This window comes from Novosphingobium sp. BL-S-32 (assembly GCF_056857055.1).
The window spans coordinates 1,707,497-1,822,839 of the sequence record NZ_CM166477.1 but is presented as its reverse complement, the minus strand read 5'-3'; the positions used below and the strand labels follow the sequence as shown (position 1 = coordinate 1,822,839).

At 62.0% G+C, this 115,343-nt stretch carries 93 protein-coding genes and 4 pseudogenes (2 of these 97 running past the window's edge); 48 read left to right on the top strand and 49 right to left on the bottom strand.

Annotated elements, in window-relative coordinates; all coding sequences use genetic code 11:
• Positions 1 to 799: the 3' portion of an IS5 family transposase gene (locus AC1VVK_RS24405; RefSeq protein ID WP_482906738.1), read on the top strand. It extends 284 nt beyond the left edge of the window; 799 of the gene's 1,083 nt are visible here — the last part of the coding sequence; the start codon falls outside the window, past its left edge; the stop codon is at positions 797 to 799.
• 150 nt (positions 800 to 949) lie between these two features.
• Here the strand turns inward: AC1VVK_RS24405 and AC1VVK_RS24400 are convergent, their stop codons facing one another.
• Positions 950 to 1,321, bottom strand: a complete 372-nt coding sequence (locus AC1VVK_RS24400; protein ID WP_482905743.1) for a VOC family protein — start codon at positions 1,319 to 1,321, stop codon at positions 950 to 952.
• 509 nt (positions 1,322 to 1,830) lie between these two features.
• On the opposite strand from AC1VVK_RS24400, the gene AC1VVK_RS24395 reads away from it, so the two are divergent.
• Positions 1,831 to 2,700 carry an MBL fold metallo-hydrolase gene (locus tag AC1VVK_RS24395; RefSeq protein ID WP_482905742.1) on the top strand — a complete coding sequence of 290 codons (870 nt, stop codon included), beginning with the start codon at positions 1,831 to 1,833 and terminating at the stop codon, positions 2,698 to 2,700.
• Positions 2,701 to 2,810: 110 nt separating this feature from the next.
• Here the strand turns inward: AC1VVK_RS24395 and AC1VVK_RS24390 are convergent, their stop codons facing one another.
• The gene (locus tag AC1VVK_RS24390) at positions 2,811 to 3,560 is read right to left on the bottom strand and encodes an SDR family NAD(P)-dependent oxidoreductase (RefSeq protein ID WP_482905741.1); all 750 of its coding nucleotides are present in this window, start codon (positions 3,558 to 3,560) and stop codon (positions 2,811 to 2,813) included.
• A 641-nt stretch (positions 3,561 to 4,201) separates the two neighbouring features.
• Between AC1VVK_RS24390 and AC1VVK_RS24385 the strand changes: the two genes are divergently transcribed.
• Entirely contained in the window at positions 4,202 to 6,547 is a 2,346-nt protein-coding gene (locus AC1VVK_RS24385; protein WP_482905740.1) for a TonB-dependent receptor, read from the top strand.
• 409 nt (positions 6,548 to 6,956) lie between these two features.
• Here AC1VVK_RS24385 and AC1VVK_RS24380 read toward each other — a convergent pair whose 3' ends face one another.
• The 7 genes from AC1VVK_RS24380 to AC1VVK_RS24350 all read right to left on the bottom strand — a co-directional run bounded on the left by AC1VVK_RS24380 (position 6,957) and on the right by AC1VVK_RS24350 (position 13,734).
• A complete protein-coding gene (locus tag AC1VVK_RS24380; protein WP_482905739.1) occupies positions 6,957 to 7,757 on the bottom strand; it encodes an NAD(P)-dependent oxidoreductase in 801 nt (266 codons plus the stop codon).
• A 13-nt stretch (positions 7,758 to 7,770) separates the two neighbouring features.
• On the bottom strand, positions 7,771 to 8,556 hold the full coding sequence (locus AC1VVK_RS24375) for a carboxymuconolactone decarboxylase family protein (RefSeq protein WP_482905738.1): 786 nt from the start codon (positions 8,554 to 8,556) through the stop codon (positions 7,771 to 7,773).
• Between the two features lie 14 nt (positions 8,557 to 8,570).
• Positions 8,571 to 9,428, bottom strand: coding sequence for an SDR family NAD(P)-dependent oxidoreductase (locus AC1VVK_RS24370; RefSeq protein ID WP_482905737.1), 858 nt, complete (start codon positions 9,426 to 9,428; stop codon positions 8,571 to 8,573).
• A 67-nt stretch (positions 9,429 to 9,495) separates the two neighbouring features.
• Positions 9,496 to 10,287 (bottom strand): sugar phosphate isomerase/epimerase family protein, encoded by a 792-nt coding sequence (locus AC1VVK_RS24365; protein WP_482905736.1) that lies wholly within the window; start codon positions 10,285 to 10,287, stop codon positions 9,496 to 9,498.
• Positions 10,287 to 11,537, bottom strand: a complete 1,251-nt coding sequence (locus AC1VVK_RS24360; RefSeq protein ID WP_482905735.1) for an MBL fold metallo-hydrolase — start codon at positions 11,535 to 11,537, stop codon at positions 10,287 to 10,289. Before AC1VVK_RS24360 ends, AC1VVK_RS24365 begins: the two co-directional genes overlap by 1 nt.
• Before the next feature lie 92 nt (positions 11,538 to 11,629).
• Entirely contained in the window at positions 11,630 to 12,919 is a 1,290-nt protein-coding gene (locus AC1VVK_RS24355) for a sulfotransferase family protein (protein ID WP_482905734.1), read from the bottom strand.
• Positions 12,916 to 13,734 carry an SDR family NAD(P)-dependent oxidoreductase gene (locus tag AC1VVK_RS24350; protein ID WP_482905733.1) on the bottom strand — a complete coding sequence of 273 codons (819 nt, stop codon included), beginning with the start codon at positions 13,732 to 13,734 and terminating at the stop codon, positions 12,916 to 12,918. The genes AC1VVK_RS24355 and AC1VVK_RS24350 overlap by 4 nt, the downstream gene beginning before the upstream one ends.
• A 176-nt stretch (positions 13,735 to 13,910) precedes the next feature.
• On the opposite strand from AC1VVK_RS24350, the gene AC1VVK_RS24345 reads away from it, so the two are divergent.
• On the top strand, positions 13,911 to 14,651 hold the full coding sequence (locus AC1VVK_RS24345; RefSeq protein WP_482905732.1) for a hypothetical protein: 741 nt from the start codon (positions 13,911 to 13,913) through the stop codon (positions 14,649 to 14,651).
• Here AC1VVK_RS24345 and AC1VVK_RS24340 read toward each other — a convergent pair whose 3' ends face one another.
• Together AC1VVK_RS24340 and AC1VVK_RS24335 are read right to left on the bottom strand one after the other, a co-directional pair.
• Positions 14,652 to 15,488, bottom strand: coding sequence for an SDR family oxidoreductase (locus tag AC1VVK_RS24340; protein ID WP_482905731.1), 837 nt, complete (start codon positions 15,486 to 15,488; stop codon positions 14,652 to 14,654). It lies immediately after the preceding gene.
• 10 nt (positions 15,489 to 15,498) lie between these two features.
• On the bottom strand, positions 15,499 to 16,758 hold the full coding sequence (locus tag AC1VVK_RS24335; RefSeq protein WP_482905730.1) for an MFS transporter: 1,260 nt from the start codon (positions 16,756 to 16,758) through the stop codon (positions 15,499 to 15,501).
• Between the two features lie 308 nt (positions 16,759 to 17,066).
• Between AC1VVK_RS24335 and AC1VVK_RS24330 the strand changes: the two genes are divergently transcribed.
• The 4 genes from AC1VVK_RS24330 (at position 17,067) to AC1VVK_RS24315 (ending at position 21,076) form a co-directional block, all read left to right on the top strand.
• Positions 17,067 to 19,802, top strand: coding sequence for a TonB-dependent receptor plug domain-containing protein (locus tag AC1VVK_RS24330; RefSeq protein WP_482905729.1), 2,736 nt, complete (start codon positions 17,067 to 17,069; stop codon positions 19,800 to 19,802).
• 435 nt (positions 19,803 to 20,237) lie between these two features.
• Positions 20,238 to 20,474 (top strand): hypothetical protein, encoded by a 237-nt coding sequence (locus AC1VVK_RS24325; RefSeq protein ID WP_482905728.1) that lies wholly within the window; start codon positions 20,238 to 20,240, stop codon positions 20,472 to 20,474.
• 246 nt (positions 20,475 to 20,720) lie between these two features.
• Positions 20,721 to 20,939: a hypothetical protein gene (locus AC1VVK_RS24320; protein WP_482905727.1), complete on the top strand. Its 219-nt coding sequence runs from the start codon at positions 20,721 to 20,723 to the stop codon at positions 20,937 to 20,939.
• Positions 20,936 to 21,076: a hypothetical protein gene (locus tag AC1VVK_RS24315; RefSeq protein ID WP_482905726.1), complete on the top strand. Its 141-nt coding sequence runs from the start codon at positions 20,936 to 20,938 to the stop codon at positions 21,074 to 21,076. The genes AC1VVK_RS24320 and AC1VVK_RS24315 overlap by 4 nt, the downstream gene beginning before the upstream one ends.
• A 326-nt stretch (positions 21,077 to 21,402) precedes the next feature.
• Here the strand turns inward: AC1VVK_RS24315 and AC1VVK_RS24310 are convergent, their stop codons facing one another.
• The gene (locus AC1VVK_RS24310; protein ID WP_482905725.1) at positions 21,403 to 22,593 is read right to left on the bottom strand and encodes an ATP-grasp domain-containing protein; all 1,191 of its coding nucleotides are present in this window, start codon (positions 22,591 to 22,593) and stop codon (positions 21,403 to 21,405) included.
• Between the two features lie 17 nt (positions 22,594 to 22,610).
• A complete protein-coding gene (locus AC1VVK_RS24305; RefSeq protein WP_482905724.1) occupies positions 22,611 to 23,969 on the bottom strand; it encodes a pyridoxal phosphate-dependent decarboxylase family protein in 1,359 nt (452 codons plus the stop codon).
• 466 nt (positions 23,970 to 24,435) lie between these two features.
• Here AC1VVK_RS24305 and AC1VVK_RS24300 point away from each other — a divergent pair, with 466 nt between their 5' ends.
• Together AC1VVK_RS24300 and AC1VVK_RS24295 are read left to right on the top strand one after the other, a co-directional pair.
• Positions 24,436 to 25,848 carry a hypothetical protein gene (locus AC1VVK_RS24300; RefSeq protein ID WP_482905723.1) on the top strand — a complete coding sequence of 471 codons (1,413 nt, stop codon included), beginning with the start codon at positions 24,436 to 24,438 and terminating at the stop codon, positions 25,846 to 25,848.
• Between the two features lie 529 nt (positions 25,849 to 26,377).
• Entirely contained in the window at positions 26,378 to 27,256 is an 879-nt protein-coding gene (locus AC1VVK_RS24295) for a DUF481 domain-containing protein (protein WP_482905722.1), read from the top strand.
• Positions 27,257 to 27,334: 78 nt separating this feature from the next.
• On the opposite strand, the gene AC1VVK_RS24290 is transcribed toward AC1VVK_RS24295, so the two are convergent.
• Complete coding sequence (locus AC1VVK_RS24290) at positions 27,335 to 28,426, bottom strand: BamA/TamA family outer membrane protein (RefSeq protein ID WP_482905721.1); 1,092 nt, start codon at positions 28,424 to 28,426, stop codon at positions 27,335 to 27,337.
• Between the two features lie 645 nt (positions 28,427 to 29,071).
• Here AC1VVK_RS24290 and AC1VVK_RS24285 point away from each other — a divergent pair.
• The 4 genes from AC1VVK_RS24285 (at position 29,072) to AC1VVK_RS24270 (ending at position 34,399) form a co-directional block, all read left to right on the top strand.
• Entirely contained in the window at positions 29,072 to 30,382 is a 1,311-nt protein-coding gene (locus tag AC1VVK_RS24285) for a DcaP family trimeric outer membrane transporter (RefSeq protein WP_482905720.1), read from the top strand.
• Positions 30,383 to 30,408: 26 nt separating this feature from the next.
• Positions 30,409 to 31,440 (top strand): glutaminase A, encoded by a 1,032-nt coding sequence (gene glsA, locus AC1VVK_RS24280; RefSeq protein WP_482905719.1) that lies wholly within the window; start codon positions 30,409 to 30,411, stop codon positions 31,438 to 31,440.
• Positions 31,441 to 31,558: 118 nt separating this feature from the next.
• Complete coding sequence (locus AC1VVK_RS24275; protein ID WP_482905718.1) at positions 31,559 to 33,097, top strand: hypothetical protein; 1,539 nt, start codon at positions 31,559 to 31,561, stop codon at positions 33,095 to 33,097.
• Between the two features lie 15 nt (positions 33,098 to 33,112).
• Positions 33,113 to 34,399 carry an amidohydrolase family protein gene (locus AC1VVK_RS24270; protein WP_482905717.1) on the top strand — a complete coding sequence of 429 codons (1,287 nt, stop codon included), beginning with the start codon at positions 33,113 to 33,115 and terminating at the stop codon, positions 34,397 to 34,399.
• 316 nt (positions 34,400 to 34,715) lie between these two features.
• On the opposite strand, the pseudogene AC1VVK_RS24265 reads toward AC1VVK_RS24270, so the two are convergent.
• A pseudogene (locus AC1VVK_RS24265) lies at positions 34,716 to 35,733 on the bottom strand (IS110 family RNA-guided transposase).
• A gap of 112 nt (positions 35,734 to 35,845) precedes the next feature.
• Here AC1VVK_RS24265 and AC1VVK_RS24260 point away from each other — a divergent pair.
• Positions 35,846 to 36,421 carry a transposase gene (locus AC1VVK_RS24260; RefSeq protein ID WP_482905716.1) on the top strand — a complete coding sequence of 192 codons (576 nt, stop codon included), beginning with the start codon at positions 35,846 to 35,848 and terminating at the stop codon, positions 36,419 to 36,421.
• A 265-nt stretch (positions 36,422 to 36,686) separates the two neighbouring features.
• On the opposite strand, the gene AC1VVK_RS24255 is transcribed toward AC1VVK_RS24260, so the two are convergent.
• Positions 36,687 to 37,997 carry a surface lipoprotein assembly modifier gene (locus AC1VVK_RS24255; protein WP_482905715.1) on the bottom strand — a complete coding sequence of 437 codons (1,311 nt, stop codon included), beginning with the start codon at positions 37,995 to 37,997 and terminating at the stop codon, positions 36,687 to 36,689.
• 210 nt (positions 37,998 to 38,207) lie between these two features.
• On the opposite strand from AC1VVK_RS24255, the gene AC1VVK_RS24250 reads away from it, so the two are divergent.
• On the top strand, positions 38,208 to 39,917 hold the full coding sequence (locus tag AC1VVK_RS24250; protein ID WP_482905714.1) for a transferrin-binding protein-like solute binding protein: 1,710 nt from the start codon (positions 38,208 to 38,210) through the stop codon (positions 39,915 to 39,917).
• A 74-nt stretch (positions 39,918 to 39,991) separates the two neighbouring features.
• Here the strand turns inward: AC1VVK_RS24250 and AC1VVK_RS24245 are convergent.
• Positions 39,992 to 41,002 (bottom strand): annotated as a pseudogene (locus AC1VVK_RS24245) (IS630 family transposase).
• A 568-nt stretch (positions 41,003 to 41,570) separates the two neighbouring features.
• On the opposite strand from AC1VVK_RS24245, the gene AC1VVK_RS24240 reads away from it, so the two are divergent.
• From AC1VVK_RS24240 to AC1VVK_RS24185, 12 genes and pseudogenes are all read left to right on the top strand, one after another.
• On the top strand, positions 41,571 to 42,299 hold the full coding sequence (locus tag AC1VVK_RS24240) for a hypothetical protein (protein ID WP_482905713.1): 729 nt from the start codon (positions 41,571 to 41,573) through the stop codon (positions 42,297 to 42,299).
• A gap of 420 nt (positions 42,300 to 42,719) precedes the next feature.
• Positions 42,720 to 43,606: pseudogene (locus tag AC1VVK_RS24235) on the top strand (integrase core domain-containing protein).
• A gap of 257 nt (positions 43,607 to 43,863) precedes the next feature.
• A complete protein-coding gene (locus tag AC1VVK_RS24230; RefSeq protein ID WP_482905712.1) occupies positions 43,864 to 44,199 on the top strand; it encodes an STAS domain-containing protein in 336 nt (111 codons plus the stop codon).
• The gene (locus tag AC1VVK_RS24225; protein WP_132390744.1) at positions 44,196 to 44,564 is read left to right on the top strand and encodes a response regulator; all 369 of its coding nucleotides are present in this window, start codon (positions 44,196 to 44,198) and stop codon (positions 44,562 to 44,564) included. Before AC1VVK_RS24230 ends, AC1VVK_RS24225 begins: the two co-directional genes overlap by 4 nt.
• Positions 44,561 to 46,585, top strand: a complete 2,025-nt coding sequence (locus tag AC1VVK_RS24220) for a chemotaxis protein CheA (protein WP_482905711.1) — start codon at positions 44,561 to 44,563, stop codon at positions 46,583 to 46,585. Before AC1VVK_RS24225 ends, AC1VVK_RS24220 begins: the two co-directional genes overlap by 4 nt.
• Before the next feature lie 4 nt (positions 46,586 to 46,589).
• Positions 46,590 to 47,117: a chemotaxis protein CheW gene (locus AC1VVK_RS24215; protein ID WP_132390740.1), complete on the top strand. Its 528-nt coding sequence runs from the start codon at positions 46,590 to 46,592 to the stop codon at positions 47,115 to 47,117.
• 12 nt (positions 47,118 to 47,129) lie between these two features.
• A complete protein-coding gene (locus AC1VVK_RS24210) occupies positions 47,130 to 48,815 on the top strand; it encodes a methyl-accepting chemotaxis protein (RefSeq protein ID WP_482905710.1) in 1,686 nt (561 codons plus the stop codon).
• A gap of 56 nt (positions 48,816 to 48,871) precedes the next feature.
• Positions 48,872 to 50,704: a methyl-accepting chemotaxis protein gene (locus tag AC1VVK_RS24205; RefSeq protein ID WP_482905709.1), complete on the top strand. Its 1,833-nt coding sequence runs from the start codon at positions 48,872 to 48,874 to the stop codon at positions 50,702 to 50,704.
• Complete coding sequence (locus AC1VVK_RS24200; RefSeq protein ID WP_482905708.1) at positions 50,701 to 51,198, top strand: chemotaxis protein CheW; 498 nt, start codon at positions 50,701 to 50,703, stop codon at positions 51,196 to 51,198. Before AC1VVK_RS24205 ends, AC1VVK_RS24200 begins: the two co-directional genes overlap by 4 nt.
• Positions 51,199 to 51,324: 126 nt before the next feature.
• Positions 51,325 to 52,137 (top strand): CheR family methyltransferase, encoded by an 813-nt coding sequence (locus tag AC1VVK_RS24195; protein ID WP_482906770.1) that lies wholly within the window; start codon positions 51,325 to 51,327, stop codon positions 52,135 to 52,137.
• A 10-nt stretch (positions 52,138 to 52,147) separates the two neighbouring features.
• Positions 52,148 to 53,230 carry a protein-glutamate methylesterase/protein-glutamine glutaminase gene (locus AC1VVK_RS24190; protein ID WP_482905707.1) on the top strand — a complete coding sequence of 361 codons (1,083 nt, stop codon included), beginning with the start codon at positions 52,148 to 52,150 and terminating at the stop codon, positions 53,228 to 53,230.
• Positions 53,227 to 55,023 carry a hypothetical protein gene (locus AC1VVK_RS24185; RefSeq protein ID WP_482905706.1) on the top strand — a complete coding sequence of 599 codons (1,797 nt, stop codon included), beginning with the start codon at positions 53,227 to 53,229 and terminating at the stop codon, positions 55,021 to 55,023. The genes AC1VVK_RS24190 and AC1VVK_RS24185 overlap by 4 nt, the downstream gene beginning before the upstream one ends.
• Positions 55,024 to 55,151: 128 nt before the next feature.
• Here the strand turns inward: AC1VVK_RS24185 and AC1VVK_RS24180 are convergent, their stop codons facing one another.
• Complete coding sequence (locus AC1VVK_RS24180) at positions 55,152 to 56,717, bottom strand: EAL domain-containing protein (RefSeq protein WP_482905705.1); 1,566 nt, start codon at positions 56,715 to 56,717, stop codon at positions 55,152 to 55,154.
• 363 nt (positions 56,718 to 57,080) lie between these two features.
• On the opposite strand from AC1VVK_RS24180, the gene AC1VVK_RS24175 reads away from it, so the two are divergent.
• A complete protein-coding gene (locus tag AC1VVK_RS24175; protein ID WP_482905704.1) occupies positions 57,081 to 57,602 on the top strand; it encodes a hypothetical protein in 522 nt (173 codons plus the stop codon).
• Between the two features lie 196 nt (positions 57,603 to 57,798).
• Here the strand turns inward: AC1VVK_RS24175 and AC1VVK_RS24170 are convergent, their stop codons facing one another.
• The 8 genes and pseudogenes from AC1VVK_RS24170 to dctA form a co-directional block, all read right to left on the bottom strand.
• On the bottom strand, positions 57,799 to 58,074 hold the full coding sequence (locus tag AC1VVK_RS24170) for an HU family DNA-binding protein (protein ID WP_132390726.1): 276 nt from the start codon (positions 58,072 to 58,074) through the stop codon (positions 57,799 to 57,801).
• A 225-nt stretch (positions 58,075 to 58,299) separates the two neighbouring features.
• A complete protein-coding gene (locus tag AC1VVK_RS24165) occupies positions 58,300 to 58,557 on the bottom strand; it encodes a hypothetical protein (protein ID WP_482905703.1) in 258 nt (85 codons plus the stop codon).
• Positions 58,558 to 58,784: 227 nt separating this feature from the next.
• Positions 58,785 to 59,099, bottom strand: a complete 315-nt coding sequence (locus AC1VVK_RS24160; protein WP_132390722.1) for a hypothetical protein — start codon at positions 59,097 to 59,099, stop codon at positions 58,785 to 58,787.
• A 271-nt stretch (positions 59,100 to 59,370) separates the two neighbouring features.
• Positions 59,371 to 60,878 (bottom strand): annotated as a pseudogene (locus AC1VVK_RS24155) (tryptophan halogenase family protein).
• Between the two features lie 76 nt (positions 60,879 to 60,954).
• Complete coding sequence (locus AC1VVK_RS24150; RefSeq protein ID WP_482905702.1) at positions 60,955 to 62,259, bottom strand: cation:proton antiporter; 1,305 nt, start codon at positions 62,257 to 62,259, stop codon at positions 60,955 to 60,957.
• A gap of 739 nt (positions 62,260 to 62,998) precedes the next feature.
• Entirely contained in the window at positions 62,999 to 63,409 is a 411-nt protein-coding gene (locus AC1VVK_RS24145) for an SPASM domain-containing protein (RefSeq protein WP_482905701.1), read from the bottom strand.
• Between the two features lie 257 nt (positions 63,410 to 63,666).
• Positions 63,667 to 65,097: a carbohydrate porin gene (locus AC1VVK_RS24140; protein ID WP_482905700.1), complete on the bottom strand. Its 1,431-nt coding sequence runs from the start codon at positions 65,095 to 65,097 to the stop codon at positions 63,667 to 63,669.
• Positions 65,098 to 65,165: 68 nt separating this feature from the next.
• Positions 65,166 to 66,479, bottom strand: a complete 1,314-nt coding sequence (gene dctA / locus AC1VVK_RS24135) for a C4-dicarboxylate transporter DctA (RefSeq protein WP_482905699.1) — start codon at positions 66,477 to 66,479, stop codon at positions 65,166 to 65,168.
• 310 nt (positions 66,480 to 66,789) lie between these two features.
• On the opposite strand from dctA, the gene AC1VVK_RS24130 reads away from it, so the two are divergent.
• The 4 genes from AC1VVK_RS24130 (at position 66,790) to AC1VVK_RS24115 (ending at position 69,720) form a co-directional block, all read left to right on the top strand.
• Positions 66,790 to 68,037: a LysR family transcriptional regulator gene (locus AC1VVK_RS24130; protein ID WP_482905698.1), complete on the top strand. Its 1,248-nt coding sequence runs from the start codon at positions 66,790 to 66,792 to the stop codon at positions 68,035 to 68,037.
• Positions 68,038 to 68,376: 339 nt separating this feature from the next.
• Entirely contained in the window at positions 68,377 to 68,691 is a 315-nt protein-coding gene (locus AC1VVK_RS24125; RefSeq protein WP_482905697.1) for an ArsR/SmtB family transcription factor, read from the top strand.
• Complete coding sequence (locus tag AC1VVK_RS24120; RefSeq protein WP_482905696.1) at positions 68,688 to 69,047, top strand: SRPBCC family protein; 360 nt, start codon at positions 68,688 to 68,690, stop codon at positions 69,045 to 69,047. The genes AC1VVK_RS24125 and AC1VVK_RS24120 overlap by 4 nt, the downstream gene beginning before the upstream one ends.
• Positions 69,048 to 69,093: 46 nt before the next feature.
• The gene (locus AC1VVK_RS24115) at positions 69,094 to 69,720 is read left to right on the top strand and encodes an ATP-dependent Clp protease proteolytic subunit (RefSeq protein ID WP_482905695.1); all 627 of its coding nucleotides are present in this window, start codon (positions 69,094 to 69,096) and stop codon (positions 69,718 to 69,720) included.
• A 114-nt stretch (positions 69,721 to 69,834) separates the two neighbouring features.
• On the opposite strand, the gene AC1VVK_RS24110 is transcribed toward AC1VVK_RS24115, so the two are convergent.
• Complete coding sequence (locus AC1VVK_RS24110; protein WP_482906769.1) at positions 69,835 to 70,032, bottom strand: beta-galactosidase small subunit-related protein; 198 nt, start codon at positions 70,030 to 70,032, stop codon at positions 69,835 to 69,837.
• 114 nt (positions 70,033 to 70,146) lie between these two features.
• On the opposite strand from AC1VVK_RS24110, the gene AC1VVK_RS24105 reads away from it, so the two are divergent.
• Entirely contained in the window at positions 70,147 to 71,040 is an 894-nt protein-coding gene (locus AC1VVK_RS24105; RefSeq protein ID WP_482905694.1) for an MBL fold metallo-hydrolase, read from the top strand.
• A gap of 97 nt (positions 71,041 to 71,137) precedes the next feature.
• Entirely contained in the window at positions 71,138 to 71,458 is a 321-nt protein-coding gene (locus AC1VVK_RS24100; RefSeq protein WP_482905693.1) for a cupin domain-containing protein, read from the top strand.
• 82 nt (positions 71,459 to 71,540) lie between these two features.
• Here AC1VVK_RS24100 and AC1VVK_RS24095 read toward each other — a convergent pair whose 3' ends face one another.
• From AC1VVK_RS24095 to AC1VVK_RS24080, 4 genes are all read right to left on the bottom strand, one after another.
• On the bottom strand, positions 71,541 to 72,959 hold the full coding sequence (locus tag AC1VVK_RS24095) for a hypothetical protein (RefSeq protein WP_482905692.1): 1,419 nt from the start codon (positions 72,957 to 72,959) through the stop codon (positions 71,541 to 71,543).
• The gene (locus AC1VVK_RS24090; RefSeq protein ID WP_482905691.1) at positions 72,956 to 73,522 is read right to left on the bottom strand and encodes a TetR/AcrR family transcriptional regulator; all 567 of its coding nucleotides are present in this window, start codon (positions 73,520 to 73,522) and stop codon (positions 72,956 to 72,958) included. Before AC1VVK_RS24090 ends, AC1VVK_RS24095 begins: the two co-directional genes overlap by 4 nt.
• Positions 73,523 to 73,648: 126 nt before the next feature.
• Positions 73,649 to 74,869 (bottom strand): acyltransferase family protein, encoded by a 1,221-nt coding sequence (locus tag AC1VVK_RS24085; protein ID WP_482905690.1) that lies wholly within the window; start codon positions 74,867 to 74,869, stop codon positions 73,649 to 73,651.
• A 66-nt stretch (positions 74,870 to 74,935) separates the two neighbouring features.
• Positions 74,936 to 75,934: a LacI family DNA-binding transcriptional regulator gene (locus tag AC1VVK_RS24080; protein ID WP_482905689.1), complete on the bottom strand. Its 999-nt coding sequence runs from the start codon at positions 75,932 to 75,934 to the stop codon at positions 74,936 to 74,938.
• A gap of 259 nt (positions 75,935 to 76,193) precedes the next feature.
• Here AC1VVK_RS24080 and AC1VVK_RS24075 point away from each other — a divergent pair, with 259 nt between their 5' ends.
• Together AC1VVK_RS24075 and AC1VVK_RS24070 are read left to right on the top strand one after the other, a co-directional pair.
• Positions 76,194 to 76,409 (top strand): hypothetical protein, encoded by a 216-nt coding sequence (locus AC1VVK_RS24075; protein ID WP_482905688.1) that lies wholly within the window; start codon positions 76,194 to 76,196, stop codon positions 76,407 to 76,409.
• Between the two features lie 82 nt (positions 76,410 to 76,491).
• Positions 76,492 to 77,106, top strand: a complete 615-nt coding sequence (locus AC1VVK_RS24070; protein ID WP_482905687.1) for a hemerythrin domain-containing protein — start codon at positions 76,492 to 76,494, stop codon at positions 77,104 to 77,106.
• Positions 77,107 to 78,031: 925 nt separating this feature from the next.
• On the opposite strand, the gene AC1VVK_RS24065 is transcribed toward AC1VVK_RS24070, so the two are convergent.
• The 8 genes from AC1VVK_RS24065 to AC1VVK_RS24030 form a co-directional block, all read right to left on the bottom strand.
• Positions 78,032 to 78,262 carry a hypothetical protein gene (locus tag AC1VVK_RS24065; protein ID WP_132390682.1) on the bottom strand — a complete coding sequence of 77 codons (231 nt, stop codon included), beginning with the start codon at positions 78,260 to 78,262 and terminating at the stop codon, positions 78,032 to 78,034.
• Positions 78,263 to 78,526: 264 nt separating this feature from the next.
• Positions 78,527 to 78,760: a hypothetical protein gene (locus AC1VVK_RS24060; protein ID WP_482905686.1), complete on the bottom strand. Its 234-nt coding sequence runs from the start codon at positions 78,758 to 78,760 to the stop codon at positions 78,527 to 78,529.
• Positions 78,761 to 79,130: 370 nt separating this feature from the next.
• Positions 79,131 to 81,689, bottom strand: coding sequence for a TonB-dependent receptor (locus AC1VVK_RS24055; protein WP_482905685.1), 2,559 nt, complete (start codon positions 81,687 to 81,689; stop codon positions 79,131 to 79,133).
• Positions 81,690 to 81,937: 248 nt separating this feature from the next.
• Positions 81,938 to 82,684: a glutathione S-transferase family protein gene (locus tag AC1VVK_RS24050; RefSeq protein WP_482905684.1), complete on the bottom strand. Its 747-nt coding sequence runs from the start codon at positions 82,682 to 82,684 to the stop codon at positions 81,938 to 81,940.
• Positions 82,685 to 82,688: 4 nt separating this feature from the next.
• Entirely contained in the window at positions 82,689 to 83,576 is an 888-nt protein-coding gene (locus tag AC1VVK_RS24045; protein WP_482905683.1) for an SDR family NAD(P)-dependent oxidoreductase, read from the bottom strand.
• Positions 83,539 to 85,338 (bottom strand): class I adenylate-forming enzyme family protein, encoded by a 1,800-nt coding sequence (locus AC1VVK_RS24040; protein WP_482905682.1) that lies wholly within the window; start codon positions 85,336 to 85,338, stop codon positions 83,539 to 83,541. The genes AC1VVK_RS24045 and AC1VVK_RS24040 overlap by 38 nt, the downstream gene beginning before the upstream one ends.
• A gap of 55 nt (positions 85,339 to 85,393) precedes the next feature.
• A complete protein-coding gene (locus AC1VVK_RS24035) occupies positions 85,394 to 86,548 on the bottom strand; it encodes an oxidoreductase (protein WP_482905681.1) in 1,155 nt (384 codons plus the stop codon).
• A gap of 179 nt (positions 86,549 to 86,727) precedes the next feature.
• Positions 86,728 to 87,312 (bottom strand): TetR/AcrR family transcriptional regulator, encoded by a 585-nt coding sequence (locus AC1VVK_RS24030; RefSeq protein WP_482906768.1) that lies wholly within the window; start codon positions 87,310 to 87,312, stop codon positions 86,728 to 86,730.
• A 294-nt stretch (positions 87,313 to 87,606) separates the two neighbouring features.
• Between AC1VVK_RS24030 and AC1VVK_RS24025 the strand changes: the two genes are divergently transcribed.
• Positions 87,607 to 89,544 (top strand): energy transducer TonB, encoded by a 1,938-nt coding sequence (locus AC1VVK_RS24025; RefSeq protein WP_482906767.1) that lies wholly within the window; start codon positions 87,607 to 87,609, stop codon positions 89,542 to 89,544.
• A gap of 33 nt (positions 89,545 to 89,577) precedes the next feature.
• Here AC1VVK_RS24025 and AC1VVK_RS24020 read toward each other — a convergent pair whose 3' ends face one another.
• On the bottom strand, positions 89,578 to 90,462 hold the full coding sequence (locus AC1VVK_RS24020; RefSeq protein WP_482905680.1) for a 3'-5' exonuclease: 885 nt from the start codon (positions 90,460 to 90,462) through the stop codon (positions 89,578 to 89,580).
• 119 nt (positions 90,463 to 90,581) lie between these two features.
• Between AC1VVK_RS24020 and AC1VVK_RS24015 the strand changes: the two genes are divergently transcribed.
• On the top strand, positions 90,582 to 91,439 hold the full coding sequence (locus tag AC1VVK_RS24015; protein ID WP_482905679.1) for an oxygenase MpaB family protein: 858 nt from the start codon (positions 90,582 to 90,584) through the stop codon (positions 91,437 to 91,439).
• Positions 91,440 to 91,478: 39 nt separating this feature from the next.
• Here the strand turns inward: AC1VVK_RS24015 and AC1VVK_RS24010 are convergent, their stop codons facing one another.
• On the bottom strand, positions 91,479 to 92,729 hold the full coding sequence (locus AC1VVK_RS24010; protein WP_482905678.1) for a cell wall hydrolase: 1,251 nt from the start codon (positions 92,727 to 92,729) through the stop codon (positions 91,479 to 91,481).
• 330 nt (positions 92,730 to 93,059) lie between these two features.
• Between AC1VVK_RS24010 and AC1VVK_RS24005 the strand changes: the two genes are divergently transcribed.
• The 4 genes from AC1VVK_RS24005 (at position 93,060) to AC1VVK_RS23990 (ending at position 96,647) form a co-directional block, all read left to right on the top strand.
• A complete protein-coding gene (locus AC1VVK_RS24005) occupies positions 93,060 to 94,376 on the top strand; it encodes a cytochrome P450 (RefSeq protein ID WP_482905677.1) in 1,317 nt (438 codons plus the stop codon).
• The gene (locus tag AC1VVK_RS24000; RefSeq protein ID WP_482905676.1) at positions 94,373 to 94,579 is read left to right on the top strand and encodes a ferredoxin; all 207 of its coding nucleotides are present in this window, start codon (positions 94,373 to 94,375) and stop codon (positions 94,577 to 94,579) included. The genes AC1VVK_RS24005 and AC1VVK_RS24000 overlap by 4 nt, the downstream gene beginning before the upstream one ends.
• A gap of 128 nt (positions 94,580 to 94,707) precedes the next feature.
• Positions 94,708 to 96,348, top strand: coding sequence for an FAD-dependent oxidoreductase (locus AC1VVK_RS23995; protein ID WP_482905675.1), 1,641 nt, complete (start codon positions 94,708 to 94,710; stop codon positions 96,346 to 96,348).
• Between the two features lie 17 nt (positions 96,349 to 96,365).
• Positions 96,366 to 96,647: a UBP-type zinc finger domain-containing protein gene (locus AC1VVK_RS23990; RefSeq protein ID WP_482905674.1), complete on the top strand. Its 282-nt coding sequence runs from the start codon at positions 96,366 to 96,368 to the stop codon at positions 96,645 to 96,647.
• Between the two features lie 39 nt (positions 96,648 to 96,686).
• Here AC1VVK_RS23990 and AC1VVK_RS23985 read toward each other — a convergent pair whose 3' ends face one another.
• The 6 genes from AC1VVK_RS23985 to AC1VVK_RS23960 form a co-directional block, all read right to left on the bottom strand.
• The gene (locus AC1VVK_RS23985; protein WP_482905673.1) at positions 96,687 to 99,149 is read right to left on the bottom strand and encodes an AMP-binding protein; all 2,463 of its coding nucleotides are present in this window, start codon (positions 99,147 to 99,149) and stop codon (positions 96,687 to 96,689) included.
• 333 nt (positions 99,150 to 99,482) lie between these two features.
• Positions 99,483 to 100,580 carry an NAD(P)/FAD-dependent oxidoreductase gene (locus AC1VVK_RS23980; RefSeq protein ID WP_482905672.1) on the bottom strand — a complete coding sequence of 366 codons (1,098 nt, stop codon included), beginning with the start codon at positions 100,578 to 100,580 and terminating at the stop codon, positions 99,483 to 99,485.
• Position 100,581: 1 nt separating this feature from the next.
• Entirely contained in the window at positions 100,582 to 101,670 is a 1,089-nt protein-coding gene (locus AC1VVK_RS23975) for a type III polyketide synthase (protein WP_482905671.1), read from the bottom strand.
• On the bottom strand, positions 101,667 to 102,884 hold the full coding sequence (locus AC1VVK_RS23970) for a beta-ketoacyl-[acyl-carrier-protein] synthase family protein (protein ID WP_482905670.1): 1,218 nt from the start codon (positions 102,882 to 102,884) through the stop codon (positions 101,667 to 101,669). The genes AC1VVK_RS23975 and AC1VVK_RS23970 overlap by 4 nt, the downstream gene beginning before the upstream one ends.
• Positions 102,881 to 103,111 carry an acyl carrier protein gene (locus AC1VVK_RS23965; RefSeq protein WP_482905669.1) on the bottom strand — a complete coding sequence of 77 codons (231 nt, stop codon included), beginning with the start codon at positions 103,109 to 103,111 and terminating at the stop codon, positions 102,881 to 102,883. Before AC1VVK_RS23965 ends, AC1VVK_RS23970 begins: the two co-directional genes overlap by 4 nt.
• Positions 103,108 to 103,524: a DUF2147 domain-containing protein gene (locus AC1VVK_RS23960; RefSeq protein WP_482905668.1), complete on the bottom strand. Its 417-nt coding sequence runs from the start codon at positions 103,522 to 103,524 to the stop codon at positions 103,108 to 103,110. Before AC1VVK_RS23960 ends, AC1VVK_RS23965 begins: the two co-directional genes overlap by 4 nt.
• A gap of 195 nt (positions 103,525 to 103,719) precedes the next feature.
• On the opposite strand from AC1VVK_RS23960, the gene AC1VVK_RS23955 reads away from it, so the two are divergent.
• From AC1VVK_RS23955 to AC1VVK_RS23940, 4 genes are all read left to right on the top strand, one after another.
• Positions 103,720 to 104,133 carry a cupredoxin domain-containing protein gene (locus AC1VVK_RS23955; protein ID WP_482905667.1) on the top strand — a complete coding sequence of 138 codons (414 nt, stop codon included), beginning with the start codon at positions 103,720 to 103,722 and terminating at the stop codon, positions 104,131 to 104,133.
• Positions 104,134 to 104,168: 35 nt separating this feature from the next.
• A complete protein-coding gene (locus AC1VVK_RS23950) occupies positions 104,169 to 104,840 on the top strand; it encodes a methyltransferase domain-containing protein (protein ID WP_482905666.1) in 672 nt (223 codons plus the stop codon).
• Positions 104,841 to 105,251: 411 nt separating this feature from the next.
• Positions 105,252 to 110,366, top strand: a complete 5,115-nt coding sequence (locus tag AC1VVK_RS23945; RefSeq protein WP_482905665.1) for an MBG domain-containing protein — start codon at positions 105,252 to 105,254, stop codon at positions 110,364 to 110,366.
• On the top strand, positions 110,363 to 112,087 hold the full coding sequence (locus tag AC1VVK_RS23940) for a ShlB/FhaC/HecB family hemolysin secretion/activation protein (RefSeq protein ID WP_482905664.1): 1,725 nt from the start codon (positions 110,363 to 110,365) through the stop codon (positions 112,085 to 112,087). The genes AC1VVK_RS23945 and AC1VVK_RS23940 overlap by 4 nt, the downstream gene beginning before the upstream one ends.
• Positions 112,088 to 112,136: 49 nt before the next feature.
• Here the strand turns inward: AC1VVK_RS23940 and AC1VVK_RS23935 are convergent, their stop codons facing one another.
• On the bottom strand, positions 112,137 to 113,669 hold the full coding sequence (locus tag AC1VVK_RS23935; protein WP_482905663.1) for a DHA2 family efflux MFS transporter permease subunit: 1,533 nt from the start codon (positions 113,667 to 113,669) through the stop codon (positions 112,137 to 112,139).
• Positions 113,666 to 114,862, bottom strand: a complete 1,197-nt coding sequence (locus AC1VVK_RS23930; protein WP_482905662.1) for an HlyD family secretion protein — start codon at positions 114,860 to 114,862, stop codon at positions 113,666 to 113,668. Before AC1VVK_RS23930 ends, AC1VVK_RS23935 begins: the two co-directional genes overlap by 4 nt.
• 122 nt (positions 114,863 to 114,984) lie before the next feature.
• On the opposite strand from AC1VVK_RS23930, the gene AC1VVK_RS23925 reads away from it, so the two are divergent.
• On the top strand, positions 114,985 to 115,343 hold the beginning of the coding sequence (locus AC1VVK_RS23925) for a LysR family transcriptional regulator (RefSeq protein ID WP_482905661.1). Its footprint extends 586 nt past the window's final position; 359 of the gene's 945 nt are visible here — the first part of the coding sequence; it begins with the start codon at positions 114,985 to 114,987; its stop codon lies off the right edge, out of view.

Genomic DNA, 115,343 nt, shown 5'->3' with positions numbered 1-115,343 from the left:
CGGGCTCGACGGCACGGTGCCGGACGCAACGACGGTGTGGCTGTTCCGCGAGAGGCTGGTCAAGGCCAAGGCGATCGACAGGCTGTTCGCTCGCTTCGATGCCGCGCTCACCGAGCGGGGCTATCTCGCCATGGGTGGGCAGATCATCGACGCCACGGTCGTGCCCGCACCCAAGCAGAGGAACACCGAGGCCGAGAAGATGGCGATCAAGGATGGCCGAGTGCCCGAAGACTGGAAGCCGGCCAAGATCAGGCAGAAGGATCGCGATGCGCGCTGGAGCGTCAAGTATACCAAGGCCAAGGTGAAGGAGGGCGCTGATCCCAAGGCAGCGAAGCCAGTCGACCTCGCTATCCCGATGTTCGGTTACAAGAATCACATCGGCATCGACCGCGCTCATGGTCTCATCCGCACCTGGGACGCGAGCGCCGCCAATGCCCACGACGGCGCGCGGCTGCCTGAGGTGGTCAGCAAGGACAACACCGGCTCGGGCGTTTGGGCCGACACCGCCTACCGGTCCAAGAAGAACGAGGCCTTCCTCGCCAAGGGCATGTTCACCAGCCACATCCATCAGAAGAAGCCGCCACGCCGGCCGATGCCCGAGCGCATCGCCAGGGCCAATGCGAAGCGCTCCGCCGTGCGCTCAGCAGTCGAGCACGTGTTTGCCGGCCAGAAACACCGCATGGGGCTTGTCGTTCGCACCATTGGCATCGCCCGCGCCCGCATCAAAATCGGAATGGCGAACCTCGCCTATAATTTCCAACGCCTCGCCTGGCTTGAGGGGCGAACTGCGCCCGCGTGACGCCGGAAACCAGCCTTCCGGCCGCCCATCACCCGAAAATCAGAAGATCAGGAGCAGGAAACAGAGGTCCACCGTCCCCCTCCCGCGCGGTCACGTCAAAATCATGCCGATTTCAGACAGTTCTTCGAGGTATCCAGTTTGGCTCGCTGATCAGGCTTCCTTGAAGCTCAATTCCAGCGCCACGCCGTGCGGATCGTGCAGGAAAATTTGCGCGAGCCCGGGCGTGATATTGTCCGCTTCTGCGTATTTGATACCGGCCTCGTCCAGACGCGCCTTCATCGCCGACCTGTCCCGGCAGCGCAAAGCCACATGATCTATGGCGCTGGTATTTGACGCCTCCGGCTCCTTCATCCTGAGATGGATGATGGGATTGCCCTCGCCGTCGAAAAGCCAGTGGCTTTGATTGCCCATAACAACAGGGCCGCGTCTGTACGTGAGCCCGAGCGCCTGCTCGTAAAAGCGGGCAGTACGTTCAGGGTCCATCGTTCTGATATTCACGTGATCGATACCGGCAATCGTCATCGCCCGCGTCCTTCCCAATGTCAGTTTTTGAGAGCCTGGGTCGGCGTCTTTCGAGAACGCGACTCGCTCCACGTTCGAGGTTAGCGGTTACCTCCTATGGCGCTACAGGAGCTGGATCGGTCCGGCGTTTCCGCGAGTAACTTCCTGCCGAAACGGGGTTCAACCTTCGTTATCGCCCCTGCGCAATTAGACTGTCGTGTTACGTCTAGTCGTGGGTACGAATCTTCGTAAATGGGATGCTTAGGCGATCACTGGCTCGCGGTATGGTGGGTGCGGATAAGGGGAAATATGGGCTGCGCCCGATAATGGCATCCGGGTGTACATCGATAATAGGCGTCGCCGATGACGAGCAGGATGCAAGGGTGACGTTGCGCCGCCTGGAGGCCGCCCACTACGACCGATATTCGCCGGGATGATGATCGGATTTGTGAGATCGAGGCATCTAAGCTGCGGATCCTTTCCAGCGAACGAACCAGCCTGATATTGGCCAAAAATGAGAGATGACGAACATGAGGATAGGTGAAGCCGCCATTGGTTCCGTTCTGGAAATGGAGCTTACCGGCCGCCCGATAGCGTCGCTCGGCGCCTCCGACGAACTCGTCGAGCGTCATCGGTCTTGGCTGGAGCCGCATTTTCTCCAGGCAGGGAACACCTGGAGCCTGAATTTTCGAAGCTGGGTCGTGCGCGTCGACGATCTCGTCATCGTTATCGATCCCTGCAACGGGAACGGGCGGCCCAACCCGATGCCGATGTTCGACATGCTCGACATCCCGTTCCTGGAGCGTTTCGAGGCGACGGGCATCCGCTCCGAGGATGTCGACTACGTGTTCTGCACGCATTTCCACCATGACCACTGCGGATGGAATACGCAGCTTCGCGGCGGCAAATGGGTGCCGACCTTTCCCAATGCGCGCTACATCTTCGTGAAGCGGGAATACGATCGCTGGCATCCGGCCAATGCCGCCCATTTTCCCGCCCTTCCCTATAACGAGGGCGTGTTCGAGCGTTCGATCGCGCCGGTCGTGGAAGCGGGCCTTGCCGACCTTGTCGTCGAGCCGCACCGGATCTCGCCCAGTCTCTCGGTGGAACCGGGCCATGGTCATACGGCCGGGCATTGCATGATGCGGCTGTGTTCCGGCGGTGCGGAGGCGGTCTTTGCAGGCGACGCCATCCATCACCCGCTCCAGCTCATCGATCCATCGGTCAAGTTCGGCGACCATGATGACTGGCAATCCGTTATCGAGACCCGGCACAGGCTGGTGGCCGACAGTCTTGAGCGCTCGACCCTGATCATCCCCGCCCACCTGCCGTTCCCGCATGCCGGTTACGTGCGGAAGGGCGAGGAGGGGCTGTGGTTCGAGGCCTTCGACCAGACCTAGAGCGGTTTCCGTTCATCAGGTGATTCCACCTGATTAGAAATCGCTCTGGGAAGATGTCTCCCTATCGTCTTTCAAGCCTTGCGCGAGACGATAGGGAGCCCTGCTCTGAGTCAGGAGGGGATGCGGCCGCCGTTCACGCCGATCGTCTGGCCCGTGACATAGCCAGTGGCTTCAAGGCACAGCCAGGAACAGGCATTGGCGATGTCGTCCGGCTCGCCGGTGCGGCGCACCGGGATCATGTTGCGGACGGTCTCCAGCGGGATGGGGAACTTTTCCTTGTTCGCCTCGGACATGACCGTGTTCATCACCACGCCCGGCGGGATGTTGTTGACGGTGATGCCAAGCGGGCCCAGCTCGGCGGCCAGTGTGCGCGTGAGTGTGATAATTGCGCCCTTCGACGAGGAATAGGGCGCCATTCCCGTCGATCCGGTCTGCGCACTGGAGGACGACATGTTGACGATGCGTCCCCATCCGGCTTCGATCATGTCCGGCAGAACGACCTGCGTCATGATGAAAGTGCCCTTGACGTTGACCTCGTAGACCCGCTCCCAGAGTTCGTCGGTGACCTCAAGGAACGGCGTGGTATCCGTGATGCCGGCATTGTTGACGAGGACCGTGATCGGCCCGAGTTCCGCGCGGATCCTGGCGACTGCCGCCGTCACTTGCGCGCGATCGGCGATGCTGGCTTGCACCGCAATCGCCCGGCCGCCCTCGGCATTGATCTCGTCGGCTGTCTTCTGCGCGTCGTCCAGAAGGATATCCAGCACGCCTACCACCATACCGTCGCGGGCAAGCCGCTTTGCGCAGGCCTTGCCGATCCCGGATGCTGCGCCGGTTACCAGTGCCGTCTTGCTGCTCATGTCTTTCTCACCTTTCCCATGGGCCCTCCCGAGAAAAGACCCGGCCGGCGAGGACCGCCGACCGGGCAAGGAGGGAGCCTAAACTTCGGTGCCTGGAATTCTTTCTGGATGCCGATCTGGAAGACGCGGGGGTGAAGGCAATGCTCGGGTCGAATCCAGTCGGACGGGGCCTAATCGAAGATTCTTTGCGCCCACTTCTGTTTCGGTAATTAGGGCACTGTATATAGCACTTCGAACTGTTGCAACGCTACTTCCCTTGGTGGCGAACTTCGGGTTTGCAGGATCGGGGCCGAGAAGATTTTTCCCAATAAATACGTAAATTTCGAATTTCCATCGAATTTTGCTACGGTATTTGCGGCACGAAAATCTTGATCAACCCGCGTTGCTTAGATTCTCCGCCTTCAAACATGATACTAAATGATGGATTTTTCGTCTGGTCAGGCTGACGGAATTGGCGATTCTGGCAAGTTTAAACTGCCTGTTATCGCGGCGGCGAAGTTCTGTGCGCGACACCGAAATGTCGCGATCCGTCAAGTTTAGGGCCGCTTTTGCGGGCCATCTGGCCGGAAACGCCGGAGGCGCTTCGGCGACCAAACCAAGAGACTGCGCGCGAAATACGCGACGCAGCCAGGGAGATTTTCATGGCAGGCTTGTATACCGCGCGATCCGCGTCCGTTCTCATGATGGCCTGCGTGACGGCCAGTTGGCCGGCCATCGCACTCGCCCAGCAATCGACAGGCGACAAGGCTGCGCCCGCGCCGACCTCGACGGAAATCGTGGTCACCGCCCAGCGCCGCGCGGAAGCATCGCGCGATGTGCCTATCAGCGTCACCTCGCTGGGACCCGAGCAGCTTGCTACCGCCAACGTCGAAAAGCTGTCCGACACCGCAAGGATCACGCCGGGCCTGCGTTTCGATACACAGGGCCCTGCCGTCCAGCCGACCATTCGCGGCGTCGGCACCGCCATCACGACCTCCGGCGGCGGCCCCAACGTCGGTATCTATGTCGACGGCTTCTTCCAGGCCAACACCTACATGTCGGACTTCGATCTGCTCAACGTGCGCAGTATCCAGGTCCTGAAGGGGCCGCAGGGAACGCTGTTCGGCCGCAACACCACGGGCGGCGCGATCATCATCACCACGGACGATCCCAGCACCGAAACGAGCGGTGAGGCCAAGATCAGCTACAGCCGCTTCAATGCGGTGAACGCGCAGGCTTATGCCACGTTCGGGATCAGCGACCGGGTCGCGATGGACGTCGAGGGGCTCTACCGGCGCAGCGACGGCTATTTCACCGATGTTTCGAGCGGCAACGACAATATCGGCAAGTCCGAGGACTGGTCGATCCGGGTCGGCATGAAGGCCGATCTGACCGATGACGTTTCGCTGCTGCTGCGCTGGATCCATGCCGAGACCGACGATCCCACCACCCAGTTGGTCAATGCCTATGTAGACCAGTCCGGCGGTGCCGGTTTCTTCGACAAGGTGTCGGCGGCCGGGCAAGCCATTTACGGAATGTCCAGTTCCAAGGGGCTGCCGCTCGTCTATCTCTATGCGCCGACCTCGACTTTCGCGACCAAGCCGGGCGACGTCCTGCTGAACACTCCGGTGAGCTTCCGGTCGAATTCCGATGCCCTTCAGGCCACGCTCAAGGCGGACATGGGCTTTGCGGACTTCACGTCCTACACGCAATATCGCAAGGACCTGTCGCCCTATTACGGCGATCTCGATGCCACGGCGATCCCGATGTTCAACATCTACGTCGGCGTGAACGATGAGACTTGGAGCCAGGAATTCCTGCTGAATTCCAAGCCGGGCTCGCCGCTGCAATGGACCGCCGGGCTCAACTACTTCCAGATCCGCGACACCTGGGACATCGGAGCCAGCTTCGGCGGATTGCCCTATGCGCCGTTCGGCGGATCGAGCACCACGACGAAGTCCTATGCGGCCTTCCTCGATGCGACATATCAGGTGAGCGACAAGCTGTTCCTGACGTTGGGCGGACGCTATAGCCACGATATCGTCGGCGATGCCTACTTCATCACCAATTTCACGACCACGAGCTTCACCGGACCCAACGGCGAAGCCATTCCCTGGACGGGCGGTGCGGGTGTGCACATTCCGGTTTCCACCCTGAAGAACGACAGCTTCACGCCTCGCGCGGTGATCCGCTTGAAGCCGAGCGAGGAATCGAGCGTCTATGCTTCCTACACCAAGGGCTACAAGGCCGGCATCCTCAACGTCGGCGGCTATTCGCAGCAGCCGGTGAAGCCGGAGAAGATCAACGCCTTCGAAGTGGGCTATAAGTACGACGACCGGGTGTTCTCGGCCGATCTTGCCGGCTTCTACTATGACTACAAAAACTTGCAGGTTTCCAGCTATCAGAACGGCACGGCCCAGATCCGCAATGCCGCGTCCTCGGAAATCTACGGTCTAGAGGCGCAGCTGCGCTACAAGGTCAGCAGCGCGTTCTCGGTGCAGGCTGGCGCGTCATGGACCCATGCTCGCTACAAGTCGTTCACTGACGCGCCTTATTACAGCTACTGCGATCCGGCGATCACCGATCTTGCCAATTCGATGGCCTGCATTCCGACGATGCTCGGCGGCACCGGCCCCGGCGCGCTGACGCAGACGTCGACTGATGCCTCGGGCTTCAAGATGCAGCGGGCGCCTGAGTTCACCGGTAACATCGGGGCTAGCTATGGCCTTGATCTCGGCGGCGGCAGGCTGGCGCTGTCCGGCAACCTCTACTATACCTCCAGCTTCTACTTCGATCCTTCCGAGCAGTTCAAGCAGAAGGGCTACGAAGTTCTGGCCCTGCGCGCGGAATGGACCGATCCTTCCGATCGCTATACGGTTGCGGTGTTCGGGGACAATGTCACCAATCGGCGGTATAGCACGCAGGTGCTCTTTAACACCCTGGGGACGGGTGCCGTCTGGAACTCGCCCGTTACGTACGGCATCGAATTGGGAGCGAAATTCCGATGAAGGAAGTCCGCTCGCAATGGACCCGCCATCGGTTCGCGATCGGGCGGCACTTTCATCAACGCGGAGCCGGCCGTCGAATACGGCCTGACGGACCGTGGCGGATGCACTATTCCGTCGCTCAGAGAAGCGCGCGGCGCCGCTCTTTGGGCGGCTGGCGGTACAACTTTGAAAGCGACACGAGCGGTCGTTGTTTCGATTGGGCGGGCGTGTCGCGCGTGCCTCGGTTATCGAGACGGCGGGCTCTACCGGCCGGACTGGACCATCGTGCTGTTGGCGACAACTTCGATGCGATCCGGGATAAACTACCGCTTGTGGACCTTCCATCCTGCAGAGGACGGCTTTCCGCTGCGCATGGGGCAAAGCTTCGAAATGGTGCGCGCCGATTAACGGCGCGCATCCAGCATTTTCATCAGGGCGCGACGGCCTCTTCCAGGAAATGGTCCGCGGCTTCACCCAGTGTCCGCGTGTCTGATCCGTCGGGGAGAATGGCGCGCAGAAGGTCTACATCCTTTCGCAGCAATGCCGCTCCGTGGGAAAACGCCTTGGGTTCGGGCAATCGCGCATAGACTTCGAAGCCGAAGCTGCGCCCGCTGCTGGCCTTGATGAGGTCCTTCAACGCGTCGGGCGCCATGCCCAGAGCCCGGCCCGCCTCTATGGCGGCATGGGCATTGCCCATGTTTGCCGCCATCAGGGTATTGTTCACGATCTTGGCACGCTGACCGGCACCGGCACCGCCGAGATGGACGAGCGTACCTGCAAAGGCTTTAAAGATGGGGCGGGCCTGCTCGAAGGCGGCGGCGCTTCCTCCACACATGACCGTCAGCGTTCGGGCTGCGGCGGCACCGCCGCCTCCGCTCACCGGCGCGTCGACAAACGCGATTCCTCGCGCCTCACAGATGGCGGCAAGCGCTTCGCAGCTCTCCGGCAGGACCGTCGAATGCACCGCCAGCAGGCTTCCCGGACGCATCGACGGTACGAGCGCGTTGCAGATCTCGGCAACACCGGCATCGTCGACTACGCAAAGGCCCACATGATCGGCCGCCGCTCCAAGAGCCGCAACACTCTCGGCCAGCACGGCTCCCTTTTCGGCGAAGGGCTGAAGCGCTTCGCGGCGCCTGCCCCAGACCGTAAGCGGAAAGCCGGCGGCGAGCATGCACTCTGCCATAGGGCCGCCCTGGCTTCCGAGGCCGATGAATGCCGTATTCAACATTGCGAAATCTCTCTCATGCGTCCCAGCTAAGGCCGGCCTTGTAGTTCTTGATCATAGCCAGGACCGCGCCCTGAATGACCGAGGCTTTCGGCCATCCGGCATGGACGGCATACTGGAGGACAAATTCCTGCAATTCTTCTGGCGCGCAGTTGCCGCTCGCCATGGCTGCAAAGAAATGCGTCTTGATCGGCGTTGTCGCGCAGCTTTCCGATACGCCAACCAGAGTGATCCAGCGGCGCGATCGCTGGTCCAGTCCGGCCCGTTTCCACATCTCGCCGAACACGAAGCTGTCGATACCGGCCTCGAAATAGGGCGTGACCGGCGGAGGTCCCGGAAAGCCCATGACGGCATCGAACTCATCGATCCCCTCCTGGGTGCGGACTTGCGGATCCCATGGTTCGCTGCGGATCGGCGCGAAGGGGCAGGGCGTCATGCCCAGTTCGGCGGCGACGCGGGTGATGGCGCGATCCAGTTCGAACCCGCGCGACCAGCCGGTATAGACGGCCAGATGCAGCGCCGCTTCGCGCAGTTCGATCTGGCTCAGTTCGCCGCCGGAGAGCGCGCCGCGGATGTAGTCGTCGAGCAGATCGGCCGGGCCGTTGCTGCACGCCGCGCTGGCAATCGCGATGAGGTAGCGTGTGCGGCGGTCAAGGCCGGGGCGGTTCCAGATTTCCGCGAAGACGAAATCCCGCCAGCTTGCTTCGACAGGACTGACCGGTGCGGGGATGTCCCGCGCGGTCACGGCCTGTCCAACGGTCTGGCCGCGCTCCGTGCGCTCTTGGGGATCGAGCAATGTCATCCGATGTCTCCCGTTCAGGCCTTGATGGAATCGATCACGTCCTGCGTGATGCCTGGCCGCCCCGGATCGCCCGCGAGGAACTCGCGATGCTTTTTCTCGAGGAAGGCGTCCGGATCGGCGGCGACTTCGACCAGTGTCTCCCACGCCTCTTCGTGCGTCGGGATGAGGATGCGGCCGGCCTCCATGCCGTTGGACAGGACCTTCGCCGTCTCCTGCTGGGTCTTGACCGCAAGGTGGCTGCCAGGCGCGCGCATCACGTAATTCTCGCTGAAATGCTTCATGGCATCGGGCGAACTCGTCATGACAGGGCCCGGGCAGAGGCAACTGACGCTGACGCCGAACTGCTTCAGATAGAGCGCGAGGTTCTGCGACATAGAAATCACGGCCGCCTTGGAGGCGGCGTAGTGAACCCGGCTCGCGGCGAAGGGATAGAGACCGGCAAAGCTGCCGGTGTTGACGATATGGCCCGATCCACGCGCGATCATGCGCGGCACGATCACGTTGTTGGCGCGGACCATGCCGAAGAGGTTCACGTCGAACATCCGCTGCCATTCCGTCATTGGAATATCCTCGGGATTGCCGCCCGAGAGGATGCCGGCATTGTTCATGTGAATGTCGAGCGGGCCGAGTGCCTTTTCTGCCGCATCGATGGTTGCGGCGACCGAAGCGTCGTCAAGCACGTTGCAGTGGAACCCCACCGCCTCCGTGCCGGCGTCTCTCAGGATCTGCGCAGTTTCTTCGGCGCCTTCGCGGCTGATGTCGGCCACGGCGACGCGGGCGCCGCGGGCGGCCCATTCCTGAGCGATGCGGCGGCCGATATTCTGGCCTGCACCGATGATGAGCGCGGTCTTGCCGGCAAAAGTCTCGGACATTTCAAGCTCTCCTTACCCGTTTGCGGGGCCCGTTTTTCCGGGTCGTTTCGTTCAGATGCGTGGGTTTTCAGATCTTCATGGCATGAAGCAAGTCCGAAGCGGCGCTGATCCCAGCGCGCAGTTCGTCCTCGTTCGTTTCGGCAGTGTAATCGGCAGGCACGACCTCTAGATCGAAGATGCCCTCATAGCCTGCGTCCAGCACGTCGCTCATCATGCGCTGAAGTGGCAGGTCGCCCCGACCGATATGGGAACGACCACCTTTCCCGGAGATTGCGATATCGCCGATCTGGACAAGCGCGATATGCGGCATGGCCCGATTGAGGGTCTCGGGAAGTCCTCGCTCCATCCAGTTGTTGCTGAAATCGGAAACGATGCCGAGGCCGGTCATCTCGGCGATCTCAATGGCATCTGCCAGCGTCGTGCAGAAAGAGGCACTCGTCCTCAGGCTCGGCTCGAACGCCGCGATTACGCCGCATTCGCGGGCATGCGCTACGGTCGGTGCAACCGCTTCGGCGAACAAGGCCAGATCTTCGTCCCAATCACAATTTACCGTGCGTCCGGTCGTGAAATAGATCGAATGGCCCTTATGCGCCGCGACCAGATCAATCATCGCCTTCTGTACTGCGCGAGTTGCGTTCCATGAGGATCGATCGCCAAGCTGGAAGCCGGCGGTGATCAGCGTGCTGATGTGAATGCCGGCATCGTCGAGCGCGCCGAGATGGCGATCGGGATCGTCCGCAACCTTGTTCATCAGCAGTCCGGCATGGCGCACGCCCATGTCCTTCCACAGCGCCAGTTCGCGCTCGAAAGGCCACTGGAACGAACACATCGCATCGACGGAGAGGCGAGGGTGCATCATCAATCGTCTCCCGCCAGCGCCGCTTCGAGTCGCCGGATTTCGCTTTCGAGCCAGCGGACTTCGCTGAAGTTTTCACGTCCGGCAGCTTCGAGAATGGCGGTCTGGGCGGCAAACTGGAGTTCCAGCGCCCGGCGATGGGCCGGCGATCCGTCCTTGATAGCCTCTGCCACATGCAGCGCCTTGAGCGGCTGGTTCTCGGCAAGGTAGCGCGCGGCAAGGTCGAGCGCGGCCGAGCCGCCTCCGGCAAGCTCGATAAGATCGCCAAGGACGGCTTGCGGCGGGACTGCGTAGAGTTCGGTCGAGGATTCGTACCGGAACCAGCCCAGATGCTCTTCCCAGATGGAACGGACGATCCAGGGAACCTTGCCGTGGCCTTGCGGGATGGCGAGTTCGGGCGGCAACTTGATCGTTTCCATCAGCTCCCAGAGCGGCTTGCCGGCGTTCATGCCCTCGAACGTCGCATCGCGCAGATATTGCGCTGCATCGCGCATCCTGGTGAGGCTGGCGCGAATGTTTTCCGCGCCGCGCACCGGTTCGCCGTGTCCGGTGATCAGCAATTCGGGCTTCAGGTCGATCACCCGCTGGACGCTGTCGATGTACCACTGAACATAGCGGTAGCGGTCGCCGCGAAGGGTGTAGAGGTTGGGCACGTGTCCGAAGATCGGGCCGGTCATGTTCCCGGTGAAGACAGTTCTGTCGTCGGGCAGCCAGACCACCAGAGAATCGACCGTTTCGCCGCCGGGAACCGAATACAGCTCGAAGCGGCGGCCGCCGAGTTCAAAGGCGTGACTGTCGTGGAACGTGGTCGTCAGCACCGGTTCGGGCCGTTCGGTGAGTTCCTGCTTCTGGTCGCGGCTCCACAGACGGCGCGACCGCGCGCCCATGGCCTGGCCGAGGTCGCGGAACTGTGTGCGGACGAAGGGCAGGTTGGCTTGCCCGATCGTCTCGATGTCAGGCGTATTGAACGTCGGCCAGCCGCCGATGTGGTCCTCGTGGCTCTGAGTGAATACGATCTTGCGGATCGGCTTGTCGCTCAACGCATCGAAGCGCCGCTTGTTCTCGGCGGCGCTGTAGATGATGCCGGTGTTTATGAGCACGCTGCCGGCCGGGGTCGTCACCAGATAGAGGTTCGAGACGTCCTTCGACATGAAGATGCCGCTGCCCAGATCGACGGCATCCTGCTTGCCGGCACCGTCATTGATGATTTGGGCGTTGAGGGGTTGGTTAGCGTCGCGAATGGTGGATTGCATGTCGTTTGCTCCCGGCCGCGTAGGCATGGTCAACAGCGCGATGAAGGCTTGCTCGCGCCGCGAGTTCGCCCTCCATCGGCCTAAGGTTGGCTTCACTTGACTTCCTGCTTCACCTGAAAGCGATCGGTGTAGAATGCGAAGCGCTGGCGCAGCGCAGGGATGTCCAGGTTGAAGTCGCCCGCCAGATCGTAGACCACCCGTCCGTCTTTCCCGCGCGGGTGACTTTCCATATAGTCGCGCATATCCGCCACGCTTTCGGCGCAGGCTTCAAGTCCGGCGAATTCGAGAACGCGCTGGGCAGTGCCGACATCGTCCGCGATCACGTCGCCGAACAGGATGTCGAGCCGCTGCCCGGCAGAGACTGCATCCATGTCGCGCAAGTAGGCGCGCAGCATGCGCTCGATGCGGTCCACCCAGTACGCGACGTGGGCCTGGATATCCGGCTGCTTCTGGTGTGCCAGTACGGAAAGGCCGCGCATCGTCAGCACCGATTGCAGCAATGCCAGCGGGTCGCGGTGGATCTGGACGATATAGGCATCCGGATAGTTCGCGATCAGCGCGGGGATCTGCTCGCTATGCTGATTGCCCTTCAGGATCCAGCGTCGATCGGAAGGGAACTGATAGGCGATCGCCTTCAGCATGCGCTTGCCATAGGCATAGTGCGGCGTCTGGTCATGGCCGAGCAGGTAATCGCGCCAGACTGGGACTTCGGCCATCCATTCCCACTGGTAGGTGGTGAAGTCTGGCATTTGCAGCTCGTTTTCGCCGCAGGCATGGTCGGGCGAATGCTCGTGCATGGCCGCCATGATCGCGATCTGCTTCATGCGGTCCCAATGCGCGGTCGAGCGAACCCAGCGCGGGTCAAGGCCGTCGGGCCCCGGCGTTTCGCCGGGAGCCAGCACCGCTTCCGATCCAAGATAGACCGGCAGGTGACGCAAGCGTCGGTCCGCCGCGATAAGGTTCTCAAGGTGCGTCGTTCCCGAACGCGGTAGTCCGACGATGATGATCGGACGGTCGATGACCTCGGCGTCGATCTCCGGATGGCTGTCGAGGAAGGCCTTGTTCTTGAGGCGGTTGGCGGCCTGCTTCACGCAGGAGGCGCGGAACTGGGTCTTGGCGAAGCGCCAGAGATTTGCGTTCGCTGCGACTTCGCCGGCGAGTACGCCGAGGCGCTCGGTGAAATCCATTGGCCCGAAGTCGGAGAGCCCGGTTTGCGCGACAGCATCTGCCAAAATGCCTTCGACGCTCATATCGAGCGGTTCGGCTTCGGCCGCTTCGAGTTCGGCGCGGCGCTCCGGTGCGAGCTTGGGATCGCGGAACTGCTCGACCCGGAAGACTTTGGTCTGGACCTTTTTAGTGTCCTTTATGGGTGCAGCATTCATGCCCGGCGCTCCGCCGAAGTATTGAGCTTGCCGGCATTTGCCATCCAGCCGCCATCGACGCGCACAAGGTCGCCGGTGTGATACCTTGAGGCATCGCTCATGAAGTAGACGCCGATACCTTCGAAATCGGACGGGTTGCCGAAACGCGGGATCGGGCAACGTTCGCGCACCTGACTGCCAAGCGGGGAATCGGGCCCCTGATCTTTGACCGTCTCGCTTTCCGTATAGCCTGGGCAAACGGTGTTCGCGCGAACGCCGTACTTGCCAAGGTCGACAGCGATGCCCCTTGCGAGCGCTGCCATGGCGCCCTTCGACGCGTTATAATGCTGCATGCCGATCGAGCCGGTGACCGCGGAAAGACTGGCGCAGAACAGGATTGAACCGCCCGGATCGCCGGCTTCGGCACGCGTGCGCATGTGGCGTGCAGCTTCGCGGGCCAGATAGAACGCACCGTGCTGGTTGACCGACAACAGGTCATGCCAGGCTTCCCCGGTCATGTTAGTGAAGCAGCCCTGGTTCTTCATGAGGCCGGCGTTGGCGATTGCGCCATCGACGCGGCCCATCTCCTCGACCGCCTCGGCGAAGGCTTCGATCACCCGGGCTTCGTCGGCCACATCGACCACTTGCGTGAAGACACGCCCGCCGAACTCGGCGAGATCGCGCGCGGCCTCCTCGTTTCGATCCTGACGGCGCCCCCAAATGACGACGTCACCGCCTGCCCGCGCGATGCCGCGTGCAAAGCCGAGCCCGATGCCGGCATTCCCGCCCGAAATCACGACGACACGGCCGCTCATGTCCCAAGGAAGACGTGACATGTCTCTCTCCAAAATGAGTCCTGATTGGTTATCGAGCGCGCATTACGCTCCGACTCTCGTTGAGATCGATCTTAAAAAGGATACTCTAAGGATGTCAAGCACGGCATAGGGCTTGCCGCATCGCCCAGACGAACGGACTGGACGACGCGATCGGTTTCGTGTTTTGAGAGTGCAGGATGGACAAGCGCAAAAGCAGAACGGCACTCGACACCGCGGCGGACAAGTTGAGAGAGATCGTCCTCGCGCGCGAGCCCGGAACCTATATTGGCCGGGAAGAGGCACTTATTTTCGAGCTTGGCTTTGCCCGGGCTACCGTTCGGCAAGCCGCAAGGCTGGTTGAGCGCGAGGGCTTTCTTGCCGTTCGCCGCGGCAATGCGGGTGGCTATTTCGCATCCCGGCCGGACTCGAAAACGATCGAATCCATTGTCAGCATGTATCTGTCGATGATGGAGGTGCCGCCGGAGGATGTCACCGTCATCGCCACTGCGTTATGGGTCGAGGCCATGCGCAAGGCCGCTCATGCACCGCATGACGTGATCGTGGAGAGGACGGCGACGCTTGTGGAGCGGACCCGCGCGGTCTCCGACGATGCCGGTTTCGACGAAGTCCGGGAACTCGAACGTGAGACGCAGGATATTGTGTTCGAGCTGGCTGACAGTGCGTACATCAAGCTCATCTTCGACATCAACGTGGCCTTCTCGCGCAGGACTTACCAGGGGCCGGCAGCGGACGATATTTCGCCTGAACATCGCCGTTTCGTACAGAGCTGGCGCAATGCCCGGCTGATGGAATTTGGGGCACTCATTCAGGGCGATCCGGAACTTGCCGCTATTGCCAGCCAGTACAGCCGAAAAGTCTGGGCGCGCCGCATCCGAGCCCGTTTTCAGATGAATGTGGAACAGGAAGTTCCCGACTGATCACGTGTAAGTGAGGGCTGCGCTCAGCCCGCCATCGACCAAGAGGTCGGTACCGCTGATGAAGGAGGCCCGGTCCGAAACGAGGAATTCCACGGCATCGGCGATTTCGTGCATCGCACCCTCGCGGCCGAGCGGGCTTCGAGCAAACATGCGCGCCTTGTTCGGGCTTTGCGCATAGGCGCCTTTGCCCATGGGCGTGGCGATCATGCCGGGCGACAGCGACACGATGCGCGCGCCTCGGCGCCCCCAATCGGATGCGGCCGAGCGGGCGTATTTGAGCAGTCCGATCTTCGAAAGCGCGTAGGCCGTGGACGGAGTGGTGCCTTGGGAGTCCAGATGATCTGCAAGGCGGAAGGCGAGGTCCGCGCTCGTCGGATCCGAGAGAATTTCGGCAGCAGTGCCGTCGGCGCTAGACAAGTGCGCGGCCATCGATGCGATCAGCACCGCGCATGTGCCCGGACCCGCAAGTGGCAGCAGTTCGCGCGCCACGAGCGCGGGCCCGCGCAAGTTGACGTTCATGATGGCGGCAAAGTCACCCGCAGCGATCGATAGACCCGCAACATGGACGAGGGATCGAAAGCCGCCTCGCTCGCGTACCAACTGGCCCAGACCGGCGACCGAAGTTTCGGACGTGACATCGCATGAGAACGCCGTGGCCTCGCCGCCTTCCTCGATCAACGCAGCTACCTGACGCGCAGCCAGCGCCGCATTGATGTCGGCAAGAACGATGTGATGGGTCTGTGCCAGCCGCCGGGCGACGGCCATGCCGAGTCCGCCCGCGCCCACGACAATTGCGGTCGGCAGCCCGCTGCGGGTCACTTCGTCTGTTGCAGTCATCGTGCAATCCTCATGCCCGGGCAGGCGCCTGAACGCCCCAATCCGGATAGCTGCGCAAACTGAAGACCAGACCGCCCGAAATCAGGGATATGGCAACGCCGACGAGCAACAGCGGAGTGTAGCTTCCATAGCGATCGTAGGAGACGCCAGCGGCCAAGGGGCCGATCGCCGAGGCGAGCGCTATGACGCTGGTCATGAAGCCGAAGATCGTTCCGTAATTGCGCATGCCTGCGTATCGGGCTGTCAGATAGCTGCAGAGCTGGATCTTGGTACCTGCGGCATAACCGCTGATCATGATGCCGATCACGATGGTGACGGGCGTGGCAATGCCCGCCATCAGCATCGGCCATCCGATCGCGGTCGATGCCAGCGTAATGCCGCCGACCATCCGTGCATGGAAGCGATCGATGAGGGTGCCCGAAACGAGCTTGCCCATGACGCCTGCGACACCTGAAAGGCTTACCAGCCAGGCTGCCTGCGTGCGGCTCATGCCTGCTTCGACGAGAATGGGAAACTGGTGCACGACCACTGCAATCGTGACGGTCAGAACGAGGAAAGTCGCCACCGCGACCTTCCACAGTGAGGCATCGCGCCACGCTTCACCAATGCCGAGGCCGGGAAGTTTGACGGTCTCCTCGGTGGTTCCCTGCGCCTGAAGGGATTGCCGGCGCGCACGATCGCGGACGTCGAAAAGGAAGAGGGCGGACAGCAGCAAGGCAAATCCGCCCCATCCCAAACCGAGTACGACATAGGCTGATCGCCAGCCGAACATGTCGATCAGGTAATTGGACAGGGGCGGGGCGACGACTTGCGCGAGGGCTGTGCCGGACATGGTCACGCCCAGCGCCAGCCCCCGGCCGACCCTGAATACACTGGCGATTGCGGCGGACCACAAGGTCGACTGCACCAGCAGTGCGACGACGCCCCATGCGATCCACAGTCCCAGCCATTGGGCCAGAGAGCCGTTGGCCTGCGAGAAGGCGGCGATGGCGAGGCTCGTCAGGACGAGGCCGGGCAGCGCCATCCGCCGCGAGCCGTGACGGTCGATGAGAATGCCGATGAAGGGCGAGCACAGGATCGAAAGCATCGAGGCAATGGCCATCCCGAGCGAGAGTTCGGTGCGACCCCAATGAAACTCGGCGGCAAGAGGATCCATGAAAACGCCCGCTGCGGCCGTCATGAATGACATGAATGAAAAACCGATGCAGGCCGCAAGGACCATCGGCCAATAGCGCCGCCATTCGGCGCCTGCCGTTTCAAGCTGCTCCAAGTCCAGCTCTCCCAATCTGAGCGCCGCTTCCTGCGGTCGTCTACGCTCGGGAATGTGCGTCATTGCGGGCCCTGAGTCCATCTCAAAAGTATCCTGTTTAGGAACATTCCGACGTCTTCACCTGGGCGCCAAACGGCCCTCCAAGCTGGAAATTTCGCGCCTATGCGCCAAAAAGCAGCATAAATATTGCAGATTCATCGCCGGCTCGATCAGTTCTTGCTGACGAGCATGAGGGCTTTCGATCTGCTGCTTTGCGGCGTTATCGTTTTAGAGTGTACTAAATGAAAATAAACCCAGGGAGAGATTTGATGATGCGTACGAGTCTGCGCGCGCGCAGGTTTAGCCTGACCGCGGGCGTTGCCCTGACGTCGTTGATGCCGGCATGCGCGTTCGCGCAAGAGGAGAGCAGTCAGCCGCAGGCTTCCGGCGACAATCAGATCGTCGTTACCGGCACTCTGATCCGCGGTATTGCGCCAGCGGGCTCGAACGTGGTCGGCATCACGGAAGAGCAGTCGAAAGTTTCGGGCGGAACATCGACGAACGAAGTACTCGCAAGCCTGCCGCAAGTCTCGAACTTCTTCGGTATTGTGCCTGCCGGCGTTTCGCCGGTCTCCGGCGCGAATTCCAGCAATCCGATCGCGCGTCCCAACCTGCGCGCGCTGCCGGCAGCAAATACCAGCGGTGGCGCCCAGACCCTTGTTCTGATCGACGGGCGCCGCGTGGTCGGTGCCGGAACCCAGCAATTGGCCGTGGATCCGGACATCATTCCCCCCGCAGCGGTCGAGCGCGTGGAAGCCATGCTTGACGGTGGCTCGGCGGTCTACGGCTCCGACGCGCTGGGCGGTGTCCTCAATTTCATGACGCGCAAGACTTATGACGGGGTCAAGGTTGATGCCCGCGTCGGCATAGGTGACGATTTCACATCCTATGACAGCGGAGTGATTGCCGGAAAGACGTGGGACGGAGGCGGGCTGTATGTCGCCTATAACTTCTCCAAGCACGATGCGATCTTCGGTTCCGACCGCAAGTGGGTGAAGCGGATCGATTGGAACACCGGCGTGCCAGTCGGACGCAACTGCGCCGATCCGACGGTGTCGATCGGCAGCAATACATACCTCGTTTCTGGAAAGAGCCTTGTTTCAGGAGGCCCCAACACTTGCGATCCATCCGATGACACTGCAATCTATCCGGCCGCCGAGCTGCACTCGGCAATGGCGCGCTTCACCCAGGAACTGGGAAGTTCGCTGAACATCGATATCACCGCGCTCTACGCCAATCGCCAGACCCGCGGAAATGGCGGCGCGCTGGGAACGCTCGGCAATACGACCGGAACCGTCACACTCACGCCCTCCAACCCGAATTACATCGACGCCGGCGGCGCAGATGCGGGCAAGCCGCAGACCGTCCGGTTCAATTATGCCTCGGTCGACGGTTATCGCTCGCAGACTCAGAAAACCGACCTCGAGACATGGAGCATTGCACCTTCTCTGACTTATGACATGGGATCGAATTGGCAGGCCCGGGCGCTGTTCAATTACGGCAATAGCCGCGTTTCCTACCAGAACAACCTCGTCGATCCGATCGCGCAGGCGGCAGCGCTCGCCAATGGGACGCTCAATCCCTACAATCTGGCGGCGACCAACCCCGGAGTCTTGTCCGACATTCTCGACGGCTACGAGCAGGGCTACGGGCGCAACGAACTGTTCAACTATCGCTTCATTGTCGACGGTCCGCTTTTCAAGCTGCCCGGAGGCGATCTGCGCGCCGCGCTCGGTGCGGAGTACATGCGTGATATTTTCCAGCGCCAGACCACGGATGCGAACCTGAGGTGGCTCCCGCGCGATGATTACACCCAGACTGTGAAATCGTTGTTCGGCGAACTTCAGGCGCCGATCGTGACGGGTGGCGGCGCAGGACTGAGCGAGCTGATCGTTTCAGCTTCGGCGCGCTACGACAAATACAATGACTTCGGAGACACCTTCAATCCGAAGTTCGCTCTGACCTACAAGCCGATCGACTGGATTTCGATACGGGCAAACTGGGGCAAGTCGTTTACCGCGCCGTCGCCGGTTGACCAGCTCGGGCCTCAATCGGCGACGGCGACGCTCATTCCCGGACAGTACCTTTCGCCGCCTCCGGGTCAGTCGTTCGCAACCGGCGAAACCGGCGTCTACCTGGGGAATGGTTCGGTCACCGGCCTTACCCCGCAGAAGGCCACAAGTTGGTCGATCGGGGCGACGATCGAGCCCCCCGTCGTCGACGGCCTGACGCTCAGTGCTTCGTATTACGTCATCAATCTCAATGGCACGATCGGTCGGCCGGTTACCGGCACGGGGCTTACCGACTTCTACAACAATTTTCCCAACCTCTGGACGTACAGACCGACCGGACAGCAGCTTGCCCAGATCCTGTCCGGCCTCGCCAATCCGAATAACATCGGATTCACGCTGCTCAATCCGACTTCGACGGATCAGGCCTTGGTAAGTGTTGGCGGCAGCGGTGCCACCCCGGTAGGCGTCGCACTCGACACCCTGGTACGCAACCTTGGCAAGACCGATCTCAGCGGGATCGATTTCGATGCGAGCTATGTGCTCGACACCAGCTTTGCCTCTTTCGATGCGCGGATCGCGGGCAACATCCGTCTCAAGCAGGACACCAAGGCGAGTCCGACTGCAGCGCTGGTGGACGATCTGATGTACGGAATGCCAAAGACGAAGTTCACAGCGTCCCTTGGCACGACCATTGACAAGCTGAGGGCCCAGGTCACGCTTTATCACGTCTCGGGCTTTGAGCGGGCCGACAAGGGGCAGCCATCCGCCTTCGGCCAGACGCGTCTGGGTGCCTTCGACACAGTCGATCTCTACTTCCGCTACACTTTCGCGGGCACGGGGATCACTGATGGGCTTGCGCTCTCGCTGAACGTCAAGAATGTCCTCAACGAGGTTCCGCCGGTCTACAAGAACGTGGGGCAGAACGGCTACGATCCAAGCAACGCGTTCACCGTTGGCCGCGTGTTCCAACTTGGTGTTGAAAAGTCATTCTGAACTTACACTCGAGCTCCGAAGCCGGATTAACACACGCCATTGGAGCTCGTCTCTCGCAATTGCACGAGCAAAGTGAGAGTTGGGTCACTATTCATTAATCCCAATCGGGGCGCCCGGCATCGTCTGCGGCGTCATCCATGCTGCTGCGGGCCGGATTTAATCCCTATTGATGATTGAGTGGGTGCTCCATTAGTTCATGGAGGCTTGTTTCTGTGGAGGAAGAAGGGGGCTGGGCGACCCGATCCCAAGAAAGGCGGCAGGCTTTTTTCGCGACCCTGAGCCGCCGCCGTCCCTCAAATCAGTCTTCTTACTGCGCCCGCATTGCCGCACGAACCGCTCAAACTGGCGGCAAAGGGTTGGCTTATCCCTCCGTTCGCGCCACATTGTGCAATGCGGTATTCCTCCAAATCCCTCCTTACCATCGGGGTTCCGGTCGTGTTTGCACTCTGCGGCGCCGCCGGCCGTTACACTTTCCAGTTGGTGGAGACGCGCTACCAAATCCTTACATTCTGGATGATCGCGGCTGCATTGGAGCTGTGGCGCCATGCTGAAGAACCGCAAGCCGGAAGCTGGAGAGCCGTCGCAAACGCCGGCGCCGCCACTGCCGCAATCATTGCTATGAAATGGCATATCGAGGGCGTCTCGCCGCTGCTTTTGGGTCTCGCGGCTTAGTCAGGCAAGGCGCTTTGCGCTGAGATGGCAATGAGCGGTCGCGATGCATCGCGGCCGACGCGTACTGATTTCGGCAGGATGTCTGGCGATCAAGGCCGTCGAAGCGCGCGGCGCGTCGGACCTGAGTAGGCGCGTACTCCCAGTCGATCGGCCAGATCTTCCGTTTTCGATTGCCGAGGGTTTGTTGAGCTCGATCCCTCCGCGCATCTGACAGGTGCGCTCAAGGCGCGTCCCAAAGTGCGGCACATGGCGCGGCTCCCACTGCAGCAACTTCCCGAACTCTTGCACGCCATTCAAAACTATGACGGGGAAGAGGATCGCCGGCGCCGCGAGATTACGTGGGAGGCGATGCTGTTCACACTGTTGACCTGGTGCCGGACAAGCGAGACGCGCTTTGCGGCCTGGATGGAGTTCGAGGACCTCGGCGGCCACAACCCGCTCTGGCGTATTCCGGCGAGCGCATGAAGATGGACCGCAAACACCTTGTGCCGCTTTCGGCGCAAGCCGTCGCACAATTGCGCCGCCGTATGCGCACGGCCAACCGCGACGATCTCGTGTTCCCGGGGACCAAACCCGGCAACCCGTTCTCTGATCATGATTGACGTGGCTATTCCGGCCTACACCGAGCGAATTGCAACGCCCCTCATCCCGTTCGTTCGAGTGACACCCAGCCTCTCCTAAAACATGCCATTCCCGCAGTGCCGGCTCCGGCCGAGTCCAAGGGCCGTGTCGTCCGACGAACCGGTTTGTCCCCTTCAAGTCGCTGACCCGAGGTCGAAAACGACCGCAAGGTAGGACGAAGCCGCCGTTTGCAAGCTTTATGGCGAAGGCCAGTTCCTGCCGGAATCAGACTTTCAAAGATTTTTGGAATTCCGGATCGGAGGGCGTAAATGTATCTCGCCCTCGCTTTCACATCGTTCGCGCAAAGTTACTGACCGTGACTCATTTTACGGAGAAACGCGATGAATGCGTCGAACAGTCTGGTCATAGGCACCTTCTTGTATGCGAACTCGGGTGCGTCCTCCATCGAATGGACAATCATCGCGACGTCGGCTTCGAACAGCAGCAGGCGGCCGTCGGACGTTTCACCGCAATCGATGCCGAAATAGTCCAGTCCAATCCGGTCGCAGAGACTGTCGAAGGCGCGTGTGTGGCGCGCGGCGAAGTCCTGATCAAACGCTGCCATGAATGCCGCTTCCTCGTCACGGCGCCCCGCATTCTCGGCCATACCGGCGCTCATATAGTGGACAATCCAATGGTCCGAGACCGCGAGATGGCTGATGTAGGGCACGCGGTCGATGAACACGATCCGCTGCTTGCAGAACAATCCGTCGGGGCCGCTATAGTCGATGAAGTCGGCAACGTAGAATTGCTCCTCGGGATGGCGCGCCAGATAGTCGGCGAGCTGTTCCGGGTTCTCCACTTTTTCCAGGCCGATCCCGGCCTGCGTACCGGATGGCCGGATCGTGCTGGGAAAGCGCGGCGGGTCCAGCGCGATGTCCGCGCGCGTCCGGGATCGCGTGGTAGGGGCCAGGATCTCCGGCACGTCGGCGAGCGCGGTAGCCACGCCGTCGCGCGTCAGGTTGGCGATATTGATAGCGCGCCCGTTGAGGATCGGACGCGGCCATTGCGCGGCCAGACGGTCGATCCGGCGCAGCAGCGCCTGGCTCTCCGGGGATTCACCCGCCGCGATGATCGCAACGTCATGCTCGGGGAACGGCAGGTCGAGCGGATTGTCCGCCTCGAGATCGAGATAGGCCGTGATCAGCGTGACGTTCGAATGTTCGAGCAGGAAATCGAGCGGAGTATTTGCGGTCAGATCGCCAGGAGCGAGCAGCGCCAGCACGCGGATGTCCGATCCGTCGCCATAGACGTTTTCGAAGATGCGCTGCTGCGCGATCGCCTGCGCCTGAAGCGAGAGACCTTCCTCGCGATTGCCGATGAACTGGATAAGAAACGAAAGGTCCAGCATCGCGCCGGCATCGATCGTCTCTGATGAGATCCGCCCGATCATCGTGTCGACGAGCTCGGAGAGATCCTGCTTGTTTTCGAACATGCGGCCGAGGCGCGCGGGCCCGAGCGTGGTAGGCAGGGCGCGGGTGATGGCGGAATGGATCACGGGATTCCTCCGAATGGTCAGGCGGGCATTGCAAGGAGCAGGTCGACAAGCGCGTCGACATCGGCTTCGCTCGTGCGGTGATTGACGAAGGCGGCGCGGATCGCAGGGTGCCCATGGATCCGGGTCAGCGACGGCGCGACACGCCCGCCTGCCTGCAGCCGCGCGACGGCAGCTTCATTGCGGCGGTCGGCATCCGGGCCAGTGAAGCCGAAACAGACGATGTTGAGCTGGACCGGCGCCATCAGGCTCAGCCCCTCGGCAGCGGCGATCCGCTGTTCCAGCCGCCGCGCAAGATCACATGACCGCGCGATGGACTCGCCGATCGCGGCCAAACCGAAGGTACGGAGCGTGAACCAGGTCTTCAGCGCGCGAAAGCCGCGGGAAAGATCCGGGCCATAGTCGCAGGGCCAGTGCGCGCCGCTCGCCATGCCGTCCGTCGCCCGCTGGAGATAGGGCGCGTCTGCGGCGAAGGTTGCGCGGTGGATGGCCGGGTCGCGGCACAGCAGGAAGCCTGCATCGTAGGGAACCTGCCCCCATTTGTGAAAATCGAACGCCAGGCTGTCCGCCTGCTCGATGCCGGCCAGGCGCGGGGCGAGCTCGGGCGCCAGGATCGCTAGCGCCCCAAAGGCGCCGTCGATGTGCAGCCACAGTTTTTCTTCGCGCGCCACCGCGGCCAGTGCGGTCAGGTCGTCGGTTGCACCGATATCGACCGACCCCGTGGTCCCGACGATCAGAAAGGGGGTCAGCCCGGCTGCGCGATCGGCAGCGATCGCCGCCCGCAAGGCCGCGACATCCATCCGGTGCTGATCGTCGACGCCGATGGCGCGGAGGGATTCCGAACCAAGCCCCGCCATTTCGAACGCCTGGCCGACGCACCCATGTGCCGCCCGGGACGTGTAGCCGGTCAGCGTCCGCCCCGCTGCCGCGATGCCGGTGTGTCGCGATCCGGTGCCGAGCGCCCGCGTCCGCGCGATCAGCACGGCCATGAAGTTTGCGATCGACGTCCCGGTCACGAAAAGGCCGCTGGCATCCACGGGAAAGCCGAACAGTTCTGCCATCCACGCCGTGATCTGGCGCTCGACATGGATTGGCATGTGCTCGCGCCCGCCGAGATTTGCATTCAGGCCGGCTGCGAGCATTTCGGCGAGCATGCCCACCGGGGTTCCTCCGCCCTGCACCCATCCCAGAAAGCCGGGATGCGCATTGCCGCTGCCATACGGCAGGATATCGTGGAGGAAGTCCTCATGTACCACTTCCAGCGGCGTCGGCTGCGCGGGCAGGGGCCGCTGCATGCGTACGCGCGCCGGTTCCGGAATGGGTTGCCAAAGAGGACGCTCGCCCACGGTTTCCATCGCGTCGAGAAGATCGTCGAGCATCTTGTGCCCCTGCGCCCGCAGCGCCGTCCAGTCCCCCGGATCGAGCGACACCCCTTCCACGGCAGCCGCGGCGCCAGGATGCCCAGCAGACGGATGGGATCGCGGGATATCGGCCGGAACAGGGGTAGCAGAGAACGCGTTCATGCACCCCATTATAGGCGCCCACTGGATGGCTTGGTTAACCGGCGCGTATTTCGGCGGATCCTTTCCGCACAGCGCCCGCCAAAAATTGGGCGCATCCAGGCGCCGCCCGATCTGCCACCGCGCTATGATGGAGAATGCGTTGGCAACGCGTGCGCTGCGACCTCCGCCGGGGTGATGCCCGCGTGGTTTGCCCGATGGAGTTTCGATAATGACAGCGGTCAGCCGGGTCCCGGCCCATCTTTGCGAGGCCTTTCCTCCCGCTAGGGCCTGCCTGGCCGATGCGCTTGCCCAGGGTGGAGACGGTCGCATCACGCTGGACCCGGTGACCGCCCGCAACAGCTATGGCTGCATCGCCGAACCGGATCCCGATCTGGTGCGGCTCGGCTCCTCCACGGCTTCCACGATCGGCTCTGCGGGCTTTGCGGCCGCCGAGCAGTTGCTCGAACGTCTCGGGCTCGACACCCGCGGCGGGTTCCGCTGGGGGATCGCGGCGGCCGCAGCCGCCCGCATCCGGCGCGGCATTCTCGATCTCGCCGGCGTGGAGCGAAACTCGGGGGTGGAGGCCATTCTCGCCGCGTCGGGCACGGATGCGCACCTGATCTTCACCCAGATGACGCTGCATCGCCCCGGCGCCCCCTGGCTGGTGCTGATGCCCGAGCCGGCCGAATCCGGCAGCGGCGTGCCCGGCGCGCTCGCCGGCAGGCATTTTGCCGGCCATGCGGCCATGGGCGGTGATGTCACGAAGGGCACGCTGGTATCGCCGTGCGCACCGATCGAAACACGGCGCTATGCGCTCCGCGAACCAGACGGATCGGCTCGCAACCTGGCGGAAATCGACGCCGAGATTACGGCCGCGATTGTCGAGGCAGTGGCGGCGGGGCGCCGCGTCCTGCTCGTTGCTATCGATGTTTCAAAGACGGGCATCGTCGCGCCCAGCCCGGGTTGCGTGCTGGCAGTAAGAGCTGCGCATGGCGACGCGGTAGAGGTGCTGGTCGACGCCTGCCAGTTCCGCCTCTCGCCGGAGCGGTTGAACCGCTATCTCAACGGCGGCTGTGCCCTGGCGATCACCGGCTCGAAGTTCATGGGCGGCCCGATCTTTTCCGGCGCGCTGCTGCTGCCCTCGACTGTGGGGACAAGGCTTCGCGCGCTGCCGATGCCGCCGGCGCTGGCGGGCTATTCTGCGCAGTGCGATTGGGACGAGGCATGGCGGGCTGCCGAAACGCTGAGCGTCCCCACGAACACCGGTCTGCTCTTGCGGTGGGAAGCGGCGCTTGCCGAGATGCGCCCTTACGGCAAGCTCGACGAGCAGGCCACGCGCGCCATCGCTATGAACTTCAGCCAGGCCGTGCTGGCAGCCATGCAGAGCAACCCGGCGATCGAACCGGTGCTGGACCATGTCGATCCCCGCGCGCTCGGCGACGGCATCGGCGAAGACGTGCGGACGATTTTTCCCTTCTACCTGGTACGTCGGACCGGCACCGGGCAGCGCCGTGCAACGATGGAGCAGACGCGGCAGGTGTACCGCCAAATGCCGGTTCCTGCGGGCACATCGCGGCACTTGCGGCGGCGTTTCGAACTTGGCCAGCCAGTCGCCATGGCGCACGGCGAAGGCGCTCTGCGTTTGTCCTTGAGCGCGCCGTTGATTGCCGAGGCCCACCGACGTGGGGAGAAATGGCTGCGCGAGCTTGCGATGGATGCATTCGCTAAAGCTGCGGAGATCTCCACAATGCTATAGAGGAGCAGGAAACACGATAGGGTCAATGACCTGGCCGCCGAAAGGTCTCTCAGTCTGATGTAGAGTCTGTCCACGAGTTGATCCGACACCGAGCGAATGAATTATAGAGTCCGTTCGCTGCGCGTGACCGCCGGCGAGATGCAGGCGAGGGCGCCGCTACAGTAATGCGATCTGCTTCTGTTTACCCGCCAAGGCGAAGCCGATGACAGGTCGCTTCATCACGCTGCCCGTTTCAATCCCGCGCCAACGAGCACCTGCGCGACTCGTAAAATGCATGATCCCATATGCATACTTGTCAATAATGCATCATTAGATAAATAGTCGCGTAGAAAATTCAAAACAACATTCGGAACATGCTATGCCGTCGATGAGGATATTCTGAGATATCCAGAGATAACTAACTCCGGAGAAGGACCGCTCCGGGGAGCATTTATGCATTAACCGAAAAATATCCTGACAGCCTGCGCCTCCGCGAGAGTTCATCAAGATGGCAGAGCCATTGCGGGGAGGCGTATGGGAGGACACGTTCATGCGTATTCCATTCCCCATTTTGCCGGTGATCCTGGCGCTTTGCCCTGTGGCAGCGATGGGGCAGGACTTGCCCGCCGGCCTGGCCGAACTGCTCCGCGAGGCAAATCCGCAGGAAAGGGAAACGCTCAAGAACGTAGCCAAGCGGCGCTATCCCGCGCAGCGTCAGGCCATCGACGATCTAATCGAGCGGATCAAGGACGAGGAAAAGGCGAAAACCGGAAAGGCCAGCATTGTCGAAGGGTGGACCGGTGAAGGCTCGCTGGGCGGCAATATTGCATCGGGCAATACGGATGAATGGAATTTCACCGCAGCGCTCAACGTAAACCGCAAGGGCCCCCATTGGCAGCACAGGATCGAAGTCCATGTCGACCTCAGCGACGCTGACGGAACCCGGACGGAAGAGCGGCTCTCGACGGCCTATCGCGCGCGGCGAGACTTCGATAAATCGCCGTTCTTCCTGTTCGGAGCGCTCAGCTACGATCGCAACCAGTTCCAGGGCATCAACCACCGCATCACGGAATCCGCAGGCGGGGGCTATGAGATTATAGACAACGACGATCTGGATTGGGATGTCTACGCGGGCCCCGCCTTGAGGCAGACGGATTTCACGGATTCCACTTTCGTCGATCAGCTAGGCCTGTTCGTCGCGACCGACTTTAAATGGGAAGTCACTGACACCCTTACCATTCGCGAATATGCGGGCACGGTGCTTGCGAGGCAGAACAAGACTTTCAAGACGACCACGTCCCTGACGAAAAATCTATACGGCAAATTGTCCGCGAGAGCTGATTTCACGGTCGATGCAGAAACCAATCCGCCCACCGGTTCGCAGGAGACCGACCTCTATTCGACGATCAGTCTGGTTTACGACTTCTGATCAATTCGGATCCGGCCATTATCCCGGCCCGCCCAGACGCCGCCAGCGGCAGTCGAGTGCGATCACGTGGCTTCGGTCTCAGAACACTTCGCCGATCCCGAAGTAGATCGCATGGGAATCGCGGCCTATGGCAAAATCGAGCCGGAGGTTCGTGCCGGTCGATTGGGATGCCTTGTATCGCAGGCCCATGCCGGCGCTCGGGAGGAACTTGCCCTTGCCCAGATCGCCCAGGCTGCCGGCAATGGTGCCGGCCCCGGCGAAGAATACGGCGCCGAATTTGCCGCCCAGATGCTGCCTCCATTCGACCTGTGTGGTCGCCATCGCGCCGTCGCGGTAGCGGCCCATCTCATAACCCCGAAGATCGCCATTCTGACCGTACATGCAAAGGTCGTAGAATGGGCCGTTGTCGGACACGGTGCAGAGGCCGCCATGTATTGCCAGAGTGCCGCTCGACGTCAGTGGGAAGTAGCCGTTGGCCGAAAGCCTCCACTTGTTGTAGGTAAAATCGCTGCCCAGGCCGCCCGTATTGAAGATGCCCACCAAAGTAATGTTGGCACCCTTTCGCGGCGCGAACTGATTGTCCCTGCTGTCATAGGTTATTGACGGGCCGACCCCGGAAATCCGGCTGTTCAGAAGATTGTCCGGAAGGTTGAGATCCGGAAAGAGCGGGTTCTCGCGCTGGATGCTCTGTTTCAGGTCCAGGAACTGGAAGCGCCCGCCGACATAGAGATTTGGGGCAATCCGGTATTGGCCCTGCGCGATGAGGATGACACCCTTGTCGTCCAGTTTGACCGAGACATTGCGGTCGCCCGCCGATGCGCCGATGCCATAGAAGTTGAGTTTGAGATTGGCGTAACCGCCGAACGCCAGCACCTTGATGCGGTCGTTGTCCAGCGACATACTGTGGAAGGCGGCGGCACCACGGCTTTTGTTGCTGGTGTAGAACGCGCCTCCGCCGGTGACCCAAGGCTGGCTGGATCCATTTGGATTGTAGAATAGTACCGCTGCCAGTGTGAGCCCGGTTCCGATCGTCGGGTTCGACATGGGGATCGGCACTACAAGGAGATCGGGCTTAGACGCCTTGGCAGGTTCGCCGCTGGCGTCAGTCCGGTCGGACGAGAGGGCCGTAGTAACCGTTGCTTCATTGTCTGCCAGGCGATCGAGCGGCACGCTTTGGGCATGGGCAGAAGGTGCCAGCCAAAGGATCGATGCATGGACAAGGAATGCGCGAAGCGTTGACGCAATTCTTGTCGAGAGCCGCCGGCAAAGAGGCTGGAACCGATGCGGCCTGTCTGATACTTGCGGGTTTGCGGTCTTCATCTGGTCTGTACCGACGATATCCAGGGCGTGACGGGCCGTGGATGTGCTCAAGGTGGTTAGGCTGCGCTACGCTTGATTGCGGCATGTCTTTTACCGGCGAAGGTCGTGCAGGCGGCAAACGTGGGCAATGCCTCGTCGGATCGGGGACTGGACCAGCAAGACTGTCAAGCGATCAGACTAGCTTTGGGGCTTCGAAGTCTTGCCGGGCCGGTGGGGCATCGAGCGTACATTCGTATGAATCGAGAGATGGCATCTGCGCATCAAGAGTCGGGCCATCATCGATCCAAATTAGTATTCGTGGGGCTAAATTTTATTTCTAAGATAGAACATCTTTTGGCGTCAGCAACTAAGGTATCTCCGCCATTATTATCGAGGGGAATCACGGATACAATAAATCACGCATCCCCAGCAAATTGCTGAACATTGCTGGCACGCTTCGCAAGTCGACCGTGATGGGCCGAACTCGGAGCTGGCAGCAAAAAGGGGAGAAAGCAGATGAGTGGAGATCCTCGTCTCTCGCCTGGCAGAGCCAGAGCGAAAGTCGTAGCACGGTCCCTGGTACCCGGATCGCTCGCGGCATTCTGTTTCGCCGTCTCCACGCCGGTGCTGGCACAAGATGCCTCATCTTCCCAGGACTCCAAGGTCGATTTCGAAGTCTATGGTTTCGCGCAGTTCGACGGCATCGTGGATATTGATGGCCGGATGAACCCCGACTGGAAGGATGCCTTCCGCCCCTCGCGCATTGCAACGCCCGAAGGACAGTTCGGATCGAATGGCGAAACCTCATTCTCGGTCAAGCAGTCCCGCCTCGGCGCCAAGGCCAACGGTGAGGCTCTGGACCACCCTTGGGAAGTCAAGTTCGAGTTCGACATGTTCGGCGTGGGCGACGATGCCGGCAAGACTGCCGTTCGCCTGCGTCACGCTTATGGCAAATGGGGGCCGGTCCTGGCCGGCCAGACGAATTCTGTATTCATGGACGGGGACATCTTTCCCAATGTGATCGATTATTGGGGCCCGGCGGGGATGGTGTTCCTCCGTACTCCGCAGCTCCGCGTGACATTTGTCGACAAGAACGGGTTCCAGGCCATGGCCGCGCTGGAACATGCCACCAATGACGTGGACGCAGGTGGCATTCGCCTTATCGACGAAAGCTTGTCCAGCGACATCAGGGGCAAGAACGAATTGCCCGACCTGACTGCCGCAGTGCGGTACGGCGGGGATTGGGGGCATGTGCGACTTGGCGGAATTCTCCGCAAGATCAGCTATGAAACCCCCGGCCAACCGGATTACAGGCCGAAAGGCCACGAACTCGGCTGGGGCCTGAATTTCACCGGCTCGTTCAAGTTCGCGGACATGGCGACGTTCCGTGGCGGCGTGGTCTACGGCGAAGGTATCGCCTCCTATATGAACGATGGCGGCATGGACCTTGCGCCGTCGGCGGAGCCGATCGCGATTCTGCCGACCGTACCGCAACCGCCGCTCCGGAATCTTCTCATCCTCGAGGCGAAGCCGGTACCGTTGCTTGGCATTTCCGCCTATGTCGACTTAAATTGGACCAAAGAACTGTCATCCTCCTTTGGTTATAGCCAGACCAGCGTCGACAATACAAATTTCCAGACGGGGGATACTTTCCACCGGGGCCAATATGCCAGCGGCAACCTGCTGTGGGCACCCATTCCCCGGATTTTGACCGGGGCGGAGTTTCTCTGGGGACAGCGCGTCAATGTAAATGACGACAAAGGGAAGGACTTCCGCGTGCAGTTCTCGTTCAAGATCAGCTTTTCGAGCAAGGACCTGAAACTCTAAGCGGCCTTGAAAGGGAGTGCACAGAGATGGAAAACTTTCGATTTAACCGTCGTGCAATGATGGGCGGCATTGGAGTTGGTGTTGCGGCGCTTGCTTTTCCCCGCGTGGCGAGCGCAGCCCCCGGCGGCAGTCCCGATTTTGCCGGAGCGGTCAACGCCGCCTATAACAAGTATAAAACCCTGAACGAGGGCAAGAACGCCGACTATATCCCGGCGCTGGCCAAGGTGAACTCCAACTACTTCGGCGTTGCTATGGCTGGACCCGATGGCAAACCCGTTGTTGCCGGCGATACGCAGGAACAGTTTTCCATACAATCGATTTGCAAGGTCTTTAATGCGGCGCTGGTGATGCAGGAATCCGGGGACCAGAAGATCGAGGACAGCGTCGGTGTCGATGCGACCGGTCAGGTCTTCAACTCGATCGACGCCGTCGAGCAGCATCGCGGCAAGGAGATGAACCCCTTCGTCAATCCAGGCGCCATCGCGACGGTCGGAAACATCAAGGGCGGTTCCCCGGACGAAGTGTGGGGAAAAATCATCGGGCTCCATTCCGATTTCGCCGGTCGCAAGCTCGAGGTGAACCAGGAAGTCTACAAGTCCGAGAGCGACACGAACCAGCGGAATCGCGCCATCAGTTCGCTGATGTCGGCCTATGAACGCTTCCCGATGGACCCGGCGGTTGCGGTCGATCTCTATACCCGCGCCTGCTCGATCAACGTATCCGCGCGCGATCTCGCGATTATGGGGGCGACGCTGGCCAATGGCGGGAAGAACCCGGTCACCGGCAAGCAAGTCATTGACCGCAGCCATGTTCCCGGCCTGCTCGCCATCATGTCGACGGCGGGCATGTATGACGATAGCGGCAAGTGGCTCTACCATACCGGCCTTCCCGCCAAGAGCGGTGTCGGCGGGGGCATTCTCGCCGTATCGCCGGGCAAATTCGGTATCGGCACTTTTTCGCCGCCGCTCGATGCCGCAGGTAACAGCGTCCGCGGACAGAAGGCGATCGCGGATGTTTCCAACGCCCTGGGCGGCAACCCCTATGCACAGTTCGGATGAATGCCCGCCGCGACGGGCGGCCCGGTGGTTTCAACCGGATTCTTGTCTGCGGAAATCCCGGTGCAGGGGAAAGCTGTAGTGCCGCTCTGTGCGAAAGGCGCTGAGCTTCCGAGCGATAATGGGTGATCTGGTTCTCAGTGCCTCGGCCATCCTGCTGGCATCCGCGTCCCCGGCCGCACGGTCGGACACGGTACCGGCGGCCGAAGAAGCACCCGCGCGCAAGGAATCGGTTGAGGAGCGGCTTCGCGCTCTGGAAGTGCGACAGAGCCAGTTGGAGCAGGAACTTCGCGAGCGCGACGCCCGCATCGAGGAACTGGAGGGGCGCGGCAAGCCGGGCCAGCCCCTCAGTCAGGCGCTTGCCGGCGACCCGTCCGTCCGGCAGGTCCTCGCGCCGGAAACGACCCTGTCGGCCGCCGGCACCGCAAAGCATAGTGCGATCGGCCAACCCGCCCAGGAAGCACATTGGGGCACCTACGAGGGCAGTAAGGGATTGGTGCTGACGCGCACGGATCAGGGCGAACTGGATTTCGCCGCTTTTTCCTACGCCCGTTATTTGAACTCCACGGGTCTGAACAAGACCTATACGGATTCGTTCGGCCGCACTTTCAATCTGGATCGTCGTAATGACGTTCAGCTTCAGAAGATCACTCTGAACTTCAAGGGGTGGCTGTTCGATCCGAACTTCCGGTATCTGCTCTACGCCTGGACTGCCAATACCAATCAAGGGTTGGGCGCGCAGGTCGTGCTGGGCGGCTATCTGAGCTATCATTTCAACGATGCGATCAGCGTTGCGGCCGGTGTCGGCTCTTTGCCTAGCACACGGACGACCAACTGGACCTTCCCCAACTGGCTCAGAAACGACAATCGCACGATGGCAGACGAATACTTCCGCGCATCCTATACCATGGGCATCTGGGCCTGGGGCGAGATCGTGCCGCGCGTGAAGTATCGCGCCATGATCGGCAACAATTTGAGCCAGCTTGGCGTGGATGCGGTGCAATTGGACAATGGGTTCAATACGGTGTCCGGCGCTCTGTGGTGGATGCCCACGACGGGTGAATACGGCCCCGGGGAGGGCTTTGGCGACTTTGAATCGCACGAGGAACTCGCCACCTTGTTCGGCGTCCACTTCACGCACAGCCGCGAAGATGCGCAGAGCCAGCCGGGCACGGAAAGCTTCGAGAACAGCCAGATCCGTCTGTCAGATGGGACGCTGCTTTTCTCTGCAGATCCGTTCCGCACGGGCGGGCACGTCAAGAAGGCAACTTATGCCATGCTCGCGGTCAATGGCGGGTTCAAGTATCGTGGCTTTTCTCTGGATGGTGAGTATTATTTCCGCTGGGTCAATGACTTCGAGAAGGTTGGCTATATTCCGGTGAACAGCCTCTATGACACGGGCTTTCAGCTTCAGGGCTCGGCAATGGTCTTGAGCGAGAGGCTGCAAGCCTATGCTTCGGGTTCCATGATTTTCGGCGAATATGGCGATCCATGGGACCTCGCGCTCGGCGTCAACTGGTATCCGTTCAAGCGCCGCGAAGTTAAGATCAATACGCAGGCGCTCTACATGTATCGGTCTGCGGTGGGCTATTCCAGCGTGCCTTATCTGGTGGGCGGTACCGGATGGGCTTTCTCTACCGATATGATCCTGGCATTTTGATGGACCCCGAACGGGGTGAAAAGCGCAATTCTCGATTTATACGGCAAAGCCGGTTTTCTGGATACCATTGTCGAACGTCAGAACTTTTTCTTGATGCGATTTGATGCCGAAAACAGAGAGGCTCACCCTATGTTGAGGATGACTTCATCCGCCCGCTTTGGCTTGTTGACGCTCGCGATGGCCATTTTGGCAACCGCGGTGGGCAGCAAATCCGTTGCGGCAAAGCCTCAGCGTATTCCGTTGGCGTCGCTTGGCCCGCCGGCAACCCCGGCACAGATGGCGCGGCCAAACCGCCCACTTTCCTCATTTGAGAAAGGCAAGCCGCAGGATTGCTACAATCGCAAAACGGAATCTTATACTGCCCTGGTCGATGCCCATTTCCATCCCCGACCCTTTGGTGGTCAGGCAATACCACCGACGCAGCTTTTCGATTACTTCGACAGACTGGGCGTGCGCTTCGTCAATTATTTCGGGATCGGCCAGTCGCTCGATATGCGATCGTCCTGCACTTATTATCTGGATTGCCCGGGCACGGCTGCACTGCCGAGCATAAAGAACGACTTTGTGAATGGACAGGAGACGAAAGTCTTCCCTCACCCGAACGTCAACATCACCCTGTCGATGAGCTTCCCCGATCTCGCGCATCCGGAAAATACAGTCCAGACGATAGAACTGTATGACCGCGAATTTCCAGGAATGTACAAATGGATGGGCGAGGTTAACGTCGAAAAGCAGGCTCTGCTCAAAAACCTGCATGAACCCGCGACTGCGGAGAGCATCGCGAAATGGAAACCGTTCATGAAGTTGCTCGAAGAGCGCGGCATTCCCATCACGCTGCATTCGGACCTCGGCAACGACGCAAATCCGACGCAGTTCGTGCCGCTCATGCAGCAAATCCTCAAAACCTATCCCAATAACAAGATCGTGTGGGCGCACATGGGGCTCTCCAGGGAGTTGACCAAGATGGATCCCGCCCAGCATATCGCGATTATGAAGAAGGCATTAGATGCAGACCCCAATCTGATGCTCGATATCTCATGGGATGTTCTGTACGAAGCCTACCACGAATATGGTCCGCAGTTCGTTGCATTTTTTAATGCTTATCCTACGAGAATTCTCAATGGCTCTGATTTTGTTGCGGCAGGCAACAAGAGCTTTGAGCAATATGCTAAAGAGCTTGAGATCACCAGCCGCGTTAACCGCGTGCTGAACGACGAAGCTTTTCGCGACATAGCCTTGGGCGAGAATTACTTTCGGCTTTTGAATCTCAACTATACAGCGCCGGCGATTTGCAAATCATGAGCATGTTCGCATAAAATTGGGCTAGAGCATAATCTGATCGGACTGGATCAAGGGGGATTCCCAAATCGATAAAAGTCTGAATCATGTGTAGACCTTATGGCAAGGGCTTTTTGTCGGTATGGATTTGATCGGTTTCTTTCATGTGTCGGTCTGTTTATGCGACATCGGGTTTGCCGCTGGCCCTGATGGAAATCCGCCGGTGAGGTCCCTGATAAACGTGACGCGCTTTTAAGGCGCAGGGAATCAGACGGGTTGATATCACCCTTGGCTCGATTGTTACTCATCATCGACTGCCACTGCCAATTCCGGTGTTCTATCAGGCGGCCAGTTGATGATATGGCCTGTAGGCTTCCTTTCGGGTCAGCACGACCCATGCGATCGGGGCAAGCATGTTGGCCAGCTCGACGGAGACGTGTCGCAAGGGTTTCTTTTTCGACAGCTTTGTGATCCATTCGGCCATTGACGTTGGTTTATCTTTGACGTGGCGCATGACGGCAGTCGCGCCGACACCGAGCAGTCGGCGCAAATATCGATCTCCCTGCTTGGAGATGCCGCTGAGCCGGGTCTTGCCGCCGGTGGAATGTTGGTGGGCTCAGGCCGAGCCAGGCGGCGAACTGACGGCCGGAACGGAGCTGTTCGGGATCGGTGACGGTGGCAGCGATCGCCGTTGCCGTGACGATAGCCCGGTAACGCAGCTAGCCTGCGACTTGCCTCGCTGTCGGCACGCCAGGCGGTCAACTGCCGGTCGAGCGTCGTGATCTCGCCGCTGATTGTCATGACTTACCCGACCAGTACCTCCAGCGCCGTCCGGGCATAGACGGGCAGAGCGTTCCTGTCGGTAAGTGCCTGCTCGGCCAGCTTCATGAGGTTGGCGATGCCGAGATTTGCAACAAAGCCCAATTCCGCTAGACGCGCTCGCACGGCATTGGCCAGCATGGTGCGTTGGCGCACAAGCAATGAACGGGCGCGATGGGCCATGAGAATGCCCTGCTGCTCAACCGATTTGAGCGGCACGAATTGCATGGTTGGCCGAGTGACGGCCTCGCAGATCGCTTCGGCATAAAGCGCATCGCTCTTGCCGCGTTTCACATGGCCCTTCACCTAGGACGGCGGGATCAGGCGCACCTCGTGGCCCATCGCAGCGCGTACGCTCCCAATAATGCGCCGTTCCGTATGCCTCCACACCGATGAGGCATGGCGCAGAGTTGAGAAGAAAGGCAAGTATCTGCTTGCGGTTCGGCATTTTCACCAGCACCGCGGCACCGCTCTCGTCGGTCCCCGTGTGCCTGAACAACGCTCTCCTCCAGATCGAGTCCAATCGTCGTGATCGTCATCGTAAGCGCTCCTCTTCCTCTCGGTTGACCAACCGGCAGCAGAGCAACTGCCAGTCAGTGCGAGAGTGTCCACATCATCAACATGTTGGCTGGACGAGGAGGCCAGCCTGGCATGACGAAGTCCATCTCAAAGGATCTGCGCGCGCGGGTAATTTCGGCGGTTGATAGTGGGCTATCTCGACGTGCTGCAGCCGAGCGTTTTGGAGTTGCTGCCGCGAGCACGATCCGCGAGGTTCGCGAATGGCGGGAAACTGGATCTAGGCGCGCCAAGCTTCAAGGCGGCGACATGCGGTCACGTTGGATTGAAGCCCATCGCGATGTCATTCTTGGTGCAATCGAGGAGCAGGCGGACATCGCGCTGGTTGAGCTGACCGCGATGCTACGATCAGCGCATGGAGCCACATTCGCACCGAGCACCATCTGGCGTTTCCTCGACCGTCACTCGATGACGGTCAAAAAAACGCGCACGCCAGCGAGCAGCAGCGGCCTGATGTTCTCGCGCGGCGGCGCGCATGGTTTAAGGCTCAGCCCGAACTCGATCCCGAACGGTTCGTGTTCATCGATGAAACCGGCGCCTCAACGAAGTTGGGGCGCCTGCGCGGATGGGCAAAGCCCGGCATGCGCTGTCAATCGCCAATCCCGCATGGTCATTGGAAAACCACCACTTTTACCGGCGCTTTGCGCTTGACAGGCATGACCGCACCCATGGTCCTGGACGTACCCATGACGGGAGAATGGTTCGCTGCCCAGCCGACGCTGGTCGACGTTCAAGCCCGAGACTCAAAACTTGCCGTAGAGCCATCAACCAACAGGCGGACCTGAACGACCGCACGTTGGCCCCGCACCACTACCTGCTTTCCCACCAGATCGCAGAAAACACCCCGTTGCAATGGGCCAACTGACCGACCGACCGGCCATGCATCGAGTGTCCGCAAGGATCGGGTGTGGCAGCCTCAAAACGCGGATGTTACACCAAACTCAGCGACCACGCGGCGATAGTCGTAGATCTCGATCGACGAGCGGTTGCGTTCCCACTTCACGCGCACCAGTGGGGCGAAACTGCCTAGATGCAATGCCCGCAAGGTCGCCGCGATGCTAGCGCTGTAGCGGTCCTCGACCCGCCGTTCGGGATAGAGGAATAGTCTTGCGTCCGCCTCGAGGTGGCTATAGCCCAGCGTCCCTACCAGTGTGGTGCGACCCAGTTCGCGGAATAGATAGGCCGAGGTTCCGCCCATCGTCAGCGAATAACCCGGATCGCGGGCCGCCTCGCGAAAACCAAATATCTGCAACCCGCCGCCGAACCGCGCGCTGAAGGCTCGGTCCAGGTTGGCCGCCAGTGTGAAGTCGTCCGCGGTCTGCAATGCGTTGCGCTGGTTGGTCACATGGCCGATATTGCCGTCGAGCCGCACTTGTCCGCGCCTGCCCACCGGGCGCTGCCAGTTGACGCCGCCGCCGATCGTGGTGCTGAACAGCTGCCCCCCGTACCAGCGGCGCGAAGGGCCGGCCGAGAACGTCAGCTGATTGCCGCCCCAAGTGTATTGGGGCCCTGCCTGGAGCGCCACAGTGATGTCGGTGAAATCGGTATCGCGATAAAGTGTGGCGTCCGTCGAAGCGCGCACCAGCAGGTCAGTGCCGGGCTCGATACCCAGACGAAAATAGCCCTGCCCCTGCACGTCGAGGCCGACGCCTGACTTCGCGCGGGCTTCGTCGTTGAGCGTGAGATTGCCGATCACGGTGCCCAGCGTATCGGATCGCGTGGCGCGGTTGATGTTGCTGTCCGGGGCAAGCCCGACCTCGATCGATCCGCCCAGCGGCTTGCGGGCGTTGAGCGCGCGCGAATAGAAGCGCACCAGCTGCTCCACCGCCGCAGGCAGTCCCGCGGCCTCGGCTGCCCGCAGTTCCCTACGTGCACCGGCCATGTTGCCGAGCATCGCCTGCATGCGCGCGAGTTCCAGCCTGACCCGCGTAGCGCCCGGCTTGTCATCGAGGATGCGACGGAATTCGAGCGCGGCATCGCTGTAACGCTTGAGATCGTCCGCCAGCATCATGCCGAGGCGAAAGCGCGCTTCGGTGCGCATTTCGAGATCGGGATCCTGCGCCAATGCGCGATAGGCAGTTCCGGCGGTGACGAAATCGCCCCGGTCGCGCGCCTGCCCGGCGAGGGCGAAGACTTGCGCGGCGGAGAGATGTTCGGTTGCGGAAATCGGCGCGTGCAGGCCATTGCTGTCCTGCGCGCCAGCACCGGCGGCGATGCCCGCCAGCATCACCGCGATCAGCAGTCGACGAATTGAAATGGTACACCCCCGTTCGGGGCGCGCTTATCGCAGCAGGCAGATCGCTGTCCAGACGGCGGATCCGTCGTTTCCATAACCGGAAGGCGGTTTCAGTAATTTAACCCGTATTGCCGATCGAGACTTGACCTTGATGCACCGCCCAAGACATGGGCCGGGCGCGATTACGAAACGGGGGCATACATGAAGATCGGTTACTGTGCGGCAAGCGCCGTCGCTTTGCTGTGGCTTTCGGGCTGCGGGGGCGGCTCCGGCGGTGTGCAGAGCACACCGACTCCAACGCCAACTCCCAAAGCCAATACGACTATGACCGACCTGAAGGTCAGCCAGGCGTTCACCAATGACGCAGCGACCCTGCACGGAACCTGGGATCTGGCGACCGGGACGGCGATCAAGGGGAGCAGCGAAGCCGCCACCCTGTCGATCCGCTACGATGCCGCGGCCGGCTCCTACGCACTGGTTACCGGCGCACGAAGCCAGACCTTCGATGCCGCCGACGTCAACTCGCAGGATGCCTACGACACCTCCTATCGGCGTTCAGACGGAGCTCACAGCGAGACGCTGACTCTGGTGAAGCAGCCCTATACCGGGCAAGCGGCCAAGCGGTATGTCGCCATGGGTTACTGGCAGAGCAACACCGTTGCCGACGGTCACCAGTCAACCGACTTCTCGAGTTTCACCTACGGTCTGCCCACGGCGTCGGCAGCGGTTCCGCGAACCGGCGCCGCAGCCTATGGGATCGACATGTTCGGGGTGGTCACGATGCCCGGCGAAGAACCCATGTCGATGCAGGGTAGTGGCAAATTCAGCGTGGATTTCACGCAGGGCGTGTTCACTGCACAAACCTACAGCTCGGAAAGCGGACTGGTTACCGACAAGGGCGTAACAGGCGGCGGTATCGAACTGCGCGCGGGTGGCACCCTGTCTTCCGGAGACGGGACCTTCAAGGGTAGCGCTGTCTACGGCAGTTCCTATGGCCAGTCCTCGGGGACGATCGCGGGGCGGTTCTACGGTCCGAAAGGCGAAGAATTGGGCGCCACGTTCCAGACCGCAAATGCGCAGGGCATGGCGGCGGTCGGCTCCATCGTAGGATCGAGCGACGCAAGCCAGCAACCCGACGCCCAGACTTTTGCCGGGCTTCTCGCTGGCCAGCAGTCAGTCGCGCTTACCGGAACCGGCGGCAGCACCGTGCGGTGGCTGAACTCCGAAACATTCGACTTCCAGGGATATTCCTCGGACATGGTCGGCGGACGCTTTACGATCAACGAGAAGATCGCAAGCCGTAACCCCAACTTCAACACTTACACCAAGACCGGAGACAATGGATACGGTCCTGAGCAGGTAACGCTGGAACTCTACAAGTCGGGCGCGGAGAACACCGAACTGGCGCTGACCTACTCGTCCTTCGGGCATTGGGCTGCAACCGGCAGTGGGGCTTTGACGCAGGATTCCTATTTCACCTACGGCTTCGCCACCGGAGGCGACTTCCTGGCGGCACGCACCGGAACGGGCCGATACGAAGGTGTTGCCTATGGCACCGGCTTCGGCAGCACGGGTGCGACGCGATACGACGTGAAGGGAACCTCAAGTCTCGACGTAGATTTCAGCGCGCAGACTTTCGGGGGCACCTTGGCGCTTGCAGGCACCGAGCGGGCTTCGGGTGCACGGGCCGACTTCGGCAGCTACGACATGGCCGGGCAGATGTCCGCGAGAGGCTCCAGCCTGCAGGGCAGCATTTCGCGTGGAGGCAGTAGCCTGGGTAGCCTTACAGCGCAGTTCTTCGGATCCGATGCGCAGGAACTGGCCGGCACGTTCTACGTAAACGGCTCCACAGTAAGCGGCACGCCGGAAAACGTCGGCATCTCAGGTGCGATCGCGACTGTGCGGAAATGAACGGCATCCTCCTCCCCTTAGCGGGGAGGCGGAATCCCCGGATGGCAGCAATGAGACCCATTGCAAGGAAGGGGTCAGGGCCGCCCTATCCCGCAAATAGCCTTACATAGGCGTTCGACCTTTTCGCGGATCGCCTCGCTTGTGGCTGTCCAGACAAATCATTTCGCGTTGGCATTGTATGCCTGAACGAAGGCGTTGATTTTATCGACGACGTTCTTGGCGCTGACGAAAGAAGCGCGACGGATCAGGCGTTGGGTGAGGAGCGCAAACCAGCGCTCGACCTGGTTGAGCCAAGACGCATAAGTCGGCGTGTAATGGACATGGAAGCGCGGTCGCGCGGCAAGCCAGGCGCGGACTTTGGGATGCTTGTGCGCGGCATAGTTGTCGACCACCAGATGAGCGTCGAGGTCAGACGGGACATTCGCCTCGATGTGCTTGAGGAAACCCAGGAATTCCTGGTGCCGGTGACGGGCGCGACACTGAGTGAGAACCTGGCCATTCGCGATATCGAGGGCGGCGAACAAGGTCGTCGTGCCATGCCGGACATAGTCGTGCGTGACGCCTTCGAGATATCCAAGACCGAGCAGTAACACGGGCTGCGTGCGTTCCAGCGCCTGGAATTGCGTTTTCTCATCAACGCACAGGACACTCCCTGGTCCGGCGGATTGAGGTTGAGGCCGACGATATCCTTGACCTTGTCGACGAACCGCGGATCGGTCGAGAGCTTGAAGCTCTTCGAGCGATGCGGCTGAACGCCGAAGAGCGCCAACATGCGCCCGACTGTGGTCTTGGACAGGCTCGTGGCCACCGCGGCGGAGCGAACTGTCCAATGCGTACCGTTTGCAGGCTTGCTCTCGAGAACCGCGCGCGGCAACTGCGCTACCCTCTCTTCGTTATGGGTTCGTGGTTCCAAGCCGGCGCGCAATGGCAGTGTTTGTCTCGTCATCGGCTGAGGTCAGAACGATCTGCGCACGACGAACCACACTGTGCGGAGCGGAATGGGAACGGCTGATCCGCCCCAACTCTTGGCGCTCGCCATCACTAAGGAAAAGCACCCGTTCCTGCGGCCGACCGACACCCGCCATATTCGTTCTCGCTGAAGACAACGAATATTCCACCTGTTGCGACTTTTTGTAACAATATTTGCAGAACAGAACAATAATGCCCTCCGGTCGACCAAGATGTTCGCTTCTTCCAGGAGAAGAAAGTCAGGAATCTGCTTTCGACGACTTTCTCATGCGGATCCTTGATAGCGCCAGTTTGGCATCCTCAGTCAACCGCGGAGTTCTGCCGCGGGAGCGGCAAGAAAAATGTCGGTGCCTTCGAGGAGAAAGTAAAGTGAAGTAGGCGACGTATCTGCCCGGAAAGCAGGCTACGGGATTTCCCTGATCCAGACAGCAGAGTGATCCTGATATACATTTTTCCTTCGGAGTTGTATTGTTGCCGAGTCGGCGTTTAGGGCGAACTCATCGTGCGCGCGCTACTACTTGTTCACGAGCATGCGGGAAATGTTCGGCTCCGCCCCTGGGAGAGCCGCGCTCCCGTTCTTGCCAATAACCTTGGTACTTCTTCTCTCAAAGTCGTTGGTGCATATTCATCGCCCCCCTCCGGCCGCGCTGACTATCGCCTGATGGTCTCGAGCAGGAGCCGATCATGAAGACAACAATGTCGGATGGGACTGGCATACTCCGCTACCAGCAAGGCCATTGGCCCGCAGTTTCCTTCTTCATGGCCGAACCAAGTTCAGGAATTCTACGATGCTTGGCCATTGGGCTGATCTATTCGGCATGTGCGCTCGTGGCCTGGCGGTCCCCTGTCCAGGCGCAGACACTTGGGAATGCCTATTGGCCGGTCGCAGTAAGCGACATTCCAGAGCTTGATATCGCTTTGCGCTCGGCAATCGGGGACACAGGCACGATCAGCGCCGGCATTGATTTTCAAACGGACCTCGTGCTCGACAACGACAAAGTGCTGTCTGTTATCCCAGCCGGAGACATTGGCAAGATGATCGTTGGCAACAACTTTCACAAGCTCGATCGCGGTAATTCAATCCCGGTTACCGGCATTGCCGGAGACGGTTCTGGGCAGGGATCGACACGTCGAAATCGGCTTATTTCCCTCTGGCCTACGATTAGTCCCTTTGACGCTTTCAGAGTAGCTCCTCGTTCAGGGCACACCGATGACAAGGATTGGCGCTCGTTCACGACAGACACCCATCGCGACCCACCAGCCAATACAAATCCGGGTAAAGTTGAGCGCACCGATTCAGGCTCGATTTACCGCTATGTCGACTATCAGTTGCGCAAGGACGAAAAGGATTGGGATGATCGGATCCGGTACAAGCTGCGAGGTCCAAAAGTGGTGATGGTCGCGTCGTTCTGATGAAACGTCTCGACACGCAACGCGCAGCCCAACGCGCTTGAGGTGCGCTGTTTTGTCCTTCGATAGAGCTGGAGATGCACGAACTGAAATTCTCGGCCTGCATGACATTGCCGACTCGGGCATCGGCTCCCGAGATAACAAAAGTACATATTTATAATAATATTAAATTATGCTCATTGTGAAATTGTACTTGCAAGTTTAATCTTCCATCTACGGACGCATCACAAAAACGCTATCTGGATTTATCCGAATCAGGTGGCCGTCCCACACCATACCCGCGCCTTATGCTCGATCGAGAACTGTCGGCGTACACCAGCATTGGGACAGACCCAGTTCGTCGACTGAGATACGGTTAATTGATCTGCCCCCTTCTGAGTGGCCCATCGACTGTCATAGTCTGGACCACGAAGGAGAAATGGAATGGCGCGGAAGCACAAGCCCGAGGAGGTCATCGGCAAGCTGCATGAGGCGGAGATCGTGCTGGCGCATGGCGGGACAGTGGCGGTGCTTGCCGCCGGATCAGCGTTACCGAACAGAGCTACTACCGTTGGCGCAAGGAGTATGGTGGTCTGAAAATGGACCAGGCCCGGCGGATGCAGGAACTCGAGCAGGAGAATGCCCGGCTGCGTCCGGCCGTATCGGACCTTACGCTGGACAAGCTGATTCTGCAGGAGGCTGCGCGGGGGCGCGAGGGGCTCAAGGTGCCGCAGAAGCAGTCGAAGCGCTCACGGCTTTGGCTGAACGATGGATCGTGCATCCGGCTGCGGCCGGAGTATCCGGGGCGCGTGTGGTCCTACGACTTTGTCGTGGGCCGCACGCATGATGGCCGCAAGTTTCGCATTCTGTCGATCATCGACGAGGCCGGCTGGGAATGCCTAGCCCTGCCGGTGGCGCGGCGGCTCAGAAGCGAGGATGTGCTGGCGGCGCTGGCCGAGCTGTTTGTCACGCGCGGCCCACCGGCGCACATACGGTCCTGAATTTATCGCCAATGCCGCGCAACAGTGGCTGGCGAAGATCGGCGTGAAGACGCTCTACATCACCCCCGGCAGCCTATGGGAGAATCGCTAATGCGAATCCTTCAACGGCTCGATGCGTGATGAGCCCTTGAATGGGGAGATCTTCTGCTCGTTGGCCGAGGCAAAGATCCTGATCGACGCCTGGCGACCGCACCACAACACCGTCAGACCGCAAAGCTCGGTGCGGTATCGCCGCCGGCCCCGGAGACGGCGACGCCGCCATGGGTGCCCTCCGGTTCCACTACGCTGCACCTACGGCCACCCATGGCGCCGCATGCGATCTTACACTAACAAACAACGCGGACCACTCAGTGGGGCCGACCACAGGGGTGCTCTGCATCAACGCTTCGGCCTCGCAGGCACAGGCTGGCTCGCGGATGAAAGCAACGCCATTGTGCAAGGTTGGCGGCGACTGACCATGCAATCGTTGCGCACATGTTGCCCGTCCGCAGGCTTATGCGAAAAAAAATCCGAACTCCAAAGTCCGTATGCGCGCGGTTTCCTCTAGAATTTAGGAGGCTGCCCCCCGCGCCGACACGGTCGCACTCATGGGCGAAATCCGCGAGGACCCTATGCGCCAGGTCGTAACAGTTTCGAATACAGTAACGGTGCGATCTGCACATCTATTCTCGGAAAATCTGCTCGACTTGTTCTCCGCTGAGCAAGATGTCGATCTGGACTTGTCGGAACTTGTCGAAGTCGATCTTGCGTTTGTGGAGATTGTCTATTCCGCGCGGGAACAATGGGCGCGCGCGGGTCGCGACTTGCGCCTGGCGCAGCCTGCCGACGGGGCCGTTGCCGCACTGCTCGACCGCGCGGGCTTCCTGACGAACCTCACCCCCCGGGACCTTGAATTCTGGTTCCATGGAGAACTGCCGCAATGACTGCCTCTATCCTTACCGTCGACGATTCCCCCAGCCTGCGCATGGCGATCCGCATCGCACTGACCGGCGCGGGCTACGACGTCACCGAGGCAGGCGACGGCGTGGAGGGTCTTGCCGCAGCGGCTGCCAAGCGGTTCGATCTGATCATCACCGATCTCAACATGCCCAATATGGACGGGCTGACTATGATCCGTGAACTGCGACAAGCGCCCGAACAGGCCGGTGTGCCGATCATCTTCCTTACCACCGAAAGCGACGATGCCATGAAGCAGCAGGCCAAGGCGGCCGGCGCCACCGGCTGGCTGGTGAAGCCCTTCGTGCCCGAACAGCTGATCAAGGTTTCGCGCAAGGTGCTGGGCCGTTGAGCACGCAAGACCCGGTCGCGGCGTTCCGCGTCGAGGCGGGCGAACTGCTGGACCAGATCGAGCACGGGCTGCTCGATCTGGGGCATCGGCTGGATGACCGCGCGCTGATCGATGAAGTGTTCCGGGGGCTGCACACGCTCAAGGGTTCCGGCGCGATGTTCGGTTTCGACGCGCTGGCCGAATTCACGCACCACTGCGAGACCGCGTTCGACCGCGTGCGCAAGGGGCTGGCGCCGGCGACACAGGAACTGGTGGCAGTGATCCTTTCCGCTCGCGACCACATGCGCGCGCTGCTCGAGGGGGACGGTACCGGGCTGGAAGCCACGGGTGCGGCGATCCTGGAGCAGCTTCAGGCTGCGATTGACGGCGGTGCGGGCGAGGCCTCCGGCTCTGCCGCGTCTCCCGTACCGACTTCCCCAGCAGGACAAGCCGTGCGCGGCGGCTGGCGCTTGTTCTTCCGCCTTCCCGCCGATGCCATGGCCAACGGCACCAACCCGTTGATGCTGCTGGACGAACTGCGCGAACTGGGTGACTGCCGGATCGTCGCGCGAACCGACACGGTTCCGCCGTTGGTCGATCTGGTGCCGACCGAATGCCACATCGGCTGGGACGTCGAACTGCGCGGCGATATCTCTCGCGACGATATCGATGATGTCTTCATCTTCGTGATGGACGACATGGAACTGACTATCGAGCCACTTGGCGATGCGATTGCGCAGGGTCCCGCCGAGACTATTGAGGAAGTTCCGGTCGCAGAGGTTCCTGCCACCGTGCAGGACGTTTCCGTCAATCGCGTCCCTGCCAATGCAGGTGCCAAGACGAACGCGACGCCCGGTGAAAGCGTGCGCGTTCCCGCCGAGCGGCTCGACGAGCTGATGGACCGCGTTGGCGAACTCGTGATCGTGCAGAGCCGCCTGTCGCAGCTTGCCAGCGGCCATGGTTCGGCCGTGGGCAGCGAACTGGCGCTGCGCTCGATCTCCGAGGAAATCGAACGTCTTGCTGGCGAATTGCGCGATACCATGATGGTGCTGCGCATGGTGCCGGTGGCCAGCCTGTTCAGCCGCTTCCGCCGCCTGGTCCATGACCTTGCGCGCGAGACCGGCAAGACCATCGAGCTTTCGACCGAGGGCGAGACCACCGAAGTCGACAAGACCATGATCGAGCGTCTGGCCGATCCGATGGTCCATCTGATCCGCAACGCCTGCGACCACGGGCTGGAAACGCCCGAGGATCGCCTTGCCACCGGCAAGGCGGCCGCCGGGCAAGTCCATCTTTCCGCGCATCAGGCGGGCGGCGAGGTGCTGATCACCATCCGCGACGATGGCCGCGGGATCGACCGCGCCCGCGTGCGGGCCAAGGCGGAATCGCAAGGGTTGATCCAGCCCGGCCAACAGGTTTCCGATCACGACCTGCTCCAGATGATCTTCCATCCGGGCTTCTCCACGGCGGCGCAAGTCACCAACCTGTCGGGTCGCGGCGTCGGCATGGACGTGGTCAAGCGCACGATCGAAAGCCTGCGCGGCGCCATCGACATCACTTCGGTACCGGGTGAGGGCTCTACCGTCGTGCTGCGCATCCCGCTGACTCTGGCTATCATCGACGGTCTGCTCGTGCGCGTGGGTGAGGGGCGCTATGTGATCCCGCTGGGCGCGGTGGAGGAATGCCTCGAACTCAGCCTTGAGGAAGACCTGCGCTCACGTGGACGCAGCTTCATCACGCTGCGCGACCGGCTGGTGCCGTTCCTGCGCCTGCGCGAGATTTTCGACACCGGCACGCGGCCTGATCCGCACCAGAAGATCGTCGTCATCGCTACCGGCAGCGAGCGCGTGGGTCTGGTGGTGGACCAGATCATCGGCAGCCACCAGACGGTCATCAAGTCGATGTCCCCGTTGCACCGTGACGTGGCGACGTTCGCCGGCGCGACGATCCTGGGCGATGGCGGCGTCGCCCTGATCCTCGATGTCGCCCAGCTCGTCATGCTTGGTCAGAACCAGGAGGAGCGGCTTCGCGCCGCCGGATAAGCCCATGAGCGACCTGATCCCCGAAAAGACGGCGACCCAGTGGGACGCCGCCGGCAATCTCGAAGTGCTGACCTTCAATCTGGGCGAGGAGACTTTCGCGCTGGAAGCCACGCTGGTCCGCGAAATCCTGGACCTCCTGCCCGAAACCCGCGTGCCCGGCGCGGCGCCGCTGCTGGGCAGCGTGGTCAACTTTCGCGGCAAGATCATTCCGATTGCAGACTTGCGGCTGGCCTTCGCCATGCCTGCGGCCGAAGCGACCGTGGACAGCCGTATCGTCGTGATCGAGACGGAAGCTGAAGGCGAGACGGTCCAGATCGGCATCCGCACCGACAAGGTGCACGAAGTGGCGACCTTGCAACGCGCCGCCAGCGAGGAACCGCCCGCCGTCGGCATGCGCTGGCGCCGCGATTTCGTTCGCGAACTGGTTCGCCGGCAGGACGGCGTGGTCGTCCTGCCCGATCTGGCCGCGATCTTCCATTCTCTGGTTGGCAGCGCGGATTCCGCCGCCGCCCAGCCATCCACACTTCACTGAGCCGGGGGCAACATGCGCGCGACCATCAAGCTGAAGCTGGGGGGCACTTTCGTGCTTCTCCTGATCATCATGACCGCAACGATCCTGGTCGGGATTTCCCGCCTTACGATCCTGAACGACGCCATCGGAGATCTCGTCACCGGCCCTGCCAAGCAATTGGACCGCGCCCGCAGCATCGACGGCGGTGTCAGCATGATGGTGCGCGCGGAAAAGAATCTCACGCTGACCGACGATCCTGCCACGCGTCGCGATCTCGACGCGGAGATCGAGACATGGCGCAATAAGGTTGAGCAGACTGTCGAGCAGGGCAATGCCGGCGCATCGGCTGAAACGCGTGCGGCGTGGTCGCAACTGCGCGACCAGTGGAACGCGTTCAAGCCGGCGAACGCGCAAGTCGCGGCGCTCAGCAGGACCGACCATTCCGCCGCCGTGGCGCTGACCATGGGTGAATCGCGCGACCGTGCCCACGCCGTGACCGCGAAGGTCGAGGAGTTGGTGCAGGTCGAACAGCAGACCATGGCCAAGGCGGACGACGATACCGAAGTCACCTACAATTCGGCGCGCACGCTGATGATCGCCATGGGCGTGACGGCGTTCCTGATCACCGTCGCGGCCGCGGCCTATCTGGCACTGTTGATTTCGCGCGGGTTGAAGACCGCCGGCGATGCGATGAGCCGGGTTGCCGATGGCGATCTGACGCGCACGGTGGAAATTCGCTCCGATGACGAGATCGGCGACCTGCTGGGCCATGTGAACACGATGATCGAGCGCTTGCGCGGTGTCGTGGGCGATGCCGGCGTTGCGGCCGAGAACGTGTCCAGCGGTAGCCAGGAGCTTTCGGCCAATTCCGAACAGGTCTCGCAAGGCGCGACCGAACAGGCGGCTGCAGCCGAGCAGGCCTCCGCCTCGATGGAAGAGATGGCCGCCAACATCAAGCAGAACGCCGACAATGCTGCGCAGACCGAAAAGATCGCGCGCCAGTCCTCCAAGGACGCGGAATCGAGCGGCGTCGCCGTGAACCGGGCAGTCGGCGCGATGCGCACGATTGCCGAGAAGATCGGTATCGTCCAGGAAATCGCCCGCCAGACCGACCTGCTTGCTCTCAACGCGGCAGTGGAAGCTGCGCGTGCCGGGGAACATGGGCGCGGTTTCGCGGTCGTCGCCTCCGAAGTGCGCAAGCTGGCGGAACGCAGCCAGCAGGCATCCGCCGAAATCAGCGCGGTTTCCGGCGAGACGGTGCAGGCCGCCGCCGAAGCGGGCGAGATGCTGTCGAAACTGGTGCCGGACATTCGCCGCACCGCCGAACTGGTCTCCGAAATCAGCGTCGCCTGCCGCGAACAGGACATCGGCGCATCGCAGATCAACGAGGCGATCCAGCAGCTCGATCAGGTGACCCAGCAGAACGCCGGCGCCTCCGAGCAGATTTCGACGACGTCCGAAGAACTCGCCGCGCAGGCGGAGGAGCTTCAAGCCTCCATCGCCTACTTCCGCGTCAGCGATGCCCCGGTCCGCCGCAAGGTGCCGCCGATGGCGGTCCGCCCGGCGACGACTCCGGCGCGCAAGGCCGCGCAGCCGGTACGTTCCACACGTTCCCTTACCGTTTCCGACCAGCAGGCCCGTGCCCGTGGTTTCGCGCTCGATCTCTCTACCGGCGGTCCGGATAGCGAGGACGAGGCCTTCAGCACCCACGCTGCCTGATCCGAACGGTTCCCGTCTTTCACCCCAAATCTGGGTTTCCAAGGCTACATTTCCCCATGCGTGCAACCATCAAAATGAAGCTGGGCGTCACGTTCGGCATAATCCTGCTTCTGCTGGCCGTGCTTGTCGGCGTCAGCCTCAGCCGTCTCAGCACTCTGAACACGGCGATTACCGATCTGATTTCCGGCCCCGCCGCGCGTCTCGACCGTGCGCAGAAGGTGCAGGTCGTGTTCGGCACGCTGTCGCGCAATGAGCGCAGCATGACGATGACGAACGACCCATCCCAGCTGAAGGAATTCGACGACAAGGTTTCGCGCGCGATCGTCGAGTTCGATCGTCTGGTGGAAGAGGGTGAGGCAGCGTCGACGCCCGATACGCGTCAGACCTGGCTGGACATGCGGACCGCGCTCGACAACTTCAAGCCGATGGATACGCGCATCCGCGAACTGGCGCGCGCGAACCAGAACGACGAAGCCGCACGCCTGGCGCTTGGCCCGGCACGCGCCGTGCTGGACCGCGTCAACAAGCAGGCCGATGCCCTTGTCGATCGCGCCCGTGACGACATGAAGCAGGTCGATACGGATACCGACGCGCTCTACGCCTCGGCCCGCTATACGCTGCTGACCGTGGCCGCCATCGCCATCCTCGGCGCATTGGCCGGCGGTGTCTGGATCTCGCTGATCGTCTCGCGCGGTCTGGGCCGTGTCAGCACCGTGATCAACGCGGTCGCCATCGGCGATCTCGATCAGGACGTCGAAGTCACCTCGAACGACGAGATCAAGGATCTGGTCGATACCGTGAACAAGATGACCGCCAACTTGCGCGTCAGCGCCGGTCTGGCCGACAAGATCGCCGACGGCGACCTGACCGTGACGCACAAGCCGCTGTCCGATGAGGACAAGCTAGGCCATGCGCTGGTTCGCATGATCGAGCGGCTGCGCGGGGTTGTCGGCGATGCTACCGTGGCCGCCAACAACGTGGCCAGCGGCAGTCAGGAACTGTCCTCGACTTCCGAACAGGTCTCGCAAGGCGCCACCGAGCAGGCGGCTGCGGCCGAGCAGGCATCGGCGTCGATGGAAGAGATGTCGGCCAACATCAAGCAGAACGCCGAGAACGCGGCGCAGACCGAGAAGATCGCCCGCCAGTCGGCACAGGATGCCGAAGCCAGCGGCATCGCGGTCGACCGCGCTGTGGGTGCGATGCGCACGATTGCCGAGAAGATCGGCATCGTGCAGGAAATCGCCCGCCAGACCGATCTGCTGGCGCTGAACGCGGCGGTCGAGGCGGCCCGTGCGGGCGAGCATGGTCGCGGCTTTGCGGTCGTCGCGTCCGAAGTGCGCAAGCTGGCCGAACGCAGCCAGGGTGCCGCTGCGGAAATCAGCGCGGTTTCGTCCAATACCGTCGATGCCGCCACCGAAGCGGGCGAGATGCTGTCGCGCCTCGTGCCCGACATTCGCCGCACCGCCGAACTGATCTCCGAAATCAGCGCCGCCTGCCGCGAACAGGACATCGGTGCCGGCCAGATCAATCAGGCGATCCAGCAGCTTGACCAGGTGACCCAGCAGAACGCCGGCGCGTCCGAGGAAATCTCGGCCACTTCGGAAGAACTCGCCGCACAGGCCGAAGAACTTCAGGCGAGCATGGCCTACTTCCAGGTGGACGACGCCGGCAAGTCTGGCCGCTCGGCCAGCAACGCGCGCTCCGCTCCGGCCCAGCGCAAGCCGGCACCGGCGAAGGTGGCGGCAAAGGCTCCGGTCAGGGCCCCGATCAAGAGTGCTGCCAAGCGTCCGGCCACCAACGGCCATGCCCGTCCGAACGGCTTCGCGCTCGATCTCACCATGGGTGGCGCGGACGACCACGACGACGCCTTCGGGATGCAGAACGCATGACGAGCGCGCAGGAAATCCAGGCCGTAACTTTCGGGCTTGGGGCAGAGATCTTCGCGGTGCCGGTGACACTGGTCCGCGAGATCCTGGACTATCGGGAAACCTTCCGCATTCCGGGCGGCCCGGATTACCTGCTTGGCCTGACGGACATGCGCGGGGAGGGCGTCACCACGATCGACTTCCGCCTGCGGCTTGGCCTGCCAGCGGCGGAGCCGACCCCGGCGACCCGCATTCTGGTGGTCGATATCCCGCTGGAGGACCGCGTGCTGGTGCTGGGACTGGTGGTCGACTGCGTGATCGAGGTCACCAGCTTCCGCGCCGACCAGATGAGCGCGGCGCCCGATGTGGGCGTGCGCTGGCCGTCCGACTATATCGGCGGCGTGGTGAAGCGCGAGGAAGGCTTCACGGTGCTGGTGGACATGGCGCGCATCTTCACGACCGAGGATGTTGCCCAGTTCTCTGCCCCCATGGCGATCCCGGCCGCGCAGCCCGCCTGATTTCCCCTGCGAAATGGGCGCCCGTGCGCGGGCGCCCACCCTTCTTCTATTCCGAAAGCCGCCACGATGTCCGCAGCCGCCCTTGCCACACGCAGTTCGTCCGCCGTGCAGCCGCTTGGCGATCACATGAGCAAGCGCAACTTTGCGCGGCTGGCGGCTTACATCTACGAAGAGTCGGGCATCAAGATGCCCGAAAGCAAGAAGACCATGCTGGAAGGCCGCTTGCGTCGGCGCCAGCGGGCAACCGGTTCGACAACGCTCGATGCCTATTGCGACCTGCTGTTCACGCCCGAGAATTTGCCCTCCGAAGGGCTGGCGCTGATCAACGCGGTGACCACCAACAAGACCGATTTCTTTCGCGAGCCCGGCCATTTCGATTACCTGAGCAATGTGATCCTGCCCGAGATGGCGGCGCGCAGCGTGCGCGGCATCCGCGCGTGGAGCGCGGCCTGTTCGACCGGTCCTGAACCCTACACGCTGGCCATGGTGCTGGACGATCATGCCGAAACCAGCGGCGGCCCGAGCTATGGCATTCTGGCTACCGATCTCGACACCGATGTGCTGGATACCGCGCGCGCAGGCATCTACCCTGCGGAACTGGTAGACCCGGTTCCGCCCGCCCTTCAGCGCAAATACGTGATGTTTTCGCGTGATCCGAAGCGGCGCGACGTGCGCATGGTGCCTGCGCTGCGCAGTGCGATCGGTTTTGCCCGGCTCAACCTGATGGACGATCACTATCCGGTGGGTGAGCCGATGCACCTGATCTTCTGCCGCAACGTGCTGATCTATTTCGACAAGCCCACGCAGCGCAAAGTCGTGGCGCAACTGGTCGATTGCCTGAAGCCGGGGGGCCATCTGTTCCTGGGCCATTCGGAATCGATCACCGGGCATGACCTGCCGCTGACGCAGGTGGCCAACACCGTGTTCCGGAAGGGCTGAGGCGATGCTGATGGGCAAAAAGATCCGCGTCCTCGTCATCGACGATTCCGCCAGCGTCCGCCAGGCGATGACCGCGATCCTCCAGGAAGATCCGGAGATCGAGGTGATCGGCGCCGCCCCCGATCCGTTCAGCGCCGCGCGCCGGATTCAGGAGGAAGTGCCCGACGTCATCACGCTGGACGTGGAAATGCCGCGCATGGACGGCATCACCTTCCTGCGCAAGCTGATGTCGCAGTGCCCGGTGCCCGTGGTAATGTGCTCGTCGCTGACCGAAGAAGGCTCCGAAACGCTGCTTCAGGCGATGGAAGCGGGCGCGGTGGATGTGATCCTGAAGCCCCGCATCGGCGTGGCCGATCATCTGGCCGAGCACAATCTCCAGATCCGCGACGTTGTGAAGGGCGCCTCCCGCGCGCGCGTTCGCGGCCGCCCGCCGGTGCGTGAGAGCAGGCCGGAAGGTCCGCCGAAAAAACTGACCGCCGATGCCGTGCTGCCCCCGCCCAGCGGCCGCGCGATGAGCCGCACGACCGAGATGGTGGTCTGCCTTGGCGCCTCCACCGGCGGGACGGAAGCACTGCGCGAAGTGCTGGAGGCACTCCCCGCCAACGCACCGGGCGTCGTCGTCGTCCAGCACATGCCGGAGAATTTCACCCGCGCCTTTGCCAAGCGGCTCAACGGTCTGTGCGAAGTGGACGTGAAGGAAGCGGCGGACGGCGATCCGGTGCTGCGCGGCCATGTGCTGATCGCGCCGGGGGGCAAGCATCTGATGCTGGAACGGCAAGGTGCGCGCTATTGCGTGGCGGTGAAGGACGGCCCGCTGGTTTCGCGTCATCGCCCCTCGGTGGATGTGCTGTTCCGCTCCGCCGCGCGTTCCGCGGGATCGAACGCGGTTGGCGTGATCATGACCGGCATGGGTGACGACGGCGCACGCGGGCTGCTGGAAATGAAGCAGGCCGGCGCGCGAACCTTTGCGCAGGACGAGGCGACGTCGATCGTGTTCGGCATGCCCAAGGAAGCGATTGCGCGCGGGGCAGCGGATCGGGTGATCCCGCTCGGCTCCATTGCCCGTGAAGTGCTGACAGCCACTGCTCGATGACCACCATCTGTTTTCCCGAGCCCGTCTCGGACGATCCGGCAACGTCCGGTCTGGAGGATGCATTGTTTCTCGCCACCATCTCCGAGGATTCCCTTGAGGCCGCGCCTGCGCGTATGGAGCTTCGCGACGCGCTCGCCACTGTGGCTAGCGGGCTGGATGCGCGCTTCGTTGCCGCCGGAACGGCGCTTGCCCGCGCCTATGAGATCGTCGAAGCCCTGATCGGCGCACTGGAGAGCGTCACCAACGCCTTCGAGCGCGATGCGGCAGAGGCGGCGGTAGACAACATGCGCGGCACCGCGGACCGGTTGATGCGCCTGCCCGTGATCCAGTCTTCGCGGCGCAAGGCGCTGGTCTCGATCGAGCAGGCAAGTGCCGCGCTGTCGGGGCAGATCGATCAGGTCAACCGTACGCTGAGCTTCCTGCGTATCTGCGGCCTCAACATCAAGGTTGCGGCCGCAGGTTCCGGCGATTTCTCCGGCTTTGCGGACATGATGTTCGCCAAGATCGACCTTGGCGAAGAGGAGATGGCAAGCATCTCGCGCGAGATCGGCTGGCTGGCCGAGGCCGTGCCGGGCATGTTCGAGGTTGAGGATCAGCTTGCGGCCGAATGTGCGCTGGTGGTTCCGCAGGTACCGTGCAAGCTGGCGGACGATGCGCTTGCCTTGCAGGATCATCAGGTGGACCTTGCCGAACGCGCGGTGCAGATATCCGATGTCGCGCGGCGCATCCGCAGCCAGGTCGGAACCGCGCTGGGCGCGCTGCAAGTGGGCGACATTACCCGGCAGCGATTGGAGCATGTGGCCGATGGTTTGCTTGACCTCGACACGTTTCTGGAATCGCCGTCGGACCTGGCGCCGGATATTCTGGAGATCATTGCCGGCCACGCAACGGCGCTGCTGGCGGCGCAGGCGGCGGACACGCTGGACATTTTCCGGAACGAGGCGCGCCTGCTGACAAGCAGCCTGCGCGGCATCGGCCCGAACGCGGCGGCACTGCTGGAACTGCGCGTAAGTGAGAACGCGGACGAGCCGGACGGCGAGGGTGTGTTCCTGCAGATGCTGGAAACCAGCGTTGTCGAAGTGGCCAGCGTGACCGAACGGCTGCGGGAGGCGGATGCGCGCTCGAACCGGCTCAGCAACGTGGCCTCCACCACGGCGCGCAACCTCGCGAAGCGACTGGCGACGGTCCATCGCATCACCAGCGATGTGCAGCAGATGGCGTGGAACACCGATCTGCGCTGCTATCGCATGGGTACGGAGGGGCGCGGACTGGCAGTGGTGGCCGCCGAGATTCGCGGATTTGCCGCCACCCTGGCGACGATCGCCTCGGCCATCGCGCAATCGTTCGACGGGCTGACTGCTGCCGCCGCGACGATTGGCGGCACCGAAGAGGACGAGCCGGTGGACGCCGGGCAGGCACTGAAGGAGTCGCTGGATTGCATCCGTGACGGTGGCCAGCGCATGCGTCGCGGGCTGTCCGAACTGGACCATGGCGCGTCGGCGGTGGCGGAAATCCTTCAGGAAACGACCGCCAGGATCGATTGCGAGGCCGAAGTCGGCGATCCCTTGCTGGAAATTGCCGATCGCCTGGCGTTGCTCGGCCAGGAATGTGCCGATGTGCCCGAAGAGGCCGTGGCCCCGCTCGGCGACCTGCTGGGCACGATCGCCGCGCGCTATACGATGGCCCGCGAACGCGAAGTGCATCGCGCCTTCGTGCCCAACGCCGGCGAGGAGGCCGCGCCGGCGGTCGACCTGTTCGACGATGATGACGATTTCGACGACGGCCTGTTCTGACCGGTGCCCAGGCTGACCTGCATCGGTACCGTGCGGTGGGCCCGGCCGCGGGCGTTTGACAGGGGGGCCGGTATCGTTGCGGCTTGCCCTCTTCCAATTGCTGACCTGAAGCAGGGGCATTCACCCGATCAGTTCGGTCCGTCATTCAAATGATGGCAGTACTCGATGAAGTTCTCGGCCGACAGTGCGGGTGAGTAGAGCCATCCTTGCGCAAATTCTACACCGGCCGAGCGTAGGTATGCTTCTTGTGAAGGCGACTCGACACCTTCGGCGACTATGGTGAGATTGAGGCTGTGCGCCATATCGATCAGGTGCGGCGTGACGACGCTGGTCGCGGCGCCCCGGCCTATCGTATCGACGAATGATTTGTCGATCTTGATCGTGTCGACCGGGAGCGCTTCGAGCAATGACAGCCCCGAATAGCCGGTACCAAAATCGTCGATCGAAACCGCATGCCCTGCCGCTCGGGCGCGCTCGATAGTGGCGCACGCCAGTTCGGGCTTGATGAAGCCACGCTCCGTCGCCTCGAGCCAGATGTGGCTTGCCGGTATACCCCACCGCTGCAACGCCGCATGCAGGTTGGGCAGGAAACGCCCGCTTTCCATATCATTCGCGCTAATGTTGATGGCTACATGTACATCGAGCCCAGCGCCGAGCATCCCTGCGAGATCCTCTGCCACGCATTCTATCATCAGGTCGGTAATCGCTTCGATCAGGCGCGTTCTTTCCGCGAGAGGGATCAGCAGTTCGGGTGGCATGCGGTCGGGACCGGGGCGCCTCCAACGCACCAGCGCTTCGGCGCCAACGCATCGTCCACTCTGCAACTCTATGAGGGGTTGATAGTGGGCAATCAGCTTGCGGTGCCGAATTGCGAAATCCAGTTCATTCTCAGGCGAAAGCCGCTGGCGGGAGACCCAGGCAATGGTCCCGATGAGAATTGCCGACACAATCAGTCCGGTCGGCACAAGCAGCAACCACTCCCGGCGCAGGCGTCGCTCAAACTCTCCGCGGTCGGAGACGGCAAAGGCCATCAAGCCTGCCCCGCTCGTTGATACGAACATATTGCGATCGTCCATACCGGACCCGGTATGGTGCGCCATCGCAGATATAAGGCTGTTATCCACGTGGCCTGAAATAGCGATCGGCCGGCCATCGAGAGTGGCAACCCCCAGCGCCATTTCACCATCGCGAAGTACGTCGACCAGGCGCTGAGGATTGATCAACACTCTATGATCGCCAAGAACCAGCCCGATCACGGGGTGACCTTGGCTGACCAGAGGATTGACCTGTAGCTGCAGGGCAAAACCGCCAGGAAGCGGATGTTCCGGTGCTTGTTCGGGAACCGAGTGAGACACCGTCCCCCAGCTCGTGCAGGTAAGTTTTCCATCGTTGAAATAGCCAACCTGGTCGATAAATCGATTATCGAAGGCAAGTTGCCGCATGCGGGCGATGTGCGCCGGTGAACAGCCAACCCAACCTTCCTGCTCCAGCTGCTTCAACGTAGCTTGGGCGTTGCTCAGCGTGAGGGTCGCGCGCTCAAGGGTCCAGCCAGCGTATTGCGCCAGATGTGCGCGCTCGGCTTTGTGCGCGCGCTCTCGGGAGAGCAGCGAAACACAGATCAGAGGCAAAATAGCCGCGCTCAACGCAAGAAGCGTTGCAGCATACAATATAGAGCGACGACGCCTAGCAATCATCCTAGGCTCCTCAAATTGACCGCCAAAGTTACGGTTACGCCGCGAATTTATATTCCAAATCGAGAGCAATTCCATTTTGTAATTAGGCAGCCGGCACGGTTTTTGGAGGGTGCCTGACTGCGTAATCCAGTGTGGATTTTCCGGGCCGGATGCCTCAAGCAGCTAGGCAGCCTTTCGTCCGGGGAGATAAAGAATTCAACGCCGTAGCTCCCGACGATCTGAAATCAGTTCAAGCACGGCATCATGACCTCGGCAGGGACTGGCGCCCCATCCATCCTCGATTTTGACAGCCCGATTGCGGCAAGTTGCCGAGCCTCAGGCCGGCAAGCGCCGCTAGAACACATCGTCAGGGAGCACATTTCCATGCGTAAGATCATTTCGGCAGTCGCCGTCAGCTTGGCGCTTTGCGTGACGACCACGGCGCAGGCGGCCGATCCGGCAAGCTGCATTACCAAGCCGGAAATGGACGGGATCATCACCTACTTTCTGCCCAAGGTGCTCGACCAGGTCGCGCAGAAGTGCAGTTCCGTTTTGCCTGCCGACAGCTACATTCGCACCTCACTGCCCAGCCTGGCGACGCAGTTTGAGAACCGTAAGATTGCGGCGTGGCCCATGGCGAAATCAGCGTTTCTCAAACTGGGTCAATCGGAAGGCAAGGAGATCGCCGGCGTGTCGGATGACGTGTTGCGCCCATTGATCGACGAGGCGTTATCCGCCCGAATGTCCATTCCGATCAAGCCTTCGACCTGCGGCGACGTGAACGACATCATGGAAGCACTGTCACCACTTTCACCCGAGCAAACAGTGCATCTTGCCTCTGCGATCATCACGGTGGCGACCCGCGATGGGAAGGCAATCCTTCCTTGCCCAAGGCGCGCGGACTAATCCGAACGTCGAACTAGGGGCAATCGAACCGCAACCCGGGCCTATCGTGGCTGCAAACCTCCGGGGCCCCTGGGATAGCGCGCGTTGTAGTAAGGTATTTTCCGCCACAAGATCTCGTGGCGCAGATGTCGGCGGCCCATGAAGAGGACGGCACGGCGCTGGTGGCGGCGTGCCGTCCCATTTTCAAAGTGCTGGCTTAGCCGTTCAACTTGTCCTTGACGGCCTTAGCTGGGGCGAACGTCAGCTTCTTCGAGGCTGCGATCTGGATGGTCTCGCCGGTCGAAGGGTTGCGGCCTTCGCGAGCCGGAGAGTCCTTTACTTTGAACTTTCCAAAGCCGTTCAGCGAAATTTCGTCGCCCGCAGCCGCCGCTTCGGCGATCGCTACGAAGACCGCATCCACGGCCTTCTTGGCATCAGCCTTCGTGACGCCAGTTTCAGCAGCCAGCTTTTCGGCGAGGTCGGAATTGTTCATTGTCGTATTCTCCTGCAGTTATGACTGAATTCTGCTGAGAGGATTATAGCCGACGACGCAGGTCAGCAATGTCATCCCGCCAACGCCTGTGCACAGTTCACCCGGGCCCCTCGGATTTCATCCAGCCCCCTGTCCGGTTACCCCGGTCGGCAAGCCGGGCGGGGCATGCATGGTCAGCATCTCTGACTGGTCGGCCGGCGTCGCGATCCACGGCGGGCCTGCGCCCTATGACGGAGTGTTCGGCCCACGGCTCAACATCGTCGCGATCTCGCTTTCTGCATCCGTCGCGTCACTGATGAGCAGGCGCAATGCCTTCGCAGTGTCTTCCAAGAGACCGGCGCCAATAGGCCGCTCGCCATTTATGAAACGTCGGATAGCCCGCTCATCTATGTTGAGGCGCCGCGAGAAAGCAGTGGTGCCTCCAAAGAGTTGGACGCAATAGGCAAAATGCTCGCGTTGCTCGTCGCTTGAAGAAATCGTCATTCTCTCTGCCTGTTGGTTGGTTTTCGTAGTTATAAGTTATCTTGCGAATGACGTAAAACGGGGCGTGTCGGAGGGGGCGCAGCCGTTCAACCACGCATATAACTGCCTTCAGGCTTCGGGATACCCGTTCTTCGGTGGCATTCCAGTTATCTCGAAATCAGCTCGCTACCCCTTGGTTTTGACAGAACGCAAGCCGCCCTCATCTGACCCGCTGCGGCAGCCATTGCCTAGTTGCCGTCAGCATCGACCGTGAAAACCATGGGCTTGCCCCGAGAATCGGGTTCCCACCCAGCCAGCAACGCTGCCCGGATTCCCCGAGAGACAATCGCGTCGCCGATCTGAAGGCGCCCTCGTTGCATTCCTTTTAGCAAGCGCTTCGGCGGGGGAAACTCCAGCAAGGCGCCGCGCTGGGTGTGTTTGCGGAGCAATGCAACTGTCATGCCTCTCCAGCCATCGAAGTCACTCCACTGCGGCTCGCTCCGGAGCTCCCATTCATATTGAAGTCCATCGACCTCGACGATACCGGCTAGCTTGTTGGTCATGGCAACACGCCTAGCAGGTCTCTGCTCGCAAACCACCCGTCGATCCTCAAAGTGGACAGATGGGCGGGACCGCTGCTTTTGGGCGCGGAAGGGCGCTCTACAACGGCGTATCCGATATCCTTCAGGAGGTGCTGGGGAAAGCGGCTGATACTTTCGTGATCTTTCAGGACGTGGAACTGGAGGACTGGGCGGGGCGAAGTGGCCTCTCCGTCCCCGCCTATGCGCCACTCCTGCCAGCCCTGATTGATCAGGGCTGGTTCGGGTCCGATCGTCAGAACGCCTCGGCCCGACAATAGGACCTGATGAAGTCTGGATGGGTCGGCATATTTGCGGCGATTTTGGAAATTTCAGATCGCATCCGAACCAGATGGCCTCGCAGCTCCGCGTCCGGCATCATCTCGGCAAGTCGATGATAGCCAAGGGGGCGAGGCGCTGGCCGAGCAGGACTGACGTCCAGCTGTCGACGCGGAAAAGCTCGTCCTGCAGCTTGAAGGCGCGCGCATCTTCGCGCCACAGGTCCAGCCGTTCCTTCAGGGAATCGGGAATTTCCATGGTCCGGCAACGGCGCCAGAAGGCGGAATCGTCCCGCTCGGTGACGTGATAGTGCAGAATGATGAAATCGCGGATGGATTCGAATTCCAGGCGCGATTTCTCGTTGAAATGGTCAATCAGCGCTTCGTTACAGCCGTTGAACGGGAAGTCCTGGATCAGCCGGGTGACGGCCGCCATCATTAGGTGGATGCTGGTCGATTCCAGGGGCTCGATGAAGCCGCCCGCAAGGCCCAGGCCCACGCAATTGCGGAACCAGCTCTTCACGCGCATGCCGGTCTTGAAGCGCAGGAGCCAGGGCTCGATCGTCGGCTCGCCGTCGATCTCGGCCAACAGCTTTGCCCGTGCCTCGTCATCCGACATGAACTCGTTGCAGAAGACGATGCCGTTGCCCTCACGGTGCTGTAGCGGAATCTTCCAGCGCCAGCCCGCCTCGTGCGCGTAAGCGCCGGTATAGGGCTGGGGCGGGTTGGACGATCGCGACTGGACGGCGACGGCGCTGTTCGTGGTGATCCAGCGCCCCCAATCCTCGAATTCGATGCCCAGGGCCTGCCCCAACAAAAGCGAACGGAAACCGGTGCAATCGACGAAAAGGTCGCCTTCGATCCGCTCTCCCGATTCCAGCGTCAGCGCATCGATGAAGCCGCTTTCGGGATGGAGATCGACATTGCGGATCTTGCCTTCGATCCGTTTCACGCCGGCCGGCTCGGCAATGCCGCGCAGGAAGCGGGCGTAGCGCGTGGCATCGACATGATAGGCATAGCCCATGTTCGGTGCGGCGTTCACCGACATGCGGTTGGCCTCTCCGGCTACCCATTCCAGGCAATATTCGCCCAGTTCGCCGCCAAACCCCCGCGATTTTGCATGCAGCCAGAAGTGGTGGAATTCCGCCATCCAGGAAACGCGCGTGCCGATCGTGCCGAAGGGGTGGATGTAGCGATCGCCAACCCGGCCCCAATTCCTGAACTCGATCCCCAGTTTGAAGGTCGCCTGCGCGGCGGCCATGAACTGGTCCTCCTTGATCCCCATCAGGTCATGGAAGCTCTTGAAAGTCGGCACGGTGGATTCGCCGACACCGACGGTCGAGATCTCTTCCGATTCGATCAGGGTCACATCGATCAGCCGCCCCAGATGACGCGCCAGCGCCGTGGCGGTTACCCAGCCAGCGGTGCCGCCTCCTGCGACCACGACGCGTTTCACCACACGGTCCGACGAAGGATCCTGCTGCATTTCCACTTCCCATGATGGCGGCGTCGAGGCCGCATTGTACGATATTCGAACGACTGTGTCCGGCTGCGCGGACGGTTCAGATGGCCGGGACGGTCGGACGTTCCGCCGCTTCGTCCGCATCCTCGTTCAGCGAGCCCAATGCGCCGCTGGCCCGGGCGCGTCGGCCATAGACGAGTTCGAACAGGGGGGAGGCCATCAGTGTCGTCACCAGTGCCATGACGACGAGCATCGAGAACAGCGCCGGGCCGATGATGCCCTTCTGCAGCCCGATGTTGATGATGATCAGTTCCATCAATCCGCGCGCGTTCATCAACGCGCCAACGGCCAGCGCGGTCGGATTGTCCTGCCCGGTCAGCCAGGCCGCAGCCCAGCAGGCCGCGCCCTTGGCAAGGATGGAGCCGATCAGGATAACCAGCGCGATGCCGACGAGTGCGATGCTGTTTACCAGCGTCAGCTGCGTGTTGAGGCCGGAGAAGGTGAAGAACATCGGCACCAGCAGCGCCAGCGTGAAGGGTTCCAGCTGGCTTTTGAGTTCACGGCTGAGCAGCCCGCGCGGCATCGCCACGCCCAGCAAGAAGCCGCCGAACACCGAATGGAGACCGGCCGTATCCATGGCCCAGGCGCTGAGCATGAACAGCGCCACGATGGTCGCCAGCAGTGGCGGCACAATGCGTCCCTCGCGCTCGGCCCAGCGTGCCAGCGGCGCCAGCAGGCGGGGGGCGGCGGTGAGCATGAACAGCGCGAACAGTCCCCCGCCCGCCACGGCCTTGATCGCCACGGCCGGGCCGCCGCCGAAACTGGCAAGGACGATCGCCAGCACTGTCCAGGCGCCCACGTCGTCGATCGCGCCGGCTGATAGTGACAGCGACCCGAGCGGCGTGCGCGCGAGCCCGCGCTCCTGAATGATGCGGGCAAGGACGGGGAAGGCAGTGATCGAGATGGCCGCGCCCATGAACAGCGTCGCCTGGTACGTGCTGACCTGTGGTCCGAACAGGTTCAGGCCGAACAGCCAGGGGGTCATCGCCACGGCAACCAGGAAAGGTGCTGCCATGCCGGACAGGGACACGGCAAAGGCGCTGCGGGCGTTCACACGGAAATGATCGGTCCTGAAGCCAAGGCCAACGAGAAACATGTAAAGCCCCACGCCCAGTTGGGCGCCGACGTAGAGGACGGATTTCGTTTCCTTGGGAAACAGGAAATGCTGGATGTCCGGGGAAAGCAGCCCGAGCAGCGATGGGCCGAGCAGAATGCCGGCGATCATTTCCCCGATGACCTGCGGCTGATCGAAGAAGCGCTTCATGGCCCAGCCGGTCGCGCGGCATGCGGCGATGATCACGAACATCTGCAAGAAGAACGCGACGCTCAGTTCCGCGGGACTCATGCATCTCTCTCCAATAGCCCAGTTGCCGCACTTGGGTCGCGCGGTCATTCAGGCGAGGGAAGTGAGCCGGGCTTGCCTCTTCGCGCAAGCAGTTTTCCCTGGCGGCAGTGTCCTTGGGAACCGATTTTCAAAGGTGAGGCGCGGTTTGTTGCCGATGTGCCACAAGTGGCGGAAATTGGTCATTGATTGCGATGTCATACCGCTCCGGAAACACATCCGCACCATGCCCATCCGAATAATGACGTGATCAGCCTCCCGCATGGTGAAGAATGGTCGATGCTCGCGTCACGCCGGGCTTCCAAAGCATGCACGCCACTGTCGACAGATGATGCCCCGTGCTGCAGAAGCGGCACGTCCATTCGGGCCGCCTCGTCGCAGTGGTCTACATCAATGAGGATTTTCGAAAAATTCCATCGAGCCCGCAGCCCCAGCGCTATGGCAATAAGCTTCACAAAACCGGCAGACGACACCAACAGCGCAGGCTGCACCAATCTATCAGGGCAAAGCGCAAGCTTCTGGTATAGCTCAGGCAGCGCCGCTCGCCGGACGCTTCCGCTCGAACCGCTTTTGCATCAGCCGAAAGGAAGCCTGTCTCCAACAAAGTGAGGCCAGAATCTGACCTCAAATCTCCCAAAAAGCTCGCGCTAGAAACGAGATCACGCCCATCGGCTCAAATCCCGTCGCGGAAATGCCCGACAGGGCGTTGCGGCCCTGACATCTGCTTGCTGGCACAATGCCGCTAGGTTCCACCAAGACAGATCTGGCAGCCACGACTTGTGGCGATGCCGTTAGAAAGCTGGGCAAACATTCGTAGCGCCTGCTGGCTTGTCAGCGCGTCGTGCAGATTGTCGAAGTTCGATAGAGAGCCAAAAGTCGCGGTGCTGTTGAGATCGAGACAGCAGATGCCGAGCCGCCCCGTGGCAAAAATCGCCAGCGAAGGAACCTTGGTAAAGCCCCAACTCCGCCTGGTCGCCAGCTTGCGATCGACAGCCCAGCGCGGATCGTATTCGAGCAGCAGATTGGCATAAGTGCCAACCGGGCGTGCCGAAATGAAGGCACTCTGCCTTCCGCCGTTCACATCCACCCAACTCAGGATCGGCATATGGCCGTGATCGCCAGCCATGTTCCCGATCAGGCAGTCGACTGCCATAACGCCGGCGCTCGTGAAACTCCGCAAGCCCGGTGAAATAGCGCGCAATGTGCGACAAGGGCGGCGTCCGGCCTTGATTTAAAATAGCCCCAAAACTCGGCGACAATCGCCCCTTCAAAGTAATTGTAGAACTATCCCTTGGTCACGCCGGCCGCTGCGGTGATCTCCTGCATGCCCGTGGCGTTGAAGACCGGAGTGCTGACGAGGACTTGCCCTCACTGTATTGCGGTCTCGCGAATGTACGGATCCAGCTCCAATCATTTGCCGAAAAACTGGGCGAGTTTGAGGTCGACGCGAACGCCCAGAACGACCGCGTTGGGTATGTCGGTCTTGCGGCTCGTCGCGTAGATGGGGTCCGGATTGATGGCGTATTGCACATTCGGCATGATCCGCAGACCGGGGAGTGCGGCAAAGCCATAATTGAGTTCGGCAATGATCTCGTTCGATCCCGGGGATCCGCTACCTCCGGCCTTGGCCCGCAGGTCGCGCAAGTACGCAATCTGCTGGGCGCTGAAATGGGTGTCGGAGACAATGAAGCCGATGGTGTCGTCGTCGCGCCCTTTAAAGGTGCCGGTCTTCACCAGCCCCGCCGAGGCAAACCAGTCAAGCTGCTGGGTGTTACCCGCATTCACGAAGAGGCGGCCGAATGCCGCAAGACTGCGCTTGCTCTTTCCCGGTGCGCGCGAAATCGTCTGGTCGACCATCGCGTAGATCCCGAGCCGATTGCCGCCCAGCGCGGCCCGGGCAAGGCCGCTCTGCGCTGCGCTGGCGTCATGGATGTCGTAATAGGGGCTCTGGCCGCCGTCGGTGTTGAGGTAAAAGCCCACTTTGTAGAGTCCGGGCAACCGGCTGCTGGCAGGATCGCTTTCATAGCCGACTTCGCCAGCGATGAGCGCGCCGGTCCCCTTGCCCAGCGAAAGGTCTACCCCGCCTTTTCCTTTGAGATTGAGATCGTTGTTGTAGTCGAATACGCCGAGCTGCACGTACGCCCGCTTGCTGAGTGAATATTGCGCCTTCGCTGCCCAGGACGAGTTCGGGAATGCGGTGATGCCGATATCGCTAATGCCGCCGTACGCGGTGAGGCAGGCGGTATTGCTCATGAATACGCAGTTGAGCGGCGAGTTGTTGAAATAGCTGTTCACGGCGGCGCGCCCGACCATCAGATTGAGACGCCCGAAATCGTGCTCGATGTTGAACTGGGTCAAGCGCGGACCGGGCACCGGACGCCAGGTCTGCTGAAAGCTGATAGAGTTGCCGATATAATCCCGACCGAGGCTGTCTCCGCTGAACCAGGCGCCCTGGACGTGAAGGCGCGTGTCGGACCAGCCGAGCACCTTTTCAAGATCGACGTTGGCCGCAGCGCTGACCCAGTGAGATTCGGCAAAGCCCTTGCGATTGCCACCGATCGGGTTGCCGGCAATATTGCCGACGACATCGAGTGAGAGGTCCACCCCATCCTTCTTGAGGGAGCGGAGCTTTTTGCCGATCACATTCTCGTGCTGGAAACGGGCGAAACCGGAAAGCGGAGTGGCCGTCGGCGCGGCGCCGGCCGACTGGTCGCCGGCAGCAGCCGGCGCGGCCGCAGTTTCTTCGACCGGTGCAGCAGGCACTTCTTGCTCTTGCGCGAAGGCTGCTGCGGGCAGGACCTGCGAGGCCATGAGCACGGCCAGGACGCGGGTTACGGACATGAATCTCTCCTCTTCCGGCCGCGCCGTGGCGCGACCGGGCTAGTGTCTTCGGGGATTGGGGGCGCCGTTTAGGCGGCGATGCCCAGTCGGCGGCGCGCCGCGTCCGTTCCGACGGCAGCTGCCAGGGTTCGCTCGTCGAGCTTGCCTTCCCACTTGGCGATGACGATCGTTGCCACCGTGTTGCCGACAAGGTTCACGAATGTGAGGCCTTCGGCGAGAATGCGATGGATCCCCAGGATCAGCGCGATCGAGGCGACGGGAATAGTGCCGGTCGTATTGAGCGTGGCCGCCAGGACGACGAAAGCCGCGCCCGCGACACCCGCCGCGCCTTTGGACGTCAGCAGCAGGACGGCAATCAGGCCCAGTTCGTGCCAGAATGTCAGATGGGTATTGGTCGCCTGCGCCAGGAATACAGCAACGGTGGTGAGATAGAGGCAGGTGCCGTCCAGATTGAACGAATAGCCCGCAGGCACGACGAAGCCGACGACGCTTTCTTCGCAGCCGAGCGCCCGCAGCTTTTCGATCAGGCGCGGCAGGACCGTTTCCGTCGACGTGGTCGCCGCGACAATCACGATCTCGTCCCAGATATAGCCGAGCAGCCTGAGAAGGTTGACGCCGCACCACCAGGAGATGCTGCCCATGACGATCGCGGTGAAGGCCGCGCAGATGACGAAGAATTCGAGTATCAGCTCGCCGAGCGAGAGCAGCGATGCCGTGCCGAACTGGCCGACCGTGAATGCGATCGCGCCGAAGGCGCCTAGCGGCGCGAAATACATGATGTATCCGATGATCCGGAACAGGCCTTGCGAGGCGCTGTCGATCACGTTCATCATCGGCTTTGAACGCTCCCCGCCCGCCGCCATGGCAATGCCGAACAGGACTGCGACCAGCAGGACCTGGAGGACATGGCCTTCGGTCAGCGCGCCCGGGAATGTGTCGGGGATGATGGCCATGAGATAGCCGGAGATCGACTGGTCATGGGCGCTGGCGACGTAGCCCTGGATCGAAGCGGTGTCGATCGAGGCTGCATCGATGTTCATTCCCACGCCCGGCTGCCAGAGAGCGACTCCGATCAGGCCAAAGATCAGCGCGAGAATGGTAATGACTTCGAAGTAGACGATCGACTTCAGCGCAACGCGCCCGACGCTTTTCATGTCGTTCATGCCGCCGATGCCGTGCACCACTGTCACGAAAACGATCGGTCCGATCATCATCTTGATCAGCTTGATGAAGGCATCGCCCAGCGGCTTCATGGCCACCGCAGCATGCGGCACGAAATGGCCGAGCAGGATGCCGATCAACGTCGCTGCGAGCACCTGAAACCACAACTGCCCGAATATGCCGAAACGCCCGGCAGGCTTCTTCTCTTCCAACGCTTTCATAACTCAGCTTCTTGTTTCGTTTTTTTGGCGACCCATCGGATTGAAGCTGTGCCGTTCGCGAACAACGGCTGTTTAGCGGCGAATGAGTTGGGCTCGGCAAATCCGGAATGGCCGGGACGATCCGTGTCTGCCTGTGCAAGTCGGCTCGCCGCGCACAGGCAACAATTCACCGTTCCGTTCATTCGTAACCATAAGCTCAAGCATTCGCTCGATTGTATCCTCAACCCGTGTGTTGTCCTATCTACACGGCAGTGAGCGCATTCCGGCAACGTCGAAATGCAACCCATCCATAAGCAAAGCTGAAGTCCCAATGATCGATCCGATGCGCCTGAACCTCCGCCACCTCGACGCGCTGGCTGTTGCTGTGCGGCTAGGGTCCATCAGCGGAGCATCCAAGGAACTGCACCTTTCGCAGCCCGCCGTGACGCAAGCGGTGGCCAGCCTGGAAAGCCAGCTCGGCTATGTTCTGCTGGACCGTCAGCCCTCCGGGGTGCAGCCGACCGAGGCCGGGCGCCGCATGACCGCGCGTATCGAACGCGCGCTGTCCTATCTTGAGCGCGGGGGGCGGGTCCTTCGGCGCAGCGCCCGCCTGCCCGTGCTCCCCAACATCGAGCGGCGCATCACGCTTGGGCAGCTGCGGACGCTTATGGCAGTGGACGAAGCCGGCAGTTTCGCACTGGCTTCGGAGCGTGCCCGGCTATCGCAGCCTGCGCTCCACCGCTCGGCCCGCGAACTGGAAGAACATCTGGGCGTACCCCTGCTGGAGCGGCAGGGCAGGACCGTGGTCTCGACTCCGACGGCGGCCCGTTTCCTGCGCTTTGTCCGGCTCGTCCGCGCCGAGCTTGAGGCGGGTATCGACGAACTCAGTGCACTACATTCACAGGGAGGCGGACGTGTCAGAATAGGGACGATGCCTGTGGCCAAGGCGGTCCTCCTGCCGCAATCGCTTGCCCGTTTCGCACATATCTATGCCGATGCTCAGGTAAACGTCGTCGAAGGGCCTTACCCAGAACTCCTTAACAGCCTGCGCCACGGCGAACTGGACATTCTGGTGGGTGCGCTGCGCGATCCGCTGCCCGTGGCCGATGTCACTCAGGAAGGGCTGTTCTCCGACGATCCCGTCATTGTCTCGCGATCCGGGCATCCGCTCGCGGGGCGAAAATTTGAATTCGAGATGCTGCTGGAATTTCCATGGGTCATTTCGGCCAGCGGAACGCCCGGGCGAAAGCGCTGGGAAGAGATGTTCACCTCGCGCGGTCTCACGCCGCCCAGGCTGCGGATCGAATGCGGATCTTTGCTGGTGATCCGCGGCCTGATGCTGGAAGGCGATTGGCTGACACTGCTCTCACCGGATCAGTTCCTGTTCGAGGCGCGCGCAGGATTGCTGACGCGCATATTTGGCGGCGGTTTGACGTTGCAGCGCCGGATAGGAATCACAACCCGTACAGACTGGCAACCCACCAGGTTACAGGCTGCTTTTGTGGAGACGTTTCGGCAAGTTTGTGACGCATGGGAAACCGGGAAAACGGGCGAGTCCGAACCGTTCCGGTTTGGCTAGAATCCTCGCCGCTTGTCATGGTCGATAGCGAGGCGGGATGTGGTAGCAGCCGGTTTCGGGGAGGGCGCTTTCGGCGGCGAACGGCCGAATAGTTGGCGAGATCGGGCCAACGCTGCTGTGCTGCGCAGTCGATCCCAGACCGCCGTTCAGCCAGGTCAAAACCACGCAGCCTGAACATTTCTCACGCAAGAGGCGGACGATTGGTTGCCGGCGAAACCTGGAGGAGTGAGCGATCGGAGCGGTGCGCGATTGAAGAAAGTCAAACATCTCGGCGCACTCACTTCTTCAAAGTTCATATCAGGGCTTGCGAATCAGATAAGTGTGGGCTTATGTATTGACATGATCGAGAACGACATCTTCAAAGCTCTGGCCGATCCCACCCGCTGCGCAATCTTCGAGAAGTTGGCGGCGGGGCGCATGAATGCCAGCGCTTTGCGCAATGGTATGACGATCAGCCAACCGGCGATGTCGCAGCATCTATCGGTTCTGCGGAATGCCAAGCTAGTCCGAGAAGAACGACAGGGGCGCTTCGTCAACTACGAGGTGGATCCGGACGGTCTTGCCGTACTTGCCGGGTGGCTCGCGAAATATCGCGCTTACTGGCCGGCACGGATCGATGCCCTCAAATCCTTGCTGAAGGATATGGAACCATGACCGAGAGAAAGACCGAAGATCAAGGCAAAACCCTCTCGTTCATCTATGACATTGATGAACCGCCTCACAAGGTCTGGCGCGCGATGACTAATCCCGACTTTCGTGCACATTGGTTGCCAGCCGAGGACTTGGCCGATCCGCTAGCGGCCGCCATGATACTGGGAGAGTCAGTCAGCTACCGGATGCGGGAAAGTACGCCGCCATATCTGGAAAGTCTCGTCACCTTCCGGATTGCGGCCAACGACGACGGCGGAACGAGCCTGCGGATCATTCACGAGATTGCGGATGCGCGGATCGATCGGATGATCAAGGCTGCTGCCAACACCAACGGCTCGCCCGTCATGCTTGCAGCCTGACGGGACACCACTCCCACACACATTACGGAAGTCAGGAGTTCGCCGAATGCGCGAAGCGATGCAACTCGTCCCCATGGTCATCGAGCAATCCAGCCGGGGAGAGCGGTCTTTCGACATCTACTCCCGATTGCTGCGAGAGCGGATAATCTTCCTCAACGGTGAGGTGAACGACACCGTATCTGCGCTTGTCTGCGCGCAGTTATTGTTCCTAGAGGCCGAAAATCCCGGGAAACCCATCAGTCTCTACATTAATTCGCCGGGCGGCGTCATCACCAGCGGCCTCGCCATGTATGACACCATCCAGTATATTCGCGCGCCGGTGCACACGTTGTGCATGGGCACGGCCTATTCGATGGGCTCCTTTCTCTTGATGGCTGGCGCACCTGGCGAGCGGGCTGCGCTCCCCAATGCGAGCATCCTCATTCATCAGCCGTCCGGTGGCGCGCAGGGCAAGGTGTCCGACATTCTCATCCACGCCGAGGAAATCCAGCGGACCAAGAACCGGGTCACCAGTCTCTATGCCAAGCATTGCAGTCGCAGCTACGAAGAGTTTGAGCGCGCCATGGACCGCGATCACTTTATGACCGCCCAGGAAGCAGTCGAATGGGGTCTGATCGACCGGATAGTGGAAAGTCGGGCGGAGCCTGGAGATCTGCCTGGCGCAACAGCTTGATCCAGCTCGGCGTCGGACAGGCGCAGAGATCAACTTGATGAATGAATGGGGTATCAGGACGGCCAGAAGCCCCAATTTCAGCGGCCAGCGTCGAGGTAAGCCGAGCGGCTGCCTTCAATCATTTAATTCCAAATGTGGCGGGGCCCCAGCGCCCGACAATTCCATCCATCGCACGCCGACCTTGTTGCCGGTCTCTTGGGGACAGATATAGTCGTGGTTCTGGTCGGCCACGGCGCCTCGCCAAAGGCCGGTCGGGGCCGAAGTCTTGCGGTCAACGTAGCTTTCGTGCGGCGCGCGTCCATACCATTCCACCGTATCCAGATCGGACGGCAGGGCCAAGGCGCATAGGGAAACGAGCTTTGTGAAAACGACAATCGCTTCTACGCTGCGGAAATGACAGGTAAAGCTAGCTCTTCCGCTCTTATAATGGCCCTGCAATCCCTGCTGCTGGTATGCGGAACGGCGTCTCCGCTCGCCGCCGCCGATATGCGATACGAACCGCCTCGATTTTCCAAATGGATTGATGGCACATCCGCGAATGAGCCCGAGACGCAGGTTCAACGCATCGACGCAGATACCTTCGTGATCCGCCAATCCGTGCAAACCAACTTCGAGGCGCCTTTCCTCTATTTGCTGTTCGGTCGCGACCGGGCACTCCTTCTCGACAGCGGCGCTGGAGGGCTGCGGATCCGGCCTACGGTGGATCGCCTGATCGGCGAATGGCAGCGCCGGCATGGCAACCGCCCGGTTCACCTGACTGTGGCCCATTCTCATGGCCATGGGGATCACGTCAGTGGTGACGGCGAATTCCGGGACAGGCCAGATACGGAGGTAGTCGGTCATACACCCGCGCAAGTTTCGGCCTATTTCCGGATGGCGGACTGGCGCCGTGACATCGGCCACTTCGATCTTGGCGAGCGGATCCTGGATATAATTCCGACGCCCGGCCACGAGCCGGCGCACATCATGGTCTATGACCCCGGAACCCGGCTGCTTTTTTCCGGCGACATGCTCTACCCTGGCAGGCTTTATGTTCCGATCGATCATTTCGACGAGTTTCGCGAGAGTGTGGAGCGCCTTGCCGCCTTCTCCAAAATTCACCCGATCCGCGCATTGCTCGGAGCCCATATCGAAATGACTTCCGTCTCGGGGCAGGACTTCCCGATGCGCGCGCCCGCGCATCCCGCCGAGCATCCGCTACCGTTGCCTCCCGCGACCATCTACGAACTTCAGCGCGCTGTTGAACACGCAGATGTCCCCCCGGTGATCGATCGGCATGCCGATTTCATCCTCTACCCCCGCCCGGCTCGCCCTTCATGACGAATCCGAAAGCGGCCGGCGCGTCATCCGTGACTTCCCATTTCCGAGGCTGGCGGACATAGTCGGGGTGATGGATCAAGGCCAGGATCGGAAAGAAATGCCACCTTCCAATCTCTTTGTCGTAGCGCAAGGGTTCGAGGCGGACGAGCGGTTCGAGGACCTGCTGCGGCGGCCCGGTATTCGAATCGAACGGATCGTCTCGCACGGTCATGTGACGCCTCCGGAGCAGCCTTACCAGCAGGACTGGGACGAGTGGGTTCTTGTGCTCGAAGGCGCTGCCGAACTCTTGCTGAACGGCCTTGAGCGGTATGCACTCGCGGCCGGAGAGCACTTGCTGATTCCCGCCGGTACGCCGCATCTCGTAACCTATACTGCTTCACCGACGGTCTGGCTGGCCATTCACATCGGCGAGAGCTGAACCTGCTGGGGAGGGCGTCAGTCTGGTGCGGCTGACCTGCGGTCAAATCGAGCTTCAGGCACCTTCTTGCGAAAACGCCGGATCAGGTTCGTGCAGATGCCTGTTCATATGATGGACGCCGGATCATTGCCATGATCGCAAGACCTAACGTCACGGCAAGGCATATCCACGCAAAGGCGTCTCCGATCCGGGCGTAGAGTGTTTCGCCGCCACTGCCAGCAAGGGGCAAGTCACCAATTGCAACGGTTAATCCCTCTCGAACCGGCTGCTTCACCAACACTCGGCCGTAACGGTCATTCAATGTCAGCAGCCCATCCCGCGCGCTGCGAGCGAGAGGCGTGCCGGTCTCGATCGAGCGTAGTATCGCGGGTCTGGCATGTGCCCAGGCATCGCGTCCGAAGTCCCATGCAGGCACCGCAAACATCATCGGATGGTTCGCCACTGCATCCTTCCGGATCGTCGCCTGAAAATCCATGTCCTTGCAGATTTCCAGCATCACGCCGCCCGGCAGCATCAGCGAAGTGGTACCTGGCGTGAAATCGGGGGTTTCCAAGCCGACCACCAGGTGCCGCTTGGCGTAAGTCGCGTTGCGAGCGCCTGCGCCCACCGCAGTAACAAGATTGCGCCGCGCGCCGGCAAATTCACCATTGTAGCCGACAAGCGCAACAGCGCCGATTTCACGCGCAGCGGCATCCACGGGCGCAAGTGCCGCCTGCGCCCATTCCGGCCCCAGACGGGTACTGTTTTCCGGCAGCAAGACGACCGCCACGTGCTTTCCGGAAAGAGCGCGGATCGCCTTGGCGTATGCCGCAAAGATCTGCCCTGTTCGCGCCTCGTCCAGCGCGTCGGTGGTAGCGGCGAGGTTGTTGCTCCCCATCAGCGCCACGCGTACTGAGCCTTGGCTTTGCTCCGTCATGCGCCACGCGCCCAGGCCGGCGTTTACGGTGAAGATCGCGGCCGCGGCAAGGAGCCAGGCAAGGCTGCGTCGGCGCACGCCTTCGGCAAGAGCAGCGGCGACCAATCCGATCAGGAAAGTCACCGCCGCAAATCCGCCCAAGGCAGCGGACTGCGCCATGATCGGCATGTCAATCTGAGAATTGGCGGGCGAACTTACTGCCCCGCCGGCAGGGGCGAAGGAGATCAGGAAATCCGTTGCCGCGAACCCTGCTGCAAAGGCGAGGACGCCCGCTATCGCCCCAAGCCTTAGGTGAACCTTCCGCGAAAGCATGACCGTCAGCCCGAAAATCAGTGCGGGGCCAAATAGTATCTGCGCAAGCACGGCTACGGGCATCACCGAGCCATAGGCAATCAGCAGGTTGCTTGCTCCAAGCGCATAACTGACGAAGGCGGAAAGGAAACTTGAAGCCGCGCGCTTGCCCGAAAAGGCGTACCACAGCACTGGAACTGGGGCGATCCGGGCGAGGTACCAGTGCGTGCCAAGACCCAGAGAAAGGAAGAATCCCGCTCCGGAAAGGAGCGTCGCAGCCAGCCAGACGATCATGCCTTGTCCTCCCTGACCTGACTTTCGATAAAGCGGCGCATCGTGGTGCGGTAGAACGTCCTGAAGTTCTCGACATCGCCGGTAACGCGTCCCGCCCGGTGAAGCGAAACGAGGCCCTGACCCAGCGCAGCGATTGCAACCATGATTTCGCCCGCGCGCTCTGGGCCCGCAAATTCCGCGATCAGCTGCATTTGCAGCGATACCGCTGGCGATCCGCCAGCCAGATAATCATCCGGATACTTCAGGGCCTTGTCGGAATAGACAAGAAATGCGGCGTCGAAGCGTGCGGGAGCCTCGAGCGCATAGGCAAGGTATGCGTCACCGATCGCTTCCAGCCATGCCCGCGCGGGGCGGCTGCTGATCGCGTCCACTCTCTTGCGCCACTCGGCTATGCCCTCGGCGACTAAGGCATCGATGAGCGCCTGCCTGTTTTCGAAGTGGCGATAGATCGCCATGGGCGTGATGCCCACCGCACCGGCAACCTTGCGCAGCGAAAGGCCAGCCTCGCCATTGACCTCAAATTGCTGCCAGGCGGCGGCAAGGATGCTCGCTCTCGTGCTCATGTATACAGTGTATACTCAGGCGTCTCGCGGGGCAAACGTATTTTGATGCGCGGCTCCGGTCTTCCGTTTTCATATGCCGTAGGCTCCGGCGTGCACGATATGGCGCTTTGGGAAATTGGTCGCGTCTTAGGAGGCTGCAGGCGAGGGAGCGATTTCGGCGATATGCGAGGGGCGGGCCTGATCTATGGCCGAACGCTTGGCCTTACGGTCCAACCAGCTACGCAAGCGAGCGCGGATGGGCTCGTCCCACCAGATCAACGAAAGCCACGCCACCAGAACGAGGAACGGCACCAGCGCCGTGCCGATTAGGATTGACTGCGCCTGCGTGGGTTGCTCGTTCGCCACGAAGTTCATCCAGACGTAGAGGAACGGGAAGTGCGTAACGTAGAGCGGATAGGAAATCCGCCCGCTGACCTTGCAGAGCCGATTCATTCCCCGCCCGGCATTGGAATGGCTGCCGGTCACGATGATCACCGGAAACAGCACGATTACGCATGCGGCTTCATAGATGCCGTTGAGCTTGATGCCGCCAACCTCGGGCAGGATCGGGCAGGCAATCGCCACGATCAGGACGGCCGAGAGGAACAGAAGTCCGAGGCGGAGACGCGGGAGGCGGCCGCGCACCCGGTAGAGCCACAGCCCGATCAGGAACGGGTAGCAGAGACGCAGCGGCGCGGCCCACCAATGATCCCATCCCGAGCCAAGATCGAGTGAGCCGAAATGCAGGCCGCACATGGTGAGCATGACCGCGCCCACCACAGCGAGCACCGCGAGGCTCCAACTGGGCAGACGGCGCAGTACGAACGCATAGGCGAGGTTGCCGATATATTCCTGGAATAGCGACCAGCACGGACCGTTCAGCGGGTGCGTGTCGCCGAACCGGTTTGGCAGACCCCACGCCGGCAGCACGAGGAGGCTCATGACCAGCGCAAGCAGCAGCGCGCCCCACGACGCGGACTGGGCCGTGCCCGCAAAGGGATCGACCAGATAGCTGACGAAACCGAGAAGCACGCCGATGATGACCATCGGCTGCAGCCGGATAAGACGCAGCGCGAGGAAGCGACCGGTGGTGAGGCGGTTCCAGCGATCGTCATAGGCATAGGCGATCACGAAACCCGAAAGCGCGAAGAAGAAATCGACAGCGAGAGGGGCGTGATGGAGGAAGACCTTCGCGCCCTCCCAGTTCACCGTGATGCCCTGAATGTGGAAGAGGACGACGAGCATCGCTGCCGTGCCGCGCAGACCGTCGAGAACTTCGAAATGTTCCTTGCCGTTAGCCGTCCCGTCCGCGGCGCCGCTATCATGCGAGGCCGCTTCGCCTGGGGGCGATGTTCGAACAAGGTCCATTGGTCTCTCCGCTGTTTTGGCGGAGGGTATTGCTGGATTTAACGATAAACCTCAAGCGTGAATTTATCAGCTCGATCCGCGTTCGATGACCTGGAACGGCAGCACGACATCGCGGGCAGCGCCATAGGTTTCGGGATCGCGGGCGGCTTGGACGACGAGGTCCAAAGCCTGTGCTGCCATCTCGAGGATTGGCTGATGGACCGTGGTCAACAGGGGCCAGACACGCGTCGCGATGAGCGTGTCGTCAAAGCCGGTTACGGCGAGTTCTGCCGGCACTTTCACGCCCAGACGGTGCGCCTGCCACAAGACGCCTGCGGCCATGTCGTCGTTTGCAGTGACGATGGCATCGGGACGATCGGGGAGGGCCAGAAGCTTCTCCGCGGCCTCAAGGCCCGACAGGAAAGTGAAGTCGCCCGAGATGCACAGTGCGGGGGCGAACGACAGGCCGTGGTCGCGCAGCGCATCGATGTGGCCCTCCAGTCTGGCCATGCTATCCGAATGGTTCGTCGGGCCAGTTACTACGGCGATGCGGCGGCGTCCGCCCGCCACGAGATGGCTGGTGACCGCGTGCGCGGCTGCATGATTGTCGATGCGCACCGTAGTCATGTCGGCCAGCGCAGACGCAGTCGAGATTGCTGCCACCGGAACGCCCAGGCTGGCTGCCTTGGCACTCGCCGCCATGCTTTCGGCGAATGGCGGAATGAGAAGAAGCGCTTGCGCGCCCGATCGCACCAGCCCGTTCGCCAAGGTTATCGTTGCCTCCGGCGTTGAAACCTTGGCTGCCCGGATGAGCAGTTGCAGCCCTTTTTCGGCAGCCGCGATAGAGACTGCGGCGATCATGGCATTGATGAACATGCTGTCTCGGTCGGCATGGATCAGACCTAGCCGTGCGACAGCGGACCCCGTCAACCGGCGGGCAGCGAGGTTGGGCACGTAGCCAAGCTCTTCGATGACGGCCATGACGCGGGCTCTCGTTTCGGCGCCCACTTTGCCCGTCCGGTTGAACACGTTCGAAACGGTCATCGTGGAGACGCCGGCACGCTCGGCCACGGACTGGATGGTCACTCGATCGCTATACTTTCGGGGGCGTCCCATTTACCTGCCAGATTGTCTCGTGCCGTGTCGCGTGGATGGACCATTGGCGGGGGCAGGGCAATGGCCTCGCCATGCACGATTGGACTGGCGCCGGTTTCGGACGGCGCGCGTGAGCCATGAACTCGGCGTCAATTGCCAGCTGACTGCCGCAGACTGATCCGCAAGGGCGAAAGCGGATCGACGGAACCCTGTGGGGAACTGGGGGTTTTACTCCCCGAAAGGGTTTGTCATGATCGGTAAAATCATCTCGGCTGTCGTCGGCAGCAAGATCGCCCAGGATACACCGGGGCTCAGTGGCCCGGGCGGTGCGGCGCTTGGCGTTGTCGCGATATCGGTGTTCCGTCGCCTCGGACCGCTCGGTATGGCCGCAGCGGCAGGTGGGTGGCTCGCCTTGCGCGAACTCGACAAGCGGGCGCGGCGCAAGGCCGCTGTGCCCGGCAACTGACAGCACTCAACGCTGATCAAGATCCACCAAGGCTTGGGTCGATAGGACCCGGATGCCTTCGCTGCCAACGGAGCGCGGTCCTATGGTCGCAAAGTCGAAGAAGAAACCCCTTACCCCCGCAGAAGCCAAGGCTAAGGCGATCGCCAAGGCCAAGGTTATTGCCCCCGATGTGCCTGCGCGCATCGGGCAGACCCCTGAAAACGATCTTCGCGGGCTGCCAGACGTGTTCGGCCGCCTTGTCGAGGATCATGACCGCCACCGCGCACTTCTTGCCATGATCGAGGCAACGAATGGCGCGGACGAAGAACGCCATGCGCTGTTCGAGGAACTCGTGCGCGAGTTGAAGTCCCACGCGGCAGCCGAAGAGCAGGCGCTCTGGTCGACCGTGTTGCGCAATCCCGAAACGACCGAATTTGCTCGGCACGCGGTTGCCGAGCACAAGCAAATCGACAAGATGCTCGACGACCTGGCCGCGCGCGACATGGGCAAGCGTAAGTGGATGGAACGCTTTGGCGACCTCAAGGAGGAATATCTCCACCATATCCGCGAGGAAGAGCAGGAGCAGTTCGTCGAAAGCGCGAAGATCCTTTCCGATGCCGACCGTCAGCACATGCGTGCAGTGTTCGAACGGCGGAAGAAGGAAGAGAAGGCTGCCGCTGAAATGACACCGAAGCTGAAGATCAAGGCGATAGCCTGACCGCTGGAAATACGGGGTGTTTGGCGCCTTCGGCGCTTCCTTGAATTTCGCGTTCCGCGTCAAGCAAGCGAACCTCGTGCTGGCAATGATCCGGTCGCGGCCTGATGACATTGGATCGGAGGCGGAAGATTCCGCTTCCGGTCGATCTTCCTGAAAAGGGAGGAATTTCTGCGGCTGGGCTGCGCCCTGACAGGCGCGGCCCAGCCGCCAACACTAAAAGTTCGTTGTCCTGATCTGCCCGACACACCATCGTTTCGCGAACGCGAAAACATGCCAAAGACACCACGAGAGCCAGGGCCGCGACCGAACTTCATTCCATCGAAAAGCGCGTCATCCGGCTCTCTCCAGAGCCGGTCTGCGACGACTGCATCACCCAGGCGCTTGGCCTTTCGCCGCTCGAAAACGCCGATCATGCGGGGCGCGAGCCGGCAGGTTCGAACGGCTTCGAACGCAGGAAAGACACATGCAGCCTGTGCGGAGAAATTCGCCTCGTCACAAAGCGTCATTGAGCCGCCGTCACAGGACCGCTCTTCACGATGAATAGTGTTATGGACTTGCGTCTCAGGCCAGGCCGGGACCGTTCCCGAGCCGGTCACGATGCCAGCGTGTCCTGCTGACACGGCGAATAGCTGACCGGCAATCTTCGCATCGTCCGACATAGCATAGGCCGTCCCAGAAGACCTGTCCGGCCTTGGGTCGATGCCGATCGAACCGGCAGCGCAGCGCTCGGAGAATGATCGATTTCATGTGGGAATGCTCCTTCGATCTGCGTCGCGTCCCGCTCTGCCTATCGAGACCAATTCTCCTGAACGGTTCCTGTCGGAAAGGGCGCAAATCGGCGGCCGATACATTGTCGTGTATCGCGACAATTATTACGTGGAATGGGGCACAGGTTTGGCTGCGCGAATGTGGGCACTCCTGTCAATCAGGGGCGCTTCGGTCCGCTTTTGCCGTCTGCCGCCGCCTTCACCGAGACGGCCCAGGCGCGCAAGTAATGCCCGCGCTTGTGGTATTCCTCGCCGGCCTTGAGATGCACCATGGCGGCATGGCCGAGCGATTGGGAAATTTCGGTCGCAGTGCAGACGCCCTTTTCTTCCAGCAGTCCTGCGATGGCGGCAAGTGCGTTGCCGAATGCGAATACGGCATCTTCATCCATCGTCGTTTCTCCCGGTCCTGATTGTCGCTTGCTTGATCCTGCACTGTGCCGAGAGCCCATGCCAGTGCGCATGAGGAGCGAGGAGCATCTCATCGTGCTCGCCGTGCACTCTGCCGAATCCGTGCTGGCCCGCCGCGTGAGGCGCGCTCTCGCGGTCCGGTGCCCCTTAAAAATCCGGGTCGCGACAACTCTACGGAAAAGGACCGCCCCAATGCCTCCCGGAGCGGTCCTTTTCATTTCCCGATATCGCGTAGATCCTGCCTCTCAGGCAATCTGTGACCTGGAAGAGCCGCGATAGTCGTCTCCACCATTCGCTCCGTGCCGAATGGTGCAGAGCTTGCGTGCTCCCTGCCAGAGTTCGGCTGCCCGTCCGGTTCTGACGCCGGAGGCCTTGCGGTGCGCCGTGACCAGCGCATCGGCAGCGTCTTCCGCGTCGAAATCGAGACGCAGCGCGCCCACGTTCCCGTCGTCCGGGAACTTCAGCGTGTAGATGTTCATTCAGGCTCCTCCAATCGTGCAGGTCGTTTGAACGCCCTTGTCGCGATGTGGCTCCGTAGCATTGTCTTGGGTCAATTTCGAGACAATCGGTTACCGGCAGCCGGTCACGCGGCGGTCGGAGACCCTATACGCTCGGGTAGTGTTCGCGCGGATGGCATTCCCCGCGAGCCTTGAGATGGACCATCGCGGCGCGGCTAAGTGACGGGAGCGCCCCACAATGGGTTCATCATCAATTTACGCGTCTCCGGCGCCACCAAAAATCGTAGAGCGGTTGATCCGATGCGGTCGGATCAACCGCTCTACGATTTTGGTTTGTCGTGTTTTCCGAATTATCAGGTAGTTATACCTGATTGGAGAACGCGCTTATTGTTCAGCCGAAAGGCCGCAGGGTCAGTCTGATCCACAATTCGCGACCCGGGTCCATATAGCACAGCATCTCGTCGACGCCCGCCGGTCCGGCAGCATTGCCGCCGGTGATCTGGCCGCCGAGCAGACCATTTTGGAAGTTCGACGGTGAGCAGTTGCTCGCCGTATATTGTTTCGTCAGATTTTTGCCAATCAAGGCCACTTCCCAGCGGTCGTCCGGACCCTGCAAGGTCAGCCCGGCGTCGACTTTCGCATAGCCACTCTGGTAAAAATCTTTGCGCTTGCCGGGGCCGGTGAGGAATTTCGAGGTCAGATAATTGTTATTGGAAACGATCAGCTTCCAGTCGCCGATCGGTATCTCGTAGTCGAAGCCGACGTTCCCGCTCCAATCAGGCGCGCGCAAGAATGGGGAGCCGGAAAGGTCCTGGGCGAAATAGAAGCCCTGCTGGCCGTTGACCGTCACTGCGCCGGCGCCGGGGTTCGCCTGGTCGGGCGAAGGTACAAATTCCTGGTTGCAGCCGTTGGCAATTGTCTGGCCACCGTAGCACGGAACGTTGTTGAGCGTCTTGAACCGGGCGTGGGTGTAATTTACCGCCGCATTGAGCGTCAATCCTTCCAGGGCGGCGGGTCGGAAGTGAGCTTCTGCCTCAGCGCCGTAGCTGCGGCCGCTACCGGCGTTGACCGTCCGAATGACGGGTATCGATCCGACCGTGGGTTCGATGCCGCCGACCTGCAGGCCGGTATACTTGTAGTCGAACCCTGCAAGTGTGAAGCTCAGTTGATTGTTGAAGGTACGGCCCTTGATCCCGCCTTCGAAGCCGGTGACTTTCTCGTCGCCGAAAGAGTTGTCCAGCCAGCCATTGGCGTTAAGCGTTTGAGGCGTCGCGATGCTGAAAGAGCCCGATTTGTAGGCTACCTTGTATGAGGCAAAGATGTTGAGGTCTTGCGTGGGCTTGTAAGTGATCGTCACTTCCGGGGATGACCGGGTGGAATTCACGCGAGGCGTCGCTACCGGGACAATGTAAGGCGTGGTGGGCGTCACCGGCAGTCCGGCGCCGAGATTGGTGAGTGAATAGTAAAGCAGGGGATCCTGTTCGCGCTTTTCATTGGTCACGCGCACGCCGCCCGCCAGTTCGAGTTCGGGCGTTATCTTGTAGCGCACCTGGCCAAAGGCAGAGTACGTCTCGATGTCAAATTGGTTGAGCCCGTCCTGCAGTGGAATGCCGCTTGCGGCTGCCGGGACGAAGAATTTATTGGCGTATAGTGTCACCCGATCGGAAACTTTGCCGTCCTGGTAGAAACCGCCAAGCGTGAAGTTGAAGGGACCGGCAAAGTTGCTGTTGAAGCGTACTTCTTCAGTGAAGTCTCTGCGCCGGAAACGCGGGTTCGTCACGGCAAGAAGCGGACCGGAAAACCCTGAAAGCGACGGGTTCAGAGCGCTGTCGGAATGCAGGTTGTAATAGCCTGTCACGGACGTGGCGGTTACATCGTCAGTCAAATTATAGTTCAGTTCCAGCACGCCGTAGCGCTGTGTACTTTCAATATAGGAAGTCTCTTTATTTAGACCAACAAAGTTCGCGGGATTCATGTCCACGATGTAGCCAACGCGATCGAGCTTGCAATTGTCGTTGGGGTTGATGAACGGTGCGTTGCCGTAGGCCGGTACTCCGCCAACGCCATCGGGGCAGGACTTCAGCTGCCCATTTTCAGCATTGTAGCTCTTGTCATGGACAAGATTGACCTTGAGCTTGGCGTTGAACCGCCAGCTTGGATCCCAGATCACCGTGCCGCGAACCTGATAGCTGTCGCCGCGGCCGGTTCGGCTGAAGCGAGGGGACAGGCCGCCGAGCGCCGATACGGGGAGCGACACGCCCGGCGCCGGTGAGAACGTGGCGGTCGCTGGTATGTCCGCATCGTTGAAATAGTACCCGTCAGTCTTCGAGTAGACGCCGGCGATGCGCGCCTTCAACGTATCGCTCAAAGGCCCCGAGACGACGCCTTCAAAACGCATGGCATGCGCCTCTGCCTCATAGCCGGCGGTACCCTTGACTTCGAGCTCGTCGGTTGGATCAGCAGTGTGGATCGCGATCACGCCGCCGGGGCTGCTCTTGCCGTAGAACAGGGACTGCGGCCCCTTCAGCACTTCGACCTGGCCGACGTCGAACATGCCGCTGGTGAAGGCGAGGCCTTGTCCAAGCGAAAGGCCGTCGATGTTGAGCGAAACCGACTGGTCGATTCCCGGATCGAACGAACTGGTGCCCACGCCGCGCAGAGTAACCTGCTGGCCGATCGACAGCACCGCCGTTCCGATCATCAGGCCGGGCGTTAGCTTGGTGAGATCCTTAAGATCGAGGGTCTGCTGGCGGGCAAGGGTCTCGGCCGACACGACCTGTTCGATCACCGGGACATCGAGTTGGGTTTCCTGGCGTTTGCGCGCTGTAACGATGATGTCGCCTGGTGCAACGCTGACAGCGGCTCTGCCTTGCTGGTCGGGTTGTTTGGCAGGCTGTTCGTCGGCAAGGGCCGGATTGGCAGTGGCAAGTGCGACGACAATGGCCGTCATGCTAGAGAACATCGTGCACGTCCTGGACATAGCTCTCTCCCCGATATTATTTCTGGCTGGCTACAGCGGTTAATTTTTATTTTCGTATTACTAAATTGTTACTATGAGTTTCCGGATATTGAAAACAATGTAATGTCGTGAGAACGGCGGTGCGCCCTTTGATCGCTGTGGCGATTGGTAGGAAATGGCTGAATAATTGGATTAATATTTCAAATGACTTTAATCATAGGGTGCATTGGCCATCGCCATCAGCTCATCCTCTTCACGGAAGTAAAGTCTTGAACCGGCACTTCGTCGGTGCGGCCAAAGAACCTGTCGAGATCGCTGATGGTCGCGGCCGTCATGGTCGTTGCGGAGGGGGCGGCGAATTCCTCCACGATCCGCGCCTTGGCGCGCCTGACGGCAGGGCGGTCGGCGATTGCCTCCCGCCATCGCCTCATCGCCGGATAGCTGTCGATCGAAAGGCCATGGCGTTCGAGGTACTCGGCCCAAGGGAAAGTGGCGATGTCGGCGATCGAATAGGCGTCACCCGCGATCCATTCGCGGTTCGAGACCCTGTCGTCGATGAGTTGGTAGAAGCGCTTGGCTATCGCGGCGTAGCGGCCCAAAGCGTAGGGCTCGCTGCCTTCGGGAAGCAAACGGAAATGGGTATACTGGCCAAGCATCGGTCCGATTCCGGCCATCTGCACCATCAGCCACTGGAGCACTTCGTAGCGATCGGCCGATCGGGCCGGAAGCAATTTTCCGTGCTGTTCGGCCAGCCAGATCAGGATCGCGCCAGACTCGGCGAGCGGCCTGCCAAGCGCCGGATCCTCGATGACGGGAACTTTGCCCACGGGATTGAGCGCAAGGAACTCGGGCGTGAATTGCTCGCCCTTGAACAGGGCGACATGCTTGAGGACATAGGGCAATTCCAGTTCCTCAAGCATGATCGCCACTTTGACGACATTGGGGCTCATCACGCCGTGGAGGATGATCGGTTTCTGTTCACTCATCTGATCAACCTTTGGCAAAGAGTCGGCCGATGGAGCCGCCAAGCGGTGCAGGCATGAACCCATCGTCAGGCCAATCGATCCAGCCGCCGCCCGCGCTCGTGCCGCCGTCGATATGCAGTGTCGTCCCGGTGATGGACCGCGAGAGGTCGCTCGCCAGAAACAGCACGCCGTTGGCGAGGTCCTCGACTGACGGATCGCGCTTCATCGGGACATAGATCTTCGACGCTTCGGCAAGGGTTTCGGGCCCAAGCTTCTCGATCCTGGCAAAGTCTTCCGGATAGAGCGACCCATTCGACGTCTTCGCCGGCGAGGTATCGGGCGCGATGAGGTTGACGCGGATCTGGTCCGCGCCCAATTCCACCGCAAGCGCCTTGCTGAAGTTCGTTGTGGCCGCCTTGGCTCCGGCGTAGACCGCGAAAGTTGCGGCGCCGCGATGCGCCTCGATTGTCGTGAAATTGATGATGCTGCCGCCGCCGCTCTTGCGCAGCAGCGGGATCGCGCGCCGACAGCTGTCGATGATATATCCGTAGTTCATGCGGATATCTTGCGCATTGTCTTCGCGCGTGGAGTCTTCGAACCGTGAGCGCTTGCAGCGGGTGGGCACGTTGACCACGATATCGACCTGGCCGAAGTCCTGCTCGACGCGATCGTAGAAGGCGTCAAGCGCTGCCGGATCTGCGACATCAGCGTGATAGGCCAGAATTCGCACGCCCAGCGCTTCGACCTCGGGCACGATCGAGGCCACCTCATCCTCGTGATTGTCGCAGGCAGCGATATGGATCCCGGCTTTGGCAAGAGCCAGTGTATAGGCCCGCCCCTGGATTTCTCCGCAGCCGCCGACGACCACGGCAACTTTACCCTTCAGTGCGGCATGAGCTTCGAGGAGCCCCATTTCCTTGATCCTCTCGTAGTGTTCGTGATCGCTTGTCAGACGAGTAACTCGAATTCGATGACGGGCATTCCTCGCTCAGCCTGTTGGATGCCAGCTTTCGTAGCTCGGATGATCTGATCTTGGCACTGCCGGTGAGGACCAGTTCCTCCTCACGCAAGAAAAGGATCTCTCGTGGTATCTTGTAGCTGGCGAGTGACTGCCTGGCGAAATTCCGAACCGCCATGGCGTCGAGGATCACACCGTCCTCCGGGACGATGCAGCCGATCACGATTTCGCCCAAAGTGTCGTGCGGAACTCCGATGGTCCGGGCTACTTTGACGCCGGGACATTTCTCCAGCACCGCGTCGATTTCGAGCGGCGATACGTTGGCCCCTCCGGTTTTGATGATGTCGGAGAGGCGGCCGTCCCACTGGAGCCGCCCCAATTCGTCGAGATAGCCGCCGTCACCAGTGTGGAAGAAGCCGTCGGGATCGAAGGTGTCGGCAGGGTCGATGCCGAGATAGCCGAGCATCAGCGTTGGCCCCTTTACCGCAATCTCTCCCCGGCTTCCGCGCGGCAGGGTCTTTCCGGTCTGCGGGTCGACGATCTTCATTGCGTTCCCGGCCAGAACCTCGCCCCAACTCCGGCCACGGACATTTTCGGGCGAGGAATTTGGAAAGCAGGTGGTGACCGTGAACGTCTCAGTGCTACCGTAATTGCAGACAGGTTCCGACCATGTGCTGCGAATGGTCGGATGCTGGGCAAGTGGCAGGACGAAGTCGACATATTTCATGGCAGAGAGGTCGACCGTCTCCCAGTTCGGCGCCTCCCGCATTTGCTTGGCCTGATGGGGCCAAACGACAGGATAGTTGACGCGCTCCTTCTCAAGCAGTTCGAGCGAGGCGACCGGGTCGAACGTCGATTGCAGGACGAGGCTGCCGCCCGACGAAAGCGTGGCCCCCAATACGGTCGCAAAATTTCCCGACCAGAAGAAACCGTTCGGCGCCCAACTTCGGACGTCCTCGGCCAACCCGAACATCCGCGGCCAACGCCAGAAGTGGATGCACATGCCGCGATGCGTATTGAGGATGCCTTTGGGCAGCGCCGTGGAGCCCGACGAATAGAGGATGGCCCCCAGTTCGTGCGGCTGAACCGCCGCCGCCATTTCCTCGATCACGGCTTCCGGTATTGATGCCGCACTTGCAACAAGCGCGTCCCACGGTTCGATCGCTCCACTTGGCAAAGTGGCGCCCACCCTGAAAAGGCGGCGCAGGAACGGATAGTTCTGCGAAACCAGTTTGCCGGGGGCACACTGCCGGATGGCAGGCTCCAGTTCCTCCAGCATCTGGCAGAAGTCTTTCTTGAGGACTTTTCCTTCGAACAAGAGGATCGACACGGCCGAACTGCGCAGCAGGTAGTCAAGTTCCGATGATGTCGAAAAGGTGCTGAGCGTCACGGCCACGCCGCCGGAAAGAGCCACGCCGAAGACGCCGGCGAGCCATTCCGGACGATTGGTCATCATGACGCCCACGCGGCTGTCCTTGCCGACGCCATGCGCGCGCAGTCCGCGCGCGACCTGCATCGCGCGGTCCCAAAGGTCGGTGTAGGACCAGCGGATCTCCCCGCCATTCTCGTGCATGACGAGTGCCTCGCGCTCTGTGAAGCGCGCAGTGACCTCACGCAAATAGCCGCCCAAGGTCAAAGCGCCGAGATCAGGCTCTTCGGACAGCGCCGGCCCGTAGACAATCGGAGGGAGGGCAGATCCGCCGTTTGACTTGGCCATCGTACTTCCTCCCTGACAATCTCTGAGCCAAGCCACGCCGGGCCCGTTATCGTCGCTATTTCACGTGCGCCATCAGCGGGTCTGCCATCAGGCTTGTCGCGAAAGGCTTGAGCTGGTCGAATGCGCTGGCCCGCACGAGTTTGGGCCAGTCGGGTTCGGCGATCATCGCGCGGCCGACCGCAACGAGATCGAAATCACCGCGATCGAACCGCCGCATCAAATCGTCCAGTCGCTCCAGGTTGAGCGGTGCGACCGTGTCGGCACTGAGGCTGGCGAGGAAATCCATGTCGAGCCCGATCGAACCGATGGTGCAACTTGGCATACCGGTTACTTTCTTGACCCAGCCAGCCAAGTTCAGGTCGCTGTCGTTAGCGAAAGTCGGCTCCCAAAAACGGCGCTGCGAACAATCGAACAGATCGACGCCCGCTTCGACCAGCGGCGCGAGCAGATCTTCAAGCTCTTGCGGCGTTTCGGCGAGGCGGGCATTGAAATCGGCCATCTTCCAGAACGACATCCGCATGATGATCGGCATGCCGGGTTCAAGCTCGGCCCGGCAGGCGCGGATCACTTCCGCGGCGAATTGACCGCGGGCTTTCGGGCTGCCGCCGTAGCGGTCGGTGCGATGGTTCAGTTCCTTCCAAAGAAACTGGTCGATGATATAGCCGTGGGCGCCATGCAGTTCGATGCCATCGAAGCCAAGCTCTACGGCCTTGGCAGTGCTGCGAGCATAAGCGGCGATCACTTCGTCGATCTGGGCATGGGACATGCCTTCGGCCACCTTCTGGCCCGGGGCAATATAGCCCGAGGGACTGACCTGACCCAGTTCCGGACGGTAAACTATACCCTTGCCCGCGAGCAGATCCGGACCGCTGGGGATCAACCCGACATGCCATAGTTCGGGCACGCAGAGGCCGCCTTCGCGGTGAACCTTGGTGGCCACATTGCGCCATGCATCCCACGTGTCCTCGCCGCGGATCCGGCCCAGCATCGGATTGTCGCCCGAGGAGGGGTGGTCGATGTAGGCCCCCTCGGTGATTACCAGGCTGGCGCCGCCTTGCGCGCGCCGGGCGTAGTATTCGGCCGAGTCATCGCCGGGGATGCCATTCTTGCAGACTTCGAGCCCCATCGGCGGAAAGACGAAGCGATTGGGCAGGGTGAACTTGCCGAGCTGGAACGGCGTGAACAGCCCTTCGAAATCCACTGGCCCCATGACATCTCTTCCTCATGGCGCGGAACTTGAGCCCGCTGCCCGGATGTCTCCTATAGAAATTAAAGCACTCGCTCAATATTTTTGTAGGGCGTATCATGCGAACGGATAAATTGTACTCGGAAGGGCGCACCGATCAGCCGGAAGTGGCAGGGTCGGGCGATCGGCCATTTGACGCCCCGTTACGGGGCTGAAGCCGGTTCCAGCTTGTTGAGCAGGCCCTCGAGAAACGCGTGAACCGCTTCATGGGCCAGCGACGTTCCCAAGGCTTCTTCCGTCCCGAGTGTTCGGCTGATGGCGGCAATGAGAAAGGCCACGACTTCCGGTGCCGGCGCGCTTTGTATGTTGGCACGCTCCAAAGCGCCTGCGATGATCATGCTATGGATGTTTCTGGTCGTTTCGTTCGCCCGCCGGACTTCGTTGCCAATAGCCTCGGAATGGCGTGCAAGAGCGATAAATTCGATGGTGAGGCGGGCGTCGGCCTGCTGGAGAGACTCCTCCCAAAGGCTGCGCAGCGGGCTCGTCGATGTGAGTGAACGGACTTGCCGAGCCAGATAATCCTCTTCCGCGCGGCGAAACAGGGCGAGCATCAGATTGTCCATCGTACCGAAGTGATAATGGACGAGCTGGGACTTCAGGCCGGCCACTTCGGCCACTCGTCGTGAGCTGACGGCGGCATAACCCTCGTTGCACATTATCTGCTGAGTGGCGTCCAGGATGGCCCTCTTGGTTCCGGCGCTTTCGTCACTCTTTCGCTTCCTGGTCATGGTCAAGTTCGGTGCTCCCAATCCATCGCAATACCTCTGTGGCATAAAATAAGCGACTGCTTAAAAATTCTTGTTGAGCCGCCGCGTTTTGGGCGGAGATCGGGCCGCGAACGCTCCTGCCATATCTTGATAGGGCACTTCAAATCCGGGGCCGTTCGGAAAGGGACATGCCTGCCAACCGCGAGCCCGCCGTCAAAGCCAGAATGGCATCGATCACCGTGGACATCGCGCAAGACGCGCCATAGGTCTGCCGTTGCATCTGCGTGGTGCGATGGGGGAAGATTCGTGAGTCTGATGCTTTTTCTTGCGGCCGCTTCGGCCGCTGCCGCACCTGTGACGCCGACGACGCTTCAGGAAAAGTTCGATGCGGCCAGCGCTCTGCAAAACAGCGGCCAATGCAAGGAAGCGATCGCGCAGTTCGAGGCGCTGGAAAAGGATCCTCACCTCAAGCCGGGCTCGTTCCCCGCTTCGGCGGTGGCGGTGCGCAAGGGCATCTGCCTGGTCCGCCAGATCCGCCGGGATGAAGGGGAGCGTGCGATCGCGCTGGGTCTGCCCGCACTGATTGCCGCCGGGCCGGACTTTGCCTCCGACGTATCGGAAGCGCGGATGGCATTGGGCGATGTGCGCATGGCCCTTTCCGATCGCACGGGCGCCGCGGCGTATTACCGGTTGGCGCTGGAAGGCCGCACCGGCGCCTTCCGGCTCGATCCGCTGCTGCGTCTGGCCCGTGCGACCGCATTCGACGGAACCGAAGAAGCGCTTGCCCCGGCGCGTGAAGCGCTGGCGATCATGGACTCGCTTCCGGAGATGAATAAAAAGAACGCCATTGCCTATCGCACGCTTTACGCGCGCACGTTGCTCAATCAGGGCCGGGCGGAAGAAGCCTACAAGGAACTGAAGCAGGCACTGGCACTCAGCGGCGGGCTGACCCTGCGCACGACGGTTGACGAGGTTTCCTTGCGCGGGGACCTGGCGATGGCAGCTATGTTGATCGGACGCCGGGACGATGCCCGCCTCTATCTGGCCTATACCGGTGCCGGCCGCCTTTCCGGCAAGCCGTTCGTCCATGCGGAATCGATGGATCCGCCGCTGTGCGGTGAGGAGACCGGCCTGCGCCCGGATGACGTGGCCGTGGTGGAGTTCGGTATCAATGACGATGGCACCGTGGCTTACGCGCAGACCGTCTATTCGCGGGGTGGTCCGCAAGTGGCGGCCGCCTTCGAACAGGCCGTGCATGATTGGTATTGGGGGCCGGACAGTGCCGCAGCCATTCCCGCCTTCTATCGCGTCGCCGCGCGCGTGGAAGTGCGGTGCAGCAATCGGCTGGGCAAGGCTCCTGGCCTATGGGCACCGATGAACGCGCGCTTTGCCAACTGGGCCGCGACGGTCCTGCCGGCGGATACTCTGGAGGGCGATCGTATCGCCGTGCTCGCCCGGCTGCACCGGCTGGGAGAAGACGAAACCGGCGCCGCCAGCGCAGCGGTACGCGCCGCAGCGCTGGGCATGATCCTGGATCTCGATCCTTATGCCCCGTCCGCGTTGGCCGACAAGGCCGTTCAGATCGCCACGCAGGCATCTCTTCCGGCAGAACTCACGAACTCGCTGCGCGTAGAGCAACTGGTGCATCGCGATCCGGACAGCAAGCAGAGGGCACGGGATCGCAGCCGGGCGAGGGCTGCGCTGGCGGCGGAGCCGGCGATCGCCGCCGACGCACTGGCCGCAGACACGCTCCTGCTCGATGCCGCGGGAGAGCGGACGACGCGGCGCGATCCGCAGACCGACGCCTGGGTGGCGCAAGTGGCGCAAGATACGCGGCTGCCCGAAACCCATCCGCTGCGGCAGCTCGCCTGGCTGGAGCAAGCCAATCGCGCCGCAGCAGCGGGCAATCTGAAGCAAGCCCAGACCTATTACGACAAGACCGGACTGACCGATGAACAGTGCGCTCTGCTCAGCCTGCCCCCGGCGCTCCGGCGTACCAATGTGACTGGCGGCGACTATCCCTTGTCAGCCATGCAAATGGGCTTCGAAGGCTGGGTCAATCTGGAATACGACATCAACGCCAATGGCTCGACGGCGAACGTGCGCCCGCTCGTTTCCTATCCGCCGTTGATCTTCGGAAAGGCGGCGACCGAAGTTGGCAAAGGCGTGCAGTACGACATGAGCTATCGCCCGGGGGCCTCCACCGCCTGTACCGCGAACACCAACACGATCGCCTTCGCCATGCGCCCCTGATACCCGTGGCAGCGTCGAGCGTGTGCGGCTTCCTCAGGACTTGCCGTGCCGTTCGCATGCCGTGACGGAGATAAACGCAGGCTCGCCGAACCCGCGGTAGACTTCATTCGTCAGCCAGAGTTTCTCGTCATCATGATCGGTCGCGGAGATTTCCTTCGACCAGAACCGGAGCGCTGCATTCCAGCGATAACCCCTGGCCTTGAGCAGATCCTTGGATTCAAACGGGGCGTCGATCGCATTGACGCGGTAGCTTGGCTGTTCCGACGCGGCGAGCAATTTGGCAAGGATCGTCACGCCATCTGGCAGGTCGTGCGCGAGAAGGTAGATCAGCGCCAGAATGTCGTTTTCGGCGCGGTGCCCCTCATAGAACCAGCCGCACTGCGAGACGAGATGGGCCAGCGCCTTGCCGTCGAAGCCCAGTTCAAGCCAATCCGGTTCGGCCATCGAACAAGCCCACGGCTTGCCCGCGATAGCCGGCAGCCGTTTGTCGACGAAGGGGCGGTCGAAGCGCGCGTTATGGGCGATGATGAGATCAGCAGAGGACAGGATCTCGATCGCGAGTGCCTCGTCGATTTTCTGGTTTTCGAGAACCTCGTTCGTGAGACCCGTCAGTTTCGTAATTCGGGGATCAAGCGGCACGCCTGGATCCTCGCGCCATACCCTTGGTTGTCCGACCTGGACGATGCGGCCGGTGTCATCGAAGCGGAAACGCTGGATGGCGAGTTCGATGATCTTGTCCGTCTCGTGGTCAAGGCCGGTCGTCTCGACATCGATGGCAACGCCGATCCGGCTGTTTCCTCCCGGCCTGGGCGCATGAAATCGCGAGACCGGCTGAAGACGGCGCAACACGCGGAAATCGGGGCTGGGATCCAGGAACGCCGCGGCGCGGTACAGGGCATCGGGTGAAGGGCGGGACATAGCTGCGGCTTGATTGAGGTGTGCCCGGAAAAGGCGGGGCCGGAGCCTTACCGCCGGCCAGTCGTTTTGTCATGGGGCTGTCGCTATCGCGTCGTCTCGATTTCAGGCAGGATCGCCTTATGGCTGCGCTGAATATTCCCGGTCCCGCTTCCGCCGTGCGCGGCCTGCTCGTGCGGCAGGTGCGCGGCGTTTTCAATGACCGCGAGAAGGGCGAGATGCCGGTCGTTCCTTCGAATGACGCATTGTTCGAGGTAGATAGCCCGATCCGCATGGTTCACGCCGATGTGGTCGCCATGATGGTTGGCGGCATGCGGGCGCTGCTGTTGCAGATGCTTCATCCGGCGGCGTTGCAGGGCGTGCTCGATCATTCCGATTTTCGCGAGGACGTGCAGGGGCGGCTGCGCCGAACCGCGCGGTTCATTGCATTGACCACTTACGGTCATCGCGATGAGGCCCGGAAAGCCATCGACAGGGTCAATGCCATTCACGCGCGCGTCACCGGGACAATGCCGGATGGCCGGACCTATTCGGCGACCGAACCTCGGGTCCTTGCATGGGTACATCTTGCGGAGGCGACGAGCTTTCTGGAGGCCTATCTGGCTTATGGAAATCCCGGCATGCCACCGGCCGCGCAGGACCGCTATTTCGAACAAAGCGCGGTCGTGGCCGAGATGCTGGGGGCTTCGCCGCTTCCGCGCAATCGCCTGGAAGCCCAGTCGCTGATGGCTGACATGCGAGGTGAACTCGAAGGCAGTCTTGCGGCGCGCGAGGTGGCCTCGTTCCTGTTGAATGGCGAGCGGGAGCGGCGCTCCGGAGCGGTGGCGAGAACCCTTGCGGTCGCGGCGGTGGATCTGCTGCCACCGTTCGCGCGGATCTTGCTGGGATTGAAACGGCCGGGGGCTTCGGCGTGGCCGCAAATGATCGGCACGCGGGCCATGGCCGGGGCGGTGCGATGGGCCTTTGCCGGGACGCGGTGAACGGTTTCGAGGTTAGCACGGGCAGGGCGCGGATGCCGGCTATTGCAAGGCGGTCGGCGCATCGACTTTCACTGCGGGCGCGCTGGCCGCGACGATCTTGGGCGCGGTTACCTTGCGCAGGCACTCGGTGGGATCGTTACGCGGGAAGAGTTTGCAATCCCACGCGGTCATCTCGCGGTGGCTGGCCTGATCGCGCAAATAGAGAAAGGCCATGGACCGCCGCGCGCTGGTCGGGATCGGATAGCTTCGGGGAATGTCCGCGCTGTCGACCCAGCCCGTCACCTCGCAGAAACTGCGCCCGCGACAGAGATCGAGCGCCAGCGATCCGAAGGAGCCGGGGGCGGTGCGCGGCAAAAGCAGGCCGAAGGCATCGCCCGATGGTTTCAGCAGTTTCAGCCGGGCGCCCCGCAGGTCCACACCGATCACATCCGGAGACGTGGGATCGGGCGGGTCGGCCAAAGCCGTCGCAACGGCCGGAATAAGGTCGGCCCCGGTCCCGGCCGCAAGCGGATCCGGTTCCTGGCCGGTTGCAAGCGCTGTTAGAGGCGCAATCGCCGACTCTCCGGGATCGACACGCTGGCGAAAGGCCGCCGGACTGCCCCAGCCGCCGCGCCAGCGAAAGAACAGGTGCGGTCCCACGCGCGCGATCTTGTCGAGTTCGCCGCTCCAGGGCGGGGCTACCCAATCCGTATGGTAATGCGTGGCATGCCCAACCGGAGCGAACACGGCGCCATTGAGCGCGCCGGCCGCGATCGCGCGGGCCTTGTCCCAAAGCCAGGGCATCAGCCGCCTTGCCATGGCGCCGTCGCACGTGAAGGTGAATTGGCAACCGGTCGCGCGCTCGGCGCCCTGGAACACGACGCCGCAGGCACTGGCGGGGAAGGCGGGATGGCGCATCCGGTTCAGTACCACTTGCGCGACCGCCCGCTGCCCGTCGAGATCGCCGCCGGCTTCGTAGTACTCGGCGCTGGCGATGCAGTCGATCGCGCGAAGGCGGTCCTCCTGCGATCCGACGAAGCGGAACGGGGCGGCCGGCGTCTCGCGTCCGCTGGCAAAGGGAATGGAGGCATTGATCCGCCTGGCCGCCTCGCGCGCGGCATCGTCCGGCATGCCGGGGGGAACCACCTCGGGAAGAGCGGGCAGGGGAGTGGAGGGCAAGGCGAAGGCCTGCAAGCCGGTCGCTACCCCCGCAATCATGCGCGCGACCGGGACGACCGGGCCGATCTCTCCGGTGACGCCCCCGCCCAATGCCGAGGACCCGGGCAGCAATCCGAGCAGCAGCGGAGCCATCAGTCCCCCGGCCCGGAGCTGTGGGTTTGCTGAAAGCTCCGCCATTGGAGCGCATATACCGCGCCTTTGGCGAAGCGCGGAAGACCCATACCGGCCGAACCGTGGTGATTGCGCGCCTGTCTGCGTTACTTGGCGGCTTATTCCCGGGACTCTGCCGATCGTTTCTCCAGTTTTTGGACAAAGGCCAAAGAATGGCGCTGATCGTTCAGGCGATGAGTATTTGTGTCCAAACCGGGCTTGTGGCTGGTCTCCGGCGTCATTGCTATATGCCCGACCGGCTATCAGCCAAACATAGACCGTGAACATTCCGGCGACGCCAGAGGAGAGACCATGAACGACACGCCCCACGCGTTTGAGGAGCATGATTTCTTCCGCAGCGACCGGTTCGTCAACGATCCGTACCCCTATTTCGACTATCTGAGAGACCAGTCTCCGGTAGTGCGTGAGCCGCATCAGGGCATCATCATGGTCACCGGCTATGACGAAGCCCTTGAGGTCTATAACGATCCCGCTCGCTTCTCTTCCTGCATGTCGACGACTGGACCGTTCGCAGGCTGCCCTATTCCGTTCGAGGGGCATGAAAACGAAGATGTTTCCGAACTGATCGAAGCCTATCGCGATCAGACGCCGTTCAGCGATCAGCTTCCGACGATGGACCCGCCGGTGCACACCATGCACCGGTCGCTGCTGATGTCGCTCATCACGCCGAAGCGCCTCAGGGAAAATGAGGAGTTCATGTGGAAGCTGGCGGACGAGCAGATCGACACCTTCCTTGCGCGCGGCGAGTGTGAGTTCATGGACGCCTTCGCGCAGCCCTTCGCCGTGCTTGTCGTATCGGACCTGCTCGGCGTGCCGCCTGAGGATCGGGTCGAATTCCGCAAGCACCTCATTCGCGTGGAGCAGGAGAGTGGCGGAGCCGTGGTCGGCGGCACCGACGGAGGCGTTCATCACTCGCCGTTGCAGTGGCTGTACGACACGTTCTCGGCCTATATCGCGGACCGCAGGACCAATCCCAAGGAGGATATCCTGACCGGCCTCGCCAAGGCGACATTCCCCGGTGGCGAGGTGCCGGAACCGATCGACGTGGCCCGCATTGCGGCCAACTTGTTCGCGGCCGGGCAGGAAACCACGGTGCGGTTGCTCAGCTACGCTTTCCAGGTGATCGGCGAGCGGCCCGACCTCCAGCAGCGCCTTCGCGAAGACCGCAGCCTCATCCCCAATTTCGTCGAGGAATGCCTGCGCATCGAGGGCCCGGTCAAAGGCGACTTCCGACTGGCCAAGAAGCCGACAACCCTTGGCGGGGTCGATATCGCGGCCGGCAGCTTCCTCTATATCTCGAACAGCGCGGCCAACCGGGACTCCCGCAAGTTTGAAAACCCCGGCGAGTTCGACATGGCCCGCAAGAACGCGCGGCTCCACGTGGCATTTGGCGCCGGTCGTCATGCCTGCCCCGGCGCTCCGCTGGCGCGGGCGGAGGCGGTTGTCAGCCTCAACCGCATGTTCGATCGGACCACCGACATTCGCATTTCCGAGAAAGTTCACGGCCCGCGCGACGCACGCCGCTACAGCTATCTGCCAACCTTCATTCTGCGCGGACTGACGCACATCAATCTGGAGTTTGACCCGGTGGAGGCTGTTGCGCGATGAAAGTCCGTGTCGATCCGGATCTATGCGCCGGTTTCGGGATCTGCGTGGGGCTTTGTCCCGAAGCGTTCGAGCTGCACGAAGACGGCTATGCTACCGTGCTGGTCGGTGAGGTGCCTGCGGAATTCGAGGATATGGTGCATCGGGCGGTCGACCGCTGCCCAGCGCGGGCGATTTTCCTCGTTGACGACTCTTCCGTTGACTAGGGCGTAAACTGAAACGCTGAACCACAAGCCAATCTATCATGACGAGAGAGAGAATAGCGCTCGATTAAAAGGTCGGTTACGCTCCGACAGGGCATCCGGAACGATCGGAACCTCGGCAGGAGACTGGCATGAGCACGATCTCGACCCGCGAATACCAGATGTTCCCGGTGCTTGGCGCTGCCGAAGTGGCCGCCGCGCGGCGTTTCGCGAGTGGGCCGGAGCGCGTTTTCGCCCCCGGCGATGCGGTTTACTCCATTGGCGACCGCGATTCGCCCACCTGGCTGGTGCTCGCGGGGCATATCGAGGTCCAGCGCCGCGACGGGTTGAGCCGGGAAGCCCATGTCACCACCCATGGTCCCGGCCAATTCACGGGCGAGATCAACCAATTGGCCGGCCGTCCTTCGATCGCGGGCGGGCGGGCCGGACCGGATGGTTGCACGGCGATCCCGATCGATGCCGCGCATTTGCGGGCGCTGATGATCGGCTCGGCTGAACTGGGCGAGACGGTCATGCGGGCCCTGATCCTGCGCCGCGTGGGGCTTATCGAGGAGGGCGGCGCCGGCACGGTTCTGATTGGCGTACCGGGCAGCCCGGATGTGGTCAGGCTGGGCGAATTCCTGCGTCGCAGCGGTTACCCCTATCTCGTCCTCGACGTGAGCGAGGACGGCGAGGGCAAGGCGATGGTCGAGCGGCTGGGCGTGGATCCCGCGGAATATCCGCTGGTCGTCTGCCCGACCGGCCCGATCCTGCGCCGCCCGCGTGAGACCGATCTGGCGGCTTGCCTTGGCCTTTCCGCGCAGATCGACCCCGATGTAGTGAACGATGTGATGATCGTCGGCGCCGGTCCGGCGGGCCTTGCCGCCGCGGTCTATGCCGCTTCGGAAGGGTTATCGGTGGTCGTGCTCGATGCGCGTAGCATGGGCGGGCAGGCGGGTGCCTCGGCGCGGATCGAGAATTACCTCGGCTTCCCCACCGGCATTTCCGGGCACGCGCTGGCGGGGCGGGCCTTCAATCAAGCGCTCAAGTTCGGTGCGCAGATGGCGATTCCGGCCGAAGTGGAAAACCTGAAGCGGAATGGCGATTACCTGCATCTGCAACTCGCGGGTGGGCATGGCGTGCGGGCGCGCGCTGTGGTGGTCGCTTCCGGCGCACGCTACCGGCGCCTTGCGATTGAGGGACTGGAGCGCTTCGAAGGCGCAGGAATATCCTACTGGGTCTCACCCATCGAGGCGCGGCTCTGCGCGGGCGAGGAGATCGCTCTGGTCGGCGGCGGCAACTCGGCAGGGCAGGCCGTGGTCTTCCTCGCGCCGCAAGTGAAGAAGCTGCACATGATCGTGCGGCGCGATCTTGCCGATACGATGTCCCGCTATCTGATCGACCGGATAGCGCAGTTGCCCAATGTCGAACTGCATGTCGGCGCCGAAGTGGTGGCGCTGGAGGGTGACGTCGCGGGCGGACTGGCGGGTGCGACCATCCGGTACAATGCGGATGGTACGCTCCACCGGCAGGCCCTGCGTCACATGTTCCTGTTCATCGGCGCCGATCCCAATTCGGGCTGGCTGCCGCCGGGACTGGAAAGGGATAACCACGGCTTCGTCGTAACCGGGCAAGGCCATCTGCCGCTCGAAACGACGATGCCGGGCGTTTTTGCCATAGGAGACGTTCGGGCCGGTTCGACAAAACGGGTCGCCGCTGCGGTTGGAGAGGGCGCTGCTGTGGTTTCCCAGATCCATACGATGTTCGCCACCAATCGGAAGGCCGCGCCATGACGGAATGTTCGCACAGCATGACCATCAACGAAGTCACTCCCAGCGCCAAAGGCTGCGAAGAGTGCCTGAAAATCGGCAGCCGCTGGGTCCACTTGCGCCTGTGCCGCAGCTGCGGCCATGTCGGCTGCTGCGACGAATCCCCTCACCGCCACGCCCGCGCTCATTTCCGCGAAACGCACCATCCCATCATCGAAGGCTATGACCCGCCCGAGGGATGGGGCTGGTGCTGGGTGGACGAAGTCGAGGTCGATTTACCTGATCGGACCCCGCAATGGGGTCCGATACCGCGCTTCTACTGACCTTTCGCGCTTCGGAACAGCCAGCCTTGCTGGCGCAGTTCACCCGCGCAGCAAGGCGTCCTTGGGAATGCCACCGGCGTTCACCCTGCCCCGATAGGTGCTCAGGAATACGCGCACCTTGCGCTCTACCCAGTGGTATGAATGGGCAAAGGCAATGCCGAACCCGATGGCGACATAAAAGGCAATCCACGGCCTCGGGCCATGAAACAGCCGGATGACTATCGACCGGACTTGCGCATGGCTGAGATATATGAACATCGACGAGCCGGCGATCTCGGACACTATCGACTTTACCACCGAGGGTACCTTGATCGCGGTTCCAAAGAGCAGCAGCGCCGCGCCGCCTATGATGTAAGCGCTGGCCGAGGTGTAGCCGTGATGGACCAAAACAGCGGTGCTTACGATCACCATGGCCACGACACGGTTTTGACGATCCCGCGCACAGCCCATCAGCATGCCTGCGGCGACCGTCCACAGATACCAGATAGGTGTCCGATGATAGAGATAGTTCGTATCCCAGATCCGTTCGACCATCCAGCTTGCGATCGTCGCAATAACCACGAAGGCAGTGCAGAAAACCATGGGGCTATTCGTGATGGCTGCACGAATTTTCGAAAACGAAAGCATCACGGCCACTACGAGTATCAGCTGAATATATATTTCCGCGAAATAATAGTACGCGATATGATATTGGCTGGGGTCGAACCAGTTCGAGATCAGCAGCAGGGGCTTCAGTTCGAACGTTCTGGCCCAACTCTGCATAAAGGCGACGACCAGGATCGTCGGAATGGCGACGTTGAGCACGGTTCCGAAGATCGTATCGACTTTGCCGGTTCTGCTGATTTCCGGCCACTGAAAGCGGATTATACTATAGCCACCAAGCATGAACAGGAAATAGGCAGCGCCCCAATTCTTGCTGTAAATGAATGTATCGAGATGCTCGGCAACAATGCACAACATGAAGAATGCGCGCGTCAACGTGGAGGCGTCCAGCTTGCGCCATCCTCCTCGTTCACCGGTCCCCGCGCGCTTTTCCAGTTGTTCAATGGTCATCGATTCCCACCCGTCGGGCAGAGCACCGAAGCGCTCCTCAAGTCCGAGCGAAAACTGGATGTAGCTGAGGGAGTCTCCCCCCATGGTCTCGAAGCTGTCATTCGGCCCGATGCGTCGACCGGGGAAGAATTGCCGGAAGAATCCCAGTACGTCGCAAGGCTCTGCTTCAACCGCCTGATCTGAAACGGGAGCGGCGGCAGCAGCTTTGCCTGCCTCGACAAATTCATCGGCCAGAAGGCGGCGCAAGGGCTTGCCCGTCGCTGTCCGCGGAAGGGCCGACACGATCCTTACGTGCAAGGCATCGCCTGCAACAATTCCAAGCTCTTTCAGAGCCTCTGCCGAAGCAAAGTGGAGTTGATCGGTGGTAATTTCAGGCGTCTCTGCCGCCACCAGAATGCCTTCGCCGCGAAGTGCGTCAGGCACCTTGGTTACGACGATCTTGCCGCCTTGCCTCAGACTTTGACCAATGCGTGCCTCAAGTGTATCCGGGTTGATCTTTATACCGCCGACGTTGATCAGATCATCTGCCCTGCCGTCGTAATAAAGTTGGCCGTCTTTAATGTGGCCCAGGTCGTTGGTTTCCAGCCAGCCATCGGGGCCGCAAAGGTCCAGCAAGGCTTCGGAATCCAAGCGCCAGCGGGCAACGTGCGGACCGCGAATGCGGATGCGGCCTTCTTCGGATATGGCCACCTCGGTCGCGCCGACGGCCGTACCGACCGATTCCAGCAATTCGTCCGGAACTTCCGAGATCCGCAGAAAAGTGCTGCGGGACGCTTCGGTGAGGCCGTAGTGCTGAACGATCCGGGCATTGGGAAAGAGTTCACGAATCTCGCGTTTTTCAGCTGCGGACATGTACTGCGAACCGATTTCCATCCAGCGCAGCTTCTTGCCGGCGTCACCGATCACGGCCTTCGCCTGAAGCAATATCCGCAGCAGCGTGGGAACCGCAGACAGGGCGTTGACTTCGCCTGACTTGAGCATTCGCGATAGTTCGAGGGGGTCGAAACCGCGTGGCGGCAGATAGGCCTGGCCGCCCACCGCGCTGACGGCGCGTATGCGGGCAAAACCGAAACTGTAGTTAACCGGCACGCCGACATACTCGCGCACGTCAGACGTCAACTCCATCTGATTTATTATGCGTTCAGAGGCATCCGCGAGATTGGCATAGGTCAGGACAATACCCTTGGGTTTGCCCTCCGTACCCGAAGTATAGGTAACCTGAGCCGGAAGATCGGCCCGGATCAGTGGATGACCTGCAACAAACCAGCCACCGCCTTCTTCGGGGGTGATGCAGCGTTCGATGTCCAATCCGGTCAAGGTATGGGCAAAGGATTCGTCGGGAACGTTGACGATAAGCTGACGTGCTTCGTTGAGCGAAAATACGCTTTCAATATAGGAGAGAGAATTTCGCGTAATGAGCGCTACGGCTGTCAGCTTCTGGTGTTGCACTGTGGACCCCTCTCCGCTGATCTTCGGGCAATTTCAGTGAATGCATCACGAAATGTTCACGGCATCTGTCCATAAAATATGGCGACCCGCAGATTAAATCCGCCAATATTTTCACGCAAGTAGTGAGAAATGCCAACCGAGAAGCTTGGTCGGTGGATCGGGGTTCATTGATTGACCCGGAAGGATCTACGCCTTGCAAACCGCCCGGAAGCGCGAGTCCCGGAAGATCATCGGCCAGTTGCGCCAAAGGATGCGGAATGATGGCCCCGTTCTTCGTTGAGAGCCTTGGCTTTGTAGGAGTGCTGCCGTTGCCGCCTTCTCAAAAGAGTGCTGCTAGGCTTCGTTCCAGGCAGGCAGCCGCGTTGCATGGGCGGCGCGGGTAAGAAGAGGGGGGTGAAGGCGCGCCAGCCAATATGCGGCGAAGCGGAGCGCCGATGATTCCAGCCCGTTCTGAAGGACCATTGCTCGGGTAATCTGGCGGCGTGTCTGCGCTGCAAGCCGGCGATGATAGGATGCGGCATCCGCCGCCGAAAGGACGCATTGCGCGGCGAGAAAGGCGCTGCGCAGCGCTATGGCCATGCCGTCGCCAGTAAGCGAGGGCGTCATCGCCCAGCGGTCGCCCAGGCTCAGCGCCGGTCCTTCGGCGTGGTCGCGGGAGGGCAGGCCGTAAGTCAGGTTGGCGATCGCCACCGGCTTTTCGAACAGGGCATCGCCATCTGCCAGTATCCGTTGCAGCACGGGATTGCTTTCGAACCATCCGCGCACCGCCGCCCAGTCCCCGCCCAGCTGCGAGAACGTCTTGCGGCGCAGTATGAGGCAGAGGTTGGCCCGCCCATCCTCCACGAGCTGAAGGCCCGCGTATCCGCCGTCGAACAGTGCCAGCACGATGGTTCCCGCCAGTTGCCGCGCGGCTGCCGGCGTGAGGCGGTAGTGCATCTTGAAGCCGACGAAGCCGTCTTCGGCGCGGCCGGAAAGGACCACGCCCTGTTCGCGAACGGGTAGCTTGCCGGTGGCGAGCAGAACGTGGCGGCCTTCCCGCTCTCCACGCGTCGTGCGCGCGGTGCGTCCGTTTAGCTCCAGTACCCGCACGCCGCGTTCGACGTGGGCGCCATATGTCTCGGCTTTGGCGATCAGTGCTTCGTCGAGCGTGAAACGGCTGAGGCCAAGCGCCGTGAAGGGCAGGGCTGCCTCCACGTCATGGTGCCCTTGCACGACGCGGATCCGCTCGATCGGCGCGGCGCCGAGCGCAAGAGGATCGACACCCAGCTGGCGCAGATGGCCGACCGCCTCGATCGACAGGAATTCGCCGCAGACCTTGTGATGCGGGCCGGTCTCGCGTTCCAGCAGGCTCACATGTTTGCCGCCGCGCGCGATCAGGCATGCAGCGGCGCTGCCGGCAAGGCCTCCGCCCAGAATGAGGGCATCGGCCACCTCAATCCTCGATGGTGAAGCGGAAGCTTTCCGCCGCCATGCCCGGGCCGAAGGCCAGTGCCATGCCCGGACCTCGCGCCTCGTCCGCCAGCATCTTGGCCAGAATGAACATCAGCGTCGCGGACGACATGTTGCCCCGGTCGCGCAGGATGGACCGGGACGGGGCAAGCGCCTCGGGCCCAAGGGCGAACCCGTGCTCCACCGCGTCGAGGATGGTGCGCCCCCCCGCATGGACCGCCCATAGCGCGAAGTCCTCGGGCGATTGCCCGCGCAGCAGGCCATGCCCGTCGTTACGCATGGCATCTGCGGCGAGCGCGGCGGCAATGCGCGCGGGAACTTCGCCGCCGAGGTGCATGTCGAAGCCCTGATCCCGAATGTTCCAGGTGATCGCATCGGCGGTTCCCGGTATCGTTGCGGCCCGGAAGTCGTGCAGGGCGATCCCCCCGGGCTCGGCGGTGACCAGCGCCGCAGCCGCACCGTCTCCGAACAGGAGCATCGCGAGCAGGCTGGGCAGATCGTGGTTGCGCTGGAAATGGATGCTGCACAGCTCGATCGTCACCACCAGCACGCGCGCGGCGGGCTCGGAGCGGACGATATGATGCGCCAACCGCAGCGAATTGACCGCTGCATAACAGCCCATGAAGCCCACGACCGTACGCTCCACGCCGGGATCGAGGCCGGCCTCGGCCATGATGACCTGATCCAGCCCGGGGGCCATGAATCCGGTGCAAGAGGCGACGATGAGGTGGGTAATGCCTGCCTTGCCGATATCCCCGTCGAGCGCAGCTATCGCCTCCAGCGCGAGGCGGGGTGCGTCGCGCTCGTAGCGTTTCATGCGGGTGCCGGTCGAAGGCCAGGGGCCGCTGCCGTAGAACCCGCCGGTCTCCACGACCGTACCGTCTTCCTGCACCACCGGCTGGAGGAAGGAAAAGCGCCGCTCGATCCCGGAACGCGCGGCCATGCGCTCGAACACATGACGCGTGCGTTCGTCGGGAAGTTCCGAAGCGACGAAGCGAAGGAACGCGTCGTGCACCTCGAACGGCGGATTGGCCGTTCCGATACGGTTGATGCGGGCCACGGTGGATGTCATGCGCGCCGCCCCACCAGAACCGAATTGAGCCCGCCGAAGGCGAAGCTGTTCGATATCAGAACTTCCGGTTCAAAGACTTCGGGCTCGAGTACCAGCGGCAGGTCGCACTCGGGATCGGGGCCGAGGTAGTTGAGCACGGGAGGGGCGGCGCTTTCGCCAAGCGCCATCATGCCGATCAGGAACTCGATAGCGCCGGTCGCGCCGATCATGTGGCCATGCGCGGATTTCGTCGCGATCGCCCGATGGCGGGCGAGCGCGGAGCCGTAGACCCGGTGCATGGCGGCCGTTTCGGCCGGATCATTGAGTCCGGTGCCGGTGCCATGCGTCGATATGAGTGCCGTGGCCTCACCGGGAATGCCGGCATCTTCGTGCGCCGCGCGGATCGCGGCGGCAATCCCGTCGACATCGGGCGCGGTCATGTGGGCGGCATCGCTCGATGTGCCGTAGCCGGCCAGTTCGCCGTGGATGGTCGCGCCGCGAGCCCGAGCGTGGCGTTCGCTCTCCAGCACCAGCACGGCGGCCCCCTCACCGAGGACCATGCCGCGGCGATCGCGCGAGAACGGGCGGCAGGTGTCAGGCGCCAGCACGCCGAGCGATTGCCAACCGGCGAGCGAACCGCGCGTGAGGCATGCCTCCGCCCCGCCCGCGATCACGATATCGGCGCGTCCGGCGCGGATCATGTGCATGCCCTCGCCCAGTGCCTGGGCGGACGAGGCACAGGCGCCGGACAAAGTCAGGGTAGGGCCGTGGACACCCAGCAGCATGGACAGATGGGCGGCGGGCGCCGCGATCATCGAACTGGGAATGGTCTGGGGATGGGCCTTGGGCTGGCCTTGGCCGAAGAGCCGCTCGTAGGCGATTTCGACCGTGGTGTTGCCGCCGCTGCCGCACCCCAGCACGATTGCGGTCCGCTGCGCCAGTGACGGATGCTGCGCCAGCCCGGCATTGGCAACGGCTTCCAGCCCGGCTTCGAGGGCGAATTCGGAAAGCCTGTCGAGCCGCCCCAGTCGGCGCAGGCGTTCCGGTTCCATGGCCTTGAGCAACGGCGCTTCCCCCGCCGCTTCGTCAACCCACGCCGCTATGCCCGGCGGCGCCGATGGCGCGAGCGGACGGATTGCGGTGCGTCCCTCGCGCACGGATTGCCAGTTCGCGGCAATGCCGTAGCCGAGCCCGCTGACGCAGCCCATGCCGGTGATGAGGACGCGTTCGCTCATTGCGGCACGGCAACCCCGATGCGTTCGAACAGTTGGCGCAAGGTCATCTCGCGCGTGAGTTCCTCGGGCTGAAGTTCGATCCCGTATTGGTCCTCAAGCTCGAACAGCATGCTGACCAGATCGATGGACGAAATGTCGAGCGTGGCGAGCGTGGTATCCGGCTGGAGCTTTTCGATCGGAAGTCCCGTTTCCTTGGCCATCAGGGCCAGGATATCTTCATAGGTCATCCGTGTTTCTCCTTGAACCGGGTCCAGTGTTTGGTGCGGCAGGCGAAGAGGAGGCAGCCGGTCACGTCGAGCCTGCCGTCCTGCGCCAGATGGATGGAAGCACGATACGTGCGGCCTGCCTTCGGGTCATAAGCCTGACCGCCGCTCCACCCGTCCCCGCTTCGCACGAGGCCGGTCAGAATGGAAACGCCGACGAGCGGAAGGGCGCGGCGCGCGGGATCCGGATTGTTGATGTCGTGCGCGGGGGCCTTGGGATCGAGCACGGCTACCAGTTTGCCGCAAAGCGCGCTGCCGCATGGAGCGATTTCAACCACGCCAGCCCCGTCATCGGTGAGCCACCGGCCATAGACGCCCGTTTGTGCCGCAACCGTTTGCGGGGAGCCCAAAATTGCGAGTGCACACGCCATCGCCATGCATATGCCCTTCATCGCTACGCTCCCACGCGATACATTTCGGAGACTGCGCGCTTTCTCCGGTTCCGGCAAGCCCTGCGAAGGGGTAGATAGCGCTTCAACGCATGACCGAATGGTGAGATACCTTTGCTGGCCCCAGCCGGAAAGAGGGCCGGGAAAAGTTTGTGCGGTCAAAAGGATGCAGGAGTTTGGCACATGATTGTTCGTGATGGGATCGCCATCGGCGTATTGATGCTTGCTGCCGCACCGGCTGCCGCGCAAAGTCCGCCGGGCCCGCCGGACTGGTCCCACGCCGAGGTCGTCTCCGTGGAGCTTTCCAACTTCAAGTTCACGCCCGACAAGATTACGCTGAAGGCCGGGCAGGCCTATGATCTGCGCCTGCAAAACCGGGCGTCGGGCGGGCATGATTTCGCGGCGCAGGAATTCTTCGCGGCGGCGAAGGTGATGGACGCGGACCGTGCGAAAGTCTCGGGCGGCAAGATTGGGCTGGATGCCGGGCAGAGCGTCGATGTCCATTTCGTCATGCCGCACGCGGGAACCTACAAGCTGCGCTGCACGCATTTCATGCACAGCTCCTTCGGCATGACCGGCGAGATCGTGGTGCAGTGAACAGCCTGTCCGTCCGGTCCCGCCAGGAAGAGCAGATGGATGCTCTGGACCTTGACCCGCGTGTCTATGGCAAGGTCTTGCGCGATCTGGGGCGGGTCAATCGCTGGACTTTCACGGCGCATTCGACAACCGCCTTCCTGGCGCGCGCGCTTGGCGAGGGCAGGTCGTTCAGCCTGCTGGACGTCGGCTTCGGCTATGGCGACCAGTTACGCACGGTTGCGAAGTGGGCGGCGAAGCGGAATATCGCCGCAAGGCTGGTGGGGGTCGATCTCAACCCCGGGAGCGAGGGACTGGCCCGGGCGGCGACACCGGCGAGCCTCAACATCGACTACCGCACCGGAGACTATGCCGAGCAACCCGAACGCTTCGATTTCATCGTCAGCAGCCAGGTTGCCCATCACATGAGCGACGATCAACTGGAGCGCTTTGTGCGCTACATGGAAGCTGAGGCTTGCAAGGGATGGTTGATCTGCGACCTGCATCGCCATTTTTTCGCCTACCACGGATTTCCATGGCTGGCCCGCGCCATGGGCGTGCACCGCATCGTGCGCGAGGATGGGCGGCTCTCGATCGCGCGCTCCATGCGTCCGGGCGAATGGCCTCCCGTTCTGGCCAATGCCGGGATCGATCCCGAGGCTGCACGCATAGTCCGCCGCGCTCCTTTTCGCATTGCCGTCGAACGCGTGTTCCAACGCGCAGACCTATAGCGGGACGTTCCACGCAGAGCTGCTGAAGGCCATGCCTCGGGCGGATTGTGTCTCCGTTTCCGGCCATGCTTCGCATCTTTGAGCGCTTGAGCTGGATGGAAACGGCATCCCGTTCCAAGAATAGACGAAAACAGTAGTGTTCGAGAGAGGGTGCGCAGTTTGTCTGTTGCGCTCAATAATGACGGGTGGCGGGCGCTCATAACAAGTTTGCATCGAATATTATTACACTTCTGCGGCGAGTTAATCTGTTAGCTATATGACTATAGGGTAGACTCTCTCCAGATTTCATGTGCATACATGGAACTGATTTTGCTTACCGTACAATGTATCCTGGTTCAGGGTTTTCACTGATTTCGGGCGCGATCATTCTTTATCGTTTGCGCGGCCGGAAGCGATGGAGGCAGGTGCCCGATGACGCAGATGCTTCGCGCAAGGCAAGTGCTCCTTCTGGGGTGTTCGGTTTTCGCAGGATGCTCCAGCCTCGCTGCCCACGCCGCATCAGCAGGACCCGCAGGGGCCGTCTACGATTCGTCCACCATGGCCGTCAGCCGCAGCGGCACGGTGACGACCGTTACCCAATCGGCCCCGCGCGGCGTGGTGGACTGGGCGAGTTTCGATGTCGCCAGGCAGGAATCGGTCGTCTTCGCGCAGCCTGACGCGCAGTCGGCCACGCTCAACCGCGTCCATTCCGCCACCGCGAGTTCGATCGACGGCGCCATCACCGCCAATGGCCGCGTCATCATCCAGAACGGCAACGGCGTGGTGTTCGGCGGCAATGCCCGCATCGATGTCGGTTCACTGGTCGCGACTACGCTCAATGTCGACGAACGGAGCTTTCTCGATAGCGGCAGGCTGGTGCTGACCGGTTCGGGCGATTCCTCCGCGCAAGTGCGCAACTCGGGCCGGATAAAAGTCGCGGACGGGGGTTTCGTTGCGCTGCTGGGCGGGATCGTCGCCAATGACGGGCTGATTCAGGCCCGCCTCGGCTCGGTCACGCTGGGTGCGGGATCGGCGGCGACCATCGACTTTACCGGTGACGGGTTGGTGCAGGTGGCGATCACCGATCCGGTGACCCGCCGCCCCAACGAAGCTGGTGCGCTCGTGGCCAACAGCGGGATCATTTCGGCGGACGGCGGCAGCGTGGTGCTCAGTGCCCGGACCGCGCGGGACGTGATGGCCCTTGCGATCAATCTCGACGGCGTGGTGGAAGCGCGGAGCATTGGGACAAGCGCCGGGAAAGTGTCCCTGCTGGCGGGCGGCGGACAAGTGCAACTGGGCGCTGCCAGCCGGATCGATGCGAGTGGCATTGGCGGCGCAAGCGGCGGGCAAGTGGCGATCACCGGCACATCGGTAAACCTTGCCGGTGGCGCGCGCATCGACGCTTATGGTGAGGGGGCCGGCGGGACGATCCTTGTCGGCGGCGACTATCGCGGGCAGGGAACGTTGGCCCATGCGCATGACGTAACGGTCGCTTCCGGGGCATTGCTCGATGCGTCCGGTGTCGGGGGCGGCGGAAAGGTCGTCGTCTGGTCGGATGGGGCGACTCATTTCGATGGCCAGGTGCTGGCCGGGGCCACGGGCAAGAATGCCGCCGGCGGCCTTGTCGAAACCTCCAGTTCGGGCCTGCTCGACATTGGCGCCAATGCCGCGGTCTCGACCTATAGCGCGCTTGGCATGACGGGCACATGGCTGCTCGATCCGACCAGCCTTGCCATCGTTGCCAGCGGCGGCTCCGCCTCCACACCGGACGAGGCGAATGGCGCGGTCGGGCTTTCCTCGATCAATGCCTCCACGGTCGTTTCCGCGCTGGCGTCGAACAGCGTGCAGCTGGTCGCTGACAACCTTATCACCGTCGATGCGCCGATTGTCGCGACCACTCTGGCCGGATCGCCCAACGGTCTGGAACTGATCACCACCGGGCCTGACAGCGAAATCCACGTCAACGCGCCCATCCTGTTGCAGAACGGCAATCTGGCCTTGCGCGCCGAAGGCAATATCCTGCTGGGCACCGTGGGATCGGCCGAGACAGACTTTACCCGGCGGGCGATCATCGCCACCGGTAGCGGCACGCTGTGGATGCAGACCCGCTCGACCGGCAGTATCATCCAGGCCGACAACAGCGCGATCCTGGCCGAGAATATCGGCGCGATCGGCGGCACGGTGAGTCTGGGCAGTTGGGACAATTTCACGCTGAACCTGGCCGGTTCGGCGCGGAGCGGCACGTTCCTGTTCCGCGAGACCAATGCCTCCAACACCAGCCCGGTCGGCATCGTGGTCGATCCCTTCACACTCCAGACCCTGAGCGGCGTGGAGCAGACCACCACCGATCTGTTGCAAACGCAGGAGTTCACTTCGACGACCGCCCCAACTGGGCCGGTGGACGAGGTGCTAAATCTGGCGCTTACCGGGGCGCAGGCCGGGCAGACGTTCGACACGCTGGTCTTCTCCGCCTTGCCCTATCAACCCCTGCCGGGGAACAGCAACCAGCCCGATCCGTCGCTCACCGATTCTTCCGACTACGGCGTGCGCTCGCTGACTTATTCGATTGGCAGCAGCGCCTACACGGTTGCGCCCGAAACGACTGCCGCCAACCGCCCGGCCGGCTTCGCACTCGCGGCAGCGGGCGGTTCGGTGGTGACCTGGACCAACCCGGTCTACACCACGGCCGCATGGGGCGTTGAGGGTTTTTCCGGCGTTGGCGGGACCGATCCCGAGGAAATCGGCTATCACCCCCAGCAGAGCATTTCCGAAAACCTGATCGCCTCGCTCGGCGGGGCTACCAGCAGCGTGACGGCCGCGCTCCGCTTGTTCTTCGCGCCCGATTTCGGTGTCCAGTTCGCCGAAGCCGCGCAAGTCCAGTTCTATCGCACGACGACTACGCCCGGCACGGTGCAGATCCGGCAGGCCTCGCTCAGCGGCACCCCCAACCCGGTTTCGCGCGAATATGGGGATGCCAATCCGGCGTTCTCCTTCCAGGGAAGCGGCCCAATCTTCCTCGGCGTCGATCAATACGTCGCCAGCCAGATCAGCGGCTACGAGCTGCCGCTTCCGACAATCTCCACCAGCGCGACACCGACGTCGCCGGTGGGCGACTATCCACTGGTGGTGACACCGCCGCCGACATCCGGGTTCGTCTATGACCGCTACACGTACGATTTCAGCAACGGCACGCTGACCGTCATCCCCGCACCGCTGTCGATTGTCTCGGACAATTTCCTGAAGACCTATGGAGACGCCGATCCCGAACTGACTTTCGGCGTCACCGGCCTCAAGAACGGGGAGAGCGCGGCTACCGTGCTCAGCGGGGCGCAGGGGCGGACGGCGGGCGAAAACGTCGGCCATTACCCCACCAATATCGGCTCGCTGGCAGCCAACACCAACTACACCATCGTCTCTTACACGCCCGGTAATCTGGAGATCGTGCCCCGTCCGCTGACCCTGCTCGCCGATAGCGACAGCCGGTTCTATGGCGACACCAATCCCGGTTGGATCGCTGCCGGCCAGAACAGCCACTTCACGCTCACCGGATTCGTCAACAACGATCAGACCAGGACAAACCTGAGTTCGGTGGATTTCGCCACGACGGCCAACGTGCTCTCATCTGTGGGCGCCTATGCGATCACGCCGTCGAACGGCGTGCTGACCGGCGCGGCGGCGGGCAACTACGTCCTCACCTATGCCGATGGTTCGCTGTTGATCGATCCGGCGCAGTTGACGGTTGCGGCCAACAACCAGAGCCGCCTCTTCGGCGAAGCCAACCCCACGCTCACCGCGACGACGACCGGCTGGAAGAACGGCGATCAGGTGTCCAACACGATGGTCGCCTCGCTCTCCACACCGGCCACCGAACTGTCCAATGTCGGGACTTATGCCATCACGGTGGACAGCGCCGCGATCAGCGGTCCCGCCGCCGGCAACTACGTCATAGTCCGGCTGCCCGGCACGCTCTACATCACCGCCGCCCCGCTGCTGCTGGTCTCGGCGGACGATTATTCGCGCATCTACGGCACCGCCAACCCGACTTTCACCTATCAGGTGGCAGGCTGGCGCAACAACGACGAGCAGAACAACAGCGTCACCGCATCGCTCGCCAGCGGCGCGACGATCGCATCCGGCGTCGGCAACTATGCAATCACCGTCTCCAACGCCGCGATCGTCGGCCCTGCCAGCGGCAACTACACGATCCAGACGCAGGACGGCGTGCTGACGATTACCCCCGCCCCGCTGACGGTAACGGGCGGTCGTTACAGCAAGATCTACGGCGAGATGGACCCGCTGTTCTCCTATGCCGTGGAAGGCCTGCGCAACGGCGATGCCGCGGCAGCCGTGCTGGCGGGGGCGATCAGCCGCGCGGCGGGTGAGAACGTGGGCAATTACGCGATCGGACAGGGCACGCTCGGCCTGACATCCGCCAATTACATCCTCCGCTATGTCGACGGAAAACTGGCGATCACACCGGCCCTTCTGCATGTGACCGCGCTGGATGCCACCAAAGTCTACGGCACGTCCGATCCGGCGCTGGGCTTCACGGTGGACGGACTGAAGTTCGCGGACACCGCGGCCTCGGTTCTTTCCGGCGCGCTGGCCCGCGATCCGGGTGAGGATGTCGAGACGTACGCCATCCGGCTCGGCTCGCTTGGGCTTATCAGTGCCAATTATACGCTGGGCTTCACCTCGGCCGATTTCACCATCACGCCTGCCCCGTTGCTGGTGACCGGAGGGACGTTCAGCAAAGTGTACGGCACGCCGGATCCCCGGTTCACTTATACGGTGGATGGCCTGCGCAACGGCGACATGGCGGACGCCGTGCTGAACGGCGCGCTCGACCGCGAGCCGGGCGAGGATGTGGGCAACTATGCCGTGCAGCAGGGCTCGCTGGGGCTTGCGACCCGCAACTATGTGCTGACGTATGTGGACGGCGTGCTGGGAATTACCCGGGCCAGACTGATCGTTACGGCCGATCCCAACGGCAAAGTGGTCGGCGAACCCGATCCGCTGCTGACCTATCGCGTGGACGGCCTCAAGAACGGCGATTCCATCGACGTGGTGACGGGCCAGCTCCTTCGCGATCCCGGCGAGGACATCGGCACGTTCCCGATCCGGCAAGGCAATCTGTCCCTCCTCAGCGGCAATTACGAATTGCAGTTCGTGGAAGGCCTGTTCACGATCGTTCAACGCCCTGGCGGTCTGGATACGCTCACGGCGCAATCCTACGATCCATGGCGGATCGACTATATCCAGCGCGGCCGTGATCCGGATACGCCGGGAGACGCGGTCTATCGCACCACGCGCTATGAAAATCCCTATATCCCCGATCCGCTGATGCGCAGCTATGCGCTGGGCTATGTGATGATCGAGAACGGCGCCGCCTCGACCGACTGGCGCGCGGTGGACAACGATCGGACCGGCCAGCATGCCGACCGGCGGCCCGAGGGCGCGCCGCCCTGCGCGGCTGCATCGCTGACCGACGCCGTGGCCTGCCAGGCCCAAGGTTTCCTCACGGACTATTGGACGACCCGCAGATGATGCCATTTGTCCGCACGTGCGGCAGCGCCGCGTTCGCGCTGTGCTGTCTGGCGCCCACCGGCGGTGCCTTCGCGCAAGCTCTTCCGGGCGCTGCGCAAGTGCCGCAGGCGCAGCGGCGTTTCGAGCCGCAAACCCCGCCGCAGCGTGACAATGCGCAGGAACTGCCGCCCCCGGTCTCGCCTACGGCCCCGCCGCCCGGTGCCGAGCAGGTGCGCTTCGTATTGAAGGACGTCTCGTTCCCCGGGATGACTGTTTACACGCAAGAGGACCTGAAACCGCTCTACACGGACCTGATCGGCCGTGAAGTGGCCCTGAGCGACCTCTACGCGCTGGCGGAAAAGATCACGGCCCGTTACCGGCGCGACGGCTATCTGCTCGCGCTGGCGGTGGTGGAGCCGCAGGACATTTCCGACGGCCGCATCTCGCTGCGCGTGGTCGAAGGCTTTATCGACAAAGTGGAGTTCAGCGGCACGCCGCCCCGTCCCGAGCGGCTGTCACGCAACCTTGCCGCCAATATTTCCGGCTCGCGCCCGCTGCGTGCGCGGGATCTGGAGCGCAATGTGCTGCTGATCGGCGACATCCCCGGCATCAACGTCCAGAGTGTCCTGCGTCCGTCGTCCACCACGTTCGGCGCCGCCGACCTTGAAATCGTGACGCAGCGGCTGCCGTTCGAGGGTTTCGTCAGCTTCGACAACCAGGGGTCGCGCTTCCTTGGCCCTTATGCGCTGTCGGCGGGTGTCAGCGCATACGATCGGCTTGGCATGGGTGAGCAGCTCGACCTTACCGGCGCGGGCGATATCGTCGACAAGACCATGTTCTACTTTCAGGGCGCGCTTACCCTGCCGGTCAATCGCGGCGGGCCCTTTGCCGGCAACACCATCCAGTTCGCCGCGCAGTACAGCCAGTCCGAGCCCGACCTGCCTGAGGAAGTCTTCCCCTTCCACACCCGCAGCGACAATTTCGAAGGCCGGATCACGTTCTTCCAGCCCATCATCCGCTCCCGCACGGACAACCTCTCGGCCCGCATCTCGCTGATCTGGCGCGACCTTGAAAACCGCGTGACCGACCTGCCGGACGACATCCGCAATCCCACGCGCGAACATGTCCGCATGATCCAGCCACGCTTCACCTATGACGTGGTGGACGGCACGGGCGCGGTCACCATGCTGGACGTTCTGTTCAACATGGGGCTGAGCGTTCTGGGATCGAGCGAGCGCGACGATCCGCGACTGGTCCGCGTGAACGCCGATGGCAACTTCTTCTACATCAGCGGCAGCCTTGCGCGCCTGCAACCGGTTTTTGGGCATTTCGCCGTCTTCGGCCAGATGGACTTCCAGTGGAGCAACGATCCGCTGCCCACCACCGAACGCTTCGGCGTCGGCGGCCCGCGCAACGGCACCGGCTATCCGCCGGGCGCGATCACCGGGGACAGCGGCCTCAGCGTCCGGGGCGAACTGCGTTATGGCCACGAACTCTCCAACAAGTGGCTCACCGGCTTCCAGATCTACGGCCGCTACGACTACGGCTTCGCGTCCGATGTGACGAAGAGCCCCTATGACTGGAACGATCTCTCCACCATCGGCCTCGGCCTGCGCCTCAACCTGCTTAAGGCGCTGAGCTTCAATCCCGAAGTCAGCCACCAGCTAACCGGCGATCCGGCCGACTGCCTCAACTGCCGCCACGATACCCGTTTCCTGTTCAACGTGACCCAGCGATTTTAGGGACCGATCGTAAGATGCCGGGCGGACCGGCATGGGTCATGTCCTATCGTCAATCCATGTGAACGGCGGGCGAACTGCCTGACGGTTTGGTTGGGCGCATCAGTAGGATCAGCGGCAGCAGCACGAGCCCGGTGATGAAGAGCAGGTGGAACGTATCGATGTTGGAAACCATCGATGCCTGCCGGGTGATTTCGGCATTGAGGCGCAAGAGGCTGGTCGCCGAAGAGAAATCCACATCGGGCATCGCCTGCGCCAGCTGGGCATTGTCCGGCCGCACGTTTTCGACAAGCCGCGCGTGAACCACTGCAGCGTTGCGGATCGTGATGAACTGAAGCACCGAGATGCCTACGGCCGAGCCGATGCTGCGGATCAGCGTGAACATGGCCGCGCCTTCGTTCCGCATCGCCGGGCTCAGGGTGGCGAAGGCAATCGTCGAGAGCGGCACGAAGATGATGCCGGTTGCCATGCCTTGCAGGAACCCGGAAACGACGATCATCTGCTCGTCCATGGCGAGCGAAAAACCGCTCATCATATGGGTTGACCAGGCTGCCAGCGAGATGCCCACCGCCAGCAGGATACGCGGGTCGACGAAGCGGACGACGGAGCCTATCAGCAGCATCGAGATCATCGAGCCCAATCCGCGCGGCGCCGTCACCAGCCCGGTGTGGATCACCGGATAGTGCAGGAGTTGCTCCAGCATCGGCGGCAGCAGCGCCAGCACGCCGTAGACGAGCACGCCGATGAAGAAACTGAAGACCAGAGCGGATGCGAAGTTGCGATCGGCGAACAGGCTCAATTTGATGAACGGTTCATCGGCGGTGAGGGTGTGGACCAGGAACATGCTGAAGAACACCGCCGCGCCTGTCGCCTCGATGCAGATCTCCGTAGACGAGAACCAGTCGAGCTGCTGGCCGCGATCCAACATCAGCTGGAAGCAGGTGAGCGTCAGGGCCAGCAGGGTGAAGCCCAGAATGTCCAGCCGCACGCGGCTCGACCGCGTTTCGCCCAGAAAGACGAACAGGCCCGCAAAGGCGATCATGCCGATCGGCAGGTTGATGAAGAATACCCAGCGCCAATCGAAATTGTCGGTCAGCCAGCCGCCCAGAGCAGGGCCGATGATCGGCCCCAGCACGGCGCCCATGGCCCATATCGACATCGCCTGACCATGCCGTTCGGGCGGGTTGATGTCGAGCAGGATGGCCTGGCTCATCGGTACCAGCGCGGCACCGGACAGCCCCTGCAAGAGCCGGAAGGCAACCAGCTCGCCCAGGTTCGAGGCTATGCCGCACAGGCCCGAGGCGATCACGAAACCGGCAAGCGACCACAGCATCAACCGCTTGCGACCGTAGCGGCCAGCGAGCCATCCGGTCAGCGGCGTGCCGATGGCGGCGGCGATGATGTAGGAGGTCAGGACCCAGGTGATCTGATCGCTGGCCGCGCTGAGACTGCCCTGCATATGCGGCAACGCCACATTGGCGATCGTGGAATCCAGCGAATTCATCATCGAGGCGACCATCGTGGAGGCGGTGATGAGAATGCGCGTGGTGCTGTCCGGGTAGGCCTGACCGGCGTCCGTGCTCATCGCTGGGCGTGGGGCCGCGAGGTGGTATCGGGGCCGAACAGGTGGCGCTCATGGCCGGTGTCGACGGTTACCGTGGCGCTGAGTCCTGCCTGCATCGGCACGTCTTGCGGGACCCGGTCGAGCGCGATCTCCACCGGCAGGCGCTGGACGACTTTCACCCAGTTGCCCGTGGCATTCTCTGCGGGCAGGACCGCGAAGCGGCTTCCCGTTCCCGGGCTGAAGCTGGCGACATGGCCCTTGAGCCGGACGTCGGGAAACGCATCCACGGCAATGGTCACGGGCTGCCCCTGACGCATGTAGCGCAGTTGGTCTTCCTTGAAGTTCGCCTCTACCCACAGGCGCGTGGCCGCCAGCGAAAAGACCGGCTTCCCGGCGGTGACGGCGCTACCGGTCTGCAACTGGTCGACCTTTGTCACGACGCCGTCCTGCGCGGCATGAACGGTCGTATAGCGAAGGTTGAGCCGGGCGCGCTCCAGTGCGGCTTCGGCACGCCGGACGGCGGGCTGCGTCTGGTCCGCCGCATCGACCGAACCCGAGAGCGAGGCTGCAACGGCGGCATTCTGCTGCGTCGCGGTCTGGATCGCCTGTTGGGCAGTCCGCAGCGCGAGCAGCGCCTGATCGTACTGGGCCTGACTGGAAATGCCTTCCCCCACGAGGTCGTGCTGGCGCTTTGCTTCCCGGTCGGCAAAGAACGCGCGTTGCCGGGCCGTCGCCAGTTCCGACTGGCCCTGCGCATAGTTCGCGCGCAGCCGGCGGACCTCGGCCACTTCGCCGGCAAGCTGCGCCTCGGCCTCGGCCACGGCGGTCTGGTAAGGCGCCGGATCGATGCGGAACAGCACGTCGCCCTTGTGAACGAACTGGTTGTTGCGAACCGGCACTTCCACCACTTCGCCCGAGACTCTGGGGCTCACCGCCACGAGGCCGGACTGGAGATAGGCGTTCTCCGTTTCCTCATACCGGCCGCCGCCCAGATAGATCATCGCGCCGGCGATCACGGCGGCCAGAGGTATCAGGACCAGCAACGGCTTGCGCACGCGCCGCAGCCATCCCCCCTTGGCCTGCTCCTGCTGCCCCACCCGTTCTTGTCGAGGTTGCTCCACTTGCGCCTGTCCGGGCGTTGAAACGGTATCGCCGGACCATTCGTCGCCCAGTACATCGTGCCCTTCAGCCGCGATTGATGGCTCGTTTCTCAATCCGTGCTCTTCCATGAAGCATACCTGTCAATCGCCCCCGGCAACTCTCCGGAGCGGTCAGGTAGCGCAGGCCAATTTATTAGCCTAGTGAACATTATTTCTGAACAGTATGAATAGCACTCATGACGAAGCCCGATCTGAATCTGTTTGCGGTATTCGATGTCCTCTTCGAACTGCGCAGCGTGACGCGCACCGCCGACAGGCTGGGCCTGACCCAATCCGCCGTCAGCCATGCGCTGCGGCGCCTGCGGGAATTGCTTGGCGATCCGCTGTTCGTGCGGACCGGCGGAACCTTGCAACCCACGCCGCGCGCCCGCGCCATGGCTCCCGCCATCCGCGAAGGGCTGGCACGGCTGGGCGAGGCTGTCCTGCCCAGCGGTTTCGATCCCCGGACATCGAACCGCACGTTCACCATCGCGGCGTCGACATACTTCTGCGCCTCGCTGATCCCGGGCCTGATCGCGGCAGCCCGCAAGCATGC

Bases quoted from the DNA above. Each gene is read 5' to 3' on its own strand.
- AC1VVK_RS24400 (WP_482905743.1), bottom strand. From the start codon at position 1,321: ATGACGATTGCCGGTATCGATCACGTGAATATCAGAACGATGGACCCT.
- AC1VVK_RS24395 (WP_482905742.1), top strand. From the start codon at position 1,831: ATGAGGATAGGTGAAGCCGCCATTGGTTCCGTTCTGGAAATGGAGCTT.
- AC1VVK_RS24390 (WP_482905741.1), bottom strand. From the start codon at position 3,560: ATGAGCAGCAAGACGGCACTGGTAACCGGCGCAGCATCCGGGATCGGC.
- AC1VVK_RS24385 (WP_482905740.1), top strand. From the start codon at position 4,202: ATGGCAGGCTTGTATACCGCGCGATCCGCGTCCGTTCTCATGATGGCC.
- AC1VVK_RS24380 (WP_482905739.1), bottom strand. From the start codon at position 7,757: ATGTTGAATACGGCATTCATCGGCCTCGGAAGCCAGGGCGGCCCTATG.
- AC1VVK_RS24375 (WP_482905738.1), bottom strand. From the start codon at position 8,556: ATGACATTGCTCGATCCCCAAGAGCGCACGGAGCGCGGCCAGACCGTT.
- AC1VVK_RS24370 (WP_482905737.1), bottom strand. From the start codon at position 9,428: ATGTCCGAGACTTTTGCCGGCAAGACCGCGCTCATCATCGGTGCAGGC.
- AC1VVK_RS24365 (WP_482905736.1), bottom strand. From the start codon at position 10,287: ATGATGCACCCTCGCCTCTCCGTCGATGCGATGTGTTCGTTCCAGTGG.
- AC1VVK_RS24360 (WP_482905735.1), bottom strand. From the start codon at position 11,537: ATGCAATCCACCATTCGCGACGCTAACCAACCCCTCAACGCCCAAATC.
- AC1VVK_RS24355 (WP_482905734.1), bottom strand. From the start codon at position 12,919: ATGAATGCTGCACCCATAAAGGACACTAAAAAGGTCCAGACCAAAGTC.
- AC1VVK_RS24350 (WP_482905733.1), bottom strand. From the start codon at position 13,734: ATGTCACGTCTTCCTTGGGACATGAGCGGCCGTGTCGTCGTGATTTCG.
- AC1VVK_RS24345 (WP_482905732.1), top strand. From the start codon at position 13,911: ATGGACAAGCGCAAAAGCAGAACGGCACTCGACACCGCGGCGGACAAG.
- AC1VVK_RS24340 (WP_482905731.1), bottom strand. From the start codon at position 15,488: ATGACTGCAACAGACGAAGTGACCCGCAGCGGGCTGCCGACCGCAATT.
- AC1VVK_RS24330 (WP_482905729.1), top strand. From the start codon at position 17,067: ATGATGCGTACGAGTCTGCGCGCGCGCAGGTTTAGCCTGACCGCGGGC.
- AC1VVK_RS24320 (WP_482905727.1), top strand. From the start codon at position 20,721: ATGGCGCGGCTCCCACTGCAGCAACTTCCCGAACTCTTGCACGCCATT.
- AC1VVK_RS24315 (WP_482905726.1), top strand. From the start codon at position 20,936: ATGAAGATGGACCGCAAACACCTTGTGCCGCTTTCGGCGCAAGCCGTC.
- AC1VVK_RS24305 (WP_482905724.1), bottom strand. From the start codon at position 23,969: ATGCTCGACGATCTTCTCGACGCGATGGAAACCGTGGGCGAGCGTCCT.
- AC1VVK_RS24295 (WP_482905722.1), top strand. From the start codon at position 26,378: ATGCGTATTCCATTCCCCATTTTGCCGGTGATCCTGGCGCTTTGCCCT.
- AC1VVK_RS24285 (WP_482905720.1), top strand. From the start codon at position 29,072: ATGAGTGGAGATCCTCGTCTCTCGCCTGGCAGAGCCAGAGCGAAAGTC.
- glsA (WP_482905719.1), top strand. From the start codon at position 30,409: ATGGAAAACTTTCGATTTAACCGTCGTGCAATGATGGGCGGCATTGGA.
- AC1VVK_RS24275 (WP_482905718.1), top strand. From the start codon at position 31,559: ATGGGTGATCTGGTTCTCAGTGCCTCGGCCATCCTGCTGGCATCCGCG.
- AC1VVK_RS24260 (WP_482905716.1), top strand. From the start codon at position 35,846: ATGACGAAGTCCATCTCAAAGGATCTGCGCGCGCGGGTAATTTCGGCG.
- AC1VVK_RS24255 (WP_482905715.1), bottom strand. From the start codon at position 37,997: ATGCTGGCGGGCATCGCCGCCGGTGCTGGCGCGCAGGACAGCAATGGC.
- AC1VVK_RS24250 (WP_482905714.1), top strand. From the start codon at position 38,208: ATGAAGATCGGTTACTGTGCGGCAAGCGCCGTCGCTTTGCTGTGGCTT.
- AC1VVK_RS24240 (WP_482905713.1), top strand. From the start codon at position 41,571: ATGAAGACAACAATGTCGGATGGGACTGGCATACTCCGCTACCAGCAA.
- AC1VVK_RS24230 (WP_482905712.1), top strand. From the start codon at position 43,864: ATGGGCGAAATCCGCGAGGACCCTATGCGCCAGGTCGTAACAGTTTCG.
- AC1VVK_RS24225 (WP_132390744.1), top strand. From the start codon at position 44,196: ATGACTGCCTCTATCCTTACCGTCGACGATTCCCCCAGCCTGCGCATG.
- AC1VVK_RS24215 (WP_132390740.1), top strand. From the start codon at position 46,590: ATGAGCGACCTGATCCCCGAAAAGACGGCGACCCAGTGGGACGCCGCC.
- AC1VVK_RS24210 (WP_482905710.1), top strand. From the start codon at position 47,130: ATGCGCGCGACCATCAAGCTGAAGCTGGGGGGCACTTTCGTGCTTCTC.
- AC1VVK_RS24205 (WP_482905709.1), top strand. From the start codon at position 48,872: ATGCGTGCAACCATCAAAATGAAGCTGGGCGTCACGTTCGGCATAATC.
- AC1VVK_RS24200 (WP_482905708.1), top strand. From the start codon at position 50,701: ATGACGAGCGCGCAGGAAATCCAGGCCGTAACTTTCGGGCTTGGGGCA.
- AC1VVK_RS24195 (WP_482906770.1), top strand. From the start codon at position 51,325: ATGAGCAAGCGCAACTTTGCGCGGCTGGCGGCTTACATCTACGAAGAG.
- AC1VVK_RS24190 (WP_482905707.1), top strand. From the start codon at position 52,148: ATGGGCAAAAAGATCCGCGTCCTCGTCATCGACGATTCCGCCAGCGTC.
- AC1VVK_RS24185 (WP_482905706.1), top strand. From the start codon at position 53,227: ATGACCACCATCTGTTTTCCCGAGCCCGTCTCGGACGATCCGGCAACG.
- AC1VVK_RS24180 (WP_482905705.1), bottom strand. From the start codon at position 56,717: ATGATTGCTAGGCGTCGTCGCTCTATATTGTATGCTGCAACGCTTCTT.
- AC1VVK_RS24175 (WP_482905704.1), top strand. From the start codon at position 57,081: ATGCGTAAGATCATTTCGGCAGTCGCCGTCAGCTTGGCGCTTTGCGTG.
- AC1VVK_RS24170 (WP_132390726.1), bottom strand. From the start codon at position 58,074: ATGAACAATTCCGACCTCGCCGAAAAGCTGGCTGCTGAAACTGGCGTC.
- AC1VVK_RS24165 (WP_482905703.1), bottom strand. From the start codon at position 58,557: ATGACGATTTCTTCAAGCGACGAGCAACGCGAGCATTTTGCCTATTGC.
- AC1VVK_RS24160 (WP_132390722.1), bottom strand. From the start codon at position 59,099: ATGACCAACAAGCTAGCCGGTATCGTCGAGGTCGATGGACTTCAATAT.
- AC1VVK_RS24150 (WP_482905702.1), bottom strand. From the start codon at position 62,259: ATGAGTCCCGCGGAACTGAGCGTCGCGTTCTTCTTGCAGATGTTCGTG.
- AC1VVK_RS24145 (WP_482905701.1), bottom strand. From the start codon at position 63,409: ATGGCAGTCGACTGCCTGATCGGGAACATGGCTGGCGATCACGGCCAT.
- AC1VVK_RS24140 (WP_482905700.1), bottom strand. From the start codon at position 65,097: ATGTCCGTAACCCGCGTCCTGGCCGTGCTCATGGCCTCGCAGGTCCTG.
- dctA (WP_482905699.1), bottom strand. From the start codon at position 66,479: ATGAAAGCGTTGGAAGAGAAGAAGCCTGCCGGGCGTTTCGGCATATTC.
- AC1VVK_RS24130 (WP_482905698.1), top strand. From the start codon at position 66,790: ATGATCGATCCGATGCGCCTGAACCTCCGCCACCTCGACGCGCTGGCT.
- AC1VVK_RS24125 (WP_482905697.1), top strand. From the start codon at position 68,377: ATGATCGAGAACGACATCTTCAAAGCTCTGGCCGATCCCACCCGCTGC.
- AC1VVK_RS24120 (WP_482905696.1), top strand. From the start codon at position 68,688: ATGACCGAGAGAAAGACCGAAGATCAAGGCAAAACCCTCTCGTTCATC.
- AC1VVK_RS24115 (WP_482905695.1), top strand. From the start codon at position 69,094: ATGCGCGAAGCGATGCAACTCGTCCCCATGGTCATCGAGCAATCCAGC.
- AC1VVK_RS24105 (WP_482905694.1), top strand. From the start codon at position 70,147: ATGGCCCTGCAATCCCTGCTGCTGGTATGCGGAACGGCGTCTCCGCTC.
- AC1VVK_RS24100 (WP_482905693.1), top strand. From the start codon at position 71,138: ATGCCACCTTCCAATCTCTTTGTCGTAGCGCAAGGGTTCGAGGCGGAC.
- AC1VVK_RS24095 (WP_482905692.1), bottom strand. From the start codon at position 72,959: ATGATCGTCTGGCTGGCTGCGACGCTCCTTTCCGGAGCGGGATTCTTC.
- AC1VVK_RS24090 (WP_482905691.1), bottom strand. From the start codon at position 73,522: ATGAGCACGAGAGCGAGCATCCTTGCCGCCGCCTGGCAGCAATTTGAG.
- AC1VVK_RS24085 (WP_482905690.1), bottom strand. From the start codon at position 74,869: ATGGACCTTGTTCGAACATCGCCCCCAGGCGAAGCGGCCTCGCATGAT.
- AC1VVK_RS24075 (WP_482905688.1), top strand. From the start codon at position 76,194: ATGATCGGTAAAATCATCTCGGCTGTCGTCGGCAGCAAGATCGCCCAG.
- AC1VVK_RS24070 (WP_482905687.1), top strand. From the start codon at position 76,492: ATGGTCGCAAAGTCGAAGAAGAAACCCCTTACCCCCGCAGAAGCCAAG.
- AC1VVK_RS24065 (WP_132390682.1), bottom strand. From the start codon at position 78,262: ATGGATGAAGATGCCGTATTCGCATTCGGCAACGCACTTGCCGCCATC.
- AC1VVK_RS24060 (WP_482905686.1), bottom strand. From the start codon at position 78,760: ATGAACATCTACACGCTGAAGTTCCCGGACGACGGGAACGTGGGCGCG.
- AC1VVK_RS24055 (WP_482905685.1), bottom strand. From the start codon at position 81,689: ATGACGGCCATTGTCGTCGCACTTGCCACTGCCAATCCGGCCCTTGCC.
- AC1VVK_RS24050 (WP_482905684.1), bottom strand. From the start codon at position 82,684: ATGAGTGAACAGAAACCGATCATCCTCCACGGCGTGATGAGCCCCAAT.
- AC1VVK_RS24045 (WP_482905683.1), bottom strand. From the start codon at position 83,576: ATGGGGCTCCTCGAAGCTCATGCCGCACTGAAGGGTAAAGTTGCCGTG.
- AC1VVK_RS24040 (WP_482905682.1), bottom strand. From the start codon at position 85,338: ATGGCCAAGTCAAACGGCGGATCTGCCCTCCCTCCGATTGTCTACGGG.
- AC1VVK_RS24035 (WP_482905681.1), bottom strand. From the start codon at position 86,548: ATGGGGCCAGTGGATTTCGAAGGGCTGTTCACGCCGTTCCAGCTCGGC.
- AC1VVK_RS24030 (WP_482906768.1), bottom strand. From the start codon at position 87,312: ATGACCAGGAAGCGAAAGAGTGACGAAAGCGCCGGAACCAAGAGGGCC.
- AC1VVK_RS24025 (WP_482906767.1), top strand. From the start codon at position 87,607: ATGCTTTTTCTTGCGGCCGCTTCGGCCGCTGCCGCACCTGTGACGCCG.
- AC1VVK_RS24020 (WP_482905680.1), bottom strand. From the start codon at position 90,462: ATGTCCCGCCCTTCACCCGATGCCCTGTACCGCGCCGCGGCGTTCCTG.
- AC1VVK_RS24015 (WP_482905679.1), top strand. From the start codon at position 90,582: ATGGCTGCGCTGAATATTCCCGGTCCCGCTTCCGCCGTGCGCGGCCTG.
- AC1VVK_RS24010 (WP_482905678.1), bottom strand. From the start codon at position 92,729: ATGGCTCCGCTGCTGCTCGGATTGCTGCCCGGGTCCTCGGCATTGGGC.
- AC1VVK_RS24005 (WP_482905677.1), top strand. From the start codon at position 93,060: ATGAACGACACGCCCCACGCGTTTGAGGAGCATGATTTCTTCCGCAGC.
- AC1VVK_RS24000 (WP_482905676.1), top strand. From the start codon at position 94,373: ATGAAAGTCCGTGTCGATCCGGATCTATGCGCCGGTTTCGGGATCTGC.
- AC1VVK_RS23995 (WP_482905675.1), top strand. From the start codon at position 94,708: ATGAGCACGATCTCGACCCGCGAATACCAGATGTTCCCGGTGCTTGGC.
- AC1VVK_RS23990 (WP_482905674.1), top strand. From the start codon at position 96,366: ATGACCATCAACGAAGTCACTCCCAGCGCCAAAGGCTGCGAAGAGTGC.
- AC1VVK_RS23975 (WP_482905671.1), bottom strand. From the start codon at position 101,670: ATGACATCCACCGTGGCCCGCATCAACCGTATCGGAACGGCCAATCCG.
- AC1VVK_RS23970 (WP_482905670.1), bottom strand. From the start codon at position 102,884: ATGAGCGAACGCGTCCTCATCACCGGCATGGGCTGCGTCAGCGGGCTC.
- AC1VVK_RS23965 (WP_482905669.1), bottom strand. From the start codon at position 103,111: ATGACCTATGAAGATATCCTGGCCCTGATGGCCAAGGAAACGGGACTT.
- AC1VVK_RS23960 (WP_482905668.1), bottom strand. From the start codon at position 103,524: ATGGCGATGGCGTGTGCACTCGCAATTTTGGGCTCCCCGCAAACGGTT.
- AC1VVK_RS23955 (WP_482905667.1), top strand. From the start codon at position 103,720: ATGATTGTTCGTGATGGGATCGCCATCGGCGTATTGATGCTTGCTGCC.
- AC1VVK_RS23950 (WP_482905666.1), top strand. From the start codon at position 104,169: ATGGATGCTCTGGACCTTGACCCGCGTGTCTATGGCAAGGTCTTGCGC.
- AC1VVK_RS23945 (WP_482905665.1), top strand. From the start codon at position 105,252: ATGACGCAGATGCTTCGCGCAAGGCAAGTGCTCCTTCTGGGGTGTTCG.
- AC1VVK_RS23940 (WP_482905664.1), top strand. From the start codon at position 110,363: ATGATGCCATTTGTCCGCACGTGCGGCAGCGCCGCGTTCGCGCTGTGC.
- AC1VVK_RS23935 (WP_482905663.1), bottom strand. From the start codon at position 113,669: ATGAGCACGGACGCCGGTCAGGCCTACCCGGACAGCACCACGCGCATT.